The sequence below is a fragment of the Streptomyces sp. NPDC033216 genome (assembly GCF_055577115.1).
Map to the genome: position 1 here is coordinate 612,485 of NZ_JBVIQK010000001.1, position 114,223 is coordinate 726,707.

The window sequence follows — 114,223 nt, forward strand, 5'->3', positions numbered from 1 at the left end:
CCGGCCGGCGCCAGGTCGCGCGGGATGTAGATACGGGCCAGTCCGTGCGGTGACTCCCCCTCGTGGCTGACGCAGAAGAACTCCGCGAGAGGGCTGCCCGTCGGCACCCTCAGCAAGGTCGTCAGGTGTCCGTCAGCCTGAACCGTGGCGGTGCGAACGGTGACGCGCAGGGCCGCTTCGGCGGCGGTCCACGGGTCCAGCGTCCCCCAGCCGCCGACGTACATGATCCGGCTGAGAGGGCGGCGGACGAAGTTGCCCTTGCCGTGGATCTTCTCGACGAGGCCTTCGCCCTGTAGCACCGCGAGGGCACTCCGCAGCGTCGCTGTGCTGACCTTGTACTGACCCGCCAAGCCGGTTTCGGACGACAGTCGTTCGCCGGGCTTGAGGTGGCCGGTCGTGATCTGGAGCCGGAGATCGTCGGCGATGTCGTGGGGGCGAGGAGACACGGACCGGGTCACCGTCGCCTCATCATCCGCACGGCGACCAGGCGGGTTCGCGTGTGTATGGTCAGCAACTCGCCCGAGTCGAAGAGGATTTGCTTCGCACCCTGGGAGAGCTGGAAGAGGTCTTGCACCCGGCTGGCACGACCTCCGAGTTGGATGATGTCGCCACGCTGCACGGTGGCCGCGGTCACCTCGACGCTGGATGCCAGCGTGCCGCCGGGTACCCGCTCCCTCACCGCTGCACCCCCGAAGGCGTCGTCTGGCCGGGCATCGAATGGCACAGGCAGTCGCACACCTCATAGACCACCGGGAGGTCGACCGGCGCCGAGGCCGGGGAGGACTCCGCGCAGGCGGGGTGGGTGCCGATCCGGCATGCGGTCGATCGGTAGGGGACGGCCGAGGCGTCCGTGACGCGGGTCTGTCGACGGGGAGGCATCAGTGGACCCCCACCAGGGCCGACCACGCGTCGGCCGGCAAATAGGGGGCGACGACCACTGCACGCGTTCGCATGCGCTTCTCCCAGGCCAGTACGTACGGGCGGACGAGCGCGACGTCCTCACCCCTGAGCGTTTGCCGGTGGTTCACGTCGTCGGAGGCACGCGGGCGGGCGGCCGTCGTCTTGTCCGAAGGCAGGGAGGAGGCGGCGGTGGCCGACGGCTCGGAGGTCGTTAAGGGGCGGCGGTGCCTGCCCTTGGGGAAGTGCCGCTCTCTGGTGAGCGAGACGGCACGGCGGATACGGTTGAGCACGCTGATCAGCTCCTATCGCTGATGGCTCGGTCCCCCGACATCGCCCGTCGTGGGGACCGTTTTGCGTACGACCGCCCAGAGGGTGCGGCCGTTCATGCTGGTGGCCAGGAGCCCGAATCGATCGGCCTCCGCCACTACGTCCAGGACCTCCCGCCATAACTCGGCGGAGAGCGCGTCCGGCACCTCCGCTTCGACCGACGTGTGCCGGGAGTGTTCCTCCACTCTCGTGAGGAGCCCGAGGGCGGACAGCCGGGCGGCGAGGGCCGCCGCGCTAACTCCCGAAGCGGGCACAGGGCAGCCTCCGTCCACCAGAGATCACTTTGAGTGAAGCTGGTTAACTAGATTAAAGCTAGTGGACTAGATTTTCCATATGCCTGAGCAGCCGCCCTATCTCCGCATCGCCGACGAACTCCGGCGGCGGATCGCGGAGCACGTGTGGGAGCCGGGAGACCGCCTGCCCTCCCGCGCCCAGATCGGCCAGGAGTGCGGGGTGGGCGACAACGTGGTCCGCCGGGCGCAGGAGTTGCTGATCTCTCAGGGCGTGTTGGAGGGCCGGGCCGGTTCGGGCACGTACGTCGCCGAGCCCAGGCAGCGGGTGCGGGTGGTTCGCTCATCGGCGCGCGAGCAACCCACCGGGTCCCCGTTCCGCGCCGACATGCAGGCCGTCGGCAGGCAGGGCGATTGGGAGAGCCGAACCGACGCCAAGGTGCCGGCACCGGCGGAGATCGCGACGCGTCTCGGAATCGCCGAAGGCGCCCTGTGCGTCCGAACGGCGTATGAGTTCCTTGCCGACGGCAGGCCGGTGCAACTGTCGACGAGTTGGGAGCCGTACGACCTCACGGCCGGCACACTCGTCGTCCTCCCCGAGGGAGGGCCGCACGCCGGGGCGGGTGTCGTGAACCGCATGGCCGCAATCGGCATCACCGTCAGCCACGCCGTGGAGCAGCCGGAGCCGCGGCAGGCGACCGCCGAGGAGGCGTCGCTTCTCGGCGTCCAGAAGGCAGCGCTCGTCACGCACATCCGGCGGACGTACTACAGCGACGAGGGACGGCCGGTCGAAACCGCGGACATCGTGGTGCCCGCCGCTCACTGCGAGATCGTCTACGAGATCCCCATCAACCGTTAGCGCGACAACTCAGCGTCAGCGTCCTCTCCCCGGCTCGTATCGTGAGCGCATGCGCGACGAGAGACACGATGAACGGCTGTCGGACGCGGAGATGGAGCTGTTCCTCCAGTACATGCACCGGTTCGCGAACCATGACCTGGACATCTTCGCTCTCATGCAGGTGGGCGATGCCGAGCATCCTGCCTATGTGAGCTTCACGAGGGCTCCAGAGGCAGGCCGCGCCCCCTCGGTCTACCGGCGGCCGTAGAGGTCGCCGTCCAGGGCGTGTCGAATACGTGCTGAACGCCGGTCGACGAGATGCCGGACGAAGGAAGCGATGCAGGTCAGCGCCGGTGCGACATTCGACACGCCAGGCGCCTTCTAAGCGCTTGGCCGCAGGTTCGAGTCCTGCCGGGGGCGCTCCCTCCACTCCAGGTGTCCGCTGCATGCCTGGGCAGTAGCCGGACGCGCGCCGCGGTCCGCGTCCTCGCGATCGGCGAGGACCGGGGGACCGGGCGTTCAGGCTGAAGTCCCGGGCTCCGCGCCTACGACCACCCGCACGCCGCCTCCTCCCAGCACCGCGACGGCCGCCGTGTGCGCGCCCTCGACCGTCAGGTCCGCCAGGCTCACCTCGGGCCGTCGGCCGATCTGTTCCGGCCAGTCGAGGACCGCCGGGGCGGCGTCCGGCGCGGACAACTCCAACCCGCGCAACGGCGCACGCAGACCCACCCCGAGTGCCTTCAGCACGGCCTCCTTGCGGGTCCAGGTGCGCAGGAAGGCGGTACGGCGTCCGGGGGCCGGGCGGGAGTACAGGTCCCTCAGTTCCGCGTCGCCGAGCGCCGTGCGCGCCGCCGCGTCGACGTCGAGGCCCACGCCGTCGTCCTCCACGTCGAGCCCCACGGCCGCGCTCCGGCAGACCGCCACCCCGACCACCTCCCCGCTGTGGGTGACGGAGAAGTCGACGTCCGCGTACGGCGACCCCTCCGGCACCGCAAGTCGCACCTTGCCGTGCGGTCCGCCGCAGCGCGGGCAGACGCGGCGCAGTGGGACGTCGGCGGGAGGCAGGCCGAGCAGCTCGGCCAGGGCGAGGCGGCTGAGCGCGCACCCGACCAGGAAGCGCGCCTTGTCGGCCGGCCGGGCCGTGGCCTCGTAGCGGCCGCGCTCCACCGCGTCGAGCAGGCCGAGGAGCGCCGGCCGGGCGTCAGCGGATCGCGCCCACCGCACCAGCACCTCGTGTTCCGTCACGATTCCTCGCCTCGTTCGGCCGATCGACCCACGCCCTAAACTCCTGCTCGTCGTACAAGACACCGACACCAGCGACACCGACGACAGCGACAACGGCGGCGACGCCGTCGACAGCCGACAGCCGACAGCCGACAGCCGACAGCCACGCCAACGGGAAAGCAGCCGGATGCGCCTGCACACACAGGAGTGGGGAACGGGCGACCGCCTCGCCGTCCTCGTCCACGGCATCATGACCGACCACCGCACCTGGCACGAGCTGACACCGGTGCTCACCGGGCGCGGCTACCGCGTGCTCGCGGTGGATCTGCGGGGTCACGGCGCCAGCGCGCGCGGGGAGTACGCGCCCGCGCTCTTCGCCGGGGACCTCCTCGACACGCTCCCGCGCCGGCCCGAACTGGCGCTGGGACATTCGCTGGGCGCACTGGCACTGGCCCTGGCGGTGGAGGAGCTGGCGCCGGCCCGCGCGATCTACTCGGAGCCCGCCTGGCGGCTGAGCGGGTCGGAGGGCGGGCTGGATCCGGCGTTCTTCACGCTGTTCAAGCGCTCTCCCGACCTGCTGACGAGTTTCTCCCGCCCGCGGGACGACGCCGAGGGCGACGATCGGCTCACTGTCGAGCGGCAGGCCCTCGACGCCTGGGACGAGAACACCGCCCTCGCTCTCTCCGCCCACCGCCTCGTCGACCACACCCCGGAGAGGGCCGTCGTCCCCTCGCTGGTCCAGCTGTCGGACCCGAGCACGCTCGTCAGCGCGCGAGGGCGGACCGAACTGAGCCGACGGGGTTTCGAGGTGCGTACGGTGCCCGACGCACCGCACGCGATCCACCGGGACCGGTTCGACGCGTTCGTCGACTCCCTCTCGGGGTGGCTGTGACGTCGGCAGGAGGGAAACCGGCGCGCACCAGATTTACCGCACAGTGAAATCAACGTGCCGCGGAATCACACCGCCCCGGCTCGCGTCGGAGTCAGTGCACCGCACGCAACATGCGCGTCACATTGATCCTCGTCGGCGAAAGGCCGAGTTCCACGCTCTGCATCATCCGTTCGCCGTTCAGTCGGCCATAGGCGAGCAGATCGACGTTGGCCAGGCTGAATTCCGGCCAGGTGTGAATACTCAGATGCGAGGCCGAAAGCAGCAGAATGGCGGTGACGGCGCCATTGGGGAAAACATGCGAGGCCTCACCGAGCACCTGGGCGTTTCCCTTTTCGGCGGCGGTGCGCAGCACTTGGAGGAGGCGCTCCTCGTCGGTCAGGATGCTGTGGTCGCTCACCCATACGTCTACGGCGTAGGAGCACAAATCGTCGACGTTTATGCCCTCGGTGGCGAGGCTGGCGGGGTTGGTCATAGGGAACCGGGGGTCGCGATCCGCTGCCCCCGTCTCCTTTCGCATAGAGGTGCGCTGGTCCGCGCGGCCGAAGGAAGGTGTCGAGGCCGAAAACCGACGCCCGATGTGGCCCAGTATAGCATCCGGGCCGCTCTACGGCTCGCGCACGCATCTTGTCAAGGCGGGCCGGGCCATGCCCCTCACCTCGCCCCCAATAATCTGGGAACAATTATCCGGAAACTTCGGAAAAGACCCGTCGAATTCCTCCGTTCGATTTCCGAATTCTCCGCACCGCGGGCGGGTCAGGTCGACGCCGCGCCAGCCCGTATACTCGATAGACCTGGATTCCATCGCCCGCCCGGAGCAGCTTTGTGAAAAACGCGCCTCGACCCAGCCGGAGTACCCCCGCCGATCGAGTGCTCACGGAAGTCGCGGACGCCGTAAGGCTTCAGGAGGGCCCGCCCGGCGTGCGCTCCGTGCTGCGAGCCCTGCGCCGCCTGGCCCCCGCCTCCACGCGGGACATCAGCCGCGCCACCGGCCTGCCCGTCCCGATCGTGGCCGCTCTGGGCAACGAGCTGCGCCGCCGTGACCTGCTCACCAGGGAGCGCCCGTCCCGGCTGACCCAGGCCGGGCTGGACGTCGTGGCCGAGCTGGGCATGGACCTCACGCTCGACGCCACCTGCGGCACCTGTGAGGGCCGCGAGCTGGTGATCCCCTCCGTCCTGGACGAGGCCGTACGACGGCTGCGGGCCCTGATGGAGTCCGGACCCGCAGCCGACATGGCGATCGACCAGTCCCACTGCACGCCCGAGACCAAGGTGCGCCGCGTCCTCGCGCTGCTCGCGGCGGGTGCGCTGCCCGGCGGCTCCCTGCTGCTGATCGGCGACGACGACCTCGTCTCCCTGGCGGTCGCCGTCGTCGGGGACGTCCTCGGTTCTCCGATCGTCGAGCGCGTGACCGTCGTCGACATCTCCCCCGAGATCCTCGCCTACGTCCGGAAGGTGTCCGCGGAACTCGGCACCCGCGTCGAGACGGTCGAGCACGACCTGCGCCAGCCGCTCCCCGCCGAGCTGCACGACGGCTTCGACGTGGCGATGACCGACCCGCCGTACACCCCGGAGGGTGCCCGGCTGTTCCTGTCGCGCGCCGTGGAGGGCCTGCGCCCCGGCCCCGCGCACAGCGTGTTCTTCTCCTTCGGCGGCAAGAGCCCGGACGAGATGCTGGAGGTCCAGCGCGAGATCATGTCCCTCGGCCTGGTCACCAACGGCTACATCCGCAACTTCAACGAGTACGAGGGCAGCGGCATCCTCGGCGGGGTCGGGTTCTTCCAGCACCTCCTCACCACCACCTCGACCGCCTCCCGGCAGGGCGGCTACGAAGGTCCCCTCTACACGGGTGACAAGCGGACCCGGCAGCGCGAGTACGAGTGCGTGGCCTGCGGCAACCGGCTCCGCGTCGGCCCCGGCGCCCGCTGGACGTCCGTGGCCGCCCTGCGCGCCGAGGGCTGCCCCCGGTGCGGCGAGGGCCCCTTCCGCCCCGGCCGCCTGGTCGCGGCGGACGAGCCGCCGGGCACCCCGGCCTCCCCGGCGGTCGCGGCGGCCGCCGGACCGGTGCCGACACCGGCACAGGCACAGGCTCCGGTGCAGGCGCAGGCACCCGCACCCCCCACCACTCCCGCCCAGCCCCACTCCCGTCCCCAGCCCTCCCAGGAACCCGGCTGGCACCGCCCCACCCCCGAGTCCCGCGCCGCCCTCGAACAGCGGGCGCACCCCTGCCTCACCCGTCAGGCCGACGAGGGCGACCTCCCGGCGATCGGTGAGTTCGAGGCCGAGATCGCCCGCATCTCCTTCGGCGAGGACGCCGTGGACGACCCCGCCCGGCACGCGTCCCGTGTGGGCCGGTCCATGGAGAAGTCGAAGGAGGGCATGATCGTCGCCCAGCGTCCGGGCGGCGAGGTGGTCGGCTGGTGCTGGGTGAGCATCAACCAGAACCAGATGACCGGCGACCGGTACGCCAATTTCCGTTCGCTCGCGGTCGCCCCGCTGGACAACCGCGCCGACGTGGCCGAACTCCTTCTCACCGAAGGTCTGGAGTTCTGCCTGGCCAACGGCATCACGGAGGTCGTCGGCCGCGTTCACGTCGGCAACGTCCCGATGCGCACCGTCTACCGCAAGTTCGGTTTCGACCCCGCCACCCTGACGATGAAGCTGCGTCTTCCGCAGGAGGGCACCCGATGACCGACGCGACCGCGGGACACGGCTCGACCGGTTACGACCCCGACCGGATCAAGTGCGTCGTCTGGGACCTGGACGGCACCCTGTGGGACGAGATCGCGGTGGAGACCCCCACCGACGAACTGCCCGTCCCCCGGCCCGAGACGCTGGCCGCGATCGACGCGCTGGCGGCCCGTGGCGTGCTCAGCAGCATCGCGAGCCGCAGCGCGCCCGCGGTCCTCGACCGGATGGGCGCCGTGCCCGGACTGCGTGAGCGCTTCCTGGCCCCGCAGGTGTCCTGGCAGGACAAGAGCGAGTCGCTGCGCCGGATCGCCGAGGATCTCGGGATCTCCGTGGACGCGCTGGTCCTCGTCGACGACTCCCCGTACGAGCGTGCCGAGGTGGAGGCGCTGTTGCCCGGCGTGCGCACCCTCGACCCCGGCGAAGTGCCCGCGCTGCTCGCGGCGTTCGAAGACCGCGAGGTCACTCCCGAGTCGCGGGAGCGGGTCCGCCGCTACCGCACCGAGGAGACCCGCCGGGCCGAGGGTGAACGCTTCCACGGCACCCGCGAGGAATTCCTGCGCTGGTGCGGCATGCGTCTCGCCGTCGGCGCGGCCGTCGCGGACGAGGTCCCGCGGGCGCTGGAACTCGCCGCCCGCACCCACCGTCTGAACTCCTCCGGCCTGACCCCCGACCGGCTCCGCGCGCTGGTCGCCGAGGACGGGTACGAGCTGTTCACCGCCCGCATGTCCGACCGCTTCGGGGAGTACGGCATCATCGGCGCCGCCCTCGTCGACCGGACCGCCCCCGGTCGCTGGTCGGTGCCGTTGCTGGCGCTCTCCTGCCGGGTCGCCGGCCGGGGCGCCGCGGCCGCGTTCCTGTTCTGGCTGATGGAGCGGGCGCGGGAATCCGGCGGCGCCGGGGAGTTCCGGGTGACGCTGCGGCCGACGGACGCCAACCTGGAGATGCGGATCCTGCTCCGCCAGGCGGGCATGCGCCGTACCGAGGACGACCACGACCACGGCGAAGGGGCGGTCCTGTCCCGCTCCCTGGTCGGCCACGGCGACCTCCCGAAGCCTCCCGCCTGGCTGCACGTCTCCACCCGAGAGGACGCCGACGCGTGACGGACGCCCACACCCCCTCCTCCACGGACCGTACGGCGGTGGAGCGGGAACTCCGCTCGATGATCGCGGAGGCCGCCCGCCTGGACGCCGCCCTGGTCGCCGCACTCCCCGCCGACACCGACCTCTTCGGCCCGGAGATCGGCCTGACCTCGCTGGCCGGGGTGACGCTGCTGGGCGCGGTCGACACCCGGTTCGGCGTCGATGTCGCCGCACTGGACCTCAGTCTGGACAGTCTCCAGTCCATCGCCACCCTGGCCGACTTCGTGACGGCGCATCGGGTCGCGCGTTGAGGCGCACGCCCCCGCGTGTGCGCGGCCACCGGGATCCGGCGGGCGCCGCCGTGACCTGCCCGCGGGGCCGGCGTTGAGAGGGGAGTGCGGCGGCGCACATGCTGCCGTGCGAACCGAATGACTAAGGAGAATGCGATGTCTCGCATCGCGAAGGCGGCCGCTGTCGGCGTCGGCGCCGGCGCCATGATGGTCGGCGGAGCCGGTCTGGCCATGGCGGACGCGGGAGCGCAGGGCGCGGTCGTGGGCGCGCCGGGCGTCCTGTCCGGCAACCTCGTCCAGGTCCCGGTGCACGTGCCGATCAATGTCTGCGGCAACACCGTCAGCGTCGTCGGCCTGCTCAACCCGGCCATCGGCAACACCTGCGCCAACGTCAGCGACCACGACGGGGGCGACGGCGACGAGGGCGAGCACCCCGGCGACGGCGGCTACGGCGGCTGACGTCCGTACAGCGCACCTCGCGGAGGGCCCCGGCACCTCGGGCGCCGGGGCTCTCCCCTGTCTCGGGCTTTCTCCGGGAGGCGGCAGACGTCCGCCCGCGCGGGCTCAGGCGTAGCGGTAGACCCGTCCCGCGTCCTCCAGTTGGTCGGGGGTCGTGTTCCACGGGGGCAGTGGCTGGTGCCGGGCGACGACCCGGCGGAACTGGCTGGTGCCCGGCAGCGGCGGCTCGGCGGGCAGGTAACGGTGTTCGCGGTGGCGCCCCTGCCATCGGGTCCACAGCAGGTCGATGAAGGCGTGGTGCAGCCAGAAGACCGGGTCGTTGACGGACGCCCCGCCGACCATGGCACCACCCACCCACCGGTGCACCCGGTTGTGGTTGAGCCAGGCGGTGCTCTCCCGGAGGCCGGTCCCCCATCCCTCCAGCTTGTTGCGGAAGCCGCGGGTGACCGTCGAGTCCCAGGGCGAGACGTCGTACACCGGGTCCTTCAGCGCCCACTCCACGTCGGCCTTCGTCGGCAGGGTGATCGGGTCGCGGGGTCGGCCCAGGTCGCGGGTGAGGAACTCCGTGTCGGTGACGCCGTCCCTGATCGTCCAGTTTCCGGTGGCGTACGCGAACGGCCCCGTGGTCACCTGCCGGTCGGAGCGGCGCCCGTTGCCGCCCAGGAGGTCCGCGGTCCAGGGCACGGAGGTCGTCGTGCGGTCCCGCGTCCAGTCCCAGTACGGCACCGTCACCGAGGAGTCGACCCGGCGCAGCGCGTTCTCCAGGTCCAGCAGGAACCGGCGGTGCCACGGCAGGAAGGAGGGCGCCATGTGGGCGGTCCGCAGGCCTCTCTCGCCGTCGGAGACGTAGAAGTCGATGTGCATGCGCACGAACTCGTCGTACTCGCCCCGGCGTTTCAGCTCCAGGAGCGCCCTGACGAACCGTCGCCGTTCGTCGGCGGTGAGCGTGCTGACGTCCTTACGGATGTAGGCCATGGTGTCCCCCCGTGTGTGAGTGACGGCTGGCTGCGGGGGCGGCCCGCAGCATCTGTCCGGGTCCCAGTTCGTCGACGGCGGCGCGAACGGCGTCCAGCGGGTCGGCGTACGAGCGGTAGTGGTCGACCATGCTCAGCCAGGTGCCGTCGGCGCGGCGCATGAGATGCAGCGGGCGGCCGTCGACCGTGACCTCCCACTGGTCGCTGTCGCCCACGCGGACCGACGGGGCGAGCCGGCCGATCAGGTGGCGCCCGAGGTAGATCTCGTCGAAAACCGTTTCCCCGGGGCTGGGCCCGGGCTCGTCCCGACGGCGGGCGGGCCGGGAAGCCGCCACGAGCGGGGTGAGCGCGAGGGAGGCGGCGGCGCCGAGCAGCCCGCGCAGCGTGCCCCGGCGTGTTCTGCGTCGCGTCGTCTCCGTCGGGATCGTGGTCCCGACGGCGGCTCCGTCCACGCTGACGACCATGTGTGCTCCTCGTCCGGGTTCGGTTGTCGACAGCGTTAACCGTCCGGCGGCCCGTGGGGTCACCGTGCGCGCCGGTGAGAGGCCCGAACGGCGGGGGCCGCCGGGGTGCGGTCACGTGGGCCGGTCGGCTGCACCCCTGGCCGAGCCGCCCAGGCCGGCGCCGGCGAACGCGATGTCCAGCCAGGCCGGAGGTGCCTCGGGCCGGGCGCGGGCGGGCCAGGACGAGGTAGGCGTGTCCGCGCTTCCGCACGGCGGCCGGCCAGCCGGGGGCAGCACGCATGGCGGGGGTGACCGATACGAACGACGAACGCGCCCGACGGCGTCCGGACACACCGCGGGTCCCGCACCGAGCAGGACGCCGGCCGCCGCGCACCCACCCACGCCGAGGGCCGGTCCCCCATGACGGGACCGGCCCTCCGGCAAGCCCGAGCGCGCGCCTCAGCCCTGGTGGGGCAGTCCGCCGAGGAGGTTCTGGGGGTTCAGGGCGGTCGTCGCGCCCTTGACGGTGTCGAGCACGAAGCCCTGGTCCTGCGTGTCGAGCGCGTTCGACTGGTGCTGGAGCGGCATCACGTCGCCGACGTCGAGGGGCCCCTGGGCGAGCGAGTTCACGGCGCCGTCGAGGCTGGTGGGCGGGAGGTCGGCCGGGGTCGCGAACGCGGGTGCGGCGGCACCGGCGATCACCATGGACCCGGCAACGACAACGGCGGCCTTCAGGGACTTCATCGGATTCCTTTCTTCGGCGACTCGGCAACTCAAGTCGCCATGCGGGGAGTGCAGACGCCGTGCCTAACGATCCCCGGGGGCGGCGGAAACCCCGCACGCTGAGGTTTCTGCACTCCGGCGCGCGCCCACCCGAACGCCGAGGTGCAGAAGGGGAATCGCCCGGCCGTCAGGCGGCGGGGACCGACGCGGGCGGCGTGACCAACGCGGGCGGCAGCAGTTCCGGCGTCCCGGCCGACAGCGTGACGGGCGGCTCCGGGCCGAGACGGCAGAGCGGGGTCTCGACCGGCAGCTCCGGCAGCGTCGGCAGGGCGGGCGCCACCGCCAGGGGGTGCCTCCGGGGCGCGTTGCGCGCGGTCCGGGTCCTCCAGGGTCGGCGGGACAGGCCGTCCAGCAGGAAGGTGGCCAGGCCGTGGGGTTCTGACCCCGCACACGGCGGGGAGTCCCCGCGCTGTCGAAGGCGTGACGCCGTCGGTCGTGCCCCCATTGGGGTGAAGCGTCCCCGATCGAGCCGCACCGTTCCGACACACATGACCGACTTCTCCGTATTGATCAGGACAGCGATTAGAGTGGCGGATCGTCCGCCGCACGCCTATTGCCAGCAAATCGCACCTTTTCGAAAGGTCCACGCCGGTATGCGCCATCCCCTGGGTCCGACGCTGCGCCGCGAGAACCCGAAGGAGCCGTCGCGGCACCTCCCGGCGGGGGACGGCTCCCACCCCGTCGACTCGCGGGCGGGTCAGGGGGTCCGGCTGCGTGGGGTGCCGATCCCGCGCGGTGCGGGTGGCGGGACCGGGCCGGTCGCCCACCACGGGGACCCTGGCCGTTCGAGTGATTCGCTCACGTTGTCGACCGGTTCGTGGCGTGTCGCGGCACCGTGCGACCCGGTCGATCCATCTGACAATGTGTTGAACTCCACGATCAGTGAGCCGGGGGCGGCGCCGGCGGCACGTGTCCCGGCTCACGCGAAGACGCTCGGCCACGACTGCGATGTGTCCGATGTGTTCGATCTGCGAGCGGGTTTGCGGCGTGGCGGTGACCAGCTGGCCTTCCGGCTCGTTTCCCCACGGGACGCGGCGTATGCCGGCGTGCTCTTCGTCGCCGTCGACACACGGAAGCAGTAGGCGCGTTCCCGCACCGTCCCGAGCGCCACCCGTGAGCGAGGAAACCGCGCGATGCATCAGCCAGAACCCGACGTCGGACCGCGGGTCCTGCATCTCACCCAACCCGTGGACGGCGGCGTCGCCCGCGTCGTGACGGACCTGGTGCGCGCCCAGCTCGCCACCGGGCTGCACGTCACCGTGGCCTGCCCCGACAGCCCCCTCGCCGAGGACCTGCGGTCCCTGGGCGCGGACGTACGGCGCTGGCAGGCGTCGCGGGCGCCGGGGCCCTCCCTGCCCGGCGAGGTGCGGCGTCTCCGACGGGTGTTGGAGGCGGCGCGGCCCGACCTGGTGCACGCGCACAGTGCGAAGGCCGGGCTGGTCGGGCGGCTCGCCGTACGGGGGCGGATCCCGACCGTGTTCCAGCCGCACGCCTGGTCGTTCGAGGCGGTCGGCGGGGCCACCGCCGCTCTCGCCCTGAAGTGGGAGCGTCTCGCGGCGCGTTGGGCCGACCGGCTGGTGTGCGTGAGCGAGGCGGAGCGGGAGACCGGACGGCGGGCCGGGATCGCCGGACGGTGGACGGTCGTGCCCAACGGCATCGACCCGCGGCGCTTCCACCCGGCGCCCGTAGCCACCGTGCGTGCCGCACTCCTGGCCGAGACCGCCCCGGCCGCCCCGCTCGTGGTGTGCGTGGGGAGGCTGTGCCGGCAGAAGGGACAGGACGTGCTGCTGGCGGCGTGGGACGCCGTCGCGGCCCGGGTGCCGGGGGCCCGGCTCGCCCTGGTCGGCGACGGCCCGGACCACGACGCGCTGCGCTCCCGCGCCCCGGAGTCGGTGCTGTTCGCGGGGTCCGTCGCCGACGCCGCCCCCTGGTACCAGGCCGCCGATCTGGTGGTGCTGCCCTCGCGCTGGGAGGGCATGGCGCTGGCCCCGCTGGAGGCCCTGGCCTGTGGGCGGCCCGTGGTGGTGACCGATGTGGACGGCGCCCGCGAGAGCCTGCCGGCCGCGCTCGCATCCCGCTGTCTGGTCGCCCCGGAGAACGCCGCCGAGCTGGCCCGGGCGGTCACCGAGCTGCTGCTCGACCCGCGGCTGCGGTCGTCCCTCGGCCAGCAGGGGCGCCGTTACGTCCTGTCCACGCACGACGTGCGGCGCACGGCCGAGCAGATCGCGGGCGTGTACCGCGAACTGCTCGGCCGGCAGCCGTCCGCCGCCGGCCGAACGGCGCGGGTCGTGCCCACCGAGTGCAGGGAGTCCATCCACTCGTGACTGCGGAAAGCACCGTCCCCTCCCCCGGCGTGCAGCCCGGGTTCGTCCACGTCTCGGTCCTGCCGCGGCGCGAGAGCGGAGCGGGATTCCGGTTCCCGGCCCGACGGCCCGCCACCCGGCCCGTCTCGCCGTTGCCCCTGCTGCTCACCGACGGTCTCGCCGCGCTGGCGGGCGCCCTGGCGCTGACCGGGGCACAGCGCCGCCCGCTGCTGGTCGCCGCGCTGGTGGCGGCGACGATGCTGCTGCGTCCGAACCACGCACGGCCGGTCTCCGGGATCCTGGACGAACTGCCCGCCGTCTGCGGCCGGATCGCGGTGGCCTGGCTCGCGCTGGGAGCGCTCCTGGCGGCGTACGCCCCGGCGCACGCGCTGTCCGCGCGCACCCTGGTCCTCGGGTTCGCCGCGCAGGCGGCGGCCGGCTGCGCCGGGCGGGCCGTCGTCCATCTGCGGCGGCGCCGGGCGCTGCTGCGCCGCCCCCGCTCCGCGCTCGTCGTCGGCCCGGCGGCCACCGCGCAGCGGGTGGCCGCGGCCGTGCTGCGCCACCCCCGCTACGGGGTACGGCCGGTCGGCGTCGTCGCCGAACACCCCGGCCACCCCGACGGCACCGACGGGCTGCCGGTCCTGACCAACGGTGAGGAGGTGCAGCGCGCCCTCATCCAGAACAGCGTCCGCGAGATCTTGTGCGTCCACCCCTCGGTGCGTACCGCGCAGGGCCCGCTGCTGCGGGCGCTCGCCGAGTCGGGCTGCACGGTGTGGGAGGTCGACGCCGACACCCCGTCGTACGCGACCCGTGAGCAGCTCGCCGGGTTCCCCTGCCGGCGGCTGGACATGGGCACGGGGCACGGCGGCGGCCTCGGCAAACGGCTGCTGGACATCGCGGTGTCCGGGACGCTGCTGCTCGCCGTCAGCCCGCTGCTGCTGGTCTTCGCGACGGTGTTGCGGCTGACCAGCGGACCGGGGGTGGTGTTCCGACAGGAGCGCATCGGCAAGGACGGGCGCCCGTTCACGCTGCTGAAGTTCCGCACCCACCGCCCGGTGGACGAGCACGAGTCCGCGACCCGGTGGAGCGTGGCCGGCGAAGTACGCATGAGCCCGTTCTGCCGCTTCCTGCGCGAGACCTCGCTGGACGAACTGCTCCAGCTGTGGAACGTGTTGCGGGGCGACATGAGCCTGGTCGGACCACGCCCCGAACGCCCCTACTTCGTACAGCAGTTCAGCCAGACCTACCCGGGTTACGCGGCCCGGCACCGGATGCGGACCGGGATCACCGGCCTCGCCCAGATCCACGGGCTGCGCGGCGACACCTCCATCGAGGACCGGGCCCGTTTCGACAACGCCTACATCGACAACTGGTCGCTATGGCAGGACGTCTGCATCCTGCTGCGGACCGCGGCCGCCCTCGTGCGACCGACCGGGAGCTGAAACCGTCCGATGAGTCTCGCCCTGCCCCTGCCCCGAACCCGGACGCTGTCGCCGGTGCTGCCCGTCGTCGCCGTGGTGGCCCTGCTCGCGCTGCCGGTCTCACCTGGCGGCGAGGGTGGCGCGGGACCGGCCGACGCGCTCTCCGCGCTCGTCGTGCTGTTCTGCGCGGTCCGGTTGCTGCGGCAGCGGCGGCGCCCCCTGTCCCGTACGGCGGCCGTGGTGCTGGGGCTGCCGGTGGCCGGGCTGGCGCTCGCCGCGATGGGCGCCTCCTCCCCGGGTGCCGGGATCGGTGGTCTCGGCCGCTACCTCCAGGTGTTCGTGCTGGTTCCGGCGGCGGTGCTGCTGCTGATCCGCGACCGGTCCGACTTCCGTGTGCTGGCCTGGTCGTTCGTGGGCCTCGCGGGCTGGCAGGGCGCGGTCGGCGTGCACCAGTACGTCACCGGGACCGGCGCCTCGTACCAGGGTGAGGAGATCCGGGCGGTCGGTACCTTCGGCGCGCAGGACGTGATGGGCATGGCGACGGTCGTGTCGTTCGGGCTGGTCTGCGCGGCCGGACTGGCTCTGGGCCGCTCCTCGGTGCGGCAGCGGGCGGTAGCCGCCGCCTGCGCCCTCGCTCTGCTGCTGCCCCTCGCGTTGTCCTTCAGCCGGGGCGCGTGGATCGCGACGGCGGTGACCTGCGCGGCGCAGCTGGCGCTGGCCGGGCTGCGGCGGGCGTTGGAGGTCGGAGCGGCCGCGGTCGCGGTGGGCGTGGTCCTGGTCGGCGGCTTCGGCGTGGGTACGGCGATGCTCCAGGAGCGCATCAGCAGCATCACGCAGGTCACGGACGCCCCCGACCAGTCGGTCACCGACCGGTACACGATGTGGGCGGCGGCGGCCGGCATGTGGCGTGAGCAGCCGCTGACCGGCGTCGGGTTGAAGGGTTTCCCCGAGCACCGGGACGCGCACGCCTCGCTGGCGCTGTCCGCCGGAAGCGACACCGAGGGCGCCGGCGCCGGCTACCGCAAGCAGCCGCTGCTCTCCCCGCACAACATGTACCTGCTGATCCTGGGCGAGCAGGGTTTGATCGGTCTGCTGGCGCTGGCCGGCGGCTGGCTGGCGCTGCTGGTGTGCGCGCTGCGCGGGCTGTTCCGCGCCCACCGGCACCGGGCGCCCGGCCTCGACTGCGCCCTCGTCGCCTGCGGCCTCCTCGTCTGGCAGCTCACCGACTTCCTGTACGCCGACATCGGCGGGCCTTCCACGGTGCTGACGGCGGTGATGCTGGGGCTCGCGGCCTGGTGGGCGCTGGTCGGGGGCGAGGAGGCTCCCGCGGACGCCTCCCACGCGGGGCGCGAAGGAGGCGCGAAGGCACGGGGCGACGGCGGGCGCGAGGAGGCGCTCGGGCGATGACGGTGACGCCTTCCCGGACCCCGCGGGCGGACGGCGACGCGGACGACGCCACGGTCGTACCGTCGGCGCGGCCCGCCGCACGGCGCGGGAAGCCGGCCGGCGCGTCGCCCGAGCTTCCCCAGGCGTCCCGTGGGTTCCTCGCTCGTGCCGCCCTCGTCACCGCCGTCCTGTCGGTGGCCGGGTCGCTGCTCGGGCTGGTTCGCGACCAGGCGCTGGCCCGGCTGTTCGGGGCGGGCCGGGACACCGACGCCTTCCTCGTCGCGTGGACGGTGCCGGAGTTCGCGGCCACGCTGCTCATCGAGGACGGGCTGGCGTTCGCGCTGATCCCGGCGTTCAGCATGGCCCTGGCCCGGCGCGCCCAGGGGGTCGGCGGCAATCCGGTCCGCGCCCTGGTCGCGGGGACGCTTCCGCGGCTGTCGCTGGCGTTCGTCGCGGTCGGCGTCCTCGTCGCGACCCTGGCCCGGCAGCTGGTCGGGGTTCTCGCGCCCGGTCTGCCCGACCCCGGGCTGGCCGTCGACTGCACGCGGCTCACCGCGACGTGTGTGGTGAGCTTCGGGCTCGCCGGGTATTGCAGCGCGGCCCTGCGCGCGCACCGGCGGTTCGTGGCGCCGGCGGCGATCTACGTGGCGTACAACACCGGAATCGTCACGTGGATGTTCGCGCTCGGCGAGCGCTGGGGGGTGCGGGCGGCTGCGGCCGGGGTCGCGGTGGGTGGGTGCCTGATGGTCGCTGTTCAAGTTCCCTCGTTATGGCGGCAGTTGCGCAAGCGCGGCGTGGAGACGGCGGGCGTCTCCGAGGCGCCGCGACCGCTCGGTGGGGCTGTCGTGGCGACCGTGCTGCTGTTCGCGATGTGCCGTCAGTCGCAGGTCCTGGTCGAGCGGTTCCTCGCCTCACAGCTGCCGTCGGGGGCGATCTCGCATCTCAACTACGCGCAGAAGGTCGCGCAGATGCCGATGATCCTGTCGCTGATGGTGTGCACGGTCACCTTCCCGGTGGTCGCGCGGGCGCTGGCCGAGGGCGACGCCGAGCGGGCCCGTGACCGGGTGCAGCGGGACCTGGCGCTGGCCGCGTGCGTGGTGCTGCTCGGCACGGCGGCGGTCGTCGCCTGTGCGCCGCAGATGATCGAACTGTTCTTCCAGCGGGGCGCGTTCACCGCGCGGGACACCGCGGCCACGGCCGGCGTGATGCGGGTGTACGCGATCGGGCTGCTCGGCCAGACCCTGGTCGGGGTGCTGGCCCGCTCGTACTTCTCGACGGGCCGCGCCGCCTGGTACCCGGCCGGCGCGATGGCCGTCGGGATCGTCCTGACCTCCTGGCTGGGCGCGCTGTGCGTGGCGCCCTGGGGGGTGTACGGGATCGCCGCCGCCAACGCGGCAGGCATCACCGTCACCGCCCTGGTGCTGCTGGCCGGCACCTCGGCCGGACCACCCGGCACACCTCCGAGGCGGGGAGCGCACCGCCTGCCGCGCTGTGTGCCGCTCCATGTCTCGGGGGTCCTGGCCGAGTTGAGCAGGCCGGTGCGGGCGGCCCTGACAGCCGCACCGGCCGGCGCCTTCGTCGGGGGCCGGTTCGGCCACCCCGCGGCGGGGCTGGCCGCCGGGACGCTCACCGTGACCGCCGTCTTCGTCCTGCTGGGCTGGGCGCTGGGCGCCCAGGGCATCGCCTCCGCATTCCGATCCGTACGTTCCGCGACCCGAAGGCTGCCACATGTCCGTTCCCTTTGACACCGTAACCGGCCCCGCCCCCTGGGTGGCGATGTACCACTCCGTGGGCGACTGCTCCGACGATCCGTACCGCATCACGGTCACACCCGAACGGCTGGACCGGCAGCTGGCCTGGCTGGCGGGGCAGGGACTGCGGGGAGTCTCGCTGGCCGAGCTGCTCGCCGCCCGCGCCCGGGGCGAGGGCCGCGACCTGGCCGGACTGACCTTCGACGACGGCTACGCCGACTTCCTCACCGGCGCCCTGCCCGTGCTGCGTCGGCACGGCTGCACCGCGACCCTCTTCGTGCTGCCCGGCCGGCTCGGCGGCGACAACGCCTGGGACCCGCTGGGCCCGCGCAGACCGCTGCTCACCGCCGACGGCATCCGCGAGGCCGCCGCCGAGGGTGTCGAGATCGGCTCGCACGGCCTCACCCACGTCGACCTCACCAAGGCGGACGACCGCACGCTGGAGGCCGAGACCGCCGGCAGCCGCGCCGCGCTCGCCGAGCTGCTCGGCACCGACGTCGCGGGCTTCTGCTACCCGTACGGGACGATCGACCGGCGGGCCGTGGACGCCGTACGGGACGCCGGATACGCGTACGCCTGCGCCATCGACCCCGGTCCGCTGACCGGTCGGCACGCCCTGCCGCGCGTCCACATCGGGCAGAACGACACCACCGCCCGGCTGTTCCTCAAGCACCGGCTGCACCGGCTGCGCCGCCGTCCCGTGGCAGGCCTGCGATGAAGGTGCTGCACATCATCACGGGCCTGGGCGTCGGCGGCGCCGAGCAACAACTGCGGCTGCTCCTCCAGCACCTGCCCGTCGACTGTGACGTCGTGACGCTCACCAACCCGGGGTCGGTGGCCGACGGGCTGTCCGCGGACGGGGTGCGCGTCGTCCACCTCGGCATGGCCGGCAACCGCGACCTGGCCGCCCTGCCCCGCCTGGTCCGGATCATCCGCTCAGGACGCTACGACCTCGTCCACACCCACCTCTACCGCGCCTGTCTCTACGGCCGCCTCGCCGCCCGGCTCGCCGGGGTGCGCGCGGTCGTCGCCACCGAACACTCCCTGGGCGACTCCCAGATGGAGGGCCGCCCGCTCACCCCGGCGGTCCGTGCCCTGTACCTGGCCGGGGAGCGGCTGGGCCGCGCCACGGTCGCCGTCTCCCCCACGGTCGCCGAACGCCTGCGGCGCTGGGGTGTCCCGGCCGACCGGATCGAGGTCGTCCCCAACGGCATCGACCTGGCCCGCTTCCGCTTCGACCCGGTCCGGCGCCACCGCGCCCGCCGCCGCCTCGGCCTGCCCGACCACGCGCGGGTCATCGGCGCCATCGGGCGCCTCCACGCGGGCAAACGCTTCGACGTCCTGATCAGCGCCCTCGCAGGCCTCCCCGCCGACCACTATCTGCTGCTGGTCGGCGGTGGCCCCGAGGAGAGCGCTCTGCGCCGCACCGCGCGCGAGGGCGGGGTCGCCGACCGGATCCTGTTCACCGGCGAACGCCCGTGCGTCCCGGACGGCGGCCCCGGCCCCGATCTGCCCTCCCTGGTCTGCGCGATGGACGTGCTCGCCTCCCCCTCCCCCGACGAGGCGTTCGGCCTGGCCGCCGTCGAGGCCCTCGCCTCGGGACTGCCCGTGCTGTACACGTCCTGCCCGGCCATCGAGGACCTCCCCGCGCACGCCGCCCCCGCCGCCCGGCGCGTCACCGGTGGCCCCGAGGCGTTCGTCCGGGCCCTCGCCGGGACCCGCACCGCCGCCCCCGGCCCGCGTACCGCGCCCGAGGCCGCCCGCCACTACGACATCACCCGCAGCGCCGCCCGGCTCATGGACGTGTACACGGCCACCGTGGCCCGACGGCCCCTGCCGTCCCCGTCGTCCGCTCCGTCACCTCAGGGAGTCCCGTCCTCATGACCGACAACCCCACCCGACCGCACCGCCGATCCGGCGCCCTGGGCCGCCGCGCCAAGACGCTCCCACCGTGGTCCCTGCTCGCCGCGGGCGCCCTCACCGGCGGCCTCCTGGGCGGCGCGTACGGCGCCCTGAAGCCGCCCGTGTACACGGCCACGGCGTATGTGGTCGCCGTCCCGACCGAGAAGTCCGACCCGGCGGCCGCACTGGGCTTCGCGCAGGCCTACGGCCGGGTCGCCACCCAGCTCGCGGTGCTCGGGGACGCGCAGGTGTGGGCGGGCGTACCGGTGGAGACCCTCCAGGGGGCGGTGCGCACGGCGACCTCGCCCGACGCGCCGATGGTGTCGATCACCGCGACCTCCTCGCGCGCCGACCTGGCCGCCGACATGGCCAACGCGGTGTCCCGCGCGCTCAACCGGCACGCCGCCGACGCCAAGGCCACCACCGCCGTCGAACTCGAACCGTTCGCCCGCGCGGTCGAGCCCACCGAGCCCTCCTCCGCGTCCGCCGCGGTGACCGGGCTGGTCGGCGCGAGCGCGGGCGGCCTGCTGGGCGGCCTGTTCCTGCTGGTACGGCCGCGGGGGAACCGGCACGAGCCGGGGAGACCGGCCGCCGTGCCCAGTCCGGCACCAGCCGCCGACGCCCACGGAACGCTGTGAAGCCGGCGTACACCACCGAAGTCGTCACCGACGAGCAGCAATTCGCCACCCTCGCCCCCGCGTGGGCCCGCCTGTACCGGCGGTGCGCGGCGGCCACCCCGTTCCAGAGCCACGCCTGGCTGCACTCGTGGTGGCTGTCGTACGGCAGACCCGGCCGACTGCGGCTGCTGGTCGTGCGCTCCGGCGACGACCTCCTCGCCGTCGCCCCGCTGATGGCCGTACGCCGTCCGCTGCCCACCCTGGTGCCGCTCGGCGGGGCGATCTCCGACTACGGGGACGTGCTGGTCGACGACGAACGGGGAGAGACGGCCGTGGCCGCCCTCACCGAGGCGCTCGCGGCGGCCGCCCGCACCGCGCTGATCGACTTCCGCGAGGTCCGGCCGGGCGGCGCCGTGGAGCAGGTGTACGAACGCTGGAGAGGGCCCCGGCGGCGGGTGAGCGACTCGGTGTGCCTGGAGCTGCCCGCCGTACCGATGGACGAGCTGGTGGCCCGGCTGCCGTCGGCGAAGGCGCAGCGGGTGCGCGCCAAGCTGCGCAAGCTGACCGCGCTCGGCGTGCGGCGCGAGGTCGTCCGCCCGGACCAGGTGGACCCGGCGCTACGGCGGCTGCTGGAACTGCACCGGTTGCAGTGGCAGGGCCGGAAGGTGACGGACGAGCACCTGCGCCCGCGTTTCTGCGAGCACCTGGTCCGCTCGGTCGGGCCGATGGTGCGCTCCGGGGACGCGGTGGTCACCGAGTTCCGCCTCGACGACGACGTGGTGGCCGTCGACCTCACCCTGCTCTCGCGCCGCCTGGCCGGCGGCTACCTCTACGGCGCCCATCCGCGGCTGCGCGAGCACAAGGCCGACGTCGCGGTGATGCTGCTCGACGCCTGCTCGCAGCACACCCGCCACGAGACGCGCGGCACGCTGAGCCTGCTGCGCGGCAACGAGCCGTACAAGCACCACTGGCGACCCGAACCGGTCGTCAACCAGCGGCTGCTGCTGGCCCGGCGGCACACCGCCCCGTTGCTGTCGGCCGCGGTGTGGGACGTGGCCGCGCGACGGCGGGGCAAGGAACTGCTGCACCGCTGGGAAGAACGGTGGGAACAGCGGGAACGCGCCGGTGACGGCGGCTCCTGACGTGGGCCTGCCGCCACCGGGGGCGCGTCGCGGCAACCGCTCAGCGGTTGCGCAACCACCAGTCCACACGCACGCACAGCTTGCCGCCGATCCAGGACTCGACCCAGTCGCCGAGGTCCAGCCACGAGCAGTTCACCGTGGGCTGCGGGGTCGGTTCCGTCGAGGGTTCGGGGGTCGCCGGCACCGGGGTCGCGGGGGCGGTCGGCGCGGTCGGTGGGTCCGTCGGTTCGTCGGTGCGGCCGGAGAGCACCGCGCGGTAGACCTCCGACGCCCTCGGGTTCCGCGAGCACTGCCACACACCGTGCGGGCAGTAGTCGGTCACCGTGTTGTACAGCGGTCTGTGCTCGTCCATCCAGGCGAGCATGCGCCGCATGTATTCGGCGTTGTCACCGTTGCGGAAGAGCCCCCATTCGGGATAGGAGATGGGCTTGCCGTGACTTTTGGCGAAGTCCACGTGTTCCTGGAGTCCGTAGGGCTCCGCCACCTGCTCGTCGAAGGAGAACCCGCTCGGCTGGTCGTAGGAATCCATTCCTACGATGTCGACCGTGTCGTCCCCCGGATAGCACTGGGTCCAGGGAATGGCGTCCCGGCCACGGCTCGCTGTGAAGTCGAACTTGAATTCCTGGCCCGGCACCGCCCGCATGGCGGTGACGATCCGCCTCCAGTACGTCTTCCAGGCCTCCGGGTCCGGCCCGCAGCGATGGGTGTACGTGATGCCGTTCATCTCCCAGCCGAGCACGATCACCGTGTCCGGCGCGTTCGCCCGCACCAGCCGCTGGGCCAGTGCGCGGAAATGGTGATCGAACCGGCCGGCCGCGCCCTGCCGCAACAGCCACCGCACCTCGGCGTCGGACACGCCCTCCTCGTTGCGCTCCAGCATGGGGACGTTGAGGACGAGCATCCGGTCGTCCTTCTCGGCCCGCCAGTCGGCCCAGACGTCGAGGAAGCCGGGCTGCCCCTCGATGTTGCTCCACCGGTCGCCCGGCAGGTAGGTGTGGCCGACCCGCAGTTCGGTGCCGAGCCAGTCGCTGAACTGGGCCATCCGGGCCACGCCCCGCGGACCGAAGTGGAGATAGGCGCCGAAGGCGGGGCGGGACACGGCGGTCGGAGCCGGGGTCGGTGTCGGGGTGGGGGCCGGGGGCACGGACGGGGTCACGGACGGGGTCACGGTCGGCGCCGGCGTTTCCGCGGGCGCCGTGCTCGGTGCCGGTTCTGCCGTGGCGGGCTTCTGCGTGCCGACGGGGGCGGACACGGTCGGCGTGGGAGCGGGAGGATCGGCGACCCGCGCCACCCCCGCGCCCGCGGCGAATCCCGGGCCGGACGCCAGGGCCGCCGTCGCCGCGACCGCCGCCGCGACGACGGCCAGCCGCCGGGGCCGGGCGCATCGCTGCTGTGGGGTCATGCCTGCTCCCTGATCCACTCTCGTGCTGTCACCGATGCGCGAACGCCTTACCGACACTCAGTCATATGAAAGTCACATGAACAGCAACCACGCCACCGCCGTTACGGCTTTCGAGCGCCTTGATAGACCGCACCGGTGAAACAACCGAAGGAAAGAGACGTGTCGCAGCTCGACACCCGCGTCCCCGCCGTTCTCCTGCGCATCGACCGAAATCCCTTTCACCACGGAACACTGGGCGCCGTGCGCTCCCTCGGCAGAGCCGGAATCGACGTCCATCTGGTCGCCGAGATGACCGGAAGCCCGGTCCGCGGATCCCGTTTCGTCCGCGGGCTGCATCCCCCGCCACCGCCCGGCGCCGCCCCCGGTGACATCGCCACCACGCTGCTGCGGGTCGCCGCGCGCGTCGAGCGGCCGGCCGTGCTGATCCCGATGGACGACGCGGGCGCCGTCGCCGTGAGCCGCCTGCGCGCGGAGCTGGCCCCCGCCTATCTGCTGCCGGAGCAACCCGCCGAAGTGCCCGAACGGGTCGCCGACAAGGCCGAACTGGCCGGGCTGTGCGCGGCGGCGGACGTCCCGCACCCGGTCACCGTCGTCCCGGACAGCGCGGCGCAGGCCGCGTCCGCCGCCTGGCGGCTGGGCCTGCCGGTGATGGCGAAGTGGAGCCGGCCCTGGCTGCTGCCGGCCGGGACGGGGCTGCGCAGCACGGTCGTGGTGCGAACCCCGCAGGAGGCCCGCGAGCTGTTCCTGCGCAGTGAGGAGGCCGGCAGCCGGCTGCTGCTCCAGGAGTTCCTCCCGCCGGGCACCGACCGCGACTGGTTCTTCCACGGGTACGCCGACCGCTCGGGCGTGCTGCGCGGCGGCGGCCCCGGCCGCAAGCTGTGCGCGTGGCCGCGCGGCGCGGGTCTGACGGCGGTCGGCGAGTGGGCCCCGAACCCGAAGGTGCGGACCCTCGCCGAGCGCCTCACCGCCCAGCTCGGCTACCGCGGCATCCTCGACCTCGACTTCCGCCGCTGCGACACGACAGGCCGCTATCACCTGCTCGACTTCAACCCCCGGCCCGGCGCCCAGTTCCGCCTCTTCACCGACACCGCGGGCCTGGACGTCGTACGCGCCCAGCACCTCGACCTGACGCACCGTCCACTGCCGGACGGGGAAGCGCGTCCGGGTCGGACCTTCGTCGTGGAGAACTACGCGCCGCTGACCGCCCTGCGCCGGGCCGCGCCCCACGGCCGGGAACTCGCCTGGTACGCCGCGGACGACACCGGTCCCGGCCGGGCCATGTCGGGCCTGTGGACCGCCCACGTGACCCGGCGTCTGCTACGCCGGATCGGCGCGGCGGGCGCGACCGCCGCCCTCCCCCGCGTGGTCCGCCAGAGCCCGCAGCCGCCGTCCCCGACCGGTCGGCCCCAGGCACCGCGCACACCGCACGTGCCGTCCGCTGCGAACCCGGCCGATCCGGCCGATCCGGCCGACGACGACAGGGCGAGCAGCTGCTGAGGGACGCGCCGTCGGTCCGGGACCGGCACGGGTGCCGGGCGCGTGCGAGGCGTCCGGAACCCGTCGCCACTACCGGCGGGACGCGGCTCGGCCTCGCCGGTACCGCAGGGCACCGGTGGTGATCAACACGGTGCCGGCCCCCGAGACGGCGAGCATCGCTCCGCTCGCTCCTCGGCCTCGTCCCCGGCGCCGTCCAGAGGTCTCGACCCTGTCGGCCCCGTGGAACCAGCGGTGCGTCGCGAAGTCCGGCCAGCCGAGGGCGGCGAGCCGCCGTCGCCCACGGCTGGACGACATCCCGGCCCCCTCGGGCGAGGGCGCGGGCCACGGCCGGGTCCGACCGGTCGCGGGCGGCGGGCACCGGTTCTTCCGGTGTCCGGCGCTCTGCCGTCGTCGGCGGCAGGCACCCTATGAGTCGCTGTCGCCGTCCCGGCGGGCCATACCGATCATGTCGGCGAGGCGGCCGACCTCCGGGTCCTCGGTCCGCTTCGCCAAGGTGCGGGCGGTCCTGCCGAGTTCGGCGAGGGTGGGGGCGTCGGGCAGGGTGCTGGAGCGGTCGTCGCCGCCGCGCAGGGCGTCGGCGAGGTAGGCGGCGGTGGCGGCGACCTGGAAGCGGGCGGGGGCGCTCGTCAGGTCCTTGTGCAGCGCGTGGGTCTCCAGTCGGCCCGAGGTCTCGTGCGGGGTACGGGTGCGGGGGTCGAGCCAGCGGACGGTGGCCGTGGCGAGATGGCCCTCGGCGCCCGGCCGGGTGCGGACGGCGTACAGGGCGGTGACCGTGTGGCCGGGGCCGACCTCGCCGCCGTCGACGCTGTCGTCGCGGAAGTCGTCGTCGGCGACGCGGCGGTTGTCGTAGCCGACGAGACGGAACTCCTCCACCGTGCGCGGGTCGAAGGCGACCTGGGCCTTGGCGTCGCGGGCGGTCAGGTCGATGTGCTGCGGGAGTTCCTCGCAGAACACCTTCTCGGCGTCTCCGTCGTCCGAGACGTAGGCGGTGTGTCCGTCGCCCTTGTCGGCGAGGCGTTCCATCAGGGCGTCGCCGTAGTCGCTGCCGACACCTACGCCGAAGAGGGTGACGCCGTGCTCGCGGCGGGCGCCCGCGACACGTTCCAGGATGGTGTCCGCGTCGGTGTCGCCGGTGTTGGCGAGGGCGTCGGAGACGAGGACGACACGGTTGGTGGCGCCCGCGCGCAGGCCCTCGACGGCGGTGGCGTAGCCGGTCTCGACGCCTGCGCCGAGGTTGGTGGAGTCGGTCGGCTCCAGGCTGTCGATGGCGTCGTGGACGCGGCCGCGGCGGTCGCCGAGTCGGGTCATCGGCAGGACGGTCTCGGCCTCCCCGCTGAAGGTGACGAGGGCGACGGAGTCGTCGTCGCGCAGCCGGTCGGTCATCGTGGCGAGGGACTCCTTGGCGAGGTCGAGGCGGCCGGGTTCGGCCATCGAGCCGGAGACGTCGATCACGAAGGTGAGGGCGGCCGGCGGGCGTTCGCCGGTGCGGGACGCCGTGCGGGTGGCGAGGCCGACGCGCAGGAGGGACCAGTCCTCGCCGGTGCGGGCGCCGTCGACGGTGACCGAGAAGCCGTTGCCGCCGGGGCGTTCGTAGTCCTGGCGGAAGCTGTTGACGAACTCCTCGGGGCGGATCGTCGACGGGTCGGGACGGGCGCCGTCGGCGAGGGCGCGGCGGGCGTAGCCGTAGGAGGCGGTGTCGACGTCCAGGGCGAAGGTGGAGAGGTGGTCCCGCGCCGGTTCGCGCTCGCGCCCCTGGTCCTCGCCCTGGTATCCCGTGTCGCCGTCCGCCGGGGCGGGCGGGCCGCCGCGCTCGGCGCTGTCGGTGCTGCCGTGCGGGCCGCTCGCGCCGCAGCCGGTGAGCAGCATCAGCGCGGCGACCGTGACGGCGAGCAGTCCTCGGACGCGTTGGGTCGTCTCCATCTGCGGTGCCCCCTGTGGTCGGTGACGTCGACATACGTGACTGTGACGGCACCGGGGGCCGGAACGTGCGGCACGGGGTGTTGCGGATGGGTATCGAAGAGGGCACGGCGGACACCCTTCGAGACCGGTAGGTGATCTTCCGTTGACCTACGAGACGACGTCCTTGTGGGCGAAGCCGCGGAAGGCCAGGGCGAACAGGACGACGGCGTACGTCACCGAGACGGCGGTGCCCTGGATCATGCCGGAGTACTCGGGGGTGGGCTGGAGGGCGTCGGCCCAGGCGAACTGCCAGTGCGCGGGCAGGAAGTCGCGCCAGTCGCCGAGGGCGGTGACGGCGTCGAGGACGTTGCCGACGATGGTCAGGCCGACCGCGCCGCCGACCGCGCCGAGCGGGGCGTCGGTCTTCGTCGACAGCCAGAACGCGAGACCGGCGGTGACCAGTTGGGACACGAAGACGTATCCCACGATCACCACGAGCCGTTGGGCGGCGGTGGCCGCGTCGAGGGCGCCGCCGGTGGGGATCTCCAGGGGGCCCCAGCCGTAGGCGGCGGTGCCGACGGCGAGGGCGACGAGGGGCAGCAGGACCATCGCCGCGAGGCTGAGGCCGAGGCCGACGACCAGCTTGGACCACAGCAGGCGGGCGCGCGGGACGGGGGCGGCGAGGAGGTAGCGCAGGGAGGCCCAGCTGGCCTCCGAGGCCACGGTGTCACCGCAGAACAGGGCGACCGGGACGACCAGCAGGAAGCCCGCGGAGACGAACAGGTTGACCGCGGCGAAGTTGGCGCCGGACGCGGTGGCCGTGTCCATCAGGTTCACCCGGTCGCCGCCCTCGCCGGGTTCGCCGCCGATCGCGAAGGCGATGGCCAGGACGAACGGCAGCGCGCCGAGGATGGCGCCCATGACCAGCGTGCGACGGCGCCTGAGCTGACGGGCCAGTTCCACGCGCAGGGGCAGGGTGCGCGAGGCGCGGTAGCCGGAGGCGGTGGCGACGGGCACCGGGTGCTCGGTGTGCTGGACCGGCTCGGTCAGCGTGCTCATGCGGAGCCTCCGATCAGGGTGAGGAAGGCGTCTTCGAGGCGGCGGTGCGGGCCGACCGACCGGACGGGCACGTCGAGCCGCACCAGCTCGGCGACCAGACGCTGGGCGCTGCCGTCGGCGTCGAGGCGGACGAGGAGTCCGTCGTCGGTGCGGACGGCGGAGGCCACGCCGGGCAGCGCGGCCACCTTCTCGGCGACCGGCTCCTCGACGGGCGTGGCGGTGCCGACGAGGAGGGTGTCGCCGGAGCCCACGATCACGCCGACCGGGCCGGCCTGGACCAGCTGGCCGCGGTCCATGACGACGAGGTGCGTGCAGGTCTGCTCGACCTCCGCCAGCAGGTGGCTGGAGACGATCACCGTGCGGCCGGCGGCGGCGTAGCGGATCATCACCTCGCGCATCTCGCGGATCTGGGGCGGGTCGAGGCCGTTGGTCGGTTCGTCGAGGATGAGCAGGTCGGGCAGACCGAGCATGGCCTGGGCGATGGCCAGGCGCTGACGCATGCCCTGCGAGTAGGTGCGCACCGCGCGGGCCAGGGCGTCGCCGAGTCCGGCGATCTCCAGTGCCTCGTCGAGGTGGGCGTCCTCGACCGGGCGCCCGGTGGCCTGCCAGTACAGCTCCAGGTTCTGGCGGCCGGACAGGTGCGGGAGGAAGCCCGCGCCCTCGACGAAGGCGCCGACGCGGGAGAGGACGGGTGCGCCGGGGCGGATGGCATGGCCGAAGACGCGGATCTCGCCGCCGTCCGGCCTGATGAGCCCCATCAGCATGCGCAGGGTGGTCGTCTTGCCCGCGCCGTTCGGGCCGAGCAGGCCGAGGACCTGGCCCTTCTCGACACGGAAGGAGAGGTCGCGGACGCTGTAGCGGTCGCCGCCCGCGTACTTCTTGCTCAGGTCGGTGATCTGGAGCGGGACGTCGGCCAGTTCCGGGTCGGGGGCGGGCGTCGCGGTGCGGCGACGGCCCGTGACCAGCAGGGCGAGGGCGAGGCCGATGCCGGCGAGGGGCAGCCACCACACCCAGGACGGCAGGGGGGCGGCGGCCGTGCGCACGCCGGCGGCGGTGGGCACCTCGAGGTCGCCCTTCAGGGAGACGGTGTACGTCGCCGGGGCGGGCGGGGAGGCGTAGCCGAGGTCGGTGGAGGCGAGGACCAGGCGCAGGCGGTGGCCCTTGTCCACCTCGTGGTCGATGGCCGGGAGGGTGAGCGTCACGTCCTTGCCGGCCCTGGTGCCCTCGACCCGGACCGGGGCGACCAGCTGGGAGGGCAGCACCTGTTGGCGGCCGTCCGGGCCGACGTCGTAGACCTTGCCGAACAGAACGGCGTCCTCGCTGGTCGACTTGACGTGGACGGTGGCCTTCGGGGAGCCGGTGACGCGCAGGTCCGTGGCGACGGGAGCGGAGGTGAACGCGGCGTACTGGCCGGGGAAGTCGAGGGAGACGCCGACGCCGAGGGAGGACAGCTGGGAGAGGCCGCCGCCGCCGAGTCCGGGCAGGGCGGAGACGGCGGGCGGGCTGGCGCCGGGCGGGTTGGCGAACGACTGCTCGCGTCCGGTCAGGGCGATCGAGCGGTCGCCGCCGGTCAGGCCGGGGTAGGTGTCGTCGCTCGCGCCGCGCAGGAGGGCGGCGCCGTCGGTGGAGTCGACGCCTCCGGTGCGGGTGATCCGGAAGGCGGGGCCGGTGTCGGCGCCCTTGTCGTCCTTGAGGTAGCGGTCGAACCAGGAGGTGACGCGGGCCTGGACGCGGCTCGCCTCGAGGTCGCCGCCGTCGTGGCCGCCCGCGATCCAGTCGACGTCGACGGGGGCGCCGTTGGCTCGGATCGCCTTCTCGGCCGCGTCGGACTGGGCGAGGGTGAAGAGGGAGTCGGTCTGGCCCTGGAGCAGCAGGGTGGGCACCTTGATGCGGTCGCCGACGGCGGACGGCGAGCGCTCCCCGAGGAGGGCGCGGGCGGCGGCGTCGGGGGTGCCGGACTCGGCGACCCGCTCGTACATCGCGCACAACGCGGGCTCGAACCGTGCGCAGCCGCCGCCGGTGTTGAAGAAGATGCCGGTCCACAGCTTCTTGAACACGCCGCCGGGGAACAGGGCGTCGGCCAGGTTCCAGTAGGTGATCGCGGGGGCGACCGCGTCGACGCGGTCGTCGTGTCCGGCGGCCAGCAGGGAGATCGCGCCGCCGTAGGAGGCGCCGGCCAGGCCCACGCGCGGGTCGCCGGTCCTGTCGAGCCGGACCTGGGGCTGCTTCGCCAGCCAGTCGATGAGCTTCGAGACGTCGGCGACCTCGCCCTCGGGGTCGTTCAGTCCGATTTTCCCGGTGGATCGCCCGAAGCCGCGCGCCGACCAGGTCAGCACGGCGTAGCCGTCGGCTGCCAGGTCCTCCGCCTGCTCGCGGACGTCGTCCTTGGTGCCGCCGAAGCCGTGCCCGAGCAGGGCGGCGGGGCGGCGGCCGGAGCCGCCGGAGGTGAAGTAGGAGGTGTCCAGGCGTACGCCGTTCACGGCCATGACCTGGTCGGCGCGGTGCACCGCGGGTGCGTCGTCCGAGGCCACCGCCGTCCAGGTGCCGGCGCCGGCGAGCACGGCGACGGCGGCCGCGGCGGCGATGATCCGCCGCGGCCGCCGCAGTCCGCGCAGTCGAAGATCCATGCGTCAACGGTACGGGGTGGAACTGCCGTGGAGTTGTCGACCGGAGACCGAACTCCCCGACCTCCCGCAGGCGTACGGCGGGGTGCCGGCGTACACCAGGCGCGGTACGGGTCAGTCCCGCGCGTCCTCCGGGATCGACACCAGCCAGCGGGTGCCGGGGCGGGGGCGGAGGTAGAGCGCCCAGTACAGGGTGGCGGCGGCGGTGATGCCTCCGGTCCACAGGAGGTAGGCGGTTTCCTGCTGGGTCAGGATGTAGGCGAGGACCACGATCAGGAGGGCCGGGACGACGGGCCACAGGGGCATCCGCCAGGCGTGCGAGTGGCGGTGGGCGCCGCGGCGGGAGAGCAGGGCGGCGAACGCGACGAGCAGGTACATGCCGGTCACGGAGACGCCGGTGACCCCGTACAGGGTGTCCAGGTTGACGAAGCAGAGCAGCGCGCCGGGGACGCCGACGGCCAGGGTGGCCACCCACGGGGAGCCGAAGCGGCCGAGCTTGGAGAAGAGGGTGTTGACCGGCTGCGGCCAGGCCTTGTCGCGGGCGGAGGCGAACAGCACGCGGGAGTTCTGGATGACCATGACGATGCCCGCGTTGACGATGGCGAGGGCGACGCAGAGGCTGACGAAGGTGCCGACGGCCGAGTTGGACCAGGCGGTCACCATGGCGCCGATGTCGCCGCCGGTCAGCTCGGAGAGGTCGGAGGCGCCGAGGGTGATGCCGACGACCGGCACCAGGATGATGACGGTGGAGATGGCGAGGGTGGCCAGGACCGTGCGGGCGACGTTGCGGCGCGGGTTCTCCAGTTCCTCGGAGAGGTAGACGGCGGTGGAGAAGCCCTGGGTGACGAAGAGGGCGATGGCGAGGCCGGAGACGATCAGCATGGCCGTCACGGTGTCGGCGTGGCCGTCCGCGCCCGCGACCTCCAGGGAGACCAGGCTGCCCGCGCCGCGCTCGCTGTGGGTGAAGCCCAGCACCGCGACCACGGCCGCCGCGATGACCTCCAGGACGAGGAAGACGCCGGTGATCCAGGCGTTGGCACGCAGGTCGAGCAGGCCGGCGAGGGTGGCGAGCAGCATCACGGCGGCGCCGGCCAGCGACGGGTCGAGGTGCACGATCGGGGCCAGGTAGTCGGCCGTTCCCATCGCGATCACCGGCGGGACGATCATCACGACCAGGAGGGAGAGGACGAACACCAGCCAGCCCGCCAGCCGCCCGGCCATCGTGGAGACCATCGCGTACTCGCCACCCGCGCTGGGGATGAGGGTGCCCAGCTCCGAATAGCAGAACGCCACGGCGATACACAGGAGCGAGCCGATCGCGATCGTGAGGGCGGTCGCGGTGCCGAGCGAGCCGAACAGGTCGGGCACGACGACGAAGAGGGTGGACGCGGGCGTCACGCAGGACAGGGTCAGCAGGGTGCCGCCGACCACTCCGATGGAACGCTTGAGCTTCTGGGGGCCGTCCTGGGCGTCGGGGACGGCGGGTTCGTCGACGGTGGCCTGGACGGGGCGGAGCGTGTCGGTCATGGAGTTCCGATCGACTGGTGCGGCGAGGTTCGGTCGGGAGCGCTATCGCCTCCGGCGGCTGGGGTGGTACTCGTTCGGGCCGCTCCCGGCGCTGCATGGAACCCCGACGAAAACCACTGCGTCAATAGGTGTTCATCTACGGAATCCGTTGAAAGGAAGCGGCTTGCGAGAGGTATTCGGCAGTGACGGGCAGGCCCCTGGGGCGTGGTGGGGCGTACGGGAACCGTAGGGGGCGTGGCGAAAAAACGTGCCGCCGTCCGTTATCCGGACGGGTTGGTGGGGGCGAGAGGGTCGCGAGGCACTCGTCGAAGTCCGGCGGCACCGCGCCGGTCAGGGCCACCGAGCCGGTCACGCGCCGCCCGCCTCCGCACGGGCGACCTCACCCACGCGGTCCCCGAGCGGTCCGACAGGCCGCCGGGGCTCCCGTGACACGACGGTGCCCTGCCCCCCGGGAGGGAGACAGGGCACCGTACCGCCGACGGTTCAGTGGTTGCGCGGGAAGCCCAGGTCGACGCCCGCCGGGGCGTCGGCCGGGTCCGGCCAGCGGGTGGTGACGACCTTGCCGCGGGTGTAGAAGTGCGTGCCGTCGTTGCCGTAGATGTGGTGGTCGCCGAAGAGGGAGTCCTTCCAGCCACCGAAGCTGTGGTAGCCGACGGGGACCGGGATCGGCACGTTCACGCCGACCATGCCGGCCTCGATCTCCAGCTGGAAGCGGCGGGCGGCGCCGCCGTCGCGGGTGAAGATCGCGGTGCCGTTGCCGAAGGGGGACGCGTTGATCAGTGCCACGCCCTCCTCGTAGGTGTCCACGCGCAGGACACACAGGACCGGGCCGAAGATCTCGTCCTGGTAGGCCTTGGCGCTGGTGGGCACCTTGTCCAGCAGCGAGATGCCGATCCAGTGGCCGTCCTCGAAGCCGTCGACAGTGTGGCCGGTGCCGTCCAGGACGACCTCGGCGCCCTCGGCCGCCGCGCCCTCGACGTACGACGCCACCTTGTCGCGGTGAACCTTGGTGATGAGCGGGCCCATCTCGGAGGTCGGGTCGTTGCCGGGGCCGATCTTGATCTTCTCGGCGCGCTCGCGGATCTTCTCCACCAGCTCGTCGCCGATCGCACCGACCGCGACCACGGCCGAGATGGCCATGCAGCGCTCGCCGGCCGAGCCGTAGGCCGCGCTGACCGCCGCGTCGGCCGCCGCGTCCAGATCGGCGTCCGGGAGGACCAGCATGTGGTTCTTGGCGCCGCCCAGGGCCTGGACCCGCTTGTGGTTCGCCGAGGCCGTGGTGTGGATGTGGCGGGCGATGGGGGTGGAGCCGACGAAGGAGACGGCCTTGACGTCCGGGTGCTCCAAGAGGCGGTCGACGGCCACCTTGTCACCGTGGACGACGTTGAAGACGCCGTCCGGCAGGCCGGCCTCCGCGAGCAGCTCGGCGAGCTTCAGGGACGCCGACGGGTCCTTCTCGCTCGGCTTCAGCACGAAGGTGTTGCCGCACGCGATGGCGACGGGGAACATCCACATCGGCACCATGGCCGGGAAGTTGAACGGCGTGATGCCGGCGACGACGCCCAGCGGCTGCCGGATCGACGACACGTCGACACGGCTGGCGACCTGCGTCGACAGCTCGCCCTTCAGCTGCACGTTGATGCCGCAGGCCAGGTCGACGATCTCCAGGCCGCGCGCGACCTCGCCGAGCGCGTCGCTGTGCACCTTGCCGTGCTCGGCGGTGATCAGCTCGGCGATCGCGTCGCGGTTGGCGTCGAGCAGGGCTCGGAAGCGGAAGAGGATCTCCGTCCGACTGGCCAGCGAGGACTGGCCCCAGGTGACGTAGGCGTCCTTGGCGGCGGCGACCGCGGCGTCGACCTCGTCGATGGTGGCGAACGCGACCTTGGTGGTGACCGCGCCGGTCGCCGGGTCGGTGACCGGCCCGTACGTACCCGAGGCGCCTTCGACGGACTTGCCGCCGATCCAGTGGTTGACGATCTTCGTCATGACCGAGTACTCCTTCACAGATGGCGGCGTCGGGTCGAGACGTGCCGTTCGTACAGCTCACGGGCCTTCACCGCGGACGCTCGGGTCGCGGTCTCGGCCACAGGAACATCCCACCAGGCCTGCGCCGGAGGCGCGCCCGACACTGTGTCTGCCGTTTGGGTCTCGACGTAGACACAAGTGGGAGTGTCGGCGGCGCGCGCCTCGGCGAGGGCCTCCCGCAGGTCGCGGACGGTCTTCGCGCGCAGGACGCGCATGCCGAGGCTGGCCGCGTTGGCGGCGAGGTCGACCGGGAGCGGGGCGCCGGTGAACGACCCGTCGTCGGCCCGGTAGCGGTAGGCGGTGCCGTAGCGTTCGCCGCCGGTCTCCTCCGAGAGACCGCCGATGGAGGCGTAGCCGTGATTCTGCACGAGAAGGATCTTGATGGCGATCCCCTCCTGCACGGCGGTGACGATCTCCGTCGGCATCATCAGGTAGGTGCCGTCGCCGACCAGCGCCCAGACCGGCCGCTCGGGCGCGGCGAGCTTCACGCCGATCGCGGCCGGGATCTCGTAGCCCATGCAGGAGTAGCCGTACTCCAGGTGGTACTGGTCCCGTGAGCGGGCCCGCCAGAGCTTGTGCAGGTCGCCGGGGAGCGACCCGGCCGCGTTGATGATCACGTCCGACTCGTCGACGACCGCGTCCAGCGCGCCGAGCACCTGCGGCTGCGTCGGTCGTACGTCGGGCTCCTCGGCCTCGTAGCAGGCGTCGACGCGCTGCTCCCAGCGCTCCTTGTCCTCGGCGTACTCCGCGACGTACGCGTCCGCCACGCGGTGGGCGTGCGTGCCGAGGACCCGGGTCAGCTCCTGGAGGCCGCTGCGGGCGTCCGCGACGAGCGGCAGGCCGGCCAGCTTGTGGCCGTCGTAGGGCGCGATGTTGAGGTTGAGGAAGCGGACGTCGCCTCGGCCGAAGAGGGTGTTCGAGGCCGTGGTGAAGTCGGTGTAGCGGGTGCCGACGCCGATCACCAGGTCGGCCGTGCGGGCCAGTTCGTCCGCCGTGGCCGTGCCGGTGTGGCCGACGCCGCCGACGTCCTGGGGGTGGTCGTGGCGCAGCGAGCCCTTGCCCGCCTGGGTGGAGGCGACCGGGATGCCGGTGGCCGCGGCGAACTCGGCGAGGGCCTCCTCGGCGCGGCTGTGGTGGACGCCGCCGCCCGCGATGACCAAGGGGCGCCTCGCCGCCCGGATCGCGGTGACCGCCCGGGCGAGTTCGGCGGGGTCGGCACCCGGACGCCGTACGGCCCAGGTGCGCTCGGCGAAGAACTCGTCGGGCCAGTCGTAGGCCTCGGCCTGGACGTCCTGGGGCAGCGCGAGGGTGACCGCGCCGGTCTCCACCGGGTCCGTCAGCACCCGCATCGCCTGGAGGGCCGCCGGGATCAGGGCTTCGGGGCGGGTGACCCGGTCGAAGTACCTCGACACCGGGCGCAGCGAGTCGTTGACGGACACGTCGCCCGCGTAGGGGACTTCGAGCTGCTGGAGGACGGGGTCGGCGACGCGCGTCGCGAAGGTGTCGCCGGGGAGGAGGAGGACCGGGAGGTGGTTGATCGTCGCCAGGGCGGCTCCGGTGACCAGGTTGGTCGCGCCGGGGCCGATGGACGTCGTCACCGCGTGCGTGGAGAGCCGGTTGGACTGGCGGGCGTACCCGACCGCCGCGTGCACCATCGACTGCTCGTTGCGGCCCTGGTGGTACGGCATCTCGTCGGCGTACTCGACGAGCGCCTGGCCGAGCCCGGCGACGTTCCCGTGGCCGAAGATGCCCCAGGTCGCGCCGATCAGCCGCTGCCGTACGCCGTCGCGTTGCGTGTACTGGGCGGCGAGGAAACGCACCAGTGCCTGGGCCACGGTGAGCCTCGTGGTCATCGGTAACCCCCTGTGGTCGCTGTGTGGGCCGGGTGGAAGCGGATCCGCCACTCCCGGGTCTCGCCGGGTCCGGCCATGACGTTGAGGTAGTACATGGCGTGGCCGGGCTGGGCGATCGACGGGCCGTGCCAGCCGTCGGGGACGAGGACGGCGTCCCCGGAGCGGACCTCGGCCAGGACGTCGGAGCCGCCCTCACGTGAGGGGGACACGCGCTGATAGCCGAAGCCGTCCGGTCCGTCGATCTCGAAGTAGTAGATCTCCTCCAGCTCCGACTCCTCGCCCGGCCGGTGCTCGTCGTGCTTGTGCGGCGGGTAGGAGGACCAGTTGCCGCCGGGGGTGAGGACCTCGACGGCGATCAGCTTGGCGCAGTCGAAGGCGTCGGCTGAGGCGAAGTTGCGCACCAGACGGGCGCAGTTGCCGCTGCCGCGTTCCTCGACGGGGACCTCCGGCGCGGGGCCGTAGCGGGCGGGGAGTTGTCGCTCGCACTTCGCTCCTGCCAGGGCGAAGCGGCCTCCCGCGCCGGAGGCGATCTGGACCCGGGCGTCGCGGGGAACGTACGCGAAGTCGGTGACCGACGCGAACACGCTTTCCCTGCCCAGGAGTTGGAACTCTTCACCAGCGGTTCGCACGGTACATCCGCCTGCCAGCGGAAGCACGATCCACTCACTGTCGCCCGTGGCGAAGTCGTGCGTGCCGCCCGGCACCAGCTCGACGATCCGCAGGCTGCTGTGCGTCCAGCCGGCCCGCTCGGGGCCGATGTCCAGCACGTGGTGCGCGTCGGCGGTGCTGCCGCGCGGAATGTACAAGTCGCCGTTCATGCGGCCCTCTCTGTTCACCCGACCCTCACGCTCCCTGCGGTCCCCACCCGCCAGGCGGCGGCCTTCACGGTCCACGCGGTCCTCACAGCAGTCCTACGGCGGTGTCCACGGCGGCGGTCACATCGCCGTCCGCCGGGTACAGCAGTGAACGGCCGACCACCAGGCCGCGGACGGTGGGTAGTTGCAGCGCGCCGCGCCACTTCTCGTACGCCCCGTCCTGGTCGTCGCCCACCTCGCCGCCCAGCAGGACGGCGGGGAGCGTGGAGGTCGCCATGACCTCGGCCATGTCGTCGGGGTCGTGGGTGACCGGGACCTTCAGCCACGTGTAGGCGGAGGTGCCGCCCAGGCCGGAGGCGATGGCGATGGACTTGGTGACGGCCTCCGCGGAGAGGTCGTTGGCGAGCCTTCCCTCCGGGGTGCGCCGGCTGATGAACGGCTCGACGAAGAGGGGCAGCCTGCGGGCCGCCATGTCGTCGATCGCGCGGGCGGTCGACTCCAGGGTGGTGAGGGAGCCGGGGTCGTCGTAGTCGATCCGCAGGAGCAGTTTGCCCGCGTCGAAACCGAGACGCTCGATGTCCTCGGCGCGGTGGCCGGTGAAACGGTCGTCGAGTTCGAACCGGGCGCCCTGGAGGCCGCCACGGTTCATCGAGCCCATGACGACCTTGCCGTCGAGAGCGCCGAGGAGGAGCAGGTCGTCGAGGATGTCGGCGGTGGCGAGGACGCCGTCCACGCCGGGTCTGCTCAACGCCAGGCACAGGCGCTCCAGCAGGTCCGCGCGGTTGGCCATGGCCAGTTTGCGGTCGCCGACGCCGAGGGCGCCGCGCGCCGGGTGGTCGGCGGCGACGATCATCAGCCGGCCGGCCTCGTCGAGCAGTGGGCGGCGGGTGCGGCGGGCGGCGGCCTCGGCGATCGCCTCGGGGTGGTGGGTGCGCAGGCGGACGAGTTCGGGGACGTCGACGGTGGCGGGGGTGGGGCGCGGGACGCTGGTGGCTCCGGACGCGCCTCCCCCGCCGGTCCCGTGCGGGGTTCCCGCGACGCGGCCCGCCCTCACAGCACCGCTCCGGCGGCGAGCGCTTCCTCGATCTCGGTGGGCGTCGGCATGGCCGAGGAACACTCCAGGCGCGAGGCGACGATCGCACCGGCGGCGTTGGCGTGGCGCATGATCCTCTCCACGTCCCAGCCCGCGAGCAGACCGTGGCAGAGGGAGCCCCCGAAGGCGTCACCGGCCCCGAGGCCGTTGAGGACGCGCACGGGGAGCGGGGGGACCTCGGCGGACTCGCCCGCGCTGTTGACGGCCAGGACGCCCTTGGGGCCCTGTTTCACCACGGCCAGTTCCACGCCGGCGTCCAGGAGGGCGCGGGCGGCGGCGTGCGGGTCGCGCACCCCGGTGGCGACCTCCACCTCGTCCAGGTTCCCCACGGCGACGGTGGTGTGCTTCAGCGCCTCGGCGTAGAAGGGGCGGGCCGCGTCCGGGTCGGACCAGAACATGGGCCGCCAGTCGAGGTCGAACACGGTGGTGCCGGCCTTGGCGCGGTGGGCGAGGGCGGCCAGCGTCGCCGTACGGCTGGGCTCCTCGCTCAGGCCGGTGCCGGTGACCCAGAAGACGCGCGCCTCGCGGACGGCGTCGAGGTCGAGGTCGTGGGCGTCGATCTCCAGATCGGGCGCCTTGGGCCGGCGGTAGAAGTAGAGCGGGAAGTCGTCCGGCGGGAAGACCTCGCAGAAGGTGACGGGGGTCGGCAGACCGGGGACCGGGGTCACCCAGCGGTCGTCGACGCCGAAGCCGCGCAGGGCCTCGTGGAGATAGGTGCCGAAGGGGTCGTCGCCGGTGCGGGTGATCACCGCCGTGTCCAGGCCGAGGCGGGCGGCGGCGACAGCGACGTTGGTCGCCGAGCCGCCGAGGAACTTCCCGAAGGACGTGACCTGCGGCAGCGGCACGCCCGTCTGCAACGGGTAGAGGTCCACTCCGATCCGCCCCATGGTGATCAGGTCGTAGGCCATCGAGTTCCCTTCGTATCGGCTCTCCACGGCTTTCTAGCCCGGTACGGCGGACCCTGTCAATGTTTTGTCCAGACATTCGGACCAGCTCTTGACACCCCCGCGGTCCGACCGCACGCTGACGACCATGACGTCGTTGTCACCTCAGCCCTCACTCTCCCGCATCAGGGTCGGTTCGGCCCCCGACAGCTGGGGCGTCTGGTTCCCGGACGACCCGCAGCAGGTGCCCTGGCAGCGCTTCCTCGACGAGGTCGCGCTCTGCGGCTACGAGTGGATCGAACTCGGCCCCTACGGGTATCTGCCGACCGATCCCGCCGTCCTCACCGAGGAGACCGCCAGGCGCGGCCTGAAGGTGTCGGCCGGCACGGTGTTCACGGGGCTGCACCACGGCGAGGCCGTGTGGGAGAAGACCTGGGCCCATGTCGCGGACAACGCCGCGCTCGCGCAGGCCATGGGAGCACGGCACCTGGTGGTCATCCCGTCCTTCTGGCGGGACGACAAGACCGGCGAGGTACTGGAGCCGGACACGCTCACGCCCGAGCAGTGGCGCAATCTCACTACGCTGACCGAGCGGCTCGGCAAGCGGGTGCGGGAGCGGTACGGGCTGGAGATCGTCGTCCACCCGCACGCCGACACCCACATCGACAGCGAGGAGAAGGTCGTCCGGTTCCTGGACGGCACCGACTCCGGACTCGTGTCGCTGTGCCTGGACACCGGGCACTACGCGTACTGCGGCGGCGACAGCGTCAAGCTGATCGAGACGTACGGCGAGCGGATCGGGTACCTGCACCTCAAGCAGGTCGACCCGGAGATCCTCGCGGAGGTGCGGGCACAGGAGATTCCCTTCGGGCCGGCCGTCGCACGCGGGGTGATGTGCGAGCCGCCCTCGGGGGTGCCGGCGCTGGGGCCCGTACTGGAGGCCGCCCAGAAGCTGGACGTCGATCTCTTCGCGATCGTGGAACAGGACATGTATCCGTGCGAGGCGGACGCGCCGTTGCCCATCGCACAGCGGACCCGGGCGTTCCTGCGGTCCTGCGGGGCGTGACCCCAGGAGGTCGGGGACGCCTGCCGAGGTGCCGGGCGCCGGCGGCGCCTGGCGCGGCGCTGGGTCCGTACGCCGGCGGCGCGGCCCCCGTGCGTGGCCGGTCGCCGGTTTCCCGCGCCTCTTTCGGGCGTCGCTGTACAGGCGCCGACGGTTCGTCCCACCCCTTGCGGCCCTTTGGGTCGTTTGTGTCACCCGCGTCACAAAAGTTCCGCTCCTGTCACCGATGTCTCGGGTACGCGAGTGACGGGTCGCACGCTGTCGACAACCGTTCCCCACCTGTCACCGTGCGTCGTTGAGCGGGCACAGGCCCGGTGATCGCCAGCGCAGCGCCGGGCTCCCCCCCCCCCGGTGGCCTCCCGGCCGCCGCCCCCGCACGCGCAGGGAGGTGCGACTCATGACCGACCGAAGCCTCTGGTCCTACAAGGAGATCGCGGCACACATCAAGGTGCAGACGGACACCGTGCGGTCCTACCGCAAGCACGGACTGCTCCCCCCGCCCGACCACGTGGAGAGCGGAAAGCCCTACTGGTACGCCGACACCGTCCGCACCTGGGTCGCCTCCCGGCCCGGCAACCGGGGTCGACGACCGGACTGACCGCCCCCACCGGAAAACCGTTCTGTGCCCCGCCCCCGGGCGGGGCACAGTGCCGTGCATGAACCTCTCCGGCTCCTCCGAGTCCTCCGCACCCTCCGTGGTCTCCGCGCCCTCGGTGCCCTCGGTGCCCTCCACGGCCCCCGACGCCTCCGCGTCCTCCACCCCCGACTTCTCCGTCAAACCCCGCCTCACCGGCGAGAGAGCGGTGCTGCGGCCCTTCACGGAGGCGGACGCCGAGATCATGTGGGAGATCGTCGGGGACCCCGAGGTGGTCCGCTTCACCTTCCCGGCGGACGGGGAACTCACCTTGGAGCGGCTGCGTTCCTGGTACGCCACGCGCTCCACACAGCCCGACCGCCTCGACCTCGCCGTCACCGACCGGGCCACCGGCGAACTCGTCGGCGAGGTGGTCCTCAACGAGTACGACGCCTACTCCCGCACCTGCTCCTTCCGCACGCTGCTCGGGCCGCGGGGCCGCGGTCGCGGGCTGGGCACCGAGGCGACCCGCCTGATCGTCGGCCACGGCTTCGAGCGACTGGGCCTGCACCGCATCCAGTTGGAGCTGTACGGCGACAACGCCCGGGCCCGGCGCGTCTACGAGAAGGTCGGCTTCGTGGTGGAGGGCGTTCGGCGGGAGGCCGCGCCGCGGGACGGGGGCTGGGTGGACGAGGTGCTGATGGCGCTCCTGGACCGGGAGTGGCCCGCACTCGGCGCCACGGCGCGACGACCGTGACCCGCCACCCCGGCCGCCCCGATTCCCGTCGGCGCGTTCACCTCCCAGCCCGCCGGAAAGCGCCGGCCGGCGAGCGACCCGGCCGCGACGAAGCTTCTTTGAGAAATACCCCCTAGGGGTATAACGTGGGGAAGTGGAGGCCCTCCCTGGACCACCCCGGCCCGTCACCGGCCGACCCAGGGGGCCCGCCACCACCGGCCGCCCTGCGGGCCGACCACTCGGCCCCATGCCTCGACGAGGAGTAACGAGATGACCGCCCCCACCGACACCCCCGGTACCGTCACCGCCGTCTACAAGGTGAGCGGCATGAGCTGCGGCCACTGCGAGGGAGCCGTCTCCGGTGAGATCTCCGGGATCTCCGGCGTCACCTCGGTGAAGGCCGTGGCCTCCACCGGCGAGGTCACCGTCGTCTCCACCGCGACACTGGACGACGAGGCCGTGCGCGCCGCCGTCGACGAGGCCGGCTTCGAGCTGGTCGGCCGCGCCTGAGCCACCCCCTCGGCATCGGGCCGGGCCGACCGGTCGACACCGGTCGGAGACGGCCCGTTCCGCTCCCTGGAGTCACGCACATGTCGAGCACCACCACCACGGCCCCGACGGCCGCCGAGTCCGGTGAGGTCGAGCTGCTCATCGGCGGGATGACCTGCGCCTCGTGCGCGGCCCGCGTGGAGAAGAAGCTCAACCGCATGGACGGCGTCACCGCGACGGTCAACTACGCGACGGAGAAGGCGCGGATCAGCTACCCCGCCGGGGTGGAGGTCGCCGACCTGATCGCGACCGTCGTGAAGACCGGCTACACGGCCGAGGAGCCCGCGCCACCCGCCACCGAGGAGATACCCGCCGAGCCGGACGGGGACCCCGAGCTGTCGGCCCTGCGCCACCGCCTGCTCGTCTGCGCCCTGCTCGCCACGCCCGTGGTGCTGCTCGCCATGATCCCGGCCCTCCAGTTCGACAACTGGCAGTGGCTGTCGCTGACCCTCGCCGCGCCCGTCGTCGTCTGGGGCGGCCTGCCCTTCCACCGGGCGGCCTGGACGAACCTGCGGCACGGCGCCTCCACCATGGACACGCTGGTCTCCGTCGGCACCCTGGCCGCGTTCGGCTGGTCGCTGTGGGCGCTGTTCCTCGGCGACGCGGGCGTGCCCGGCATGCGGCACCCCTTCGAACCGACCGTGTCACGAGCCGACGGCGCCTCCACGATCTATCTGGAGGTCGCCGCCGGCGTCACCGCCTTCATCCTGCTCGGCCGCTACCTGGAGGCCCGCTCCAAGCGGCGTGCGGGAGCCGCGCTCCGGGCGCTGATGGAACTGGGCGCCAAGGACGTGGCCGTGCTGCGGGACGGGCGCGAGACCCGGATCCCGGTGGACCGGCTGGCCGTCGGGGACCGGTTCGTCGTCCGGCCGGGCGAGAAGATCGCCACCGACGGCACCGTCGTCGAGGGCGTTTCCGCCGTCGACGTCTCCATGCTGACCGGCGAGTCCGTGCCGGTGGACGTCGGTCCGGGCGACACCGTCACCGGGGCCACGGTGAACGCGGGCGGCCGGCTCGTCGTCGAAGCGGCCCGGATCGGCGCGGACACCCGGCTCGCCCGCATGGCCCGGCTGGTCGAGGACGCGCAGAACGGCAAGGCCGACGTACAGCGGCTGGCCGACCGGGTCGCCGGGATCTTCGTCCCTGTCGTGCTGCTGATCGCCGCCGCCTCCTTCGGCGCCTGGCTCGGCCTGACCGGCGACACCGTCGCCGCGTTCACGGCGGCCGTCGCGGTCCTGATCATCGCCTGCCCGTGCGCCCTGGGTCTCGCGACCCCCACCGCGCTCATGGTCGGCACCGGCCGGGGCGCCCAGCTCGGCATCCTCATCAAGGGCCCGGAGGTACTGGAGAACACCCGACGCGTCGACACCGTCGTCCTCGACAAGACCGGCACGGTCACCACCGGCCGGATGACCCTCCAGGAGGTGTACGCCACCGACGGCACCGACGAGAAGCAGTTGCTTCGGCTCGCGGGCGCCCTGGAGCACGCCTCCGAGCATCCGGTCGCCCGAGCGGTCGCCGCCGGCGCCGAGGAAGGAACCGGGCAGCTGCCGCCGGCCGAGCACTTCGAGAACGTGCCGGGACGCGGCGTACGCGGGCGCGTGGAGGGCCACGAGGTGGCCGTGGGGCGCTTCTCCGACGACCTCCCGCCGGATGTGGCGCGCGTCAGGGACGAGGCGCAGCGGCACGGTCGTACGGCGGTCGTCGTCGGGTGGGACGGAGCGGTACGCGGCGTGCTCGCCGTCGCCGACGCGGTCAGGGAGACCAGCGCCGAGGCCGTACGGGAGCTGCGCGCGCTCGGGCTCGCACCGGTGCTGCTGACCGGGGACAACCGGGCGGTGGCCGAGGCGGTGGCGGCCGAGGTGGGCATCGACGAGGTGGTGGCCGAGGTACTGCCCGAGGACAAGGTCGCCGTCGTGAGGCGGCTCCAGGGCGAGGGGCGGGTCGTCGCCATGGTCGGCGACGGGGTCAACGACGCCGCCGCGCTCGCCGTCGCCGACCTGGGGCTGGCGATGGGCACGGGCACCGACACCGCGATCGAGGCGGGCGACCTGACGCTCGTGCGCGGGGACCTGCGGGTCGCGGCGGACGCCATCCGGCTGTCCCGGCGGACCCTGGCCACGATCAAGGGCAACCTGGTGTGGGCCTTCGGCTACAACGTGGCCGCGCTGCCGCTGGCCGCGGCCGGGCTGCTCAACCCCATGCTCGCCGGGGCGGCGATGGCCTTCTCGTCCGTTTTCGTGGTGACGAACAGCCTGCGGCTGCGGGCGTTCCGCTGACGTGGAGCGAAGTACCGGGAAGTTACCGGTGGTTAGGGCCAAGTCGAGACAGCGACCCCCCTGGAGTCCGGCGCGAGCCTCACATAAGCTCTTCACAAGGCTCGCGCATCTTCCTTACGCTCGGGCCCCGATCGCCGTATCCGGGCTCTTGCGCATCTAACGGGACATACGCAAGAGACACAGATCACAGTGATGCGAATGTAACCATCGAAGGGGTTCGACGGTCTAAGTTGACGATGTCAGGAAGCGTCTTGGGGGGCGCCGACTGGCATCTGGAGATGTCTTGGGGGACCTCTCCAGAGATGCGTTGCCGGGGCACGCACACGGGAAGCTTTGAGCGGCCCTCCCAGCGTGCGCTGTCCCGGCAGATCGCACATGGCAGGGGTGTGGCGAGTTCTGCTCGTTCTGCTCAACTCCCGCCGCACGACAATCACATATGGCATCAGCGAATTCAGGCGCTGTGTCCTCCAGACGCCCGGCCGGATCCCGTGGGGGGAATCCGCACCGGGACATGGGAAGGCGCCCTGGTCGTCGGCCCGTGGGGGGACCGACGCACCAGGGCGCCTTCTTCATGCCCTGCCGAAGGGCTGCGCGGTGGACTCGAAAGGGGCCGCCCTGACGGACAGCCCCTCGTCCACGCGCCGGTGAGGCTCTACGCCCTCGACCGGCACCACCCTCGACTCGACCGGCACCAGTTGCGCTCGGCCACGCCCGCGGCGCGCCCCTCCGGGCAACCACCCCCGGACCTCCGGGCCCGCAGCCGTTGACCGGCACGCCACCCGACCCCGGCGAAGAGGACCCGACCAGACCGGAACCGGCGGGACGCCACCCGGCCGGCGGGACGCCGGAGAAGGGCGCCCCACCGGCAGGTGTCAGCGCTCCTCGACCGGCACGAAGTCGCGCTCGACCACGCCCGTGTAGATCTGGCGCGGACGGCCGATGCGGGAGCCCGGCTCCTTGATCATCTCGTGCCACTGGGCGATCCAGCCCGGCAGGCGGCCCAGGGCGAAGAGGACCGTGAACATCTCGGTCGGGAAGCCCATGGCCCGGTAGATCAGGCCGGTGTAGAAGTCGACGTTCGGGTAGAGGTTGCGCGAGACGAAGTAGTCGTCGGAGAGCGCGTGCTCCTCCAGCTTGAGCGCGATGTCCAGCAGCTCGTCGGACTTGCCGAGGGCCGAGAGGACGTCGTGCGCCGCCGCCTTGATGATCTTCGCGCGCGGGTCGAAGGACTTGTACACCCGGTGGCCGAAGCCCATCAGGCGGACGCCGTCCTCCTTGTTCTTCACCTTGCGGATGAAGGAGTCGACATCACCGCCGTTGGCCTGGATGCCCTCGAGCATCTCCAGGACGGACTGGTTGGCGCCGCCGTGCAGCGGGCCCCACAGCGCGTTGATGCCGGCCGAGATCGACGCGAACATGTTGGCCTGCGAGGAGCCGACCAGGCGGACCGTGGAGGTCGAGCAGTTCTGCTCGTGGTCCGCGTGCAGGATCAGCAGCTTGTCGAGCGCGGAGACGACGACGGGGTCCAGGTCGTACTCCTGCGCGGGGACCGAGAAGGTCATGCGGAGGAAGTTCTCGACGTAGCCGAGGTCGTTGCGCGGGTAGACGAACGGGTGACCGATCGACTTCTTGTACGCGTACGCCGCGATCGTCGGAAGCTTGGCGAGCAGCCGGATCGTCGAGAGGTTGCGCTGCTTCTCGTCGAACGGGTTGTGACTGTCCTGGTAGAACGTCGACAGCGCCGAGACCACCGAGGACAGCATCGCCATCGGGTGGGCGTCGCGCGGGAAGCCCCGGTAGAAGTTCTTGACGTCCTCGTGCAGCAGGGTGTGCTGCGTGATGTCGTTCTTGAAGACGGTCAGCTCGTCGACCGTGGGCAGCTCGCCGTTGATCAGCAGGTAGGCGACCTCGAGGAAGGTCGACCGCTCGGCCAGCTGCTCGATCGGGTAGCCGCGGTACCGGAGGATGCCCTGTTCGCCGTCAAGGTAGGTGATGGCGGATTTGTAGGCGGCGGTGTTGCCGTATCCGCTGTCCAGGGTCACGAGACCGGTCTGGGCGCGGAGCTTCCCGATGTCGAAGCCCTTGTCGCCGACGGTGCTGTCGATCACCGGGTAGGTGTACTCGCCGTCGCCGTACCGCAGTACTACAGAGTTGTCGCTCACGTCATCCCTCACCGACGTTGTGCCTCTTCTTCGAGGTTGCCCTGACTGTCTCTACCATCCCCCATTTGGCGCAGGAGAGTGCACTCGGGGTCGGCCATTGGGCTTATCCACGGCACTCAGTGCCGCCAACTTGTTCATCCTGCCGCCTTCGTCACGCGGGCGGAAGTGCTCTGTGACCTTCGCGACTCATTTGATCGATCATTTTTTGGACTGGCCCGAGAGCCGGAAGTCGAGAGCCGTGCAGCGGCGGCCCGCCGACACCGTGCGCACCGCCTGGCCGATCGCCTTGCGGGAGCCGACGAGGACCACCAGTCGCTTGGCGCGGGTGACGGCCGTGTACAAGAGGTTCCGCTGAAGCATCATCCATGCCCCGGTGGTGACGGGGATCACCACGGCGGGATATTCACTTCCCTGTGAACGGTGGATCGTCACCGCGTACGCGTGGGCCAGTTCGTCCAGTTCGTCGAACTCGTAGGGCACCTCCTCGTCCTCGTCGGTGCGCACGGTGAGGCGCTGGTCGACCGGATCGAGCGAGGTGACCACGCCCACGGTGCCGTTGAAGACCCCGTTCTTCCCCTTGTCGTAGTTGTTGCGGATCTGGGTGACCTTGTCGCCGACACGGAAGACGCGGCCGCCCAACCGCTTCTCGGGGACGTCGGGGCGGCCGGGGGTGATGGCCTGCTGGAGCAGCCCGTTGAGGGCGCCGGCGCCGGCCGGGCCGCGGTGCATGGGCGCGAGGACCTGGACGTCCCGGCGGGGGTCGAGGCCGAACTTGGCCGGAATACGACGGGCGGCCACGTCGACCGTGAGCCGCCCCGCCTCCTCCGTGTCGTCCTCGACGAAGAGGAAGAAGTCCTTCATGCCGTCGGTGACCGGGTGTTGCCCGGCGTTGATCCGGTGGGCGTTGGTCACCACGCCGGACTGCTGGGCCTGGCGGAACACGCGCGTGAGGCGCACGGCGGGGATCGGGCCGCCGTCGGCGAGCAGGTCGCGCAGCACCTCGCCGGCACCCACGCTGGGGAGTTGGTCGACGTCACCGACGAAGAGGAGATGAGCGCCCGGCGGGACCGCCTTCACCAACTTGTTGGCCAGCAGCAGGTCCAGCATCGACGCCTCGTCGACGACCACCAGGTCGGCGTCCAGCGGGCGGTCGCGGTCGTACGCCGCGTCGCCACCCGGCTTCAGTTCCAGGAGGCGGTGCACGGTGGATGCCTCGGCGCCGGTCAGCTCGGCCAGGCGCTTGGCGGCGCGGCCGGTGGGGGCGGCGAGAACCACCTTGGCCCTCCTGGCGCGGGCCAGCTCGACGATCGAGCGCACCGTGAAGGACTTGCCGCAGCCGGGTCCGCCGGTGAGGACGGCGACCTTCTCGGTCAACGCGAGCTTGACGGCGGCCTCCTGCTCGGGGGCGAGGTCGGCGCCGGTACGCGTCCGCAGCCAGGCCAGCGCCTTGTCCCAGGCCACGTCACGGAAGCCCGGCATGCGGTCCTCGCCGGTGCGCAGCAGGCGCAACAACTGTGCGGACAGGGAGAGTTCGGCCCGGTGGAAGGGCACGAGATAGACGGCCGTGACGGGTTCCGCGCCGCCGTCCGGGCCCGGCACCTTCTCCCGTACGACACCGGGGTCCTCGCCCTCCCGCGGCGGCGCCGCGAGTTCGGCGAGACACTCGATGACGAGACCGGTGTCGACCTGCAACAGCTTGACCGCGTCGGCGATCAGGCGCTCCTCGGGGAGGTAGCAGTGGCCCTGGTCGCTGGACTGGGAAAGGGCGTACTGGAGGCCCGCCTTGACGCGCTCCGGGCTGTCGTGCGGGATACCGACGGACTGGGCGATCTTGTCGGCGGTGAGGAAGCCGATGCCCCAGACGTCGGACGCCAGGCGGTACGGCTGGTTCTTCACGACCGAGATCGAGGCGTCGCCGTACTTCTTGTAGATGCGGACCGCGATCGACGTCGACACCTCGACGGTCTGGAGGAAGAGCATGACCTCCTTGATCGCCTTCTGCTCCTCCCAGGCGTCGGCGATCTTCCTGGTGCGCTTGGGGCCGAGGCCGGGCACCTCGACGAGGCGCTTGGGCTCCTCCTCGATGATCTTCAGGGTGTCCATGCCGAAGTGCTGGGTGATGCGGTCGGCGAAGACCGGACCGATGCCCTTGACCAGCCCTGATCCGAGGTAACGGCGGATGCCCTGGACGGTGGCGGGCAGTACGGTCGTGTAGTTCTCGACGGTGAACTGCTTGCCGTACTGCGGGTGGGAGCCCCAGCGGCCCTCCATCCGCAGGGACTCGCCGACCTGGGCGCCGAGCAGCGCGCCGACGACCGTCAGGAGGTCGCCGCCGCCGCGGCCGGTGTCGACGCGCGCGACCGTGTAGCCGTTCTCCTCGTTCGCGTACGTGATGCGCTCGAGTACGCCTTCCAGGACGGCAAGCTGCCGCTCCCCGCTCCCCGCCGGTCGGTCCATGATCCGACGGTACCGCCCGGCACCGACAGTCCAGCCGGGAACGGCTCTCGCCCACCGCCGCCCCGCCCCTGGGCGTCGTGCCCCGGACCCGTGCTGTCGGGCCCTGGAGGCGCCTCGTCCTCGAACTCGCCGGACGTACCGGATGCCCCGCACGGGGTGACGCGGACGGGGTGACGCGGACGGGGTGGGGCGTCCCGCACGTTTCGAGCGGCGGAGTCGGATCCTGGGCGGGCGTGGGCCAGGGGCCCGGGTCCGGGGTCTGGGCGCGGAGCAACCCGGTCGGGGCCCCAGCCCGCGGAACCCTCAGCCCGCGGGGACCTCAGCCCGCGGAGCCCCGAGCCGGCTGCGGCGTCAGCCGACGGCCGTACCGGTCGGCGGTGGCACCAGCGCCGGGTGACGCGGCTCAGCCACGGCGTCACCCCCGCATCCCCGTCGCGGACCCGTTTCATCACGGTTCGGTTTCGGCCTCGTGAGGGTCTTGCCTAACCCCCTTGTAATCGATTCCAATCCTCCCTGACGGCGTTGTAATCGATTCCACGAGGAGGTGGAGCGGCGATGGCGAGCATCAAGGATGTCGCTGCCGAGGCGGGCGTTTCCGTCGCCACGGTGTCGCGCGTCCTGAACGACCATCCGTCGGTCAGCGAGGACGCACGCACACGCGTGCTGGCCGCCGTGGAGGCGCTGGGCTACCGCCCGAACGCCGTCGCCCGGTCGCTGCGCACCGACCAGACGCACACTCTCGGCCTGGTCATCAGCGACGTGATGAACCCCTACTTCACCGAGCTGGCCCGCTCCGTCGAGGAGGAGGCCCGCGCGCTCGGCTACAGCGTCATCATCGGCAACGCCGACGAGCGGCCCGACCTCCAGGACCACCACGTGCGGACCCTGCTGGACCGCCGGATAGACGGCCTGCTGGTCTCCCCCACCGACGGCTGCTCGCCGCTGGTCCTGGACGCCGCGCGCGCGGGCACCCCGATGGTCTTCGTCGACCGGTGGATCCCGGGGGTGGACGTGCCGGTCGTCCGGGCGGACGGACGGGCCGCCGTACGGGACCTGGTGGCGCATCTGCACCGGCTGGGACACCGCCGGCTCGCGATCATCGCGGGCCCGGCCGCCACCACCACCGGCAGCGAGCGGGTCGAGGCCTTCCGGGACGCCCTCCGCGTCTGCGGCATCGATCTTCCGGACGCCTACATCGGGCAGGGCGACTTCCAGGCCGAGAGCGGACGGCGGGTCACCGAGGGCTTCCTCGACCTGCCGGAGCCGCCCGAGGTCGTGTTCGCCGCCGACAACCTGATGGCGCTGGGCGCGCTGGACGCCGTACGCGCGCGTGGGCTGCGTGTACCCGACGACATCGCGCTCGCCGCGTTCGACGACATCCCGTGGTTCGTGCACACCGATCCCCCGATCACCGCCATCGCCCAGCCGACGGGCGAGCTGGGGCGCGCGGCCGTACGCGCGCTGGTCGACCGGATCGAGGGACGGACCCCGCGGTCCGTCACCCTCCCCGCCCGTCTCGTCGTACGCCGCTCGTGCGGCGAGAACGGCGAGAACGGCGAGAACGGCGAGAACGGCGAGAACTCAGCAAGGAACAGGAGCCAGTCGTGAGCAACGCGGACGAGTTGCTGCGCATCGAAGGCATACGCAAGACCTTCCCCGGAGTGGTCGCGCTCGACAGCGTCGACTTCGACCTGCGGCGGGGCGAGGTGCATGTGCTGCTCGGTGAGAACGGCGCGGGCAAGAGCACCCTCATCAAGATGCTCTCCGGCGCGTACACGCCCGACGCCGGGCGGATCCTGGCCGGCGGCGAGGAGGTGCGCATCCACGGGGCGCAGGACTCCGAGCGCCTCGGGATCGCCACCATCTACCAGGAGTTCAACCTGGTCCCCGACCTGACGGTCGCCGAGAACATCTTCCTGGGGCGCCAGCCGCGCCGGTTCGGGATGATCGACCGCAAGCGGATGGAGGCCGAGGCCGCCGTCCTGCTGGAGCGGGTCGGCGTCACGGTGTCACCCCGCGCGCGGGTGCGTGAACTGGGCATCGCACGTCTTCAGATGGTCGAGATCGCCAAGGCGTTGAGCCTGGACGCGCGCGTGCTGATCATGGACGAGCCGACCGCCGTGCTCACCTCCGAGGAGGTGGAGAAGCTTTTCGCGATCGTGCGCAGGCTGCGCGAGGACGGCGTGGGCATCGTGTTCATCACCCACCACCTGGAGGAGATCGCGGCCCTGGGCGACCGGGTCACGGTCATCCGGGACGGCAGGAGCGTCGGGCAGGTCCCCGCGTCCACGCCCCAGGACGAGCTGGTACGGCTGATGGTGGGCCGTTCCATCGAGCAGCAGTACCCGCGTGAGCGCGCCGGGACCGGCGCCGCCCTGCTGTCCGTCGAGGGGCTGACGCGCGACGGCGTCTTCCACGACGTCAGTTTCGAGGTGCGGGCCGGCGAGGTCGTCGGTGTCGCGGGTCTGGTCGGCGCGGGTCGCACCGAGGTGGTACGGGCCGTCTTCGGGGCGGACCCGTACGACCACGGAGCCGTGCGGGTGGCGGGCGCGCGGCTGCCCCGCCACGACGTGACCGCTGCCATGGCCGCGGGGATCGGGCTCGTGCCGGAGGACCGCAAGGGCCAGGGGCTGGTGCTGGACGCCTCGGTGGAGGAGAACCTCGGCCTGGTGACCCTGCGTTCGGCCACCCGCGCCGGGCTCGTCGACCTCAAGGGGCAGCACGTGGCCGCGGGCCGCATCGCCGAACAGCTCGGTGTGCGCATGGCCGGGCTCGGCCAGCAGGTGCGGACGCTGTCGGGCGGCAACCAGCAGAAGGTCGTCATCGGCAAGTGGCTCCTGGCGGACACCAAGGTGCTGATCCTCGACGAGCCGACGCGCGGTATCGACGTCGGCGCCAAGGTCGAGATCTACCAGCTCATCAACGAGCTGACGGCCGCCGGGGCCGCCGTCCTGATGATCTCCAGCGACCTGCCCGAGGTGCTCGGCATGAGCGACCGGGTGCTGGTGATGGCCCAGGGCCGGATCGCCGGCGAACTGCCCGCCGAGCGGGCGACCCAGGACGCCGTCATGGCGCTCGCCGTCAGTACGCCCAGCACCCCCGGTACCCCGAGTACCCCGACTACCCCTGCTACTTCCGAAGTGGAGACCGGCCGTGGCCGCTGAAACGCTCAAGAGCACGACGGGCGCCGGTGGCGGCGCCGCGGCGGTGCGCCGCCTGCTGCTCGACAACGGGGCGCTCACCGCGCTCATCGTCCTCGTCGTCGCCATGTCGGCGCTGTCGGGCGACTTCCTGACGACGGACAACCTGCTCAACGTGGGTGTCCAGGCGGCCGTGACCGCCATCCTCGCCTTCGGCGTCACCTTCGTGATCGTCTCGGCGGGCATCGACCTGTCGGTCGGCTCGGTGGCGGCGCTGTCGGCCACAGTCCTGGCCTGGAGCGCCACGGCGCACGGCGTGCCGGTCGTCCTCGCTGTCGTCCTGGCCGTCGCCACCGGTGTAGCGGCCGGTCTGGTGAACGGTTTCCTCATCGCCTACGGCAAGCTGCCGCCGTTCATCGCGACGCTCGCCATGCTGTCGGTGGCGCGCGGTCTGTCACTGGTGATCTCCGAGGGCTCCCCGATCGCCTTCCCCGACTCCGTCTCGCACCTCGGGGACACGCTCGGCGGCTGGCTGCCGGTGCCCGTGCTGGTCATGGTCGTCATGGGGCTGATCGCCGCGTTCGTCCTGGGCCGCACCTACATCGGCCGCTCGATGTACGCCATCGGCGGCAACGAGGAGGCCGCGCGCCTGTCCGGGCTGCGGGTGAAGAAGCAGAAGCTCGCCATCTACGCGCTGTCCGGCGTGTTCGCCGCCGCCGCCGGCATCGTGCTCGCGTCCCGGCTGTCCTCCGCGCAGCCGCAGGCCGCCGACGGCTACGAACTGGACGCGATCGCCGCCGTCGTCATCGGCGGCGCCTCCCTGGCGGGCGGTACGGGCAAGGCGTCCGGCACCCTCATCGGCGCGCTGATCCTGGCCGTGCTGCGCAACGGCCTCAACCTGCTGTCGGTGTCCGCGTTCTGGCAGCAGGTCGTCATCGGCGTCGTCATCGCGCTGGCCGTGCTGCTGGACACGCTGCGGCGCAAGGCCGGGGCGACCCCGGTGGCCGCCGGGACCGGCGGCGGCAAGGGCCGGCAGGCGGTGACCTACGGGCTCGCGGCGGTCGTCACCGTGGCGGTGGTCGGCGCGACCTCCTTCCTGCACAACGGTTCCTCCTCGACGTCGAACCCGAAGGTCGGACTGGCGCTGTCCACCCTCAACAACCCCTTCTTCGTGCAGATCCAGTCGGGCGCGAAGGCCGAGGCGAAGAAGCTGGGCGTCGACCTGACCGTCACCGACGCCCAGAACGACGCCTCGCAGCAGGCCAACCAGTTGCAGAACTTCACCAGTTCCGGCTACGACTCGATCATCGTCAACCCGGTGGACTCCGACGCGGCCGGTCCGGCCGTGCGCGCCGCCGACAAGGCGAAGATCCCGGTCGTCGCGGTCGACCGCGGCGTCAACAAGGCGACCACGGACACCCTCGTGGCCTCCGACAACGTGGCCGGCGGTGAACTCGCGGCCAAGACGGTCGCCGAGAAGCTCGGCGGCACCGGCAAGATCGTGATCCTTCAGGGGCAGGCGGGCACCTCCGCGGCCCGCGAGCGCGCCGAGGGCTTCGCGCGAGGCCTGAAGGCCTACCCTGGCATCAAGGTGCTGGCCCAGCAGCCGGCCGACTTCGACCGCACCAAGGGCCTCGACGTGATGTCGAACCTTCTCCAGGCCCACCCGGACGTCCAGGGCGTCATCGCCGCCAACGACGAGATGGCGCTCGGCGCGATCAAGGCGCTCGGCTCCAAGGCCGGCAAGTCCGTCCAGGTCGTCGGCTTCGACGGCACGCCGGACGGTCTGACCGCGGTCGAGAACGGCACGCTGTACGCGTCCGTGGCACAGCAGCCCTCGCAGCTGGGCAGGATCGCCGTCGACAACGCGCTCAAGGCGTTCCAGGGCAAGAAGGTCGCGGAGACGGTGAAGGTGCCGGTGAAGGTGGTCACGAAGGAGAACGTGGCCGGCTTCGGCGGCTGACATTTCGGCAGGCGTGCGTAACGGGCGGACGGTCGGGGGACCGTCCGCCTCATGTCACGTACGACGTACGCAGGGGAGTTCTCATGTACGACTACGACCTCCTGGTCGTAGGGTCGGCCAACGCCGACCTGGTGATCGGTGTCGAACGGCGCCCGGCCGCGGGCGAGACGGTCCTCGGATCCGACCTGTCCGTCCATCCGGGCGGCAAGGGCGCCAACCAGGCGGTCGCGGCCGCCCGCCTCGGCGCCCGTACGGCGCTGCTGGCCCGGATCGGCGACGACGCGTACGGCCGGCTGCTGCTCGACTCGCAGCGAGCGGCCGGCGTCGACACCGTGGGCGTGCTGGTGGGCGGGGCGCCGACCGGGATCGCGCTGATCACGGTGGACCCCTCGGGGGACAACAGCATCGTGGTGTCACCGGGCGCGAACGGGCGTCTGACGCCGGAGGACGTGCGTGCCGCCGCCGGGCTGTTCCACGCCTCCCGCGTGGTGTCGGCGCAGCTGGAGATCCCGCTGGAGACGGTCGTCGAGGTCGTACGGAACCTGGCGCCGGGCAGCCGCTTCGTGCTGAACCCGTCACCGCCGCGCCCGCTGCCGGCCGAGGTGCTGACGGCCTGCGATCCGCTGATCGTCAACGAGCACGAGGCGAAGGTGATCCTCGGTGAGGCGGGCGGCAGCGAGAAACCCGAGGACTGGGCGCAGGTGCTGCTGGCGAAGGGGCCGAAGTCGGTGGTCGTGACGCTGGGTCCGGAGGGCGCGCTGGTGGCGTCGGCGGAGGGCGTGGAGCGGGTGGCGCCGGTGAAGGTGGACGCCGTGGACACGACCGGGGCGGGCGACTCCTTCACGGCGGCGCTGGCGTGGAGGCTGGGCACGGGCTCCTCGCTCGCGGAAGCCGCGGCGTACGCCGCGCGGGTCGGAGCGGTGGCCGTGACCCGGCGGGGCGCGCAGGAGTCGTTCCCCACGGCGGCGGAGGTCGAGGCGCTGTGAGGAAGGCCGGGATACTCAACCGTCATCTCGCGGGCGCGCTGGCCGAGCTGGGGCACGGGCACGGGGTGCTGGTGTGCGACGCGGGGATGCCGATCCCCGAGGGCCCACGGGTCGTGGACCTCGCCTTCCGGGCGGGCGTGCCGTCGTTCGCGGACGTACTGGACGGCCTCCTGGCCGAGCTGGTCGTGGAGGGCGCGACGGCCGCCTCCGAGGTGCGCGAGGCGAACCCGGCGGCGGCCGGGCTGCTGGACGCGCGCTTCCCCGAACTGGACCTGGTCCCGCACGAGGAGCTGAAGAGGCTGTCGTCGGGGGCACGGCTGGTGGTGCGGACCGGGGAGGCACGGCCCTACGCGAACGTGCTGCTGCGGTGCGGGGTGTTCTTCTGACCCGGTGAGGGTGTGGACGCTTCGTGGGGCCCGGTCCGTCGACCGGGCCCCTCGCCGTCCCCGGGAACGTTCCCTCGCCTAGGCGGGAGGCGCGGGCGACTCGGGGGCGGGTGGCAGGGGGTCGGAGACGAACCATCCCCGCTGCGGAACGGCGTAGACGACGCCTTCGTCGGCCAGCAGGCCGAGCCCCCGCCGCACGGTCGTCCGCGCGATCCCGTATCGCTGCACGAGCTGAGCCTCACTCGGCAGCATCCGGCCGGGCAGCCAGTCGCCGCGACGGATCTGCGCCCGAAGAATCCCAGCCAGCTGCCGGTACGGGGTCAGGGGCGCTCCGTGATCGATCTCAGCATCAGGGCTCATGAAGACGACGCTAAGCAAGTGAAGCAATACCCACTCTTTGAGCTACGTATCGCTACGAGTCGATACAAGGCGATACTATGACTGCCAACAAAACGCCCCGGCGGGAAGAGTGAGACCTTCCGTGCCGGGGCTGAGCCGACTGACTAGGAGTCGACCTATGCGCAGCCTACTGGCCGCGATCCTGAGCCTCTTCCTGCCGCCCCGCGGGACACACCGGGCCCTCGGCGGGCCCCCGCCCCCCAGCCTCTCGCCGCGCGTTCGCGCGCAGCGGCCCGCCCACGCGCGGCGGGCGCGGCCGGGCCCGCCGGACGTGATCCCCGCCGACGGCCTGCCCCTGGTCCGGCCGTACCTCGCCGTGTGGGAACGCGAACGCGACGAACGGGACCGCGTGCACCTCCAGCGGGAGCGGCGCCGTGCGGCCGTCCTCGCGACCCTCGGTCAGGACTACGTCCCGGCGCAGGCCGCCGCATGAGCGCGAGGAGGTTCCGCAGCCTCGGCGTCGACCCCGCCACCGGCAAGGAGGCGTTCGCGGTCGCACGCCCCGGCGGTGTGTTGGAGGAGCTGGCCGACGCGCACGCCCTGAAGGCCGCCGCCGTCCTGGTGACGGTCGTCGGGGCCGTCCTGGAGGGAGGCAGGTCGTCGGACACCGAACTCGCCGCCTTCGTCCCGTCCCTCCACGCGGCGCTCGAGGAGTGCGTCGGCATCATGGCGGCGGACAGGGAGCGATGACGTAGCGGGGCCGCCGGACGTGACGTCGCCTGGTGCACGTCGAGGAAGGTGGCACGCGGCGCGGGGTCGGGGAGGGGGTCCAGGGTGTCCTCCTCCCCGCGATCCAGGCGCGAGGCTCCGGCGGTCCGGCCGTCGATGACCTCCGTGACGCCTCGGTACGACACGTCCTGGGTCCCGCCGTCCGGTCCTGCGCCCCCGCTGGGAGACGGGCCGGGCCCCGTCGCCCTCACCGGGCCGCACCGGCTGGCCGCGTCTCCGCGGGCCGGCCTGCCGGGGGGGGGCGGAGCAGAAGGCCAGACGGCGCCTCCCCGCCCCTGGAGCGGGAGCCGGTCCGGTGCTCGCTCCCGGCTCCCGGCTCCCGCTCCCGGCTTTCGGGGTTTCGGCTCCCGGCCACGGCTCAGGGCAAGACGTTCGCCAGGAACCTCTGTGCCGTCTCGGCGAGCACCTCCCGGCCGTCGCGCGCCCACAACGCGTCGTTGAACAGCTCGACCTCGATGGCGCCGGTGTACCCGGCCGCCTCCACGTGGGCCCGCCATACGCGCATGTCGATCGCGCCGTCGCCGATCTGGCCGCGGCCGTTCAGGACACCCTCGGGCAACGGGGTGGTCCAGTCGGCCAGTTGGAAGGTGTGGATGCGGCCGGACGCGCCCGCTCGCGCGATCTGGGCGGGGGCCTGGTCGTCCCACCAGATGTGGTACGTGTCGACCGTGACGCCCACCTGGTGGGCGGGGAAGCGTTCCGCCAGGTCCAGGGCCTGGGTGAGCGTGGAGACCACGCAGCGGTCGGATGCGTACATGGGGTGGAGGGGCTCGATGGCCAGCTTCACGCCGTGGTCCTCGGCGTAGGGACCGAGTTCCGTCAGCGCGTCCGCGATGCGTTCCCTGGCGCCGTGCAGGTCCTTCGAGCCCGGCGGGAGGCCGCCCGAGACCAGGACCAGGACCTCCGTGCCCAGGGTCGCCGCCTCGTCGACCGCCCGGCGGTTGTCGGCGAGCGCGGCCTTGCGCTCGTCCGGGTCGACGGCGGTGAGGAAGCCGCCGCGGCACAACGTCGTCACCGTCAGACCCGCGTCCCGGACCAGCTTCGCCGTCTCCTGCACGCCGTACGTCCGGACCGGGTCGCGCCACAGGCCGACGTTGCCGACGCCCAGGTCGCGGCAGGCTGCGACCAGTTCGGGCATCGGCAGCTGCTTCACCGTCATCTGGTTGATGCTGAAACGCTCGAGACCGGTCACTGGTCCACCCCGTACAGGGCGAGCAGGTTCTTCATCCGTTCCTCGGCCAGCTTCGGGTCCGGGAACAGGCCCAGGCCGTCGGCGAGTCGGTAGGCGCGGGCCAGGTGCGGGAGGGAGCGGGCCGACTGGAGGCCGCCGACCATCGTGAAGTGCGACTGGTGGCCGGCCAGCCAGGCCAGGAGGACCACGCCCGTCTTGTAGAAGCGGGTCGGGGTCTGGAAGAGGTGGCGGGACAGCTCCACCGTGGGGTCCAGCAGCTCCCGGAAACCGGTGACGTCGCCCGTGTCCAGGACGCGGACCGCCTCCGCCGCCAGCGGGCCCAGCGGGTCGAAGATGCCGAGCAGGGCGTGGCTGAAGCCCTTCTCGTCGCCCGCGATCAGCTCGGGGTAGTTGAAGTCGTCGCCGGTGTAGCAGCGGACGCCGTCCGGCAGGCGGCGGCGCAGGTCGACCTCGCGCCGGGCCTCCAGCAGGGAGACCTTGATGCCGTCGACCTTGTCCGGGTGGGCGGCGATGACCTGGAGGAACACCTCCGTCGCCGCGTCCAGGTCCGACGAGCCCCAGTAGCCCTCCAGCGCCGGGTCGAACATCGGGCCGAGCCAGTGCAGGATCACCGGTTCGGCGGACTGGCGCAGGAGGTGGCCGTAGAGGTCGAGGTAGTCCTCGGGACCCCTGGCGGCGGCGGCCAGGTCACGGGACGCCATGAGGATGGCCTGGGCGCCGGAGGCCTCGACGAGAGCGAGCTGCTCCTCGTAGGCCGCGCGGACCTCGGCGAGGGAGGCCGGGCCGGTGAGCTGGTCGGTGCCGACGCCGCAGGCGATCAGGCCGCCCACCGCTTCCGCCTCGGCCGCCGAGCGGCGGATCAGCTCGGCCGCGCCCGCCCAGTCCAGGCCCATGCCGCGCTGGGCGGTGTCCATCGCCTCGGCGACACCGAGCCCGTGGGACCACAGGTGGCGGCGGAAGGCGAGGGTGGCGTCCCAGTCGACGGCGGCCGGCGAGTCGGGGGACACGTCGGCGTACGGGTCCGCGACGACGTGCGCCGCGGAGAAGACCGTACGGGAGGTGAAGGGGCTTCCGGTGGTGACGGCGAGGGGCTCCGTGCGGGGTTCGTAGGTCCGCAGGGTCGCGCCGGCTTCCGGGAGTCGGATGGTCACAGCGCGATCTCCGGGACGTCGAGGCGGCGGCCCTCGGCGGAGGACTTCAGGCCCAGCTCGGCGAGCTGGACGCCGCGGGCGCCGGCCAGCAGGTCCCAGTGGTAGGGGGCGTCGGCGTAGACGTGCCTGAGGAACAGTTCCCACTGGGCCTTGAAACCGTTGTCGAAGTCGCCGTTGTCGGGGACCTCCTGCCACTGGTCGCGGAAGACCTCGGTCGCCGGGATGTCCGGGTTCCACACCGGCTTGGGCGTGGCGGAGCGGTGTTGGACGCGGCAGTTGCGCAGACCGGCCACCGCCGAGCCCTCCGTGCCGTCGACCTGGAACTCCACCAGTTCGTCGCGGTTGACGCGGACCGTCCAGGAGGAGTTGATCTGCGCGATGGCGCCGCCGTCGAGTTCGAAGATGCCGTAGGCGGCGTCGTCGGCCGTCGCGTCGTAGGGCTTGCCGTTCTCGTCCCACCGCTGCGGCACGTGGGTGGTGGCGATGGCCTGCACGGACCTCACGCGGCCGAACAGCTCGTGCAGGACGTACTCCCAGTGCGGGAACATGTCGACGACGATGCCGCCGCCGTCCTCCGCGCGGTAGTTCCACGACGGGCGCTGGGCGTCCTGCCAGTCCCCCTCGAACACCCAGTAGCCGAACTCGCCGCGGACGGACAGGATCCGGCCGAAGAAGCCGCCGTCGATGAGGCGCTTCAGCTTCAGCAGGCCCGGCAGGAACAGCTTGTCCTGGACGACGCCGTGCTTGACGCCTTTCTCGTCGGCGAGGCGGGCCAGCGCCAGGGCGCCCTCCAGTCCGGTGGCCGTGGGCTTCTCGGTGTAGATGTGCTTGCCGGCCGCGATCGCCTTCCTGATGGCCTCCTCGCGGGCGGAGGTGACCTGGGCGTCGAAGTAGATGTCGACGGTGGGGTCGGCCAGGACCTCGTCGATGTCCGTCGAGACGTGCTCCAGGCCATGCTTTTCAGCAAGCGCGTTCAGGACGTGTTCCCGGCGGCCGACCAGGATCGGCTCCGGCCACAGCACGGTGCCGTCACCGAGGTCGAGGCCGCCCTGTTCGCGCAGGGCGAGGATGGAGCGGACCAGGTGCTGGCGGTAACCCATGCGCCCGGTCACGCCGTTCATGGCGATACGCACCGTCTTGCGTGTCACGTCGATCCCTTCTCAGGCGTTGTACGCGGCGTCGTGGGCGGTGTGGCCCGCCACGTCGCGCGCGTCTCGTACGCGGTTGCGCGCGCCGCGTACGCCTTGTCACTGATCAGCGTCACAGCAAGCGCTTTCTATACAGGGAGAAGCTAGCCTCTGACCGGCGTCCGGACAAGACCGTGTCCAACCCGACTTGTTCGAGGGGGCGAACAAGTCGGGTGCTGGGCCGTAAGGTCTGCTCGACACGCCCGGAACCAGGCAGGGGAGCCTGCTGTCTACCAGGGCGTACGACGACGTACGACGAGATGCGTGACCGGAGGACGACGAGATGACGGTGACCCTGGCGGACGTGGCGGCCCGCGCGCAGGTCTCGCCCGCGACGGTGTCGCGCGTACTGAACGGGAACTACCCCGTGGCCGCGTCGACCCGGGAACGGGTGCTGCGGGCCGTGGACGAGCTGGACTACGTGCTCAACGGCCCTGCGAGCGCGCTGGCCGCGGCCACCTCCGACCTGGTGGGCATCCTGGTCAACGACATCGCCGACCCCTTCTTCGGGATCATGGCGAGCGCGATCCAGGGAGAGATCGGCGGGCCCGGCGGGCGCGCCGGGGGCGAGCGGCTGGCGGTGGTCTGCAACACCGGGGGCTCGCCGGAGCGCGAGCTGACCTATCTCACCCTGTTGCAGCGGCAGCGGGCCGCGGCCGTCGTACTGACCGGCGGGGCCATGGAGGACGAGTCGCACGCCACGGCGGTGGCGGGGAAGCTGCGCAGGCTGAGCGAGGCGGGCACCCGGGTCGTGCTGTGCGGGCGGCCGCCCGCGCCCGACACCGGGGCCATCGCGCTCACCTTCGACAACCGCGGCGGCGGCCGGGAACTCACCGAGCACCTCATCGGGCTCGGGCACCGGCGGCTCGGGTACATCGCGGGCCCCGAGGAGCGCACCACCACCCGGCACCGGCTGGAGGGCCACCGGGCCGCGCTGGTCGCGGCCGGCATCGAGGAGGACCCCCGCTGGACCGTCCACGGGCGCTACGACCGGCGGGCGGGGTACGAGGCGACGCTGGAGCTGCTGCGGCGGGACCCGGCGCTGACGGCCGTGGTCGCGGCGAACGACTCCGTCGCGCTCGGCGCGTGCGCGGCCCTGCGGGAGTCCGGCCTGCGCATTCCCGAGGATGTTTCCGTAGCCGGCTTCGACGACCTGCCCTTCAGCATCGACGCGGTGCCGGCGCTGACCACGGTGCGGCTGCCGCTGGCTGAGGCGGGGGCGCGGGCGGGACGGATCGCCATGGGGCGGGAGGAGCCGCCGCCCGGAGGGATCGCCATGGTGCGGGGGGAGTTGATGGTGCGGGGGTCTTCGGGAGTGCCTCGGGGCTGAGCGGGCGGGTGTGGGAGACGGCTTCGGGCGGGGCGGCGCGGTGCCTGCGCCGCCGGACGTGCGAGCCGTTGGGACCGCGCGGTCCAGGATCCCGCGCGGCCGAATGGCGCGGGACGCGCCGTCGGCGATCCGCAGCGGTCGTCGGTGGGGCGGGCGGCGAGTAGGGTCCGAAGGTATGAAGCTGGCCTTCTCCACTCTCGGTGTTCCCGGTCTTCCGATCCCCGACGTGCTGCGGCTCGCGACCGCGCACGGATACCACGGCGTCGAGCTGCGCGCCCACCCCGAGGAGCCCGTGCATCCCGGCCTCGGACCGGCCGAACGGACCGATGTGGCCGCCGAGTTCAAGGCGGCCGGGGTCGAGGTGCTCGGCGTCGCGGGGTACGCGCGCGTGGCCGCTCCGGGAGACGACGGGCCGGTGCTCGACGACATCCGCGCGCTCGTCGGACTCGCCCGCGATCTCGGCGCGCCCTACGTCCGCGTCTTCCCCGGCGGCGCCGACGGGCAGGCCCCGGACGAGGCGGACGCCGTCGCCGCCCGGCGGCTGGGCACCGCCGCCGGGTACGCCGCCGACCTGGGCGTACGCGTCCTGCTGGAGACCCACGACTCGCACCGCACCGGCGCCGCCGCGACCCGTGTCCTCGGCCTGGTCGGGCACCGGCAGGTGGGCGCGCTCTGGGACGTGATGCACACCTGGCTGGGCGGCGAACAGCCGCAGGACACCTACGCCGCGCTCGCGCCGTATCTCGGATACGTGCAGGTCAAGGACATCGCCTCCGCCGAGGACACCACGCCGGTCGCCCTGGGCGCCGGGGTGCTGCCGCTCGCCGAGTGCGTGGAGGTCCTCTCCCGGCACGGGTGGGACGGCTGGCTGTGCTGGGAGTACGAGAAGCGGTGGTACGACGCCGCCGAGCCGCTGGCCGAGCTGCTCGGCGCGGGACGGGAGCACCTGGGGAGGCTGCTCAACGAGTCGGCGTGAGGGCGGCGGTACAGACCCCTCGTCCCCGGGGCCGGTAATCGACTGGCGGGTCAGCAAGGGGGCGGGTTAGCCTCCCCGCCGTGTATCGACCCGCAGCGCAGCACGCCGCCCCTTCGGCGTCATGAGTCTCGGCCGGACCTTCCTCGACGTCCGCCCCCTTCGCACCTCCCCCGTCTACCGGCGGCTGCTGATCGGGCGCACCGTGTCCACCCTCGGTGGCTTCATGACCATGGTCACCGTCATGTTCCAGGTGTGGGACATGACGCACAGCTCGGTGTGGAGCGGCGCGGTCGGGCTGGCGCAGGCGGTGCCGATGGTCGGCGTGGGGCTCTTCGCCGGTGCCTGGGTCGACCGTGCCGACCGGCGTCGCGTCTATCTTCTCGCCACCGTCGGCCAGGCGGTCTGCTCCGTCCTGCTGGCCGTGCAGGGCTTCACCGGGCACGTGCCGGTGGTGCTCATCCTGGCGCTGGTCGCGGCCCAGGCCTCGTTCGCGGCGGTCGGGGCCCCGGCGGCCGGCGTGTTCGTGCCCCGGCTGCTGCCCAAGGACCAGGTGGCGGCGGGTCTCGCGCTCAACCAGGCGAGCGGGCAGTCGATGATGCTGCTCGGTCCGGCCGTCGCCGGGGTGGTGCTCGGCTGGTGGGGCATCGGCGTCTGTTACCTGCTGGACACCCTCAGTTTCGGGCTCGCCTTCTACGGCGCGTTCGGCCTGCCCGCGCTGCCGCCCGAGGGCGAGAGGTCCCGGCCCGGACTGCACGGCGTCCTGGACGGGCTGCGGTTCCTGACCGGCCACCGGGTGGTGCGCGGCGCCCTGTTGACCGACCTGGCCGCGACCGTGCTGGCCATGCCGGTCAGTCTCTTCCCCCTGGTCAACGCGGAACGCTTCGGTGGTGATCCGCGCACGCTGGGCCTGTTCCTGTCCGCGCTCGCCGTGGGCGGCGTCACCGCGACCGCCCTCTCCGGGCCGGTGACCCGGCTGGCGCGGCCGGGGCCGGTGATGTTGTGCTCGTCCGCCCTGTGGGGCGTCTCCCTCGCCCTGTTCGGCCTGACGACCAGTGCTTGGGCGGGGCTCGGGGCGCTGGTCCTGGCCGGTGCGGCGGACGCGGTGGCCGTCCTGTCCCGTACGACCATCGTCCAGACCCGTACCCCCGACGCGCTGCTCGGCCGGGTGACGGCGGCCGAGACGATGGTCGGTCAGGCGGGCCCGCATCTGGGCAACCTGCGCGCAGGAGTGGCCGCCGGCTGGTCCTCGGGCGCCACCGCCCTGGTCACGGGCGGGGTGCTGTGCCTCCTGGCGGTGGCGGCGGTGGCCGTCACGACGCCGGAACTGCGGAACGGGTCGGAGTCGGAGGACTCCGGATCCGACACCTGCTCCGGATCCCCGTCCGCGGGGACCGTGGAAGCCGACGGTCCTACGACGGCTGCCCAGGCCGGACCGTGAGCCTCGCGTCGCCCGACCCGCACCACTGAAGGACCGGCGACCAGGAACCGCAGCCCGCGTCCAGGTCCAAGTGGGCGCGCCCCCTCTCCGCCGCACCGCGGCCGACGGCAGGCCGTCACCGGCGCGCCCCCTTCGTTGCGCCGATGGCGGCCCCTCCCCCGGTGCCGTGCGCGTTCCCTTGACTGGCGGAAACTTCCCGGTTACTGCTGGCGCGACGGAAGTTTCCTTCAACGGATCACTGGATCACTGGATCCCTCGATCATCCCCGGATGTCCTCCGGAAGGAGCGCACGTGCCCTCCAGACGTACCGTCCTCGCCGTCGGTGCCGGTCTCACCACCGCACTGACCGTCGGCGGCGCCGCCCACGCCGACGCCGACCGCCGCCTGCGCGCGCTGATCTCGCGCATGTCGCTGGAAGAGAAGGTCGGCCAGGTCTTCGTCACGCGGGTCTACGGCCACTCGGCGACCGCCCCCGACCAGGCCGACATCGACGCCAACCTCGCCGAACTCGGTGTGCGCACCGCCGCCGAGCTGATCGCCCGATACCGGGTGGGCGGGATCATCTACTTCACGTGGGCGCACAACACCCGCGACCCCCTCCAGATCACGGACCTGTCCAACGGGCTCCAGCGGGCCTGCCTGGACCAGCCGCGCGGGCTGCCGGTGCTGATCTCCACCGACCAGGAGCACGGCATCGTCGCGCGCGTGGGCGAGCCGGCCACGCTGTTCCCTGGCGCGATGGCGATCGGCGCCGGGGGGTCGCGGGCCGACGCCCGCACTCTCGGCCGGGTCGCGGGCGCGGAGCTGCGGGCGATGGGCATCCGGCAGGACTACTCCCCCGTCGCCGACGTGAACGTCAACCCGGCGAACCCGGTCATCGGCGTCCGCTCGTTCGGCGCGGACCCGAAGGCGGTGGCGGAGCTGGCCGCGGCGGAGATCCGCGGCTACCGGGCGGGCGGGGTCGCGGCGACCGCCAAGCACTTCCCCGGGCACGGCGACACCGCCGTGGACAGCCACTACGGCTTCCCCGTCATCACGCACACGCGTGAAGTGTGGGAGGCGCTGGACGCGGTGCCCTTCCGCACGGCGATCACGGCCGGCGTCGACTCGATCATGACCGCGCACATCCTGGTCCCGGCCCTCGACCCCTCGGGCGACCCGGCCACCCTCTCCCGCCCCGTCGTCACCGGCCTGCTGCGCGAACGCCTGGGCTTCGACGGGGTGGTGGTCACCGACGCGCTCGACATGGCGGGCGTACGGACGAAGTACGGCGACGACCGCGTGCCGGTGCTCGCGCTGAAGGCGGGCGTCGACCAGCTCCTCAACCCGCCGAAGCTGGACGTCGCCTGGAACGCCGTGCTGCGTGCCGTGCGGGACGGGGAGCTGACGGAGGCGCGGCTGGAGGAGTCGGTCCTGCGGATCCTGCGGCTGAAGGACCGGCTGGGGCTGCTCACCGACCCGTACGTCGACCGGGACCGGGTCGGGCGGACGGTCGGCACGAAGGCGCACCTCGCGACGGCCGACCGGATCGCCGAGCGGACGACGACCCTGCTGGTCAACGAGGGTTCCCTGCTGCCGCTGTCGCCGCGCACGCACCGGCGGCTGCTGGTGGTGGGCGCCGACCCGGCCTCCCCCTCGGGCACCACGGGTCCGCCCACCGGGGTCCTGGCCGCCACGCTCACCGAACTGGGGTTCACGGCGACGGCCCTGTCCACGGGCACGGCCCCGTCCGCGGCGACGATCGCCCGTGCGGTGGCGGCGGCGGGCGAGGCGGACGCGGTGGTGGTGGGGACGTACAACGTCACCGCGACGAGCCCGCAGAAGACGCTCGTCGAACAACTGCTGGCCACCGGAAGGCCGGTGGTGGCGGTGGCGGTCCGCAATCCGTACGACGTGGCCCAGCTGCCGTCCGTGCGGGCGTACCTGGCGTCCTACTCCTGGACGGACGTCGAACTGCGGGCCGCCGCACGGGCGATCGCGGGAACCGTGCCGCCGCGGGGCGGGCTGCCGGTGCCGGTGCAGGACCCGGACGATCCGGCACGCGTGCTGTACCCGATCGGGCACGGCCTCACCTACTGACCCGTCCACGGGACGAGGGGAGACGACACGGCACGACGGCCGGCCGGCGGGGAGCCGGCCGGCCGTCGTGGCGGGCTGAGCGGGGGTTACGGACGCAGCGCCGGCTCGCGCTCCACGTCCCGTACGTCCAGCTTGGCGTCGAACTTCGCCAGCGGCCGGGCCGCGGCCGCGTTCTCCTGGACGGCGGCCGGGGCGACGCCCGCCCAGTCCAGGATGCGGGCGGTGGCGAGGGCCTTCTCGTCGGCGACGAGGCCGGCCACGTTGGCGCCGTGGTTCATGCCGGGCGCGGTGAGGACGTAGGAGTCCTTGGCGCCCTTGCCGAGGCGGAACCGTTCGGCGCCCCACGGGTCGTTCTGGCCGTAGACGAACAGCATGTGCCGGGCGTTGTGCCGCACCCACGTGTCGACGTCACGCATCGCCCACGGCTGGAACTTCATGGAGATGTCCCGGGGGACGAAGTTGCGCGGGGGCTGGTAGCCGTAGCGGACGTACTTCTTCTCGATGTGCGGGAAGTGGATGGTGGGCGCGCCGAGTTGGGTGCCCGCCTGGTAGTAGTACGGCGTGTAGGGGGACAGGCCCTGGTCGGTGTAGAAGGAGAACCCGGAGATCGTGTCGATCGAGGTCCAGATCTCGTCGTCGGTCGCGTTCCTCGCGTCGGCGGGGATCGCGTCGCAGTCGGACAGCAGGCTGTACTGCCAGAACCCCCACACGTAGTCGAGGACGACGGCCTCGTAGGCGCGGTCCAGGCTGCCGACCGTGGTGAAGGTGTACCCGTTCTCGGCGGCGTACGCCTCGTACTTCTTCTCCAGCGCCTCGCGGCGCACCAGCGCCTCGCGCTGCACGGCGTTCAGGCGGTCGCGGCACTCCTTGGTGCCGACGCTCGCGAAGAAGCGGTCGTAGGCCGAGTCCTCGTCGTTCACCACGTCGTTGGGGGCGACGTAGGCGACGACACCGTCCATGTCACGCGGGTAGAAGCGCTCGTAGTAGGTGGCCGTCATGCCGCCCTTGGAGCCGCCCGTGGAGATCCAGTTCTCGGGGTAGACCGCCTTCAGCGCCCGGAAGATGCGGTGCTGGTCGCTCGCTGCCTGCCAGATGTCCAGCTTGGACCAGTCGGCGGGGTCGGGGCGGGACGGCGTGAAGAAGCGGTACTCCATGGAGACCTGGTTGCCGTCCACGATCTGGGTGGGCTCGCGGCGGCTGGGGGTGGTGGAGACGTTGTAGCCGCCGGTGTAGAAGACCGTCGGGCGGCTGACGTCCTTGTGCAGCACGGTGATCCGCTGCTCGAACGTGCCCTTGGAGGGGTGCCGGTGGTCCACCGGCTGGGTGTAGTTCAGGACGAAGTATCGGTAGCCGGGGTACGGCTTCTCCTGGACCAGGCTCATGCCGGGAACGGAGAGGAGCCGGTCTTTGATGTCCGCGGCCGTCGGCTCGGCGGCGGTGGCCGCCCCAGCCGTGGTCAGCGTGCCTATGAGCACGGTGAACGCCAGCAGCCATCTGAGCGCCTTGCGCATGCGCGCACCCTCCCTGTGAGACAGATGTGCGCCGGAAGCTATCGGAGCAACACCCGTCACACCAGGGGGGTTTGGGAAATGGGGCAAATGTCGGCCGGGAATCGTCAGCCGGGACCGGTCAGCACAGGATCCAGCCGGAGGTGTACTTCCCGCTGCCCACCGCGCCCGACACCCGCACGCAGCGGTGGCCGGCGTAGACCTCCACGGGCGGCGAACTGCGGGTGTGCTTGCGCGACTTGCGGACGGCCACATGGCCGCGTGCCTGCACGCCGACCGAGACGACCCGCTTGGTGCCGGGGCGTTTCTGGACGGTCACGGCGCACACCCGGCCGCCGTTCTTGTAGACGAGGACGGAGCCGGTGGAGAAGGGCAGCATCCGCACCTGGCGGCCCGTGCAGGAGGAGGGCGCGGCCTGGGCGCTGCCCGGTGCCGCCACCGCGAGCAGTCCGGACGCGGTCAGTACGGCCAGCCCCACCCCCAGCCGTCGACGTATCGCACCACTGTCCACGGTCTTCGATCCCTCCCACATGTGCCGCGCGCATGGCCGTACAGGTGTACGGACGCGGGGCATGTGTCGGATGGTTGCGCGACCGTCACCGGGACGCGCCGACCGGCTCCTCCGGCTCGGCCGCCCCGACGAACGCCCGCCACAGCTCGGCGTAGCGCCCGCCCCGTGCGAGGAGTTCGTCGTGCGTGCCGTCCTCGGCGACCCGGCCGTGGTCCATGACGACGACCCGGTCCGCGCGGGCCGCCGTGGTCAGCCGGTGGGCCACCACCAAGGTCGTCCGGCGGCCCGCGATGCGGTCGGTGGCGTGGTTGACCAGGGCCTCCGTGGCCAGGTCCAGGGCGGCCGTCGCCTCGTCGAGGAGCAGGATGTCGGGGTCGACCAGCTCGGCGCGGGCCAGCGCGATCAGCTGGCGCTGGCCGGCGGAGAGGTTGCGGCCACGCTCGGCGACCTCGTGGAGATAACCACCGTCCAGGGTGGCGATCATCTCGTGCGCGCCGACCGCCCGCGCCGCCGCCTCCACCTCGGCGTCGGTGGCGTCGGGGCGGCCGTAGGCGATGGCGTCGCGGACGGTGCCGGGGAACAGGTACGCCTCCTGCGGGACGACGCCCAGCCGGTGGCGGTACGACGTGAGGTCGAGCGTGCGCAGGTCCGTGCCGTCGACCAGCACCCGGCCGCCGGTGGGGTCGTAGAACCGGGCCACCAGTTTCACCAGGGTCGACTTGCCAGCGCCGGTCTCGCCGACGAACGCGACGGTCTGGCCGGCGGGGATGCTCAGCTCGATTCCGGTGAGGGCCTCCTCGTCCTCGCCGTAGGTGAAGTGCACGTCCTCGAAGGTGATCTCGCCGCGCAGCGAGTCCACGCCGAGGGGCTTGTCCGCGGTCTTCGTGGACGTGGGCTCGCGGAGCAGTTCCTGGATGCGGCCCAGCGAGACCGTGGCCTGCTGGTAGCCGTCGAAGACCTGGGAGAGCTGCTGGACGGGCGCGAAGAACAGGTCGATGTAGAGCAGGTACGCGACCAGCGCGCCGGTCGTCAGCGTCGCGTCGTCCACCCGGCCCGCACCCGCGATCAGGACGGCCGCGGCGGCGACCGAGGACAGCAGCTGGACGAAGGGGAAGTAGACGGAGATCAGCCACTGGCCGCGGATGCGGGCCTGCCGGTAGCTGTCGCTGCGCTCGGCGAACCACTCCGCGCCGTCCCGCTCGCGCTGGAAGGCCTGCACGATCCGCAACCCGGCCACCGACTCCTGGAGATCGGCGTTGACCGCCGAAACCCGCTCACGGGCCAGTTCGTACGCCTTCACGCTGGCCCTGCGGAAGAAGAACGTGGCGATGATCAGCGGCGGCAGGGTGGCGAAGACGACCAGGGCCAGCTGCACGTCGAGCACCAGCAGGGCGGCCATGATGCCGAAGAAGGTGACGACCGAGACGAACGCGGTGACCAGGCCGGTCTGGAGGAACGTCGACAGCGCGTCGACGTCCGTCGTCATCCTCGTCATGATCCGGCCGGTCAGCTCGCGCTCGTAGTAGTCGAGGCCGAGCCGCTGGAGCTGGGCGAAGATCTTCAGGCGCAGTGCGTACAGGACCCGTTCGCCGGTGCGGCCGGTCATCCGGATCTCGCCGGTCTGCGCGGCCCACTGGACGACCACGGCGAGCAGCGCGAACAGGGAGGCGGTCCAGACGGCGCCCACGGCCATCCGCGTGACGCCGTCGTCGATGCCGTTGCGGATCATCACCGGCAGCAGCAGGCCCATGCCGGCGTCCACGGCGACGAGGCCGAGGCTGACCAGCAGCGGCAGCCCGAAGCCCCGCAGGAGCCGACGCAGGCCGTAGGAGTCCTCGGCGGCGACCGCGCGGACCTCGTCGATGTCCGGGACGTCGGTGGCCGGGGGCAGCGCCTCCACCTGAGCGAGCAGCTCGGGCGTGGCGGGCGCACCGGCCAGCGCGGTGTCCTTCCGCTCCCGGTCGCCGCTCCACAGCCGTGGGGTGACCCCGCGCTCGGCGTCGAACTCGGCGTCCAGCTCGTCACGTACGGAGGTGTCCTCGCGGGGCTCCTCGGGGCGGGCGTGGCCGGGCGAGACGCCGCCCAGCTCGTCCGGATCGGTGAGCAGGCGGCGGTAGAGCGCCGAGCGCTCCTCCAGTTCCTCGTGGGTGCCGAGGTCGGCGAGCCGGCCGCCGTCGAGGACGGCGATGCGGTCGGCGAGGTTGAGAGTGGAGCGGCGGTGGGCGATCAGGAGGGTCGTACGGCCCTCCATGACCTGCTTCAGGGCGTCGTGGATCTCGTGCTCCACGCGCGCGTCCACCGCCGAGGTGGCGTCGTCGAGGACGAGCAGCCGCGGGTCGGTGAGGATCGCGCGAGCGAGCGCCACGCGCTGGCGCTGGCCGCCGGAGAGGGTGAGGCCGTGCTCGCCGACCTTGGTGGCGTAGCCCTCGGGCAGCTCGGCGATGAACCGGTCGGCCTGGGCGGCGCGGGCCGCGGCCTCGATCTCCTCGTCGGTGGCGTCGGGACGGCCGTACGCGATGTTGCTGCGGATGGTGTCGGAGAACAGGAAGGAGTCCTCCGGCACCAGGCCGATCGCGGCCCGCAGCGAGTCCTGGGTCAGCTCGCGCACGTCGTGGCCGCCGATGAGGACGGCGCCGCGGGTGACGTCGTAGAAGCGGGGCAGCAGGAGGGAGACCGTGGACTTGCCGGAGCCGGAGGAGCCGACGACGGCGAGGGTCTCGCCTGCGCGGATCTCGAAGCTCAGCCCGTCCAGGACCGGGTTGAGTTTTCCGGAGGCGTCCCCGTAGCCGAAGGAGACGTCGTCGAACTCGACGGTCGCGGGCGCGTCGGCGGGCAGCTCCTTGGTGCCGTCCTTGATCGACGGCTCGGTGTCGATCAGCTCCAGGACGCGTTCGGTGCCCGCGCGGGCCTGCTGGGCGACCGTGAGGACCACGGCGAGCATGCGGACCGGACCGACGAGCTGCGCCAGGTAGGTGGAGAAGGCGACGAAGGTACCGAGGGTGATGTGCCCGTGCACGGCGAGCCAGCCGCCCACGGCGAGCATCGCGACCTGGCCCAGCGCGGGGACGGCCTGGAGGGCGGGGGTGTACCGGGAATTGAAGCGGATCGTGCGCAGCCGCCCCGCGTAGAGACGGCGGCCGACCTCGCGGAGCTTGCCGGTCTCCTGGTCCTCCTGCCCGAAGCCCTTCACCACCCGGACGCCGCTGACGGCGCCGTCGACCACCCCGGCGACGGCGGCGGCCTGCGCCTGCGCGTACCAGGTGGCCGGGTGCAGCTTCGTGCGGCTGCGCTTGGCGATCACCCACAGGGCGGGGGCCACGGCCAGCGCGACCAGGGTGAGCGGCGGTGACAGCCACGCCATGATCCCCAGGGAGATCAGGAACAGCAGGATGTTCCCGATGGTCATCGGGAGCATGAAGAGCAGGCCCTGGATGAGCTGGAGGTCGCTGGTGGCCCGGCCGACGACCTGCCCGGTGGACAGCTCGTCCTGCCGGCGGCCGTCGAGCCGGGTGATCGTCCCGTACATCTCGGTCCGCAGGTCGTGCTGGACGTCGAGGGCGAGACGGCCGCCGTAGTAGCGGCGGACATAGGTGAGGGCGTAGACGATCAGGGCAGCGCCGATCAGGGCGCCCGCCCAGGGGGCCATGGCACGGCTGTGGTCGCCGATCACGTCGTCGATGATCACCTTGGTGATCAGCGGGACCAGCGCCATGACGGCCATGCCGCCGAGGGAGGAGCCGAGGGCGAGGACGACGTCCGTCGGATGGCGCCACGCGTAGCTCGCCAGTCGCCGTGCCCATCCCCGTTGCGCAGCCACGCCGGTGCCTTCCGTTCGACCTGATCTTCCAGAAGGCACCAACGTGAGGGAAACCGGATTTCATCCCTCCGCAACAATTCGGTCGGCCGGCCCGATGGTTTTCGGGTGCGCCGACGTCATGACCGGTCGCGCCCGCGCGGGGGTGAGCCCTTCCACGGGTATGACGCCCTCCTGGCCGGTCGCCTCGTCCCCCGCACGCCGCCGGGAGGGCTGCTCCCAGCCACCGCCCGGACGTCGCTCAGGAGGCGGCGAGGTCCCGGTGGATGACCTTGGCGACGCCCTGGATGGTGGTGATGCCGTAGCTCATGGTGCTGTTGCCGTGGGTGAGGACGGTGATGGCGTAGTCGTGGCCGCCGCCCTTGAAGGTGCCGACGCTGTGCACCCGCCAGCCGTGGGTGGCGCGTGACAGCCAGCCGTTCTTGACGTGCCAGGCCACCCCCGCGGGCCGCCCGTACGGGGTGCCCCAGCGCTGCGACGAGACGACGCCCGCCATCAGCTTGTTGACGTAGGCGCGGGAGGTGTCGGTGAGGACGGTGTTCCTGGCCGTGAGGAGCCTGAGCAGCTTCTGCTCGTCGGTGACGGTGATCTGGGTCAGGCCCCAGTAGCCGTTCGCGCCCGGCTTGGTCTGGGTCATCCTGGCGGCCGTGAGGAAGGCCCTGATCTTCGTCACGCCGAGCTGCTTCCACAGGGTGGAGGTGGAGGCGTTGTCCGATTTGGTGATCATCGCCGTGGCGAGGGTCTTCTCGCGGCTGGTCAGCGCCCTGCCGTGCTTCTGCGCGTCCCACAGCAGCACGGCCAGGACGGTGACCTTGACGACGCTGGCCGAGTCGTAGGCGGTGGAGGCGCGCAGGGTGCAGGTGGTGTTGGTGCTGCGGTCGTAGAGGCCGACGGCGACCGTGCCCTTGCGGGTGGCGAGCGCCGCCGTGATGTCCTTCTTCAGCTTGGCGGCGAGACCTGCCCTGGCCGACGTGCAACTGACCGTCGGGGTGGCGGCGGCGGCGGGCGTGGCGGCGGCCACGCCGGTTATGAGGATGCCGGCGCCGAGGGTGCTGGCGAGGAGCCTCCTCGTGCGTCTGGCTCGTCTGGGAGTACGGAGAGTCATGCAACAGTGACACACGAGTTCGTGTGAATGGTTGTACGAATCTGAGGGGTTGTTGCCTCCTCCGCGCGTTCACAGGCGGCGGCCAGTTCCGGCACAGCGGCCACCCACGACGGCCGTACAGCATCGGCAGGGTGACCTCAGCCACCGATCCCCTCCCCCACCCGACCGTCTCCACCGACCGCCCGCCGCCCGCGGCGGATCCGGCGCGGTCCGCGCCGGACAAGGCGCCGCGCTGGTCGCTCCCCGCGCTGCTCGCGATCCTGGCCGTGGCGACGGTGCTGTACGGCTGGAACCTCTCCGGCTCCGGCCTCAACAGCTTCTACAGCGCCGCCGTACTGAGCGGCACGCAGAGCTGGAAGACCTGGTTCTTCGGCTCGTTGGACGCGGGGAACTTCCTGACCGTCGACAAGCCGCCGTTGGCCCTCATGGTGATGGGCCTGTCCTGCCGTGTGTTCGGCTTCGGGACCTGGCAGATGATGCTGCCGATGATCCTGACCGCCCTCGGCACGATCTGGATCCTGCACTCCGGCGTGAAGCGGGTGTGGGGCCACGGCGCGGCGACGGTCGCCGCGCTGGTCCTCACCCTGACCCCGATCACCGTGGCCATCAACCGGGACAACAACCCCGACACCCTGCTGGTGTTCCTGATGGTGGGCGGCGCGGCCCTGGCCCTGCGCGCCGTGCACAACGGCAGGCTGCTGCCGCTGCTCGGCTCGGCCGCCTGCTTCGGCCTCACCTTCAACACCAAGACCGGATCCGACAACGCGATGACGTTGACCAGGTTGAAGGAGCCGGTGAAGAAGGGCGAGCTGCACTACGTCCAGCTCGGTGGCGGCATGGGCGGTGGCGGCATGGGCGGTGGCTCCGCCGCCGGTACCGAGGTGACGGAGTGGGTGCGGGAGAACGGGACGGCGGTGAAGGAGAGCGACTACAGCGCGACTTCGAGCACGACGTCCGACGCGACCTCGACCTCGACCTCGACCTCCGAGTCGATGGTCCACCGGCTGGACGCCTCGGACGTGACCTGACCACCGCATGGCACCGACCGACCGCACGTCGGCCGCCACACCGGCCCGCACGGCGACGACGGCCCCCGGCTCTCCGGTCAGGGGCCGTTTCACGCCATCGACTCGCGTGGACAAGGGCTGATTTGCCGGTGCCCGTCATCTGATCGACACGTCGGATTCATTGCCTTGACCGCATGTGCATGTCACTCTCCCGATTGCCGCCTCCCATCAACACGCGTAGATCGGACACCCCACATGCTGGCGACACGCATACGCCGATGGCAGTCGGTGGCCCTGGCCACCACTGCCGTCCTGGTCGGCCTCACCGCGCCCGCGCTCACCGCGACCCCCGCCGCGGCGACCACGACGGCGTACGACTCGACGTACTACAAGAACGCGGTCGGCAAGACGGGTACGAGCCTGAAGTCTTCGCTGCACACGATCATCAGCAGCCAGACGAAGATCTCCTACTCCGCCGTCTGGAACGCGCTGAAGGTCACCGACCAGGACCCGAACAACAGCAACAACGTGATCCTGCTGTACAGCGGTGCCTCGCGCAGCAAGTCCCTCAGCGGCGGCGACCTCGGCGACTGGAACCGCGAACACACCTGGGCGAAGTCCCACGGCGACTTCGGCGAGGTGACCGGCCCCGGCACCGACCTGCACCACCTGCGCCCGGCGGACGTACAGGTCAACAGCATCCGCGGCAACAAGGACTTCGACAACGGCGGCAGCACGGTCAGCGGCGGGGGCGGCAGCCTCACGGACTCCGACTCCTTCGAGCCGCGCGACGCGGACAAGGGCGACGTGGCCCGCATGATCCTCTACATGGCCGTGCGCTACGACGGCGGCGACGGCTTCGCCGACCTCGAACCGAACGAGAGCGTCAACAACGGCAGCAACCCCTACATGGGCAAGCTCTCCGTTCTCAAGCAGTGGAACGACGAGGACCCGCCGAGTGCCTTCGAGGAGAAGCGCAACCAGGCCATCTACGACACCTACCAGCACAACCGCAACCCGTTCATCGACCACCCGGAGTGGGTCGAGGCGATCTGGTAGGCACGCGCTCCCGGCACGACCCGGCCGGCCATCGGGGAGTCGTCTCCCGTGGCCGGCCGTGGTGGTCAGCCCAGGTGGGTCGGGGCGAACATCCGGAGCAGGGTCGGCAGGACCACCACCGACGGGCCCGGGGAGGTCAGGGCCTTCGTCAGGTCCGCCTCCAGGGTTTCCGGAGTGGTGCGAAGGGCCGGGACGCCGAAGGACTCGGCCAGGGCCACGTAGTCGGGGCGGGTCAGTTCCGTGGCTGTGGCCTGGCCGAAGGCGTCCGTCATGTACTCGCGCAGGATGCCGTAGCCGCCGTCGTCGACGACGAGCCAGGTGACGTTCAGGTCGTACTGCCTCGCCGTGGCGAGTTCGGCGATGGAGTAGAAGGCGCCGCCGTCGCCGGAGACGGCCAGGACCGGGCGGGTCGGGTCGGCCACCGCCGCGCCGAGGGCCGCGGGGAAGGCGTAACCGAGGCCGCCCGCGCCCTGGGCCGAGTGCATGTGGTTCGAGCCCTTGGGGTCGAAGGCCGACCACGCCCAGTACGCCAGGATCGTCATGTCCCAGAAGGACGGGGAGTCGGCGGGGAGCGCCTTGCGGACGGACGCCAGCACCTGCTGTTCCCGCGCCAGTCCCTGGGACGCGATGCGTTCCGAGACACGGGAGAGCAGCGTGCGTACGCGCTCGGGCGCCGTCGGGTCGGGGCGTTCGGGGACCGTCTCCAGAAGGGCCTGGATCGCGAGGCGGGCGTCCGCGTGGATGCCGAGGGCGGGGTGGTTGGCCTCCAGTTTGCCGAGGTCGGCCTCGATCTGGACGACACGGCCACGCGGCGTGAACGTGTGGTAGTTCGAGGAGAGTTCACCGAGGCCCGAGCCGATCACCAGCAGGACGTCCGCGTCCTCCAGGAAGTCCGTGGTGTGGCGGTCCTCCAGCCAGGACTGGAGGGACAGGGGGTGCGTCCAGGGGAAGGCGCCCTTGCCGCCGAAGGTGGTGACCACGGGGGCGTTCAGTCGCTCGGCGAGCTTGCGCAGCTTGCCCGAGGCGTCCGCGCGGACGACTCCGCCGCCGGCGATGATCGCCGGGCGGGCGGCGTTCGACAGCAGGTCGGCGGCGACCGCGGTCAGTTCGGGACGCGGGGGGAGTTCCTCGGGGAAGGCGTCGCCGGCCGTCACCACGGGGAGCACCGTCTCGGCCAGCAGCACGTCCTGCGGGATCTCCACCCACACCGGTCCGTGCGGGGCCGTCAGCGCCGACTTCCAGGCCGCCTCCAGCGCGGACGGGATCTGGGACTGGGCGCGGACCGCGTGGACCGACTTCACCACACCCCGGAACGAGGCCGCCTGGTCCGGGAGTTCGTGGAGGTAGCCGTGGCGACCGCCGCCCAGGCCGCGCGTGGGGATCTGGCTGCTGACGGCCACGACGGGGGCGGAGGCCGCGGCCGCCTCCTGGAGCGCGGCGAGCGAGGTCAGCGCACCCGGCCCCGTCGACAGCAGCAGCGGGGCCGCCTCGCCGGTGACACGGCCGTACGCGTCCGCCGCGAAGGCGGCGTTGTTCTCCACCCGCAGCCCGATGTAACGCAGGTCGGAGCGGCGCAGGGCGTCGAACAGGCCGAGCGCGTGCTGGCCGGGCAGCCCGAAAACGGTGGTCGCGCCGAGCCCGGCCAGTGTCTCCACGACGAGGTCTCCGCCGTTGCGGCCGGCCGGCGGGTTCAGCGCGGCCTGCGTCTGGGCCGGCGTCGGACGGAGCACCAGGTCGTGGTCGTGAGTCACTTCGCGCGGGCCTCCGCGATCTGGCGGGACATGATCGTGGTCAGTTCGTACGCCGTGTGGGATGCCGCCACCGACGTGATCTCCGCGTGATCGTACGCGGGCGCCACCTCGACGACGTCCGCCGAGACGAGGTGGCAGGAGGCCAGGCCGCGCAGGATCTCCAGGAGCTCGCGGGAGGTCATGCCGCCGGCCTCGGGGGTGCCGGTGCCGGGAGCGTGCGCCGGGTCGAGGCAGTCGATGTCGATGGAGATGTACAGGGGGCGGTCGCCGATGCGCTGGCGCAGCTGGTCGGCGATCTCGTCGACGCCGCGCCTCATCACGTCCGCGGAGGTGACGATGCCGAAGCCCATCTTCTCGTCGTCGGTGAGGTCCTGCTTGCCGTAGAGCGGGCCGCGGGTGCCGACGTGGGAGAGGGCGGAGGTGTCGAGGATGCCCTCCTCGACCGCCCGGCGGAACGGCGTGCCGTGCGTGTACTCGGCGCCGAAGTAGGTGTCCCAGGTGTCGAGGTGGGCGTCGAAGTGGAGCAGGGCGACCGGGCCGTGCTTCTTGGCGACCGAGCGCAGCAGGGGCAGGGCGATGGTGTGGTCGCCGCCGAGGGTCATCAGGCGGGCGCCGGTGCCCAGCAGGTCGTCGGCGGCCGCCTCGACGGTCTCGACGGCCTCGTTGATGTTGAACGGGTTCACGGCGATGTCGCCGCCGTCCGCGACCTGCGCCAGGGCGAAGGGGGAGGCGTCCTGCGCCGGGTTGTACGGCCGCAGCAGCCGGGACGCCTCGCGGATGGCGTTGCCGCCGAAGCGCGCGCCGGGCCGGTACGAGACGCCGGAGTCGAACGGCACGCCGACCACGGCGACGTCGGCGCGGCCGACCTCGTCGAGGCGCGGCAGCCGGGCGAAGGTCGCGGGGCCGGCGTACCGCGGGACGCGGGAGGAGTCGACCGGGCCGCGGGGCGTCTCGTTGCTGCTCATCTGCTGCCTTCTTTCCTGCGTTTCGTCGTGCATGTACCGCTCCGGACTCCTGGACACGACTCTACTGGGGAGCCGGGACGGGCTCGGACAGGCGTTCGGACACCCGGTCGGCGAGCCGGTCGGGACGACCCTAGGGCGCCGGAGGGCGACTGCGAAGTGTACGTTTCATCCACCGGAGCCGTATTGGATGGAGGAAACGCACCCCATGCCTGATCCCACGGTCCCGCCCGCTCCGCCCACTCCGCCCGTGCCCCTGGTGTCCCTGCTGGCCCGCGAGGACCTGGCCCTGCGCCAGATCGCCGGGCCGCGCGATCCGGGCCTGGCCGTCCACTGGGCGCACGCCTCGGAGATGCCCGACCCGTACCCGTATCTGCTGGGCGGTGAGCTGCTGCTGACGGCAGGCGTGCACATTCCGGAGACGGCGCCGGACGGGGGTGGTCCCGGTCGGGCCGGGGCGAGCCTGGAGGAGTACGTCGACGGCTACGTCTCGCGGATCGTGGCGGCGGGCGGCGCGGCCCTCGGATTCGGCCTGGCGCCGGTGCACGAGAGCGTGCCGCGGGCGCTGGTAGCCGCCTGTGAGACCTACGGGCTGCCGCTCCTGGAGGTCCCGCCGCAGACCACCTTCTCCGGCGTGGCCCGCGCGGTCTGGCAGCTCATGGCCCAGGCCCGGCACGCCGAACTGCGCCGGGTCACCGAGGCCCAGCAGAGCCTCGCCGCCGCCGCCTCCCGGCCGGACCCCGTGCCCTCGGTACTGCGGCGGCTGGCCCAGCGGGTGGGCGGCCGGGCGGTGCTGTACGGGCCGGAGGGCACGGAGATCGCGGCGGCGGGGAGGGAGCCGGGGAGCGAGGTGCGGGTGGCGCTGGCGGAGCTGGCACGGGTGGTGCGGCCGAACAGCCGCCCCGCCCCGGCCTCCGCGACCGACACCACCGGCGGCACCCGCCTCGCGGCCTACGCGCTCGGGGCCGGCCGGGGTTTCGTGCTCGGCGTCGCCGCCCCCCGCCGCGAACCAGGTGATCACACCATCGCCTCCGCCGCCGCCGTCCTGCTCGCGCTGCTCACCGGTGAGCATCGGAGCGGCACGGAGGCGGCCCGCTCCTCGGCCCTCGTACGGCTGCTGCTCGGAGCTCCGCCGCAATCCGTGGCCCCGCTGGTGGGCGGGGAGCGGTGGCAGGTCGTGCACGGGCGACCCGAGGGGCAGGGCCCGGACGCGGTGGCCGCCTCCGCGCTGGGCGCCGCGCTCGGGTCGCCACTGGTCGACCTCGGGGCCGACGTGGTCCGGGTGCTGGTGCCCGGCGAGCGGGAGCCGCTCGCGCAGCCCGGATGGACGCTGGGGGTCAGCGACACCGTGGCCCCCGCCGACTGGCCGGCCGCCGATGTCCGCGCGGCCCGTGCCCTGGCCCGCGCCCGCGCCACCCGCGCGCCCCTGGTCCGGCACGGCGCCCGCCCGGCGCTCGCCGACCTGGTGCCGCCGGACGAGGCCGAGGCGCACGCCCGTACGCTGCTCGCTCCCCTCGGCGAGACCCTCGCCGAGACCCTGCGGACCTGGCTGTCGCTGCACGGCGGCTGGGACCGTACGGCGGTGGCGCTGGGGGTGCACCGCAACACCGTGCGGCAGCGGATCGCGCGCTGCGCCACCCTGCTGGGGACGGACCTGGACGACCCGGACGTACGGATGGAGCTGTGGTTCGCGCTGCGGCGACGGTGAGTTCGGCCGCGCGAGGGCGCGTGGCCAGGGCCGAGTGACCCACGTCCCAGCGTCCGGGACACCGGGGATTCCCGCGGTCCGCTGCCTCACAATGGAAACCATGCCGATACCCGGGACCCCCAGCCGCGCCCAGCTCGTCGAACACCTCGTGAGGACCCGTATCGCGGGGGACGTGGCCACCCCGCGTGAGAACAACCTCTCCCACTACCGCCAGCTGGCCAACGGCGTCCGCAACTTCTGGCTCGGCCTGGAACTCGGCGACCGCTGGACCGACGAGCAGGACGTGCTCGCGGTGATGGCGGAGCGGGTCGGTGTCAACGACGACCCCGAGTACCGCTACGGCCAGGACACCATCGACCCCCAGCTCACGGTCGACGGCCTGGAGCGGCTCGCCGCGCGGCTGCGCAAGGCGGCCGAGGACAGGCAGCGGGTGCTGTTCGCCACCGGTCATCCGGGCGGTCTGCTCGACGTGCACCGGGCCACGGCCGACGCGCTGCGCGGGGCCGGCTGCGAGATCGTCGTCATCCCGGACGGGCTCCGGACCGACGAGGGATACGTCATGCAGTTCGCGGACGTGGCGGTGCTGGAGCACGGCGCCACCCTGTGGCACACGCATTCGGGCGAACCCATGAAGGCGATCCTGACCGCCCTGGAGCGCGAGGGCCGCCCGCTGCCGGACCTGGTCGTCGCCGACCACGGCTGGGCGGGGTACGCCGGACAGCACGGCGTGGACTCCGTCGGATACGCCGACTGCAACGACCCCGCGCTGTTCCTCGCCGAGGCGGAGGGCACCGTCCAGGTGGCGGTCCCCCTCGACGACCACGTCCTGAGCCCGCGCCACTACGACCCGATGACGGCGTACCTGCTGGCGGAGGCGGGGCTCGTCCGGGACGGCAGGCCGTGACGGCCGGCCTCACGGCCAGGGGTTGAGCCCTTCTTCCCTGCGCTGGGCGTACCCCGGCGTCGGATCGAGGTAGACGCGCGTGACCGCCGGGAAGACCTCCCGCAGGCGGGCCTCCGCCTGCTCGCATGCCCACTCGATCTCGGCGGCGGTGGACACGTCCCGGAAGTCGACCTTGGCCGCGACCAGGGCCTCGCGCGGGCCCTGCACGAGGGTGGTCAGTTCGAGTACGGCCTCGATGTGCACGGACTCCAGCAGCTCGGCGCGGATCCGCTGCCGCATCGGCTTCGGCAGCGGGCGCCCGACGAGAAGCTCGATGTTGGAGCGGCCCAGCACCCAGGCGACGTACAGGAGCAGCACTCCGATGCACAGGGAGGCGGCGCCGTCCCAGGCGCCGGAGCCGGTGAGCTGCCCGCCGAGCAGGCCGCCCGCGGCGAGGAGGAGGCCGGCGAGGGCGGCGGAGTCCTCGAGGACGACGGCCTTGACGGCGGTGTCGGGAGTGTGCCGGAGGTAGAGCCGGAACGGCGCCCTGACGCGGGCCGCCTCGCCGCGGGCCTGGCGCAGCCCCGTCCGCAGTGAGTAGCCCTCCAGGAGGAAGGCGACGCCGAGGACGATGTACGACACGAGCGGGTCGCCGAGATCCTCGCCCTCGACGAGGGTGTGGATGCCGTCGTAGAGGGAGAAGACCGCGCCGCCGACGAAGGTGGCGACGGCGGCGAGCAGGGCCCAGACGTAGCGCTCGGGGCCATGGCCGAGGGGGTGGTCCTCGTCGGCAGGTTTCTCGCTGCGTTTGAGGGCGGTCAGCAGCAGGACCTCGGTGACGGTGTCGGCGACCGAGTGGGCCGCCTCCGACAGCATCGCGCTGGACCCGCTGATCACCCCGGCGACCGCCTTGGCGAGCGCGATCCCGAGATTGGCGACGGCGGCGACGATCACCGTGAAGGTGCTCTCGCCGCCGCCCTGTTCCTCCGCTGTGGCCATGTCCCTCAGTCTTCCCGCGGAACGCGTACCACACCTTCCTGGATGACCGAGACGGCGAGCCGGCCGTCCTGCGTGTAGATGCGGGCCTGGCCGAGGCCGCGGCCGCCGTGCGCGGAGGGCGACTCCTGGTCGTACAGCAGCCACTCGTCGGCGCGGAACGGCCGGTGGAACCACATCGCGTGGTCCAGCGACGCCCCCACCACGTCCCCGACGGCCCAGCCGCCGCGGCCGTGCGCGAGGAGGACCGAGTCCAGGAGGGTCATGTCGGAGACGTAGGTGGCGAGGACGACGTGCAGCAGGGGGTCGTCCGCGAGCTTGCCGTTGGTGCGGAACCAGACCTGGCTGTGCGGCTCACGCGGCTCGCCGAACTTGCCGTAGGGAGGCTCGTCGACGTACCGCAGGTCGATGGCCTGGCGGGCCTCCAGGAACCGCTCCACGACGTCCGGCGGGAGATGGCCGTAGCCGCGCAGGCGTTCCTCGGAGGTCGGCAGGGTCGCCGGGTCCGGGGAGGCCGGCATCGGCCTCTGGTGGTCGAGTCCCTCCTCGTACGTCTGGAAGGACGCCGACAGGGCGAAGATCGGCCGTCCGTGCTGGACCGCGACCGCGCGGCGGGTGGTGAAGGAGCGGCCGTCGCGGATGCGCTCGACGTTGTAGACGATGGGCGCGCCCGGATCGCCCATGCGCAGGAAGTACGCGTGCAGCGAGTGGGCGTGCCGGTCCGCGGGGACCGTCCGCCCGGCGGCGACCAGCGCCTGGGCCGCGACCTGACCGCCGAAGACGCGGGGGACGACGGCGGAGCGGGACCGGCCCCGGAAGATGTTCTCCTCGATCTGCTCGAGATCGAGGAGATCGAGGAGATCCTGTAGTGCCTGGCTCATGTGGACCCGTTGTACCGGCGGTGATCGCTGTCGGCTTACAGACCCATGTCCTTGGCGATGATCGTCTTCATGATCTCGCTGGTGCCGCCGTAGATGCGGTTGACACGGTTGTCCGCGTACAGGCGGGCGATCGGGTACTCGTTCATGTAGCCGTAGCCGCCGTGCAGCTGGAGGCAGCGGTCGATGACACGGTGCGCGACCTCGGTGCAGAACAGCTTGGCGCTGGCGGCCTCGGCGGGGGTCAGCTCACCGGCGTCGAGGGCCTCCGTGGCACGGTCCGCGACGGCCTCGGCCGCGTCCACCTCGGCCTGGCAGGCGGCCAGCTCGAACTTGGTGTTCTGGAAGTGGGCGACCGGCTTGCCGAAGACGGTGCGCTCCTGCACGTACTGCTTGGCGAACCGGACGGCCGCCTTGGCCTGGGCGTAGGCGCCGAAGGCGATGCCCCAGCGCTCGGAGGCCAGGTTGTGACCCAGGTAGGAGAAGCCCTTGTTCTCCTCGCCGAGCAGGTCCTCGACGGGCACCTTGACGTCGACGAAGGCCAGCTCGGCCGTGTCGGAGGTGCGCAGGCCCAGCTTGTCCAGCTTGCGGCCGATGGAGTAGCCCTCGGACTTGGTGTCCACGGCGAAGAGGGAGATGCCGAAGCGGCGGTCCTCGGCGGTGGGGGCGGAGGTCCGGGCGCAGACGATCACCTTGTCGGCGTGGACGCCGCCGGTGATGAAGGTCTTGGAGCCGTTGAGGACGTAGTGCGTGCCGTCCTCGCTCAGCCTGGCCGTGGTCTTCATGCCCGCGAGGTCGGAACCGGTGCCCGGCTCCGTCATCGCGATGGCCCACATCTCCTCGCCGGTGACGAACTTCGGGAGGTAGCGCTTCTTCTGCTCGTCGGTGGCGAGCATCTTGATGTACGGCAGGGCGAGCAGGACGTGCACGCCGGAACCGCCGAACTGGACGCCGGCGCGGGCGGTCTCCTCGTACAGGACGGCCTCGAACTTGTGGCTGTCCAGGCCCGCGCCGCCGAACTCCTCGGGGACGTTGATCCCGAAGATGCCCAGCTCGCCGAGCTTGTAGTAGAACTCCCGCGGGGCCTGGCCGGCGGCGAACCACTCGTCGTATACGGGCACGACCTCGGCCTCGATGAAGGCGCGAAGGGTCTCCCGGAACGCCTCGTGATCCTCGTTGAACACCGTACGGCGCACGCCGCCACCTCCACGTACCTCGGCCTGTCTAAGCGCTTGCTCATAGCACCGTACCGGCGAGTACGAGGTGCGTCCAGGGTGGGTACGGGGTAACGCTCGTCACGCCCTCCGGCCACCGCCCGCTCCGGCTTCCCGGCCGGCCGGGAAGCCGCACGCGCCCGGCGCTCCGCCTCGGGCCCCGGCCCGGCCCGGCCCCGAGCCTGGCGCTTCGAGCAACCCGAACGACTGGCCCTTCCCGCCCCTACGTCTCCGCCGCGGAGCCGAAGGCGCCCCTGGCCATCCGGTGGAGGAGGTCCGCCATGGCTCCCCGGCCGGGGAGCGAGCCCGCCCTCCCCAGGTGCGGGGTGGAGTTCAGCAGTCCGAACACCGAGTGCACCGCGGACCGGGCCGCCGGTTCCGTCAGCGCCGGGTAGGCCTCGCGGACGACCTCCACCCACAGCTCGACGTACTGCCGCTGCAACTGCCGCACCAGCTTGCGGTCGCTGTCGCGGAGGCGGTCCAGCTCACGGTCGTGCAGGGTGATGAGGGGACGGTCGTCGAGCGCGAAGTCGATGTGCCCCTCGATGAGCGAGTCGAGGACCGCCTCGCCCCCGACCCCGTCGGCCTCCTGCACCCGGCGCCGCGCGCCGGTCAGCAGCCGGCCGCTGATCCCGACCAGCAGCTCCGCGAGCATCGCGTCCTTGCCGGGGAAGTGCCGGTAGAGGCCGGGCCCGCTGATGCCGACCGCGGCTCCTATCTCGTCCACGCCGACGCCGTGGAACCCGCGTTCGGCGAACAGCCGCGCGGCCTCCTTGAGGATCTGCTCGCGGCGGGTCGGGGCGTCGGTTCTGGTGGCCATGAAAACAATTCTAGACATCGAGGTTAGCGCTCGTTAACCTGATGGAAATGGTTAACGCTCATTAACAGTCGACCACTGGGTGAGGGGACCGCAAGGTATGGAGCAGGCACCGGAGCTGACCAGCGCGGCAGACCCCGCGTCGGAGGCCTGGCGGGCCAACGAGAAGGCCCACCTCGCACTCGTCGAGGAGCTGCGCGGCAAGCTCGCCGCGGCCCGCCTCGGCGGCGGGGAGAAGGCGCGGGCCCGGCACACCGCGCGCGGGAAGATGCTGCCGAGGGACCGGGTGGACACCCTCCTCGACCCCGGTTCCCCGTTCCTGGAACTGGCCCCCCTCGCCGCCGACGGGCTGTACGACGGGCAGGCCCCGGCCGCCGGCGTGATCGCCGGGATCGGCCGGGTCAGCGGCCGGGAGTGCGTGATCGTCGCCAACGACGCCACCGTCAAGGGCGGCACCTACTACCCCATGACGGTCAAGAAGCATCTGCGGGCCCAGGAGGTCGCTCTCGAGAACCGCCTGCCGTGCCTGTACCTGGTGGATTCCGGCGGCGCCTTCCTGCCCATGCAGGACGAGGTGTTCCCGGACCGTGAGCACTTCGGGCGGATCTTCTACAACCAGGCCCGGATGTCCGGCGCCGGCATCCCGCAGATCGCCGCCGTGCTCGGCTCGTGCACGGCCGGCGGGGCGTACGTCCCGGCCATGAGCGACGAGGCCGTCATCGTGCGCGGCCAGGGCACGATCTTCCTCGGCGGCCCCCCGCTGGTGAAGGCCGCCACCGGGGAGGTCGTCACCGCGGAGGAACTGGGCGGCGGCGAGGTCCACGCGCGGGTGTCGGGCGTCACCGACCATCTCGCGGAGGACGACGCGCACGCGCTGCGCATCGTGCGGACCATCGTCTCCACCCTCCCGGCCCGCCGCGCGCTCCCCTGGGAGGTGCGGCCGTCCGTCGAGCCGAAGGTCGACCCCCACGGCCTCTACGGCGCGGTCCCGGTCGACTCCCGTACCCCGTACGACGTACGGGAGATCATCGCCCGTGTCACCGACGGCTCACGGTTCGCCGAGTTCAAGTCCGAGTTCGGGCAGACCCTGATCACCGGCTTCGCCCGCATCCACGGGCACCCCGTCGGCATCGTCGCCAACAACGGCATCCTGTTCTCCGAGTCCGCCCAGAAGGGCGCCCACTTCATCGAGCTGTGCGACCAGCGCGGCATCCCGCTGCTGTTCCTCCAGAACATCTCCGGCTTCATGGTCGGCAAGGACTACGAGGCCGGCGGCATCGCCAAGCACGGCGCCAAGATGGTCACCGCGGTGGCCTGCACGCGCGTGCCCAAGCTGACGGTCGTGGTCGGCGGGTCGTACGGCGCCGGGAACTACTCGATGTGCGGCCGGGCCTACTCCCCCCGCTTCCTGTGGATGTGGCCGAACGCCAAGATCTCCGTGATGGGCGGCGAGCAGGCCGCCTCCGTCCTCGCCACGGTCAAGCGCGACCAGCTGGAGGCGCGCGGCCAGGAGTGGCCCGCCCAGGAGGAGGAGGCCTTCAGGGACCCGATCCGGGAGCAGTACGAGCGGCAGGGCAACGCCTACTACGCGACCGCCCGGCTCTGGGACGACGGGGTCATCGACCCGCTGGACACCCGCCAGGTGCTGGGTCTGGCCCTGACCGCCTGTGCCAACGCGCCCCTGGGTGATCCCCAGTTCGGCGTCTTCCGGATGTGAGGGGCTCCAAGACGATGTTCGACACAGTCCTCGTGGCCAACCGCGGCGAGATCGCCGTCCGGGTCATCCGCACCCTGCGCTCCCTCGGCGTGCGCTCGGTGGCCGTCTTCTCCGACGCGGACGCCGACGCCCGGCACGTCCGGGAGGCCGACACGGCCGTCCGGATCGGTCCGGCGCCCGCCGCCGAGTCCTATCTGTCGGTGGAGCGGCTGCTGGAGGCCGCCGCCCGCACCGACGCCCAGGCCGTCCACCCCGGCTACGGCTTCCTCGCGGAGAACGCCGGCTTCGCGCGCGCGTGCGCCGACGCCGGGCTCGTCTTCATCGGGCCGCCGGCCGACGCGATCTCCCTCATGGGCGACAAGATCCGCGCCAAGGAGACCGTGCAGGCGGCGGGCGTCCCGGTGGTGCCGGGGTCCAGCGGAAGCGGTCTCGACGACGCCGAACTCGCCGCCGCGGCACGGAAGATCGGCATGCCCGTGCTGCTGAAGCCGTCGGCCGGCGGTGGCGGCAAGGGCATGCGGCTGGTGCGGGAGGCCGACAGCCTCCTCGACGAGATCGCCGCCGCCCGCCGTGAGGCACGCGCGTCCTTCGGCGACGACACGCTCCTCGTCGAGCGGTGGATCGACCGGCCCCGGCACATCGAGATCCAGGTGCTCGCGGACGGCCACGGCAGGGTGATCCACCTGGGCGAGCGCGAGTGCTCCCTCCAGCGCCGGCACCAGAAGATCATCGAGGAGGCGCCCAGTGTGCTCCTCGACGAGGCGACCCGCGCGGGGATGGGCGAGGCGGCGGTCCAGGCGGCCCTGTCCTGCGGCTACCGGGGCGCCGGCACGGTGGAGTTCATCGTCCCCGGCGGGGACCCGAAGGCCTACTACTTCATGGAGATGAACACCCGTCTCCAGGTGGAGCACCCCGTCACCGAGCTGGTCACCGGGCTCGACCTGGTGGAGTGGCAGCTGCGGGTGGCGGCCGGTGAGCGGCTGCCGTACACGCAGGACGACATCCGTCTCACGGGGCACGCCGTCGAGGCCCGCCTGTGCGCCGAGGACCCCTCCCGCGGGTTCCTGCCGTCCGGCGGCACCGTGCTCAGGCTGCGCGAGCCACGGAGCGAAGGGGTGCGCACCGACTCGGGGCTGAGCGAGGGCACCGAGGTCGGCAGCCTGTACGACCCGATGCTGTCCAAGGTGATCGCGTACGGCCCCGACCGGGCCACGGCGCTGCGCAGGCTCCGGGCCGCCCTCGCGGACACGGTCACGCTGGGCGTGCAGACCAACGCCGGGTTCCTGCGCCGGCTGCTCGCCCATCCGGCGGTCGTGGCGGGCGAGCTGGACACCGGACTGGTCGAGCGGGTCGTGGACGACCTGGTCCCCACCGACGTACCGGAGGAGGTCTACGAGGCCGCCGCGGCCGTACGGATGGAGGCGCTGAGGCCGTCCGGGCCCGGGTGGACGGATCCCTTCTCGGTGCCGAGCGGATGGCGGCTGGGCGGGGCGCACCGGCCGGTGGCGTTCCCGCTGCGGGTCACCGACCCCGTGGAGTACGCGCCGCGCGGCACCCATGCCGTCACCGACGACCAGGTCACCGTCACCCTCGACGGCGTCCGGCACACCTTTCACCGCGCCGGTGACTGGCTGGGCCGCGAGGGCGACGCCTGGCAGGTGCGCGACCACGACCCGGTGGCCGCGTCCCTGACCGGGGCCGCGCACGCGGGCGCCGACTCGCTGACCGCGCCCATGCCGGGCACGGTGACGGTGGTGAAGGTCGCCGTCGGCGACGCGGTGACGGCGGGCCAGAGCCTGTTGGTGGTGGAGGCGATGAAGATGGAGCACGTCATCTCCGCCCCGCACGCCGGCACGGTCGCCGAACTGGACGTCACCGCGGGCACGACCGTCGCCATGGACCAGGTGCTGGCCGTGATCGCGCCGCACGAGGAGGAGGGATGACCGTGCGAGGACTTCCGATGACGGTGCCCGCGCCGGGCCTGCCGGCACGGGTCCGCATCCACGAGGTGGGCGCGCGCGACGGCCTCCAGAACGAGAAGACGACCGTTCCCACGGCCGTGAAGGCCGAGTTCGTGCACCGGCTCGCCGAGGCCGGGCTGACCACGATCGAGGCGACCAGCTTCGTCCACCCCAAGTGGGTGCCCCAGCTCGCCGACGCCGAGGAACTGTTCCCCCTGCTCTCCGGCCTGCCGGTGGAGCTGCCGGTGCTGGTGCCGAACGAACGCGGGCTGGACCGGGCGCTGGCCCTGGGAGCCAGGCGGGTCGCGGTGTTCGCCAGCGCCACCGAGTCGTTCGCCAAGGCCAACCTCAACCGCACGGTGGACGAGGCGCTGGCCATGTTCCACCCGGTGGTGGAGCGGGCCAAGGCCGACGGGGTGCATGTGCGCGGCTACCTCTCCATGTGCTTCGGCGACCCCTGGGAGGGGGCGGTCCCGGTCCCCCAGGTCGTCCGCGTGTGCCGGGCCCTGGTCGACATGGGCTGCGACGAGCTGAGCCTCGGCGACACGATCGGTGTCGCCACCCCCGGCCATGTCGAGGAACTGCTGACCGCGCTCGACGAGGAGGGCATCCCCGTCGGCGCGCTCGGCGTGCACTTCCACGACACCTACGGCCAGGCCCTCGCCAACACCCTGGCCGCGCTCCGGCACGGCGTCACCACCGTCGACGCCTCGGCGGGCGGGCTGGGCGGCTGCCCGTTCGCGAAGTCCGCCACCGGCAATCTCGCCACCGAAGACCTCGTGTGGATGCTGACCGGCCTCGGCATCGACACCGGGGTCGACCTCGGCCGTCTCGTCGCCACCAGCGTCTGGATGGCCGGCCGACTGGGCCGGCCCAGCCCGTCCCGCACCGTCCGCGCCCTGTCCCACGAGGACACAGAGGGCCAAGAGGGCCGCGCGGCCCACAAGGAGCAGTGACCGCCATGGACCACCGACTCTCCCCCGAGCTGGAAGAACTGCGGCGCACCGTCGAGCAGTTCGCGCACGACGTCGTGGCGCCGAAGATCGGCGACTTCTACGAGCGGCACGAGTTCCCGTACGAGATCGTCCGCGAGATGGGCCGCATGGGCCTGTTCGGGCTGCCCTTCCCCGAGGAGTACGGCGGTATGGGCGGTGACTACCTGGCGCTGGGCATCGCGCTGGAGGAACTGGCCCGCGTCGACTCGTCGGTGGCGATCACCCTGGAGGCGGGCGTGTCGCTGGGCGCGATGCCGATCCACCTCTTCGGCACCGACGAGCAGAAGCGGGAGTGGCTCCCGCGGCTGTGCTCCGGCGAGATCCTGGGCGCGTTCGGCCTGACCGAGCCGGACGGCGGCAGTGACGCGGGCGCGACGCGTACGACGGCCCGGCTGGACCCGGACACCGACGAGTGGGTGATCAACGGCACGAAGTGCTTCATCACCAACTCCGGCACGGACATCACGGGCCTGGTCACCGTCACCGCCGTGACCGGCCGCAAGCCGGACGGCAGACCGCTGATCTCCGCCATCGTCGTCCCGTCCGGCACCCCCGGCTTCACGGTCGCCGCGCCCTACTCCAAGGTCGGCTGGAACGCCTCGGACACCCGCGAGCTGTCCTTCACCGACGTCCGCGTCCCGGCGGCGAACCTGCTGGGAGAGGAGGGCCGCGGCTACGCCCAGTTCCTGCGCATCCTGGACGAGGGCCGCGTCGCCATCGCGGCACTGGCGACGGGCCTCGCGCAGGGCTGTGTGGACGAGTCGGTGAAGTACGCCCGGGAGCGCCACGCCTTCGGCCGCCCGATCGGCGCCAACCAGGCCATCCAGTTCAAGATCGCCGACATGGAGATGAAGGCCCACACGGCCCGCCTCGCCTGGCGCGACGCGGCGTCCCGCCTGGTGTCCGGCGACCCCTTCAAGAAGGAGGCGGCCCTGGCGAAGCTGTACTCCTCGACGATCGCCGTCGACAACGCCCGCGACGCCACCCAGGTCCACGGCGGCTACGGCTTCATGAACGAGTACCCGGTCGCCCGTATGTGGCGCGACTCCAAGATCCTGGAGATCGGCGAGGGCACGAGCGAGGTCCAGCGGATGCTGATCGCACGGGAGTTGGGGCTGGCGGGCTGAGGGTCACAGCACCCGCCTTCCTCCGGACGGCCGGCGGGAGTCGCGCCACTTGCTCCGGAGGCCCGGCGGGAGTCCCGCGACTTCCTCCGGACGCCCGGCGGGAGTCTCCCGCCCCTCCTTCCGGGGCTGCGGGCGGAGTCCCCCCTCGGGGGATCCGGGCGGGGGACCCGGGCGGGGGGCGCCCCTCCTTCTTCCGGAGCGCCCGGCGGCGGGGTACCCGCCGCCGGGCCCGCGGGTCCTGGATCCGCCCGTACCGTGCCGCCGCCGCGAGCGCCGCGAGGCCCCTGACAGGGCGACGAGGGCCGCAGCCGCTCGCCCGGCCGGCGGGGTACGTGCCGTCGGTGACGACGGCGGGCTGTCGACCGTGCGCACGGCGTCCGGTGCGGGAGACAAGGGAGAGGCGCTGTCGTCCCGGGTACCGTCGGCATCGACGGCCGCGACGTCTTCCCGTCAGCAAGTGGGCCGTCGAGCCCATGCCGTGAGAACTCCAGGGCCGTTGAGCGGTCGGCGGAGTCGCGGCGGGAGGCGAACAGCCGCCAACTTCCCTGCCGGGCCACCCCCTTGACCGAATCAGGTCGGCGTGGGCACCTCGCGGAATCACGGGCGGACCGTCCGGTCCGCGGCCCCACCCCTGGACAACATCTGAGGTTAGGCTAACCTACCTTCGAATTGTCCGGCGGTGATCCGCCCCGTTCGAAAGCAGCCACACTCATGTCCAACGCCAGAGCCACTCACCTCACCCGTCGCGGCATCCTCGCCGCCGGTGGCGCCCTCGGCCTCGGTGCCGTGCTCGCAGCCTGCGGGGACGACGACCCGGAGAGCGGTGGCTCGAAGTCGACGAAGGGCGCTGCCGCCAAGTCCGGCCCCTGGACGTTCAAGGACGACCGCGGGACCACCGTGAAGCTCGACAGAATCCCGGCGAACATCGTCGCGTTCACCGGCGTCGCGGCCGCCCTGTACGACTACGGCGTCCAGGTCAAGGGTGTCTTCGGACCGACCAGAACCACCGACGGCAAGGCCGACGTCCAGGCCGGCGACATGGACATCACCAAGGTCGAGATCCTCGGCAACGTCTGGGACGAGTTCAACGTCGAGAAGTACGCGGCCCTCGCGCCCGACGTGCTCGTCTCCACGATGTTCGACAACGCCGGCACCCTCTGGTACGTCCCCGAGGCCTCCAAGGACAAGATCGCCAAGCTGGCCCCCAGCGTGGCCGTCTCCGTCTACGACCGGCAGCTCACCGCTCCGCTGGAGCGTATGTGGGAGCTGGCCGAGTCCCTCGGCGCGGACATGGCCGCCACGAAGGTCACCGACGCCAAGAAGCGTTTCGAGACGGCCGCCACCCGGCTGCGCGCCGCCGCCAAGGCCAAGCCCGACATCAAGGTGCTGGCCGGTTCCGCGAGCGACCAGCTGTTCTACGTCTCCGGCACCAACCTCTCCATCGACCTGGAGTACTTCAAGGCCCTCGGGGTGAACTTCATCGAGCCGCCGGAGAGCGCCAAGGCCGAGGGTGGCGGCTGGTACGAGTCGCTGAGCTGGGAGAACGTCGACAAGTACAAGGCCGACATCATCATGATGGACGACCGCTCCTCGACGATCCAGCCGGCCGACATCACCAAGCCGACGTGGAAGCAGCTCCCCGCGGTGAAGGCGGGGCAGGTCATCGCCCGTTCGCCCGAGCCGATCCTGTCGTACGACAAGTGCGTGCCGCTGCTGGAGACCCTCGCCGAGGCGCTCGAGAAGGCCAAGAAGGTCGCCTGACAGGGGTGATCCGGGGCCCGCGCGCACGGCCGAGCCGCTCAGCCGGGCCCGCCCCCGAAGAAGGCCGGCCGCCCCTCCCCCCGTTCCAGGAGCCCGCATGACCACGGCCGTTGCCGCCCCGTTCCGTTTCTTCTCCCTTCACGTCGTGCGGACGAGGCGGCTCGGCCCGTCCCTGGTCCGGGTGAGCCTCGCCGGAGAGGACCTCCGGCACTTCGTCTCCGACGGCCACGACCAGTCCCTGTCGCTGTTCCTGCCGCATCCGGGACAGGACGCGCCGGCCGTTCCCGTCGAGCTGGGGGACGGCTGGTGGCAGGGCTGGCGTGAACTGCCGGACGGCGTGAGGGCGGTGATGCGCTCGTACACCCTGCGGGAGCTGCGCCGGGATCCCGACGAGATCGACATCGACTTCGTGCTGCACACCCCGGCCGGACCCGCCTCCGCGTGGGCCGACCGGGCGGGCGCCGGGGACCGGGTGTTCGTGCTCGGGCCCGCCGTCGCCGACAACCGGGCGATCCGGTTCCGGCCGCCGCGGGACACCGACCTGGTGTTGCTGTGGGGTGACGAGACGGCCCTCCCGGCGATCGCGTCGATCCTGAAGTCGCTGCCCGCCGGCCGGCGCGTCCGGGCGTGGCTGGAAGTGCGCGACGCCGGGAACGCGCAGCACCTGGTGACCGCGGCGGACGCCGAGATCACCTGGCTGAGCGGCGGAACGTCGTCCCTCGACGCCCTGCGCGAGACCGCACTCCCGCCCACCGAGCGGCCGTACGTCTGGATCGCGGGCGAGTCGGGCTCGGTGAAGGCGCTGCGTCGGCACTTCGTGCGGGAGCGCGGCGTCGACCGGCGCCGGATCACCTTCGTGGGGTACTGGCGTCAGGGCATGACCGAGGAGCAGCTGCGCGCTGCCGAGTAGGCGAGCGAGGTGCCCGCCTGGGGCAGTCGGCCGACGGGCACGGACGTGATCACCGTCACGGCGAAGCGGGTGCGCCCCTCAAGAAACTTAGGTTAGGCTAACCTAAGTTCAATCGAGGCTCCGCTCCCGCGTCCGTCCCGCGGCGGACCCGTCCCCATCCCGGAGGACCCCCACGATGCGCTCGCACCTGCTCAATGACACGAACGCGGAGCGGTACCGCCGCACCGTGACCGAAGGAGTCGAGCGGGTGGCCGCCAAACTCGCCACCACCGACCGTCCGTTCACCGGCGTCACGGTGGACGCCCTCGCTCCCCGCATCGAGCGGATCGACCTCGACCGGCCCCTGGGCGACACCGCGGCGGTACTGGACGAGCTGGAGGAGGTCTACCTCCGCGACGCGATCTACTTCCACCACCCCCGCTACCTCGGCCATCTCAACTGCCCGGTCGTCATCCCGGCCGTGCTCGGCGAGGCGGTCCTGTCCGCCGTCAACTCCTCCCTGGACACCTGGGACCAGTCGGCCGGCGGGACCCTCATCGAGCGGAAGCTGGTCGACTGGACGGCCGCCCGCGTCGGCCTCGGCCCCGCCGCCGACGGCGTGTTCACCTCCGGCGGCAGCCAGTCCAACCTCCAGGCCCTGCTGCTCGCCCGCGAGGAGGCCAAGACCGACTCCCTGGACAGACTGCGCGTCTTCGCCTCCGACGTCAGCCACTTCAGCGTGAGGAAGTCCGCGAAACTGCTCGGTCTGGCCCCGGACGCCGTGGTCTCCATCCCCGTCGACCACGACAAGCGCATGCAGACCGTCGCCCTCGCCCGCGAGCTGGAGCGCTGCGCGCGGGAGGGCCTGGTGCCCATGGCCGTCGTCGCCACCGCCGGCACGACCGACTTCGGCTCCATCGATCCGCTGCCCGAGATCGCCGAGCTGTGCCAGCAGTACGGCGCCTGGATGCACGTCGACGCCGCCTACGGCTGCGGGCTGCTCGCCTCGGTGAAGTACCGCGGCCGGATCGACGGCATCGAGCACGCCGACTCCGTGACCGTGGACTACCACAAGTCCTTCTTCCAGCCGGTGAGTTCCTCGGCCCTGCTGGTCAAGGACGCGGCCACGCTGCGCCACGCCACCTACCACGCCGAGTACCTGAACCCCCGCCGCATGGTGCAGGAACGCATCCCCAACCAGGTCGACAAGTCCCTCCAGACCACCCGCCGCTTCGACGCCCTCAAACTGTGGATGACACTGCGCACGATGGGTGCCGACGGCATCGGTCAGCTCTTCGACGAGGTCTGCGACCTCGCGGTGGAGGGCTGGAGACTGCTCGCCGCCGACCCGCGCTTCGACGTCGTCGTGGAGCCGTCGCTGTCCACCCTGGTCTTCCGCTACGTCCCGCGGGCCGTGACCGACCCGGCCGAGATCGACCGCGCCAACCTCCACGCCCGCAAGGCGCTGTTCGCCTCCGGTGACGCCGTGGTGGCGGGCACCAAGGTGAGCGGCCGCCACTACCTGAAGTTCACCCTGCTCAACCCCGAGACGACGGTCGACGACATGGCCGCCGTCCTCGATCTGATCGCCGGCCACGCCGAGCAGTACCTGGGAGAGTCCCTTGACCGCGCGTCCTGAAAGCCCCGCAGCGACCCACGACTTCGTCGGGATCGGGCTCGGCCCCTTCAACCTCGGCCTCGCCTGTCTGACCGAGCCCATCGACGAACTCACCGGCGTCTTCCTGGAGTCGAAGCCCGACTTCGAGTGGCACGCCGGCATGTTCCTCGACGGCGCGCACCTCCAGACGCCGTTCATGTCGGACCTGGTGACCCTCGCCGACCCGACCTCGCCGTACTCCTTCCTCAACTACCTGAAGGAGAAGGGCCGCCTGTACTCGTTCTACATCCGCGAGAACTTCTACCCCCTGCGCGTCGAGTACGACGACTACTGCCGCTGGGCCGCGAACAAGCTCAGCAGCGTGCGCTTCTCGACGACGGTCGCCGAGGTGACGTACGACGAGGACGCGGCGCTGTACGCCGTGCGGACCACGGACGGCGAGGAGTTCCGCGCCCCTCACCTGGTCCTCGGGACGGGCACCCCGCCGTACGTGCCGGAGGCCTGCGAGGGCCTGGGCGGCGACTTCCTGCACAACTCCCGTTACATGCGGCACAAGGCGGAGCTCCAGAAGAAGGAGTCGATCACGCTGGTCGGCTCCGGCCAGTCGGCCGCCGAGATCTACTACGACCTGCTCAGCGAGATCGACGTCCACGGCTACCAGCTCAACTGGGTTACGCGCTCGCCGCGCTTCTTCCCCCTCGAATACACCAAGCTGACGCTGGAGATGACGTCCCCCGAGTACGTCGACTACTTCCGCGAGCTGCCGGAGGCCACCCGCTACCGGCTCACGGCCGAGCAGAAGGGCCTGTTCAAGGGCATCGACGGCGACCTCATCAACGAGATCTTCGACCTGCTGTACCAGAAGAACCTCGGCGGTCCGGTGCCCACCCGCCTGCTCACCAACTCGGCGCTGCGCGGCGCGCGTCACGAGAACGGCACCTACACCCTGTCCTTCCGCCAGGAGGAGCAGGGCAAGGACTTCGAGCTGACCTCGCAGGGTCTGGTCCTCGCCACCGGCTACAAGTACGCCGAGCCCGCGTTCCTGAAGCCGGTCCGCGACCGGCTGCGCTACGACTCGCGGGGCAATTTCGACGTCGCCCGCAACTACGCCATCGACACCACGGGCCGCGGCGTGTTCCTCCAGAACGCGGGCGTGCACACGCACAGCATCACCAGCCCGGACCTCGGCATGGGTGCCTACCGCAACAGCTGCATCATCCGCGAGCTGCTCGGCAGCGAGTACTACCCGGTCGAGAAGACCATCGCCTTCCAGGAGTTCAGCGCATGACCGCCCATCCGTCGCCCACCACCGCCCGCGACGACAGCCCGCGCGCCGTCCCCTCCGACGCGGCCGTCGGCCGTCTCACCCTCCGTCCCCTCGACCCCCTGAAGGACGCCGAGCTGCTGCACTCCTGGGTGACGCACCCCAAGGCGGCCTTCTGGATGATGCAGGACGCGAAACTGGTGGACGTCGAGCGCGCCTACATGGAGATCGCCGCCGACGAGCACCACCACGCCCTGCTCGGGCTGCACGACGGCGTACCCGCCTTCCTGATGGAGTACTACGACCCGCGCCACCGCGAACTGGTCGGTCTGTACGAGCCGCGCCCCGGCGACGTCGGCATGCACTTCCTGGTCGCTCCCACCGACCGGCCCGTGCACGGCTTCACCCGCGCGGTCATCACCGCCGTCATGGCGCACCTCTTCGCGGACCCGGCCACCGAGCGGGTCGTGGTCGAGCCCGACGTCTCCAACACGGCCGTGCACGCGCTGAACGAGGCCGTCGGCTTCGTCCCCGAGCGCGAGATCCAGAAGCCGGAGAAGTCGGCGCTGCTCAGCTTCTGCACGCGGGCACGGTTCGTGGCGGCCACGGGGGTGGGCGCGTGAGCCTCGCCGACGCCGTTTCCCACCTCTCCCCCGAGCGCTGGGAGAAGGCCAACCGCCTGCTGGTGCGCAAGGCCCTCGCGGAGTTCGCGCACGAACGGTTGATCACACCCGAGTTGACGTCCGGGTCCACGCCCGGGGCCACATCCGGTGCCACATCCGGGTCCACGGACGACAACCGCTACGTCGTACGCAGCGACGACGGCCTGACGTACTACCGCTTCACCGCCGTGCGTCGCCTCCTCGACCACTGGCAGATCGACGCCGACTCGATCACCCGCACCCGCGACGGCGCCGAACTCCCCGTCGCGGCACTCGACTTCTTCCTCGAGCTGAAGCGGACCCTCGGGCTGAGCGAGGAGATCCTGCCGGTCTACCTGGAGGAGATCTCCTCCACTCTCTCCGGCACCTGCTACAAGCTCACCAAGCCGCAGGTCACGGCCGCCGAACTGGTGGGCGGCGGCTTCCAGGCCATCGAGACGGGGATGACCGAGGGCCATCCCTGCTTCGTCGCCAACAACGGGAGACTCGGCTTCGGCGTCCACGACTACCTGTCGTACGCGCCGGAGACCGCGAGCCCCGTCCGCCTGGTGTGGCTGGCCGCGCACCGGTCGCGGGCGGCGTTCACGGCGGGCGTCGGCATCGACTACGCGTCGTTCGTCCGGCAGGAGCTGGGGGCGGAGACGGTCGACCGGTTCGACGGTGTGCTGCGCGAGCGGGGCCTCGACCCGGCCGACTACCTCCTCATCCCCGTCCACCCCTGGCAGTGGTGGAACAAGCTCGCCGTCACCTTCGCCGCCGAGGTCGCCCGCGGAAACCTGGTGTGCCTGGGCGAGGGCGACGACGAGTACCTGGCACAGCAGTCCATCCGGACGTTCTTCAACAGGTCCGACCCCGAGAAGCATTACGTGAAGACGGCCCTGTCCGTCCTCAACATGGGCTTCATGCGCGGCCTGTCGGCGGCGTACATGGAGGCGACCCCGGCGATCAACGACTGGCTGGCCCAGCTGATCGACAACGACCCCGTACTGAAGTCCACGGGGCTGTCGATCATCCGGGAGCGGGCGGCCGTCGGTTACCGGCACCTGGAGTACGAGGCGGCGACCGACCGCTACTCCCCGTACCGCAAAATGCTGGCCGCGCTGTGGCGGGAGAGCCCCGTCCCCTCCCTCCAGGACGGCGAGTCCCTCGCCACGATGGCCGCCCTGGTCCACGTGGACCACGACGGCAGGTCGGTGGCCGGCGCGCTGATCGAGCGGTCCGGCCTGGCCCCCTCCGAGTGGCTGCGGCACTACCTGCGGGCCTACTACACCCCGCTGCTGCACACCTTCTACGCGTACGACCTGGTCTTCATGCCGCACGGCGAGAACACCATCCTGGTGCTGAAGGACGGCGTCGTGCAGCGGGCGGTCTACAAGGACATCGCCGAGGAGATCGCCGTCATGGACCCGGACGCGGTGCTGCCGCCCGAGGTGCGGCGCATCCGGGTCGAGGTCCCCGAGGACAAGAAGCTCCTGTCGATCTTCACGGACGTCTTCGACTGCTTCTTCCGCTTCCTCGCCGCCGGCCTGGCCGCCGAAGGAGTCCTGGAGGAGGACGACTTCTGGCGCACGGTCGCCGAGGTCACCCGCGAGTACCAGGAGGCCAACCCGGAACTCGCCGACCGGTTCCGGCAGTACGACATGTTCGCCCCCGAGTTCGCGCTGTCCTGCCTCAACCGGCTCCAGCTGCGGAACAACCGGCAGATGGTGGACCTGGCGGACCCGTCGGGCGCCCTCCAACTGATCGGCACCCTGAAGAACCCCATCGCCGGGTTCTGACCTCCCCCGACAGGCGGACGCCCCCGAGTACGGTCCTCGGGCGGCGTCCGTCGTCGTCCCGTGCTTGCCCGTCAGGCCTTTGCCCGTCACGTGCTTGCCCGTCGCCCCTGTTGCGCTCCGTCGTCCCGCCGCTCGGCCCGGCGCGGAGCGAACCGGTGATGAAACAATCCCCCCATGGCGGAAATCATCCAGAAGGACGGCACCTGGGCCTTCGACGGGGATGCCCTGCGGCTGACGCCGGGACGGGACAAGAACGTCAGTCTGCTCCGCGCGACCCTCGGTGAGATCGTCGTGCCGCTGGGGGCGTTGGCCGGCCTCTCGTTCGAGCAGGGCAAGAGGTCCGGGCGGCTCCGACTGCGGCTGCGCGACGGCGCCTGCCCCCTGCTGCACGCCACCGGCGGCCGGCTCACCGAACCCCACGACCCCTACCAGCTGGTGGTGGAGCCCGACCGCTACGGCGTCGCCGAGTACCTCGTGGACGAGGCGCGCCACGCGCTGCTGCTGGACCAGGTCCCCGCCGGCCCGGTGGAGGCCTATCTGCTGCCGGGCCCGTCCGTGCCCCTGTCGGTGTCCGCCGGGGACGGCACCGCGAGCTTCGACGGCGAGCGGGTGCGCCTGGAGTGGAACTGGAAGACGGAGGACGCCAAGGCCGCCGCCGGCGTCCGCACCCTGCCCGTCGGCGAGATCACGGCCGTGGAGTGGTATCCGTCGGCCGGTCTGGAGAACGGTCACCTGCGGTTCACGGTCCGGGGCGCGCCGGTGAAGACCCCGGCCAAGTACGACCCGAACGCCGTGGAGCTGTGGGGTTTCAAGAGGGACCCGCTGATGGCGCTGGTCGCGGCCGCCGTGCAGGCCAGGCTCCCGCACCCGGCCGCGGGCCCCGAGGACGCCGTACGGCCGTCCGGGGACGGGCCGCGGGCGGTCGCGGCCGCCTCCACGGTCGCCGAGGACGGCCATGACGCGCTGCTGCGGCGGCTGCGGGAGCTGGGCGAGCTGCGTCGCGACGGGGTGCTCACGGAGGAGGAGTTCGCGCTGGCCAAGCAGGCGGTCCTCAAGCGCATGTGAGAGCGGGGCGAGGACGCCGGACGGGCGCTGCCCGGCACGGCGCGCCACCGTGAGGTGGTCGATCCGCCCGCCGGTCCCGGCGATGCCGCGCACGGTCAGGGTGGCGGAGCGGCCCTCGGCTGCGGGAGCGACGTCCACGCGCAGGGAGGAGTGGTCGTGGCGGCGCACCCGCGACCGGACGTGCCCGGACAGGCCATGCGAGGAATGGCCATGGCGTCTGAACCCGTGTCCTCGGGCGACGAATCGCGGGCGCGGGCATGGACGGCTCACGAACAGGCGCTCAGGAGAGGTTCACCGTCTCCCCCGAACCCCCGGCGCAGGGCCCTGCCCGGAATCGGGCAAGATTCTTGCGAATCTTCCGTCGGTACCCCAGGATCTACCGGGTGCACGACGAACTCGTTGATCACCTGACACGCTCCACCCCCCTGAACCGGGGTGAAGCGCTGCGGGTGATCCAGGACGTTCTCGCCTACTTCGACGAGACGACCGAGGAGTACGTCCGCCGCCGCCACCGCGAGCTCCAGGCCCAGGGCCTGGTCAACGCGGAGATCTTCGAACGGATCGCGGCGGATCTGAGATACCGGGCGGTCGCGCCGCCGGAGCCGACGCTCCGCCAGCTGCGCCGCATGGTCTACGGCTGAGCGACCGGCCCCGGACCAGCCGAGAACTACAGAGGGATTGCCTACACATGTGCGGAATCGTCGGATACATCGGGAAGCGTGACGTCGCGCCCCTGCTCCTGGAGGGCCTCCAGCGCCTGGAGTACCGCGGCTACGACTCCGCGGGCATCGTCGTCACCTCCCCGAAGACGGCCGGCCTGAAGATGGTCAAGGCCAAGGGGCGCGTCCGCGACCTGGAGGCCAAGGTCCCGGCGCGCTTCAAGGGCACCACCGGTATCGCCCACACCCGCTGGGCCACCCACGGCGCCCCCTCGGACGTGAACGCCCACCCGCACATGTCGGCCGACCTCAAGGTCGCCGTCGTCCACAACGGCATCGTCGACAACGCCTCCGACCTGCGCCGCAAGCTGGAGGCGGACGGCGTCGAGTTCCTCTCCGAGACCGACACCGAGGTCCTCGTCCACCTCATCGCCCGCTCCCAGGCCGAGAAGCTCGAGGACAAGGTCCGCGAGGCGCTGCGCGTGGTCGAGGGCACCTACGGCATCGCCGTCATGCACGCCGACTTCAACGACCGGATCGTCGTCGCCCGCAACGGCTCCCCGGTCGTCCTCGGCATCGGCGAGAAGGAGATGTTCGTCGCCTCGGACATCGCCGCCCTGGTCGCCCACACCCGCCAGATCGTCACCCTCGACGACGGCGAGATGGCCACCCTCAAGGCCGACGACTTCCGCACCTACACCACGGAGGGCACCCGCACCACGGCCGAGCCCACCACCGTGGAGTGGGAGGCCGCCTCCTACGACATGGGTGGCCACGACACCTACATGCACAAGGAGATCCACGAGCAGGCCGACGCCGTCGACCGCGTGCTGCGCGGCCGCATCGACGACCGCTTCTCCACCGTGCACCTCGGCGGCCTCAACCTGGACGCCCGCGAGGCGCGCCAGATCCGCCGCGTGAAGATCCTCGGCTGCGGCACCTCGTACCACGCGGGCATGATCGGCGCCCAGATGATCGAGGAGCTGGCCCGCATCCCCGCCGACGCCGAGCCCGCCTCCGAGTTCCGCTACCGCAACGCGGTCGTCGACCCCGACACCCTCTACATCGCCGTCTCCCAGTCCGGTGAGACGTACGACGTGCTGGCCGCCGTGCAGGAGCTGAAGCGCAAGGGCGCACGGGTCCTCGGCGTGGTGAACGTGGTCGGCTCGGCCATCGCCCGCGAGGCCGACGGCGGCGTCTACGTGCACGCCGGGCCGGAGGTCTGCGTCGTCTCCACCAAGTGCTTCACCAACACCACCGTCGCCTTCGCGCTGCTCGCCCTGCACCTCGGCCGCACCCGTGACCTGTCGGTGCGCGACGGCAAGCGGATCATCGAGGGTCTGCGCCGGCTGCCCGCCCAGATCGCCGAGATCCTGAAGGGCGAGGAGGAGATCAAGAAGCTGGCCGAGCAGTTCGCCGAGGCCCGCTCGATGCTCTTCATCGGCCGTGTCCGGGGCTATCCGGTGGCTCGTGAGGCCTCCCTGAAGCTCAAGGAGGTCTCGTACATCCACGCCGAGGCCTACCCGGCCTCCGAGCTGAAGCACGGCCCGCTCGCCCTGATCGAGCCCGCCCTGCCGACGGTCGCGATCGTCCCCGACGACGACCTGCTGGAGAAGAACCGCGCCGCCCTGGAGGAGATCAAGGCCCGCAGCGGCCGGATCCTCGCGGTGGCCCACCAGGAGCAGGAGAAGGCCGACCAGACGATCATCGTCCCCAAGAACGAGGACGAACTCGACCCCATCCTCATGGGCATCCCGCTCCAGCTCCTGGCCTACTACACGGCCAAGGCCCTCGGCCGCGACATCGACAAGCCGAGGAACCTGGCGAAGTCGGTGACGGTCGAGTAGGCCTCCGCACGGCCGAAGCGACGATCGAGCACCCCCCGAGCGACCAGGTCCGCGAGAGCGGCGCCGGTTCAGGCGCGAAGGGGGAACGGACCCCCCGTGACGCCACCCTGCACGGGGGGTCCGCTCCATTCGCCGGGGACGCCCAACTCCCCGGCGCGGCTGCCCAATCAGCCCGTGGCCGTCACGCCGGGGCGGGCAGCCCGTCGCGGGATCGCCGTAGGCCGGTGCGCGAGCGCGGGGGTCGCCGCGTACCGGGCCACCGCCCCCGCCGCGACGGCGAACCAGCCGTCGGCCCCGGCGAGGCCGTCGTCCTCGGCGACGTCGACTCGGCGAGTGGGAACGGGGCGACGAGGAAGGGCCCGCAGGCGCCCTCCGCGCGCTGGTGTGCGGCGCCGACCGTGAGGGGCGGCGCGACCGGGGCGAAAAGCGGCGGCAACAGGTCCGAGGCGTTCGCGGCGACCTGGGCACCGGCCCAGGCGGACCGGAGGGCGCCGACCACCACGAAGGCCGTACCGGAGACGGCGTCACGGTCGCGGAAGGCCATCAGGCCGGCGACGAAGAGGGCGACACCGCACACGTACCGGGCGACCGGCACGGCGTCGGCCGCCGTCACGCCGTCGACGGGGCCGGTGTGCCCAAGGCCGACGGCCAACTGGGGGACGCCGAGGGCGAGTCGGCCCACGGCGGTGGTGCCGCTTCCCGCGAGGACGTCTTCGTCCACGGCACGGCTCCCTTCACGCAGGCACGTCGTGCGGTGCACGGTACATGCCCTTCACAAGGGCACGGACCACCTCTACGCGCGAGTAGTTTCCTGCGACATCAAGGGAGTTGGAGAAATGCGGAAGTCATCCCACCTTCCGCGGCGGTGAGTTGCCCGGCGCGTCACGGGATGACGACGACCGGCCGCTTCGCCCGCTTGGCGAGCCGTCCCGCGACCGACCCGAAGATCCGCCCGACGAGGCCGTGCGTCGAACCGACGACGATCGCGTCCGCCGCGTACTCCCGCCCCACCTCTTCGAGTTCGTGGCAGATGTCACCGCCGCGCTCGACCAGGATCCAGGGGACCTCGGCCAGATACTCGGCGCAGGCCAGCTCCAGACCGAGCACCTCGGTGCGGTGGTCCGGCACGTCCACGAAGACGGGCGGCTCACAGCCCGCCCACACCGTGGTGGGCAGCCGGTTGGCCACATGCACGATGATCAGACCCGCACGGGAGCGGTGGGCCATGCCGACGGCGTACGCCAGGGCCCGCTCGCTGGAGGTCGATCCGTCGAAGCCGACGACGACACCGTGCTTGAAAGCGGGATCACAGGACGGGCGTGCCGCTTCCGCCGCCAGGGGGTCGGCCGCCGCGTGATCGGCGACCGGGCGCTTGCGGTCCGCTGGTTCGAAGAATTCGTAACCGGCCATGGCTGTCTCGGCGTATCGATCCTTGTACGGGTGGGACGAGCGTGAACGGCGGAGCGTGTCCGGGAATCATCTTCCCAACCCCATACCCCCAAGGGTACGGCGTCACGCCTCCACGGCCCAGTCCCGCCCACGGTCCGTAGGGGTTCCAGGGAGCATGCACGAGGGGCCGCCGTAACGCAATGGTCGCTGCCCGGTACAGGCGGTTCGCACGGGATCCGCGCACCCGCCGGTCGCCCGCTGGGTGACCGAGCGGTCGAACGGGCGTTGAACCCCCAGAACCGCCCCTCAGGGAGGAGCCCGCCGCATGCCCTCATCCCGCCCGGCCACCGAGCCCCGCACCGGCGACGGAAGGACGACGGAACTGATCCGCTGGGCGGCCTTCAGCTGCGTCCTCGTCCCGGTGGTCCTCCTCTGTTACGGCACCTCCCTGGCCGGGGCCGCGGGCACCGCCGGCGGCCTCGCCACCGTCACGGCCGTCTGCCGGCTGCTGCTGCGCCGCTCCGAGCGGCGCGCGGCACGGCTCCACGACGAGGAGCATCCGCCGCGCACACCGCGCCGGGAGAACCGTCAGCGGTCCGGGACGGGGTCGCACCGTGGCGGTCGTCACAGCGGTGGAAGCACACCGGTCGGCTGACCGGTTTTCACGCACCCGCCCGCATCTTTTCAGCCAACTTCCGGATAGTGCGCATCCCTTGACGCAACCACCCCCCTCCCCCCGTCCGACCTGCGGAGAAAGCCCCTCGGGGGGCCTGCGCACCCTACGTGGATTGGCCACTGCGACGAGGCGCACTTCCCCGCACGGCCCACGAGTGCAACGCTTCGTGATCGAATGCTTCACGCCAAGTTGCCATGTCGACAATGTGCCGGGTGACGAACTGGCCACTCCGGCACCACGCGACACAGTAGATTCGATCTTGACTGTCTACGGCGGGGGACTCGTGCAGGACCGAGGGGAAACGTGCAGGAGCGACACAACCGAGGAGCCGCGACCACCGAGGGGGGCTTAGCAGGATGAGCCACGACTCCACTGCCGCGCCGGAAGCCGCGGCCCGGAAACTGTCCGGGCGACGCCGCAAGGAGATCGTCGCGGTGCTGCTGTTCAGCGGCGGCCCCATCTTCGAGAGTTCCATTCCACTATCGGTGTTCGGGATTGACCGCCAGGACGCCGGTGTGCCTCGCTACCGCTTGTTGGTGAGCGCAGGCGAGGACGGCCCGCTGCGGACCACAGGGGGCCTGGAACTCACCGCGCCACATGGCCTGGAGGCGATATCGAGGGCGGGCACGGTCGTCGTACCGGCCTGGCGCTCGATCACCTCCCCGCCACCGGCGGAGGCGCTCGACGCGCTGCGCCGGGCACACGAGGAGGGCGCCCGCATCGTGGGCCTGTGCACCGGCGCGTTCGTGCTGGCGGCGGCAGGTTTGCTGGACGGCCGGCCGGCCACGACACACTGGATGTACGCACCGACGCTGGCCAAGCGCTATCCGTCGGTGCACGTCGATCCGCGCGAGCTGTTCGTCGACGACGGCGATGTGCTGACGTCGGCCGGGACGGCGGCCGGAATCGATCTCTGTCTCCACATCGTGCGGACGGATCACGGCAACGAGGCAGCCGGTGCGCTGGCCCGTCGGCTCGTGGTCCCACCGCGCCGGACGGGCGGCCAGGAGCGCTACCTCGACCGGTCTTTACCGGAGGAGATCGGCGCCGACCCGCTCGCGGAGGTCGTCGCCTGGGCGCTGGAACATCTCCACGAGCAGTTCGACGTGGAGACACTGGCCGCGCGCGCCTACATGAGCCGGCGGACGTTCGACCGGCGCTTCCGGTCACTGACCGGCAGCGCGCCGCTGCAATGGCTGATCACCCAGCGGGTGCTCCAGGCGCAGCGACTGCTGGAGACGTCGGACTACTCCGTCGACGAGGTCGCGGGGCGGTGCGGGTTCCGCTCACCGGTCGCGCTGCGCGGGCACTTCCGGCGGCAGCTCGGCTCCTCGCCGGCCGCCTACCGGGCGGCCTACCGGGCGCGGCGGCCGCAGAGCGAGCGGATGCCTCCGGCCGACAGTGAGGCGGCGCCCGCCGTCGCGGCGGGGGGTGCGGGCGGCGGTACCGCCGCCCTGCACTCCGAGCCCGCTGGGGTGCCGCCGCAGATACGGCGGACGGCGGGGGCCGGGGCGGTGGGCTCTGCCTCCGCTTCCGCGAACGCGGTGGCCGCGGAGCAGCACCCTCGGGACGCGTACGCGGGGTCCCGGAGCGGGTTGCCGGGGCAGCGCAGCGGGATGTGAGGGTGGGCGGTGGTGGGCGGGTCTCCGCCCACCACCGCCCCGTCCCGTTCCCGCCCCTCAGGGCGGCACCCCCTCCGCCCCGGACGGCCTCGTCCCCGAGTGCCGGGCCGGCCGCGCCGCCGCGAGCGTCGCCTCTCGTCCCGCCGAGCCGGGTGCCGTTGGACGGGCTCGGGACGGGGGTCTCGGTGGGGAGCCCCCGGGACGTCCCCGGAACGCGGGGGACCGGATCAGGGCACGTCACCCTTAGGGTGGTCGCATGAACGATCGCATGGTGTGGATCGACTGCGAGATGACCGGCCTCTCGCTGTCCGACGACGCGCTCATCGAGGTTGCCGCCCTCGTCACCGACTCCGAGCTGAACATCCTCGGCGAGGGTGTGGACATCGTCGTACGGCCGCCGGACGCGGCCCTGGAGACGATGCCGGAGGTGGTGCGTCAGATGCACACCGCGTCCGGGCTGCTCGACGAGCTGGCGGGGGGCACGACCCTGGCCGACGCCGAGGAGCGGGTCCTCGGCTACATCCGCGAGCATGTGAAGGAGCCCGGCAAGGCCCCCCTGTGCGGGAACTCCGTCGGCACCGACCGCGGCTTCCTGGTGCGCGACATGCCGACGCTGGAGAGCTACCTCCACTACCGGATCGTCGACGTGTCCTCCATCAAGGAGCTGGCCCGGCGCTGGTATCCGCGGGCGTACTTCAACAGCCCGGAGAAGAACGGCAACCACCGCGCCCTCGCCGACATCCGCGAGTCCATCGCGGAGCTGCGCTACTACCGCGAGGCCGTGTTCGTACCGCAGCCCGGACCGGACTCCGACACCGCGAAGGCGATCGCCGCCAAGCACGTCCTGCCCGCCGGATAAAGGCGTGCGCGAGCACCCCTTCGGACCCTGTACACTTTTTCTCGGCCGGTAGGGAGACCACAAAGTCGACTGCCGGGCGTGGTGGGTGTAGCTCAGCTGGTAGAGCACCTGGTTGTGGTCCAGGATGCCGCGGGTTCGAGTCCCGTCACTCACCCTGAGTAATCAGCCGGTGACCTTCCGAGAAGGTCACCGGCTGATGGCGTTTTCCGACCGGGAGGGCGTCGGCCACCCAGCCCCTCGTCTTCGCACGGCTCGCCCCTCTCCCGCTGCGCGCGGACCATGCGCCGGAGATGGCCGTCGTCCTCGCCGACCCGGCCCCGCACACCTCATCCACGGCTCCCCGCGCACCCCCGAAGCCCTGCGCGCCCGCTACGAGCGGCTCGTCGCCGGCCCCCCGACCGGCCTGGACCTGGTGGAACCGGGTGCCGAGGCCGCGGGAGACCGGCCGGCTCGTCGGCACCGGCCGGACGACCCTCGCCGACGGGGGCCGTGTCGCGGTGATCGCCTGGGTGATGCGGACACGCCTGGCAGGGGCGGGCCGCCTCGCCACGGAAGCCGCCCGGACGCCGGACGCGGACGCCGGGCTGCGCGCAGGGCGTCCGTACGGTCATCGCCCCCCTTTCCCCCGCCCCGGCCGCGGTCGCCCCCCGGCCGGGCTGACAACGACCGGGCACAAGCGGGACGGTGAGGTGCGGTGGCGGCCGTGACCGGCTACGCCGACGCCCGTGCCATCAGCTCCGTGGCCAGGACCACCTGACGCCGCTCCAGGCCCCGCGACACCGCCGGGCGGTCGTCCGCGATCTCGGTGAGGAGCAGGTCGAGCATGCGGCGCCCCATCTCCTCGATGGGCTGGCGCACGCTGGTCAGGGGCGGATCCATGTGGCGGGCTATCGCCGAGTCGTCGTAGCCGACCAGGGCAACGTCGTCCGGGATGCGGCGGCCCGCTTCCCGCAGGGCCTGGCGGGCGCCGGCCGCCATGACGTCGGAGCCGGCGAACACCGCGTCGAGCGCGGGACTGCGGGTCAGCAGATCACGCATCGCCCGCTGGCCACCTTCCTCGGTGAAGTCTCCCTGCACGATGAGGAGTTCGTCCACCTCCTGGCCCGCGTCGAGCAGGGCGTCGCGGTAGCCGTCGACGCGCCGCTGGGCGCCGTACACGTCGAGGCGGCCGGTGATGTGGCCGATGCGGCGGCAGCCTCGGGCCAGCAGGTGCTCGACGGCCGAGCGGGCGCCGCCGTAGTTGTCCGAGTCCACGGACGGGAGCGTCTCGGCGGCGGAGCGGGGACCGCTGATCACGGCCGGGATCTCCAGTTGGGCGATGAGGTCGGGCAGCGGGTCGTCGGCATGGACGGAGACGAGGAGGACGCCGTCCACGCGGTGGGCGGCCAGGTACTGCGCCAGGCGCTGCCGCTCCCGGTCACTGCCCGCGAAGATCAGCAGCAACTGCATCTCCGTGTCGGCGAGTTGCGCGCCCACTCCACGCAGGATGTCGGAGAAGTACGGTTCGGCGAAGAAGCGCGTCTCCGGCTCGGGCACCACGAGGGCGATCGCGTTCGTGCGGTTGGCGGCCAGGGCGCGGGCCGCGGTGTTGGGGACATATCCCAACTCGGCGACCGCGGCCTCGACGGCGGCACGGGTGGCGTCGCTGACCCGGGGGGAACCGTTGATCACGCGGGAGACCGTGCCCCGGCCCACACCGGCGCGCGCCGCCACCTCTTCGAGGGTCGGCCGGCCACCGCTTCGTCCCCGCGTACCGTGGCTTGCCATGGGCCCCGCCTTCCCGCCGTCATCATCACACTGGCCTGGAATCTAACAGTCCCGACCGTTCGTCCCACCGCCCCCGGGGGCTGCCGCCCCGGCCGAAAAGCATCGTCCCGGCGAGTTAGCTAACAGCCGGATAACTGAACGCATCTCTCCGCGTCCCCGCCCTTGACACCCTCGCCCGAACCGACGACTCTTCAACACATCACCTGTGGGAGCGCTCCCACGGTACCTGACACATACACAACCCGCACGTTCCCCGCCCGAGCCGCAGCGAGAAACTAACGGGCCCAACAATGCAGTTGGCCGGGGGGTCGGCACGTCAGGGCAACAGGAGGACGTAATGCGAGCACGTACCCGAAGCTCCCGTCGGGTGGTAGTCCTGGCGACCGTCGCCACCATGGGCGCCGGGCTGCTGGCCGGCTGTGCCGACGACGGCGGCGACAAGACGTCCGACGGTTCGTCGTCCGGCGATGGCAAGGGCAAGACCACGATCACCCTGGGTCTTTTCGGCACGATGGGCTTCAAGGAAGCCGGTCTCTACGCCGAGTACGAGAAGCTGAACCCGAACATCAAGATCGCCGAGAACGTCACCGAGCGGAACGAGAACTACTACCCGGCTCTCGTCAACCACCTCACGACGAACAGCGGCCTCCAGGACATCCAGGCCGTCGAGGTCGGCAACATCGCCGAGGTCGTCAGCACGCAGGCCGCCAAGCTCCAGGACCTCTCCAAGGTTTCGGGCGTGAACAAGAGCGACTGGCTGGACTGGAAGTGGGCACAGGCCACGACCAAGGACGGCAAGACGATCGGTTTCGGCACCGACGTCGGTCCGATGGCCATCTGCTACCGCAAGGACCTCTTCGAGGCGGCCGGTCTGCCCGCCGACCGCACGGAGGTCGGCAAGCTGTGGGCGGGCGACTGGAACAAGTTCGTCTCCGTCGGCACGCGGTACAAGGCGAAGGCGCCCAAGGGCACCACGTTCATGGACTCGCCCGGCGGCCTGCTCAACGCGGTCCTCAGCAGTGAGAAGGAGAAGTTCTACGACTCCTCCGGCGAGATCATCTACAAGTCGAACCCGGCCGTGAAGGCCGCCTTCGACCTGACGGCGAAGGCGGCCGAGCAGGGACTGGTCGGGGCGCAGACGCAGTTCCAGCCGGCCTGGGACACGACGATCGCGAACAGCAAGTTCGCCGCGATGGCCTGCCCGCCGTGGATGCTCGGATACATCAAGGGCAAGTCGAAGCCGGAAGCGGCCGGCAAGTGGGACGTGGCCGTGGCTCCCAAGTCCGGCAACTGGGGCGGTTCCTTCCTCTCCGTGCCCTCCAGCGGCAAGAACGTGAAGGAGGCCGAGAAGCTGGCCGCCTGGCTGACCGCGCCCGCACAGCAGGCCAAGCTGTTCAAGGTGCAGGGCTCCTTCCCGAGCGCGCCGGGCACGTACACGATGGCCGAGGTCACCGGTGCCAAGAACGAGATGACCGGTGACGCCCCGATCGGCACGATCTTCGCCGAGGCCGCGAAGTCCAGCCCGGTCCAGGTGATCGGCCCGAAGGACCAGATCATCCAGCAGGGCCTGACCGACAACGGCGTGATCCTGGTGACGAAGGGCAAGTCGCCGGAGGAGGCCTGGAAGACGGCGACCAAGACCATCGACAACAACCTGGACAAGTGACCCGTATGGCCACCCACGACACCGCCGCGCCCCCCGTCAAGGAGGGGGGCGCGGCCCCGGGCCGACCGCCCGCCGGCCCCGCGGGGGCGGACGAGCGACGGCGGGCCCGGCTCTCCCGCCGCTGGCAGCGGGACATGCGCTGGAGCCCGTACGCCTTCGTCTCGCCGTTCTTCCTGCTGTTCCTGGCGTTCGGTCTGTTCCCGCTGATCTACACCGGCTGGGCCTCCCTGCACCAGGTGGAGATGACGGCGCCCACCGACATGGAGTGGGTGGGGCTGCGCAACTACACGCGGATCTTCGACGACGACTTCTTCTGGAACGCGGCGAAGAACACGCTCACGATCGGCATCATCTCGACGGTGCCGCAGCTGCTGATGGCGATGGGCCTCGCCCACATCCTCAACTACAAGCTGCGCGCCTCGACCTTCTACCGGGTCGCGATGCTCGCCCCGTACGCGACGTCCATCGCGGCCGCCTCGCTCGTCTTCGTGCTGCTGTTCGGGCGCGACTACGGCATGATCAACTGGGCGCTGGACGCCGTCGGAATCGGTCCGGTCGACTGGCAGAGCGACAAGTGGCCCTCGCAGTTCGCGGTGTCCACGATCGTCATCTGGCGCTGGACCGGCTACAACGCGCTGATCTACCTGGCGGCGATGCAGGCGATCCCGCAGGACCTGTACGAGTCGGCGGCCCTGGACGGCGCGAGCCGCTGGAAGCAGTTCATCCACGTGACGCTGCCGTCGTTGCGCCCGACGATCCTGTTCACGGTCGTCGTCTCGACGATCGGCGCGACCCAGGTGTTCGGCGAGCCACTGCTGTTCGACGCCAACAAGGGGGCGTCGGGCGGCTCCGAGCACCAGTTCCAGACCCTGGGCCTGTACCTGTACGAGCAGGGCTGGGTCAACCAGCACCTGGGCCGTGCCTCCGCGATCGCCTGGACCATGTTCCTGATCCTGATCGTGGTCGGCATCGTCAACTACGTCATCTCGCGCCGGCTGCGCGCCAGTAGTTAGGAGTACGGCCGTGACGACGACGACTTCCCTGACACCGCCCTCATCTCCGCCGGATACGGTCGTGAAGAAGCCCGGCCGGGTACGGCGGCCCAGATCGGCGCGGGCCGGCGGGCAGATGCACGCGGGGCCGATCGCGTACGTGATCCTGGCCCTGTTCACCATCGGCTCGCTGTTCCCGCTGGTGTGGACGGCGATCGCCGCCTCCCGCGACAACAACCGGCTGGCGCAGACACCGCCGCCGTTCTGGTTCGGCGGCAACCTCCTCAACAACCTGGACATCGCCTGGAACGACGCCAACCTCGGCAAGGCGTTCGTCAACACGACCATCGTGGCGGGGACCTCCGCCTTCACCATCGTGTTCCTGTCCACGATCGCCGGATTCGCCTTCGCCAAGCTCAAGTTCCGGGGCCGCGGCGCGATGATGCTGATCGTGATCGGCACGATGATGGTGCCGCCGCAGCTCAGTGTGATCCCGCTGTACATGATGGTCGCCAAGCTGGAGTGGACCGACCAGCTCCAGGCGGTGATCCTGCCGTCGCTGGTGAGCGCGTTCGGTGTGTTCTTCATGCGGCAGTACCTGATCCAGGCGCTGCCGGACGAGATCATCGAGGCGGCCCGGATGGACGGCGCGAGCAGCTGGCGGGTGGTGTGGCACGTGGTGTTCCCGGCGGCACGCCCCGCCATGGCGGTGCTCGGCATGCTGATGTTCGTCCAGACCTGGAACGACTTCCTGTGGCCGTTCCTGGTGCTGAGCCAGACGGGCAACCCGACCGTGCAGGTCGCGGTCGCGGGCCTCGGCCGCGGTTACACACCCGACCAGTCACTGATCATGGCCGGCGCGCTGCTCGGCACGCTGCCGCTGCTGCTCGTCTTCGCGCTCTTCGGCAAGCAGATCGTGGGCGGCATCATGCAGGGCGCGGTGAAGGGCTGATGGGCCGCTCCGCGGGGGTGCCGGGCGTGGGTGTCGGCCATGCACGGGCCGGTGGGCTTGATGGGTCGCGCCTCGCCGGCACCGGCTCCCCGCGGGACCGACGATCCCGCCGGCCAGAACCTCCGTGCAGGGCTGACCGCCCGTGGGTCCGGAATCCGCGGGCCTGACACCCCGCCGGCCCAGCGTCCGCGCGGGACTGCAACCCCGCCGGCCCAGCGTCCGCGCGGGGCGACACTCCCGCCGATGCCACGCCCGACGGGGGCCGGGTCACCGCCGCCCCGGCCCCTCCGCACCTCTTCCCCCCATCCTTCGTCGGTCTCGACGACCTCGACGACCACTCATGGGAGCGCTTCCATGCCTGAGTCCGCACAGTCGGCCACCCCGGTGACCTTTCCCCCCGCCTTCCTGTGGGGCGCGGCCACATCCGCGTATCAGATCGAGGGGGCGGTGCGGGAGGACGGCCGCACGCCCTCCATCTGGGACACCTTCAGCCATACGCCCGGCAAGACCGCCGGTGGTGACACCGGTGACATCGCTGTCGACCACTACCACCGCTACCGCGACGACGTCGCGCTGATGGCCGAGCTGGGCCTGACGTCGTACCGCTTCTCCGTCTCCTGGTCGCGGGTCCAGCCGACCGGCCGCGGCCCGGCGGTCCAGGTGGGCCTGGACTTCTACCGTCGGCTGGTCGACGAGCTGCTGGCCAAGGGCATCAAGCCGGCCATCACCCTCTACCACTGGGATCTCCCGCAGGAGCTGGAGGACGCGGGCGGCTGGCCGGAGCGGGACACCGCGTACCGGTTCGCCGAGTACGCGCAGATCGTGGGGGCGGCGCTCGGCGACCGCGTGGAACAGTGGATCACGCTCAACGAGCCGTGGTGCAGCGCCTTCCTCGGATACGCCTCCGGAGTGCACGCTCCCGGCCGCACCGACCCGGCGGCGTCGCTGAAGGCCGCGCACCACCTCAACCTGGCCCACGGCCTGGGCACCTCGGCCCTGCGGTCGGTGATGCCGACCCGCAACTCGGTGGCGATCAGCCTCAACTCCTCGGTCGTCAGGCCGCTTTCGCAGACTCCGGGAGACCTGGCCGCGGTCCGCAGGATCGACGACCTGGCCAACGGCGTCTTCCACGGCCCGATCCTGCGCGGCGCGTACCCCGAGACGCTCCTCGCCGCGACCTCGTCGGTCACCGACTGGTCGTACGTCCTCGACGGCGACCTGCGGGCCATCCACCAGCCGTTGGACGCGCTGGGCCTGAACTACTACACGCCCACCCTCGTCTCGGCGGCGGACGCCGACCCGTCGGCACCGCGGGCGGACGGCCACGGCTCCAGCGACCACTCCCCCTGGCCGGGCGCGGACGACGTCGCCTTCCACCAGACGCCGGGCGAGCGCACCGAGATGGGCTGGACGATCGACCCGACGGGCCTGCACGACCTGATCATGCGGTACACCAAGGAGGCCCCGGGCCTGCCGCTGTACATCACGGAGAACGGCGCGGCCTACGACGACAAGCCCGACTCCGACGGCCGCGTCCACGACCCGGAGCGCATCGCGTACCTGCACGGCCACCTCCGGGCCGTGCGCCGCGCGATCGCCGAGGGCGCGGACGTCCGCGGCTACTACCTGTGGTCGCTGATGGACAACTTCGAGTGGGCGTACGGCTACGAGAAGCGGTTCGGCGCGGTGTACGTGGACTACGCGACCCTCACCCGCACCCCGAAATCGAGCGCCCTCTGGTACAGCCGGGCGGCCCGCACGGGAACCCTCCCGGCACTCGAGACCGCCTGACCCAAGACCCCCGGGGTGGGGACCCCGGGAGAACGGGGGAACGGGGAAACAGGGGATGGGGCGCGGCACGCCGTGGGGGCGTGCCGCGCCCCGCTGTGGGGGGATGCGGTGGTCAGCGGCCGGTGGCGAACGCCTTCGTGAAGGCGTTCGGTGCCTGGGTGACCGAGCTGCACGTCGCGTCCGCGGTGTTCTTCGGGGACGGACACTGCTGGTCGCGGGTCGCGGACCACATGGAGAGCCAGCCGAGTCCCCTGGCCTTGGCGAAGGCCGCCAGCTGGGTGGCGTCCTCGACCTTGAAGACCTCGGAGGCGACGTCGTTCACGCCGATCATCGGGGTGACGGCGACCGTCTTCCAGGCGGCGGTGTCGGAGAGGCCGAGCACGCTCTTGACCTGGGCCTGGGTGGCGGTGGCCGCCTGCTCGGCGTAGGTGCCCATGTCGCCGCTGTACGCGGGGCCGTAGTCCATCGCCATGATGTTGACCGTCGTGATCTCGACGCCGTTGGCCTTGGCGTCGGCCAGCAGGCTCACGCCGTCCTGGGTGAGGCCCTCGGGCATGACGGGGAGGGTGAAGGAGACGTCCAGGCCAGGGTGCTGCCGCTGGAGCGTGGCGATGGCCCGGGCGCGGCGGGTGTTGGCGGCCGTGTTCGGCAGTGCGCCGCCCTCCACGTCGAAGTCGACCTTGGTGAGCCGGTAGGCGTCCACGACCTTGCCGTATGCGGCGGCCAGCGCGTCCGTCGAGGCGCAGGTGGTGCCCAGTTCGGAGCCGGAGGCGCCGCCGAAGGAGACGCGGACGTCGCCGCCCTTGGCGCGCAGGGCGCCGATCTGGGCGGCCACGCCGTCACTCGCCAGGTCGGTGACGCCGCCCCACTTGGGTGTGCAGCCGCCGCCGTCGGTGACGAAGGCGAGGTTGTAGTCCCGCACGCCGGTCGCCGTCACGGCGGCGAGGAGGTCGAAGGCGGGGTGGAGGGAGGTGTCGACGTAGGGGGCGAAGGCGGCGGAGGTGGGGGTGCCGGAACCGGGGGTCCCGGACGGGGAGGGTGAGGGCGCCGTCGTGGCTGTCCGGCTCGGGGTCGCGGTGGCCGTCGGGGCCGGGGAGGCCGTCGTGGTCCCGGTCGGGCGGCCGCTCGGCTCGGGGGTCGCGCCGCCGTCGGTCGAGCAGGTGACGTCGTCGATGAGACAGCCGGCGGGATCGGCGGCGCCGTTGACGACGAAGCCGACGGTGACGGACTCACCGGCGGCCAGGCCGTCCTTGTCCCAGGCGGCCGGCTTGACGGTGATGTGCTGTCCGCTGACGCTCGACTCGGCGTTCCACAGCGAGCCGAGCCTCGACCCGGCCGGCAGGTCGAACTCAAGCGTCCAGTCGGTCTTCGCGCCGCCGCTGTCGTTCGTGACGACGTACTGCGCGGTGTACCCCGTCGACCAGTCGCTGGTCCTCGTGTAGGCGGCTCCGATCCCGGCCGCCTGCGCGGTGCCGGTGAGGAACACCACGCCACCGCCCGCGGCGGCCACGGCGACCACGCCCCCGATCAGCTTGTTCCTGCTTCTGTCGGTGCGCCGGTGCGTGCTCATCGCGTGCCCTGCCTTCACTGCTCACGGGGGTGGGGTGCGGCAGCACGCTAGCGCGCCGAAATCCGGCAAAGTGCCTGACAGCGGCGGTGGTCGGAGATCTTAGGGCGCGCTTAAGGGAGGGATCGGGACCGGTTAAAGGTGACGGTCCGTCTGCCCTGCCGGCGTCTTCGCACCGCGCCCCGGTGTCCCCTGCGCTCCGGCTCCCGCCCGTCGAGCTGGATCCAGATCCGCACCTCGGTGCCGCCCAGCACGGACGAGCCGATCCGTACGTCCCCGCCAG

98 protein-coding genes, 2 tRNA genes and 1 pseudogene (2 of these 101 cut by a window edge) are annotated in these 114,223 nt (G+C 72.0%); 60 read left to right on the forward strand and 41 right to left on the reverse strand.

Going from position 1 to position 114,223, the window contains the following annotated elements:
* The 4 genes from ACZ5Y0_RS02625 to ACZ5Y0_RS02640 form a co-directional block, all read right to left on the reverse strand.
* Nucleotides 1-458 carry the 5' portion of a GntR family transcriptional regulator gene (locus tag ACZ5Y0_RS02625; RefSeq protein ID WP_469126804.1) on the reverse strand. 286 nt of this gene lie to the left of the window's left edge, so the window shows 458 of its 744 coding nt (coding positions 1-458); it begins with the start codon at nt 456-458; its stop codon lies off the left edge, out of view.
* Nucleotides 455-679 carry a hypothetical protein gene (locus tag ACZ5Y0_RS02630; protein ID WP_469126956.1) on the reverse strand — a complete coding sequence of 75 codons (225 nt, stop codon included), beginning with the start codon at nt 677-679 and terminating at the stop codon, nt 455-457. Before ACZ5Y0_RS02630 ends, ACZ5Y0_RS02625 begins: the two co-directional genes overlap by 4 nt.
* Before the next feature lie 199 nt (nt 680-878).
* The gene (locus ACZ5Y0_RS02635; RefSeq protein WP_469126805.1) at nt 879-1,190 is read right to left on the reverse strand and encodes a hypothetical protein; all 312 of its coding nucleotides are present in this window, start codon (nt 1,188-1,190) and stop codon (nt 879-881) included.
* Between the two features lie 12 nt (nt 1,191-1,202).
* On the reverse strand, nt 1,203-1,481 hold the full coding sequence (locus tag ACZ5Y0_RS02640; protein WP_469126806.1) for a hypothetical protein: 279 nt from the start codon (nt 1,479-1,481) through the stop codon (nt 1,203-1,205).
* A 79-nt stretch (nt 1,482-1,560) separates the two neighbouring features.
* On the opposite strand from ACZ5Y0_RS02640, the gene ACZ5Y0_RS02645 reads away from it, so the two are divergent.
* From ACZ5Y0_RS02645 to ACZ5Y0_RS02655, 3 genes are all read left to right on the forward strand, one after another.
* Nucleotides 1,561-2,316, forward strand: a complete 756-nt coding sequence (locus tag ACZ5Y0_RS02645) for a GntR family transcriptional regulator (RefSeq protein WP_469126807.1) — start codon at nt 1,561-1,563, stop codon at nt 2,314-2,316.
* Between the two features lie 49 nt (nt 2,317-2,365).
* Nucleotides 2,366-2,563, forward strand: a complete 198-nt coding sequence (locus ACZ5Y0_RS02650) for a hypothetical protein (protein WP_469126808.1) — start codon at nt 2,366-2,368, stop codon at nt 2,561-2,563.
* An 81-nt stretch (nt 2,564-2,644) separates the two neighbouring features.
* Nucleotides 2,645-2,715: transfer RNA gene (locus tag ACZ5Y0_RS02655), tRNA-Arg, on the forward strand.
* A gap of 99 nt (nt 2,716-2,814) precedes the next feature.
* On the opposite strand, the gene ACZ5Y0_RS02660 is transcribed toward ACZ5Y0_RS02655, so the two are convergent.
* The gene (locus ACZ5Y0_RS02660; protein WP_469126809.1) at nt 2,815-3,540 is read right to left on the reverse strand and encodes a 4'-phosphopantetheinyl transferase family protein; all 726 of its coding nucleotides are present in this window, start codon (nt 3,538-3,540) and stop codon (nt 2,815-2,817) included.
* 166 nt (nt 3,541-3,706) lie between these two features.
* On the opposite strand from ACZ5Y0_RS02660, the gene ACZ5Y0_RS02665 reads away from it, so the two are divergent.
* Nucleotides 3,707-4,411 (forward strand): alpha/beta hydrolase, encoded by a 705-nt coding sequence (locus tag ACZ5Y0_RS02665; RefSeq protein WP_469126810.1) that lies wholly within the window; start codon nt 3,707-3,709, stop codon nt 4,409-4,411.
* A gap of 91 nt (nt 4,412-4,502) precedes the next feature.
* On the opposite strand, the gene ACZ5Y0_RS02670 is transcribed toward ACZ5Y0_RS02665, so the two are convergent.
* Nucleotides 4,503-4,883, reverse strand: coding sequence for an S-adenosylmethionine decarboxylase family protein (locus tag ACZ5Y0_RS02670; RefSeq protein WP_469126811.1), 381 nt, complete (start codon nt 4,881-4,883; stop codon nt 4,503-4,505).
* 446 nt (nt 4,884-5,329) lie between these two features.
* Here ACZ5Y0_RS02670 and ACZ5Y0_RS02675 point away from each other — a divergent pair, with 446 nt between their 5' ends.
* From ACZ5Y0_RS02675 to ACZ5Y0_RS02690, 4 genes are all read left to right on the forward strand, one after another.
* A complete protein-coding gene (locus ACZ5Y0_RS02675; protein WP_469126812.1) occupies nt 5,330-7,099 on the forward strand; it encodes a GNAT family N-acetyltransferase in 1,770 nt (589 codons plus the stop codon).
* A complete protein-coding gene (locus tag ACZ5Y0_RS02680) occupies nt 7,096-8,199 on the forward strand; it encodes an HAD-IIIC family phosphatase (protein ID WP_469126813.1) in 1,104 nt (367 codons plus the stop codon). Before ACZ5Y0_RS02675 ends, ACZ5Y0_RS02680 begins: the two co-directional genes overlap by 4 nt.
* Complete coding sequence (locus ACZ5Y0_RS02685) at nt 8,196-8,489, forward strand: acyl carrier protein (RefSeq protein ID WP_469126814.1); 294 nt, start codon at nt 8,196-8,198, stop codon at nt 8,487-8,489. The genes ACZ5Y0_RS02680 and ACZ5Y0_RS02685 overlap by 4 nt, the downstream gene beginning before the upstream one ends.
* 135 nt (nt 8,490-8,624) lie before the next feature.
* Complete coding sequence (locus ACZ5Y0_RS02690) at nt 8,625-8,927, forward strand: chaplin (RefSeq protein ID WP_469126815.1); 303 nt, start codon at nt 8,625-8,627, stop codon at nt 8,925-8,927.
* A 105-nt stretch (nt 8,928-9,032) separates the two neighbouring features.
* On the opposite strand, the gene ACZ5Y0_RS02695 is transcribed toward ACZ5Y0_RS02690, so the two are convergent.
* The 4 genes from ACZ5Y0_RS02695 to ACZ5Y0_RS02710 form a co-directional block, all read right to left on the reverse strand.
* Nucleotides 9,033-9,902, reverse strand: a complete 870-nt coding sequence (locus ACZ5Y0_RS02695; RefSeq protein WP_469126816.1) for a tyrosinase family protein — start codon at nt 9,900-9,902, stop codon at nt 9,033-9,035.
* Complete coding sequence (locus ACZ5Y0_RS02700; RefSeq protein ID WP_469126817.1) at nt 9,886-10,365, reverse strand: tyrosinase family oxidase copper chaperone; 480 nt, start codon at nt 10,363-10,365, stop codon at nt 9,886-9,888. Before ACZ5Y0_RS02700 ends, ACZ5Y0_RS02695 begins: the two co-directional genes overlap by 17 nt.
* 438 nt (nt 10,366-10,803) lie before the next feature.
* Entirely contained in the window at nt 10,804-11,088 is a 285-nt protein-coding gene (locus ACZ5Y0_RS02705) for a hypothetical protein (RefSeq protein ID WP_469126818.1), read from the reverse strand.
* Between the two features lie 166 nt (nt 11,089-11,254).
* Nucleotides 11,255-11,407, reverse strand: coding sequence for a hypothetical protein (locus ACZ5Y0_RS02710; protein ID WP_469126819.1), 153 nt, complete (start codon nt 11,405-11,407; stop codon nt 11,255-11,257).
* Nucleotides 11,408-11,615: 208 nt separating this feature from the next.
* Here ACZ5Y0_RS02710 and ACZ5Y0_RS02715 point away from each other — a divergent pair, with 208 nt between their 5' ends.
* The 9 genes from ACZ5Y0_RS02715 to ACZ5Y0_RS02755 are packed head-to-tail and all read left to right on the forward strand — an operon-like array spanning nt 11,616 to nt 21,649.
* Nucleotides 11,616-12,209 (forward strand): hypothetical protein, encoded by a 594-nt coding sequence (locus ACZ5Y0_RS02715; RefSeq protein ID WP_469126820.1) that lies wholly within the window; start codon nt 11,616-11,618, stop codon nt 12,207-12,209.
* Between the two features lie 51 nt (nt 12,210-12,260).
* Entirely contained in the window at nt 12,261-13,451 is a 1,191-nt protein-coding gene (locus ACZ5Y0_RS02720; RefSeq protein WP_469126821.1) for a glycosyltransferase, read from the forward strand.
* Nucleotides 13,448-14,872 (forward strand): exopolysaccharide biosynthesis polyprenyl glycosylphosphotransferase, encoded by a 1,425-nt coding sequence (locus ACZ5Y0_RS02725; protein ID WP_469126822.1) that lies wholly within the window; start codon nt 13,448-13,450, stop codon nt 14,870-14,872. Before ACZ5Y0_RS02720 ends, ACZ5Y0_RS02725 begins: the two co-directional genes overlap by 4 nt.
* A 9-nt stretch (nt 14,873-14,881) precedes the next feature.
* A complete protein-coding gene (locus ACZ5Y0_RS02730) occupies nt 14,882-16,258 on the forward strand; it encodes an O-antigen ligase family protein (protein WP_469126823.1) in 1,377 nt (458 codons plus the stop codon).
* Nucleotides 16,255-17,982 carry a murein biosynthesis integral membrane protein MurJ gene (gene murJ / locus ACZ5Y0_RS02735; protein ID WP_469126824.1) on the forward strand — a complete coding sequence of 576 codons (1,728 nt, stop codon included), beginning with the start codon at nt 16,255-16,257 and terminating at the stop codon, nt 17,980-17,982. The genes ACZ5Y0_RS02730 and murJ overlap by 4 nt, the downstream gene beginning before the upstream one ends.
* A complete protein-coding gene (locus ACZ5Y0_RS02740) occupies nt 17,966-18,706 on the forward strand; it encodes a polysaccharide deacetylase family protein (protein WP_469126825.1) in 741 nt (246 codons plus the stop codon). Before murJ ends, ACZ5Y0_RS02740 begins: the two co-directional genes overlap by 17 nt.
* Nucleotides 18,703-19,872 carry a glycosyltransferase gene (locus tag ACZ5Y0_RS02745; RefSeq protein WP_469126826.1) on the forward strand — a complete coding sequence of 390 codons (1,170 nt, stop codon included), beginning with the start codon at nt 18,703-18,705 and terminating at the stop codon, nt 19,870-19,872. Before ACZ5Y0_RS02740 ends, ACZ5Y0_RS02745 begins: the two co-directional genes overlap by 4 nt.
* Complete coding sequence (locus ACZ5Y0_RS02750; RefSeq protein WP_469126827.1) at nt 19,869-20,528, forward strand: YveK family protein; 660 nt, start codon at nt 19,869-19,871, stop codon at nt 20,526-20,528. Before ACZ5Y0_RS02745 ends, ACZ5Y0_RS02750 begins: the two co-directional genes overlap by 4 nt.
* Nucleotides 20,525-21,649 (forward strand): GNAT family N-acetyltransferase, encoded by a 1,125-nt coding sequence (locus tag ACZ5Y0_RS02755; RefSeq protein ID WP_469126828.1) that lies wholly within the window; start codon nt 20,525-20,527, stop codon nt 21,647-21,649. Before ACZ5Y0_RS02750 ends, ACZ5Y0_RS02755 begins: the two co-directional genes overlap by 4 nt.
* A 40-nt stretch (nt 21,650-21,689) precedes the next feature.
* On the opposite strand, the gene ACZ5Y0_RS02760 is transcribed toward ACZ5Y0_RS02755, so the two are convergent.
* Nucleotides 21,690-23,051: a glycosyl hydrolase gene (locus ACZ5Y0_RS02760; RefSeq protein ID WP_469126829.1), complete on the reverse strand. Its 1,362-nt coding sequence runs from the start codon at nt 23,049-23,051 to the stop codon at nt 21,690-21,692.
* A 159-nt stretch (nt 23,052-23,210) separates the two neighbouring features.
* Here ACZ5Y0_RS02760 and ACZ5Y0_RS02765 point away from each other — a divergent pair, with 159 nt between their 5' ends.
* A complete protein-coding gene (locus ACZ5Y0_RS02765; RefSeq protein ID WP_469126830.1) occupies nt 23,211-24,548 on the forward strand; it encodes a carboxylate--amine ligase in 1,338 nt (445 codons plus the stop codon).
* Between the two features lie 405 nt (nt 24,549-24,953).
* On the opposite strand, the gene ACZ5Y0_RS02770 is transcribed toward ACZ5Y0_RS02765, so the two are convergent.
* From ACZ5Y0_RS02770 to iolC, 9 genes are all read right to left on the reverse strand, one after another.
* Nucleotides 24,954-26,468: a vWA domain-containing protein gene (locus ACZ5Y0_RS02770; RefSeq protein WP_469126831.1), complete on the reverse strand. Its 1,515-nt coding sequence runs from the start codon at nt 26,466-26,468 to the stop codon at nt 24,954-24,956.
* A 147-nt stretch (nt 26,469-26,615) separates the two neighbouring features.
* Complete coding sequence (locus ACZ5Y0_RS02775) at nt 26,616-27,506, reverse strand: ABC transporter permease (protein WP_469126832.1); 891 nt, start codon at nt 27,504-27,506, stop codon at nt 26,616-26,618.
* Nucleotides 27,503-30,133 (reverse strand): alpha/beta fold hydrolase, encoded by a 2,631-nt coding sequence (locus tag ACZ5Y0_RS02780; RefSeq protein ID WP_469126833.1) that lies wholly within the window; start codon nt 30,131-30,133, stop codon nt 27,503-27,505. Before ACZ5Y0_RS02780 ends, ACZ5Y0_RS02775 begins: the two co-directional genes overlap by 4 nt.
* A gap of 111 nt (nt 30,134-30,244) precedes the next feature.
* Nucleotides 30,245-31,657: an APC family permease gene (locus tag ACZ5Y0_RS02785; protein ID WP_469126834.1), complete on the reverse strand. Its 1,413-nt coding sequence runs from the start codon at nt 31,655-31,657 to the stop codon at nt 30,245-30,247.
* A gap of 483 nt (nt 31,658-32,140) precedes the next feature.
* Nucleotides 32,141-33,643, reverse strand: a complete 1,503-nt coding sequence (gene mmsA / locus ACZ5Y0_RS02790; protein ID WP_469126835.1) for a CoA-acylating methylmalonate-semialdehyde dehydrogenase — start codon at nt 33,641-33,643, stop codon at nt 32,141-32,143.
* Nucleotides 33,644-33,657: 14 nt separating this feature from the next.
* Entirely contained in the window at nt 33,658-35,535 is a 1,878-nt protein-coding gene (gene iolD, locus ACZ5Y0_RS02795) for a 3D-(3,5/4)-trihydroxycyclohexane-1,2-dione acylhydrolase (decyclizing) (RefSeq protein WP_469126836.1), read from the reverse strand.
* Complete coding sequence (gene iolB / locus ACZ5Y0_RS02800) at nt 35,532-36,353, reverse strand: 5-deoxy-glucuronate isomerase (RefSeq protein ID WP_469126837.1); 822 nt, start codon at nt 36,351-36,353, stop codon at nt 35,532-35,534. The genes iolD and iolB overlap by 4 nt, the downstream gene beginning before the upstream one ends.
* An 82-nt stretch (nt 36,354-36,435) precedes the next feature.
* On the reverse strand, nt 36,436-37,287 hold the full coding sequence (locus ACZ5Y0_RS02805) for a Cgl0159 family (beta/alpha)8-fold protein (RefSeq protein ID WP_469126957.1): 852 nt from the start codon (nt 37,285-37,287) through the stop codon (nt 36,436-36,438).
* 113 nt (nt 37,288-37,400) lie between these two features.
* Nucleotides 37,401-38,351 (reverse strand): 5-dehydro-2-deoxygluconokinase, encoded by a 951-nt coding sequence (iolC, locus tag ACZ5Y0_RS02810; RefSeq protein ID WP_469126838.1) that lies wholly within the window; start codon nt 38,349-38,351, stop codon nt 37,401-37,403.
* A gap of 124 nt (nt 38,352-38,475) precedes the next feature.
* Here iolC and ACZ5Y0_RS02815 point away from each other — a divergent pair, with 124 nt between their 5' ends.
* The 5 genes from ACZ5Y0_RS02815 to ACZ5Y0_RS02835 all read left to right on the forward strand — a co-directional run bounded on the left by ACZ5Y0_RS02815 (nt 38,476) and on the right by ACZ5Y0_RS02835 (nt 43,528).
* Nucleotides 38,476-39,393 carry a sugar phosphate isomerase/epimerase family protein gene (locus tag ACZ5Y0_RS02815; RefSeq protein ID WP_469126839.1) on the forward strand — a complete coding sequence of 306 codons (918 nt, stop codon included), beginning with the start codon at nt 38,476-38,478 and terminating at the stop codon, nt 39,391-39,393.
* A 394-nt stretch (nt 39,394-39,787) separates the two neighbouring features.
* Nucleotides 39,788-39,988: a helix-turn-helix transcriptional regulator gene (locus ACZ5Y0_RS02820; RefSeq protein WP_469126840.1), complete on the forward strand. Its 201-nt coding sequence runs from the start codon at nt 39,788-39,790 to the stop codon at nt 39,986-39,988.
* Between the two features lie 58 nt (nt 39,989-40,046).
* Entirely contained in the window at nt 40,047-40,721 is a 675-nt protein-coding gene (locus ACZ5Y0_RS02825) for a GNAT family N-acetyltransferase (RefSeq protein WP_469126841.1), read from the forward strand.
* Nucleotides 40,722-40,970: 249 nt separating this feature from the next.
* Nucleotides 40,971-41,210, forward strand: a complete 240-nt coding sequence (locus ACZ5Y0_RS02830) for a heavy-metal-associated domain-containing protein (RefSeq protein WP_469126842.1) — start codon at nt 40,971-40,973, stop codon at nt 41,208-41,210.
* 80 nt (nt 41,211-41,290) lie between these two features.
* The gene (locus ACZ5Y0_RS02835) at nt 41,291-43,528 is read left to right on the forward strand and encodes a heavy metal translocating P-type ATPase (RefSeq protein ID WP_469126843.1); all 2,238 of its coding nucleotides are present in this window, start codon (nt 41,291-41,293) and stop codon (nt 43,526-43,528) included.
* Between the two features lie 872 nt (nt 43,529-44,400).
* Here the strand turns inward: ACZ5Y0_RS02835 and ACZ5Y0_RS02840 are convergent.
* Complete coding sequence (locus tag ACZ5Y0_RS02840; protein ID WP_383242297.1) at nt 44,401-45,690, reverse strand: citrate synthase; 1,290 nt, start codon at nt 45,688-45,690, stop codon at nt 44,401-44,403.
* 198 nt (nt 45,691-45,888) lie between these two features.
* Nucleotides 45,889-48,147, reverse strand: coding sequence for an SF1B family DNA helicase RecD2 (gene recD2 / locus ACZ5Y0_RS02845; RefSeq protein WP_469126844.1), 2,259 nt, complete (start codon nt 48,145-48,147; stop codon nt 45,889-45,891).
* A gap of 555 nt (nt 48,148-48,702) precedes the next feature.
* Here recD2 and ACZ5Y0_RS02850 point away from each other — a divergent pair.
* The 5 genes from ACZ5Y0_RS02850 to rbsD all read left to right on the forward strand — a co-directional run bounded on the left by ACZ5Y0_RS02850 (nt 48,703) and on the right by rbsD (nt 54,622).
* Complete coding sequence (locus ACZ5Y0_RS02850; protein WP_469126845.1) at nt 48,703-49,755, forward strand: LacI family DNA-binding transcriptional regulator; 1,053 nt, start codon at nt 48,703-48,705, stop codon at nt 49,753-49,755.
* Complete coding sequence (locus tag ACZ5Y0_RS02855; RefSeq protein ID WP_469126846.1) at nt 49,752-51,311, forward strand: sugar ABC transporter ATP-binding protein; 1,560 nt, start codon at nt 49,752-49,754, stop codon at nt 51,309-51,311. Before ACZ5Y0_RS02850 ends, ACZ5Y0_RS02855 begins: the two co-directional genes overlap by 4 nt.
* A complete protein-coding gene (locus tag ACZ5Y0_RS02860) occupies nt 51,301-53,250 on the forward strand; it encodes an ABC transporter permease/substrate-binding protein (protein WP_469126847.1) in 1,950 nt (649 codons plus the stop codon). Before ACZ5Y0_RS02855 ends, ACZ5Y0_RS02860 begins: the two co-directional genes overlap by 11 nt.
* 83 nt (nt 53,251-53,333) lie before the next feature.
* A complete protein-coding gene (locus tag ACZ5Y0_RS02865) occupies nt 53,334-54,236 on the forward strand; it encodes a ribokinase (RefSeq protein WP_469126848.1) in 903 nt (300 codons plus the stop codon).
* Complete coding sequence (gene rbsD / locus ACZ5Y0_RS02870; protein ID WP_469126849.1) at nt 54,233-54,622, forward strand: D-ribose pyranase; 390 nt, start codon at nt 54,233-54,235, stop codon at nt 54,620-54,622. Before ACZ5Y0_RS02865 ends, rbsD begins: the two co-directional genes overlap by 4 nt.
* A 78-nt stretch (nt 54,623-54,700) precedes the next feature.
* Here rbsD and ACZ5Y0_RS02875 read toward each other — a convergent pair whose 3' ends face one another.
* Nucleotides 54,701-54,982, reverse strand: a complete 282-nt coding sequence (locus ACZ5Y0_RS02875; protein WP_469126850.1) for a GntR family transcriptional regulator — start codon at nt 54,980-54,982, stop codon at nt 54,701-54,703.
* 157 nt (nt 54,983-55,139) lie between these two features.
* Between ACZ5Y0_RS02875 and ACZ5Y0_RS02880 the strand changes: the two genes are divergently transcribed.
* Nucleotides 55,140-55,454 (forward strand): hypothetical protein, encoded by a 315-nt coding sequence (locus tag ACZ5Y0_RS02880; protein ID WP_469126851.1) that lies wholly within the window; start codon nt 55,140-55,142, stop codon nt 55,452-55,454.
* The gene (locus ACZ5Y0_RS02885; protein WP_467512729.1) at nt 55,451-55,711 is read left to right on the forward strand and encodes a hypothetical protein; all 261 of its coding nucleotides are present in this window, start codon (nt 55,451-55,453) and stop codon (nt 55,709-55,711) included. Before ACZ5Y0_RS02880 ends, ACZ5Y0_RS02885 begins: the two co-directional genes overlap by 4 nt.
* A gap of 397 nt (nt 55,712-56,108) precedes the next feature.
* Here the strand turns inward: ACZ5Y0_RS02885 and ACZ5Y0_RS02890 are convergent, their stop codons facing one another.
* From ACZ5Y0_RS02890 to ACZ5Y0_RS02900, 3 genes are read right to left on the reverse strand one after another with little or no spacing between them, the layout of a single operon-like run.
* Nucleotides 56,109-56,942, reverse strand: a complete 834-nt coding sequence (locus ACZ5Y0_RS02890; RefSeq protein ID WP_469126852.1) for a sugar phosphate isomerase/epimerase family protein — start codon at nt 56,940-56,942, stop codon at nt 56,109-56,111.
* Entirely contained in the window at nt 56,939-58,093 is a 1,155-nt protein-coding gene (locus ACZ5Y0_RS02895) for a dihydrodipicolinate synthase family protein (RefSeq protein WP_469126853.1), read from the reverse strand. Before ACZ5Y0_RS02895 ends, ACZ5Y0_RS02890 begins: the two co-directional genes overlap by 4 nt.
* Nucleotides 58,090-59,241, reverse strand: a complete 1,152-nt coding sequence (locus ACZ5Y0_RS02900; RefSeq protein WP_469126854.1) for a Gfo/Idh/MocA family protein — start codon at nt 59,239-59,241, stop codon at nt 58,090-58,092. The genes ACZ5Y0_RS02895 and ACZ5Y0_RS02900 overlap by 4 nt, the downstream gene beginning before the upstream one ends.
* A gap of 322 nt (nt 59,242-59,563) precedes the next feature.
* On the opposite strand from ACZ5Y0_RS02900, the gene ACZ5Y0_RS02905 reads away from it, so the two are divergent.
* The 4 genes from ACZ5Y0_RS02905 to ACZ5Y0_RS02920 all read left to right on the forward strand — a co-directional run bounded on the left by ACZ5Y0_RS02905 (nt 59,564) and on the right by ACZ5Y0_RS02920 (nt 65,103).
* A complete protein-coding gene (locus ACZ5Y0_RS02905) occupies nt 59,564-60,610 on the forward strand; it encodes a LacI family DNA-binding transcriptional regulator (protein ID WP_469126855.1) in 1,047 nt (348 codons plus the stop codon).
* Between the two features lie 175 nt (nt 60,611-60,785).
* The gene (locus ACZ5Y0_RS02910) at nt 60,786-61,586 is read left to right on the forward strand and encodes a sugar phosphate isomerase/epimerase family protein (RefSeq protein ID WP_469126856.1); all 801 of its coding nucleotides are present in this window, start codon (nt 60,786-60,788) and stop codon (nt 61,584-61,586) included.
* Nucleotides 61,587-61,707: 121 nt separating this feature from the next.
* A complete protein-coding gene (locus ACZ5Y0_RS02915) occupies nt 61,708-63,024 on the forward strand; it encodes an MFS transporter (RefSeq protein ID WP_469126857.1) in 1,317 nt (438 codons plus the stop codon).
* Nucleotides 63,025-63,315: 291 nt separating this feature from the next.
* Entirely contained in the window at nt 63,316-65,103 is a 1,788-nt protein-coding gene (locus ACZ5Y0_RS02920) for a glycoside hydrolase family 3 protein (RefSeq protein WP_469126858.1), read from the forward strand.
* 86 nt (nt 65,104-65,189) lie between these two features.
* Here the strand turns inward: ACZ5Y0_RS02920 and ACZ5Y0_RS02925 are convergent, their stop codons facing one another.
* The 4 genes from ACZ5Y0_RS02925 to ACZ5Y0_RS02940 form a co-directional block, all read right to left on the reverse strand.
* On the reverse strand, nt 65,190-66,614 hold the full coding sequence (locus ACZ5Y0_RS02925) for a S28 family serine protease (RefSeq protein WP_469126859.1): 1,425 nt from the start codon (nt 66,612-66,614) through the stop codon (nt 65,190-65,192).
* A 118-nt stretch (nt 66,615-66,732) separates the two neighbouring features.
* A complete protein-coding gene (locus ACZ5Y0_RS02930) occupies nt 66,733-67,122 on the reverse strand; it encodes a hypothetical protein (protein ID WP_469126860.1) in 390 nt (129 codons plus the stop codon).
* 85 nt (nt 67,123-67,207) lie between these two features.
* Entirely contained in the window at nt 67,208-70,939 is a 3,732-nt protein-coding gene (locus ACZ5Y0_RS02935) for an ABC transporter ATP-binding protein (RefSeq protein WP_469126861.1), read from the reverse strand.
* A gap of 238 nt (nt 70,940-71,177) precedes the next feature.
* On the reverse strand, nt 71,178-72,041 hold the full coding sequence (locus ACZ5Y0_RS02940) for a serine hydrolase (RefSeq protein WP_469126862.1): 864 nt from the start codon (nt 72,039-72,041) through the stop codon (nt 71,178-71,180).
* Nucleotides 72,042-72,172: 131 nt separating this feature from the next.
* Between ACZ5Y0_RS02940 and ACZ5Y0_RS02945 the strand changes: the two are divergent.
* The 3 genes and pseudogenes from ACZ5Y0_RS02945 to ACZ5Y0_RS02955 form a co-directional block, all read left to right on the forward strand.
* Nucleotides 72,173-72,790: pseudogene (locus ACZ5Y0_RS02945) on the forward strand (ArnT family glycosyltransferase); the annotation flags it as partial.
* An 18-nt stretch (nt 72,791-72,808) separates the two neighbouring features.
* Nucleotides 72,809-73,069 (forward strand): mannosyltransferase YkcB-related protein, encoded by a 261-nt coding sequence (locus ACZ5Y0_RS02950; RefSeq protein ID WP_469126958.1) that lies wholly within the window; start codon nt 72,809-72,811, stop codon nt 73,067-73,069.
* 234 nt (nt 73,070-73,303) lie between these two features.
* A complete protein-coding gene (locus ACZ5Y0_RS02955; RefSeq protein ID WP_469126863.1) occupies nt 73,304-74,107 on the forward strand; it encodes an endonuclease I family protein in 804 nt (267 codons plus the stop codon).
* A 65-nt stretch (nt 74,108-74,172) separates the two neighbouring features.
* Here ACZ5Y0_RS02955 and ACZ5Y0_RS02960 read toward each other — a convergent pair whose 3' ends face one another.
* Entirely contained in the window at nt 74,173-75,858 is a 1,686-nt protein-coding gene (locus ACZ5Y0_RS02960) for a thiamine pyrophosphate-binding protein (protein WP_469126864.1), read from the reverse strand.
* Nucleotides 75,855-76,823, reverse strand: a complete 969-nt coding sequence (gene speB, locus ACZ5Y0_RS02965) for an agmatinase (protein WP_073498523.1) — start codon at nt 76,821-76,823, stop codon at nt 75,855-75,857. The genes ACZ5Y0_RS02960 and speB overlap by 4 nt, the downstream gene beginning before the upstream one ends.
* Before the next feature lie 205 nt (nt 76,824-77,028).
* Here speB and ACZ5Y0_RS02970 point away from each other — a divergent pair, with 205 nt between their 5' ends.
* Together ACZ5Y0_RS02970 and ACZ5Y0_RS02975 are read left to right on the forward strand one after the other, a co-directional pair.
* Entirely contained in the window at nt 77,029-78,528 is a 1,500-nt protein-coding gene (locus ACZ5Y0_RS02970) for a helix-turn-helix domain-containing protein (protein ID WP_469126865.1), read from the forward strand.
* A 100-nt stretch (nt 78,529-78,628) separates the two neighbouring features.
* Nucleotides 78,629-79,432, forward strand: coding sequence for a phosphatase (locus ACZ5Y0_RS02975; RefSeq protein ID WP_469126866.1), 804 nt, complete (start codon nt 78,629-78,631; stop codon nt 79,430-79,432).
* 9 nt (nt 79,433-79,441) lie between these two features.
* On the opposite strand, the gene ACZ5Y0_RS02980 is transcribed toward ACZ5Y0_RS02975, so the two are convergent.
* From ACZ5Y0_RS02980 to ACZ5Y0_RS02995, 4 genes are all read right to left on the reverse strand, one after another.
* Nucleotides 79,442-80,410: a cation diffusion facilitator family transporter gene (locus ACZ5Y0_RS02980; protein WP_469126867.1), complete on the reverse strand. Its 969-nt coding sequence runs from the start codon at nt 80,408-80,410 to the stop codon at nt 79,442-79,444.
* 5 nt (nt 80,411-80,415) lie between these two features.
* Nucleotides 80,416-81,288 carry an acyl-CoA thioesterase gene (locus ACZ5Y0_RS02985; RefSeq protein ID WP_469126868.1) on the reverse strand — a complete coding sequence of 291 codons (873 nt, stop codon included), beginning with the start codon at nt 81,286-81,288 and terminating at the stop codon, nt 80,416-80,418.
* Nucleotides 81,289-81,323: 35 nt separating this feature from the next.
* Nucleotides 81,324-82,481 (reverse strand): acyl-CoA dehydrogenase family protein, encoded by a 1,158-nt coding sequence (locus ACZ5Y0_RS02990; RefSeq protein ID WP_469126869.1) that lies wholly within the window; start codon nt 82,479-82,481, stop codon nt 81,324-81,326.
* Nucleotides 82,482-82,722: 241 nt separating this feature from the next.
* A complete protein-coding gene (locus tag ACZ5Y0_RS02995; protein ID WP_469126870.1) occupies nt 82,723-83,319 on the reverse strand; it encodes an SACE_7040 family transcriptional regulator in 597 nt (198 codons plus the stop codon).
* Between the two features lie 97 nt (nt 83,320-83,416).
* Here ACZ5Y0_RS02995 and ACZ5Y0_RS03000 point away from each other — a divergent pair, with 97 nt between their 5' ends.
* The 13 genes from ACZ5Y0_RS03000 to glmS all read left to right on the forward strand — a co-directional run bounded on the left by ACZ5Y0_RS03000 (nt 83,417) and on the right by glmS (nt 100,659).
* Nucleotides 83,417-85,033, forward strand: coding sequence for a carboxyl transferase domain-containing protein (locus tag ACZ5Y0_RS03000; RefSeq protein WP_469126871.1), 1,617 nt, complete (start codon nt 83,417-83,419; stop codon nt 85,031-85,033).
* Between the two features lie 14 nt (nt 85,034-85,047).
* Nucleotides 85,048-86,976 (forward strand): acetyl/propionyl/methylcrotonyl-CoA carboxylase subunit alpha, encoded by a 1,929-nt coding sequence (locus ACZ5Y0_RS03005; protein ID WP_469126872.1) that lies wholly within the window; start codon nt 85,048-85,050, stop codon nt 86,974-86,976.
* Entirely contained in the window at nt 86,973-87,950 is a 978-nt protein-coding gene (locus ACZ5Y0_RS03010) for a hydroxymethylglutaryl-CoA lyase (protein WP_469126873.1), read from the forward strand. Before ACZ5Y0_RS03005 ends, ACZ5Y0_RS03010 begins: the two co-directional genes overlap by 4 nt.
* A gap of 5 nt (nt 87,951-87,955) precedes the next feature.
* Nucleotides 87,956-89,116, forward strand: coding sequence for an acyl-CoA dehydrogenase family protein (locus tag ACZ5Y0_RS03015; protein ID WP_469126874.1), 1,161 nt, complete (start codon nt 87,956-87,958; stop codon nt 89,114-89,116).
* Nucleotides 89,117-89,827: 711 nt separating this feature from the next.
* Nucleotides 89,828-90,877, forward strand: a complete 1,050-nt coding sequence (locus ACZ5Y0_RS03020; protein WP_469126875.1) for an ABC transporter substrate-binding protein — start codon at nt 89,828-89,830, stop codon at nt 90,875-90,877.
* A 97-nt stretch (nt 90,878-90,974) separates the two neighbouring features.
* Nucleotides 90,975-91,787: a siderophore-interacting protein gene (locus ACZ5Y0_RS03025; RefSeq protein ID WP_469126876.1), complete on the forward strand. Its 813-nt coding sequence runs from the start codon at nt 90,975-90,977 to the stop codon at nt 91,785-91,787.
* Nucleotides 91,788-91,962: 175 nt separating this feature from the next.
* The gene (gene desA / locus ACZ5Y0_RS03030; RefSeq protein ID WP_469126877.1) at nt 91,963-93,405 is read left to right on the forward strand and encodes a lysine decarboxylase DesA; all 1,443 of its coding nucleotides are present in this window, start codon (nt 91,963-91,965) and stop codon (nt 93,403-93,405) included.
* The gene (locus tag ACZ5Y0_RS03035) at nt 93,389-94,672 is read left to right on the forward strand and encodes a lysine N(6)-hydroxylase/L-ornithine N(5)-oxygenase family protein (RefSeq protein ID WP_469126878.1); all 1,284 of its coding nucleotides are present in this window, start codon (nt 93,389-93,391) and stop codon (nt 94,670-94,672) included. Before desA ends, ACZ5Y0_RS03035 begins: the two co-directional genes overlap by 17 nt.
* The gene (locus ACZ5Y0_RS03040; RefSeq protein WP_469126879.1) at nt 94,669-95,271 is read left to right on the forward strand and encodes a GNAT family N-acetyltransferase; all 603 of its coding nucleotides are present in this window, start codon (nt 94,669-94,671) and stop codon (nt 95,269-95,271) included. Before ACZ5Y0_RS03035 ends, ACZ5Y0_RS03040 begins: the two co-directional genes overlap by 4 nt.
* The gene (locus tag ACZ5Y0_RS03045) at nt 95,268-97,088 is read left to right on the forward strand and encodes an IucA/IucC family protein (protein ID WP_469126880.1); all 1,821 of its coding nucleotides are present in this window, start codon (nt 95,268-95,270) and stop codon (nt 97,086-97,088) included. Before ACZ5Y0_RS03040 ends, ACZ5Y0_RS03045 begins: the two co-directional genes overlap by 4 nt.
* 174 nt (nt 97,089-97,262) lie before the next feature.
* On the forward strand, nt 97,263-98,153 hold the full coding sequence (locus ACZ5Y0_RS03050) for a DUF4429 domain-containing protein (protein WP_469126881.1): 891 nt from the start codon (nt 97,263-97,265) through the stop codon (nt 98,151-98,153).
* Nucleotides 98,154-98,536: 383 nt separating this feature from the next.
* Nucleotides 98,537-98,794 carry a hypothetical protein gene (locus ACZ5Y0_RS03055; protein WP_469126882.1) on the forward strand — a complete coding sequence of 86 codons (258 nt, stop codon included), beginning with the start codon at nt 98,537-98,539 and terminating at the stop codon, nt 98,792-98,794.
* A 47-nt stretch (nt 98,795-98,841) separates the two neighbouring features.
* On the forward strand, nt 98,842-100,659 hold the full coding sequence (gene glmS, locus ACZ5Y0_RS03060; protein ID WP_388704339.1) for a glutamine--fructose-6-phosphate transaminase (isomerizing): 1,818 nt from the start codon (nt 98,842-98,844) through the stop codon (nt 100,657-100,659).
* 181 nt (nt 100,660-100,840) lie between these two features.
* On the opposite strand, the gene ACZ5Y0_RS03065 is transcribed toward glmS, so the two are convergent.
* Entirely contained in the window at nt 100,841-101,380 is a 540-nt protein-coding gene (locus ACZ5Y0_RS03065; RefSeq protein WP_469126883.1) for a hypothetical protein, read from the reverse strand.
* Nucleotides 101,381-101,541: 161 nt separating this feature from the next.
* Nucleotides 101,542-102,069 (reverse strand): universal stress protein, encoded by a 528-nt coding sequence (locus tag ACZ5Y0_RS03070; RefSeq protein ID WP_469126884.1) that lies wholly within the window; start codon nt 102,067-102,069, stop codon nt 101,542-101,544.
* Between the two features lie 304 nt (nt 102,070-102,373).
* Between ACZ5Y0_RS03070 and ACZ5Y0_RS03075 the strand changes: the two genes are divergently transcribed.
* The 4 genes from ACZ5Y0_RS03075 to ACZ5Y0_RS03090 all read left to right on the forward strand — a co-directional run bounded on the left by ACZ5Y0_RS03075 (nt 102,374) and on the right by ACZ5Y0_RS03090 (nt 105,359).
* Nucleotides 102,374-102,703 (forward strand): hypothetical protein, encoded by a 330-nt coding sequence (locus ACZ5Y0_RS03075; protein ID WP_469126885.1) that lies wholly within the window; start codon nt 102,374-102,376, stop codon nt 102,701-102,703.
* Nucleotides 102,704-103,080: 377 nt separating this feature from the next.
* Nucleotides 103,081-104,346, forward strand: coding sequence for a helix-turn-helix domain-containing protein (locus ACZ5Y0_RS03080; RefSeq protein WP_469126886.1), 1,266 nt, complete (start codon nt 103,081-103,083; stop codon nt 104,344-104,346).
* Between the two features lie 256 nt (nt 104,347-104,602).
* Nucleotides 104,603-105,205, forward strand: coding sequence for an oligoribonuclease (gene orn, locus ACZ5Y0_RS03085; protein ID WP_469126887.1), 603 nt, complete (start codon nt 104,603-104,605; stop codon nt 105,203-105,205).
* Nucleotides 105,206-105,286: 81 nt separating this feature from the next.
* Nucleotides 105,287-105,359: transfer RNA gene (locus tag ACZ5Y0_RS03090), tRNA-His, on the forward strand.
* A 557-nt stretch (nt 105,360-105,916) separates the two neighbouring features.
* Here the strand turns inward: ACZ5Y0_RS03090 and ACZ5Y0_RS03095 are convergent.
* A complete protein-coding gene (locus ACZ5Y0_RS03095) occupies nt 105,917-106,972 on the reverse strand; it encodes a LacI family DNA-binding transcriptional regulator (protein WP_469126888.1) in 1,056 nt (351 codons plus the stop codon).
* A 337-nt stretch (nt 106,973-107,309) separates the two neighbouring features.
* On the opposite strand from ACZ5Y0_RS03095, the gene ACZ5Y0_RS03100 reads away from it, so the two are divergent.
* From ACZ5Y0_RS03100 to ACZ5Y0_RS03115, 4 genes are all read left to right on the forward strand, one after another.
* Nucleotides 107,310-108,638, forward strand: a complete 1,329-nt coding sequence (locus ACZ5Y0_RS03100) for an ABC transporter substrate-binding protein (protein ID WP_469126889.1) — start codon at nt 107,310-107,312, stop codon at nt 108,636-108,638.
* Nucleotides 108,639-108,643: 5 nt separating this feature from the next.
* Nucleotides 108,644-109,651 (forward strand): carbohydrate ABC transporter permease, encoded by a 1,008-nt coding sequence (locus ACZ5Y0_RS03105; RefSeq protein WP_469126959.1) that lies wholly within the window; start codon nt 108,644-108,646, stop codon nt 109,649-109,651.
* Between the two features lie 10 nt (nt 109,652-109,661).
* The gene (locus ACZ5Y0_RS03110; RefSeq protein ID WP_469126890.1) at nt 109,662-110,582 is read left to right on the forward strand and encodes a carbohydrate ABC transporter permease; all 921 of its coding nucleotides are present in this window, start codon (nt 109,662-109,664) and stop codon (nt 110,580-110,582) included.
* Between the two features lie 354 nt (nt 110,583-110,936).
* Nucleotides 110,937-112,373 (forward strand): GH1 family beta-glucosidase, encoded by a 1,437-nt coding sequence (locus ACZ5Y0_RS03115; RefSeq protein WP_469126891.1) that lies wholly within the window; start codon nt 110,937-110,939, stop codon nt 112,371-112,373.
* A gap of 112 nt (nt 112,374-112,485) precedes the next feature.
* On the opposite strand, the gene ACZ5Y0_RS03120 is transcribed toward ACZ5Y0_RS03115, so the two are convergent.
* Nucleotides 112,486-113,943: a glycoside hydrolase family 18 protein gene (locus ACZ5Y0_RS03120; RefSeq protein ID WP_469126892.1), complete on the reverse strand. Its 1,458-nt coding sequence runs from the start codon at nt 113,941-113,943 to the stop codon at nt 112,486-112,488.
* 110 nt (nt 113,944-114,053) lie between these two features.
* A protein-coding gene (locus tag ACZ5Y0_RS03125; protein WP_469126893.1) for a HAMP domain-containing sensor histidine kinase crosses the window boundary here: on the reverse strand, nt 114,054-114,223 show its end. It continues 1,231 nt past the right edge of the window; the window shows 170 of its 1,401 coding nt (coding positions 1,232-1,401); its start codon lies off the right edge, out of view; it ends in the stop codon at nt 114,054-114,056.

Coding starts and splice junctions, on each gene's coding strand:
- ACZ5Y0_RS03015 (WP_469126874.1), top strand. CDS start 87,956: ATGGACCACCGACTCTCCCCCGAGCTGGAAGAACTGCGGCGCACCGTC.
- ACZ5Y0_RS02670 (WP_469126811.1), bottom strand. CDS start 4,883: ATGACCAACCCCGCCAGCCTCGCCACCGAGGGCATAAACGTCGACGAT.
- ACZ5Y0_RS03000 (WP_469126871.1), top strand. CDS start 83,417: ATGGAGCAGGCACCGGAGCTGACCAGCGCGGCAGACCCCGCGTCGGAG.
- ACZ5Y0_RS02820 (WP_469126840.1), top strand. CDS start 39,788: ATGACCGACCGAAGCCTCTGGTCCTACAAGGAGATCGCGGCACACATC.
- ACZ5Y0_RS02910 (WP_469126856.1), top strand. CDS start 60,786: ATGAAGCTGGCCTTCTCCACTCTCGGTGTTCCCGGTCTTCCGATCCCC.
- ACZ5Y0_RS03100 (WP_469126889.1), top strand. CDS start 107,310: ATGCGAGCACGTACCCGAAGCTCCCGTCGGGTGGTAGTCCTGGCGACC.
- ACZ5Y0_RS02760 (WP_469126829.1), bottom strand. CDS start 23,051: ATGACCCCACAGCAGCGATGCGCCCGGCCCCGGCGGCTGGCCGTCGTC.
- ACZ5Y0_RS03010 (WP_469126873.1), top strand. CDS start 86,973: ATGACCGTGCGAGGACTTCCGATGACGGTGCCCGCGCCGGGCCTGCCG.
- ACZ5Y0_RS02980 (WP_469126867.1), bottom strand. CDS start 80,410: ATGGCCACAGCGGAGGAACAGGGCGGCGGCGAGAGCACCTTCACGGTG.
- recD2 (WP_469126844.1), bottom strand. CDS start 48,147: ATGGACCGACCGGCGGGGAGCGGGGAGCGGCAGCTTGCCGTCCTGGAA.
- ACZ5Y0_RS02700 (WP_469126817.1), bottom strand. CDS start 10,365: ATGGTCGTCAGCGTGGACGGAGCCGCCGTCGGGACCACGATCCCGACG.
- ACZ5Y0_RS02775 (WP_469126832.1), bottom strand. CDS start 27,506: ATGAGCACGCTGACCGAGCCGGTCCAGCACACCGAGCACCCGGTGCCC.
- ACZ5Y0_RS02950 (WP_469126958.1), top strand. CDS start 72,809: ATGACGTTGACCAGGTTGAAGGAGCCGGTGAAGAAGGGCGAGCTGCAC.
- ACZ5Y0_RS02785 (WP_469126834.1), bottom strand. CDS start 31,657: ATGACCGACACGCTCCGCCCCGTCCAGGCCACCGTCGACGAACCCGCC.
- ACZ5Y0_RS02915 (WP_469126857.1), top strand. CDS start 61,708: ATGAGTCTCGGCCGGACCTTCCTCGACGTCCGCCCCCTTCGCACCTCC.
- ACZ5Y0_RS02680 (WP_469126813.1), top strand. CDS start 7,096: ATGACCGACGCGACCGCGGGACACGGCTCGACCGGTTACGACCCCGAC.
- ACZ5Y0_RS02970 (WP_469126865.1), top strand. CDS start 77,029: ATGCCTGATCCCACGGTCCCGCCCGCTCCGCCCACTCCGCCCGTGCCC.
- ACZ5Y0_RS02940 (WP_469126862.1), bottom strand. CDS start 72,041: ATGACTCTCCGTACTCCCAGACGAGCCAGACGCACGAGGAGGCTCCTC.
- ACZ5Y0_RS03120 (WP_469126892.1), bottom strand. CDS start 113,943: ATGAGCACGCACCGGCGCACCGACAGAAGCAGGAACAAGCTGATCGGG.
- ACZ5Y0_RS02850 (WP_469126845.1), top strand. CDS start 48,703: ATGGCGAGCATCAAGGATGTCGCTGCCGAGGCGGGCGTTTCCGTCGCC.
- orn (WP_469126887.1), top strand. CDS start 104,603: ATGAACGATCGCATGGTGTGGATCGACTGCGAGATGACCGGCCTCTCG.
- ACZ5Y0_RS03080 (WP_469126886.1), top strand. CDS start 103,081: ATGAGCCACGACTCCACTGCCGCGCCGGAAGCCGCGGCCCGGAAACTG.
- ACZ5Y0_RS02925 (WP_469126859.1), bottom strand. CDS start 66,614: ATGCGCAAGGCGCTCAGATGGCTGCTGGCGTTCACCGTGCTCATAGGC.
- ACZ5Y0_RS02715 (WP_469126820.1), top strand. CDS start 11,616: ATGACCGACTTCTCCGTATTGATCAGGACAGCGATTAGAGTGGCGGAT.
- ACZ5Y0_RS03005 (WP_469126872.1), top strand. CDS start 85,048: ATGTTCGACACAGTCCTCGTGGCCAACCGCGGCGAGATCGCCGTCCGG.
- ACZ5Y0_RS02690 (WP_469126815.1), top strand. CDS start 8,625: ATGTCTCGCATCGCGAAGGCGGCCGCTGTCGGCGTCGGCGCCGGCGCC.
- desA (WP_469126877.1), top strand. CDS start 91,963: ATGCGCTCGCACCTGCTCAATGACACGAACGCGGAGCGGTACCGCCGC.
- ACZ5Y0_RS03095 (WP_469126888.1), bottom strand. CDS start 106,972: ATGGCAAGCCACGGTACGCGGGGACGAAGCGGTGGCCGGCCGACCCTC.
- ACZ5Y0_RS03050 (WP_469126881.1), top strand. CDS start 97,263: ATGGCGGAAATCATCCAGAAGGACGGCACCTGGGCCTTCGACGGGGAT.
- ACZ5Y0_RS02905 (WP_469126855.1), top strand. CDS start 59,564: ATGACGGTGACCCTGGCGGACGTGGCGGCCCGCGCGCAGGTCTCGCCC.
- ACZ5Y0_RS02730 (WP_469126823.1), top strand. CDS start 14,882: ATGAGTCTCGCCCTGCCCCTGCCCCGAACCCGGACGCTGTCGCCGGTG.
- ACZ5Y0_RS02835 (WP_469126843.1), top strand. CDS start 41,291: ATGTCGAGCACCACCACCACGGCCCCGACGGCCGCCGAGTCCGGTGAG.
- ACZ5Y0_RS03075 (WP_469126885.1), top strand. CDS start 102,374: ATGCCCTCATCCCGCCCGGCCACCGAGCCCCGCACCGGCGACGGAAGG.
- ACZ5Y0_RS02830 (WP_469126842.1), top strand. CDS start 40,971: ATGACCGCCCCCACCGACACCCCCGGTACCGTCACCGCCGTCTACAAG.
- ACZ5Y0_RS02705 (WP_469126818.1), bottom strand. CDS start 11,088: ATGAAGTCCCTGAAGGCCGCCGTTGTCGTTGCCGGGTCCATGGTGATC.
- ACZ5Y0_RS02985 (WP_469126868.1), bottom strand. CDS start 81,288: ATGAGCCAGGCACTACAGGATCTCCTCGATCTCCTCGATCTCGAGCAG.
- ACZ5Y0_RS02885 (WP_467512729.1), top strand. CDS start 55,451: ATGAGCGCGAGGAGGTTCCGCAGCCTCGGCGTCGACCCCGCCACCGGC.
- ACZ5Y0_RS02975 (WP_469126866.1), top strand. CDS start 78,629: ATGCCGATACCCGGGACCCCCAGCCGCGCCCAGCTCGTCGAACACCTC.
- mmsA (WP_469126835.1), bottom strand. CDS start 33,643: ATGACGAAGATCGTCAACCACTGGATCGGCGGCAAGTCCGTCGAAGGC.
- ACZ5Y0_RS02720 (WP_469126821.1), top strand. CDS start 12,261: ATGCATCAGCCAGAACCCGACGTCGGACCGCGGGTCCTGCATCTCACC.
- ACZ5Y0_RS03105 (WP_469126959.1), top strand. CDS start 108,644: ATGGCCACCCACGACACCGCCGCGCCCCCCGTCAAGGAGGGGGGCGCG.
- ACZ5Y0_RS03025 (WP_469126876.1), top strand. CDS start 90,975: ATGACCACGGCCGTTGCCGCCCCGTTCCGTTTCTTCTCCCTTCACGTC.
- iolD (WP_469126836.1), bottom strand. CDS start 35,535: ATGACCACGAGGCTCACCGTGGCCCAGGCACTGGTGCGTTTCCTCGCC.
- murJ (WP_469126824.1), top strand. CDS start 16,255: ATGACGGTGACGCCTTCCCGGACCCCGCGGGCGGACGGCGACGCGGAC.
- iolB (WP_469126837.1), bottom strand. CDS start 36,353: ATGAACGGCGACTTGTACATTCCGCGCGGCAGCACCGCCGACGCGCAC.
- ACZ5Y0_RS02695 (WP_469126816.1), bottom strand. CDS start 9,902: ATGGCCTACATCCGTAAGGACGTCAGCACGCTCACCGCCGACGAACGG.
- ACZ5Y0_RS02880 (WP_469126851.1), top strand. CDS start 55,140: ATGCGCAGCCTACTGGCCGCGATCCTGAGCCTCTTCCTGCCGCCCCGC.
- ACZ5Y0_RS03115 (WP_469126891.1), top strand. CDS start 110,937: ATGCCTGAGTCCGCACAGTCGGCCACCCCGGTGACCTTTCCCCCCGCC.
- ACZ5Y0_RS02750 (WP_469126827.1), top strand. CDS start 19,869: ATGACCGACAACCCCACCCGACCGCACCGCCGATCCGGCGCCCTGGGC.
- ACZ5Y0_RS02645 (WP_469126807.1), top strand. CDS start 1,561: ATGCCTGAGCAGCCGCCCTATCTCCGCATCGCCGACGAACTCCGGCGG.
- ACZ5Y0_RS02650 (WP_469126808.1), top strand. CDS start 2,366: ATGCGCGACGAGAGACACGATGAACGGCTGTCGGACGCGGAGATGGAG.
- speB (WP_073498523.1), bottom strand. CDS start 76,823: ATGAGCAGCAACGAGACGCCCCGCGGCCCGGTCGACTCCTCCCGCGTC.
- ACZ5Y0_RS02780 (WP_469126833.1), bottom strand. CDS start 30,133: ATGGATCTTCGACTGCGCGGACTGCGGCGGCCGCGGCGGATCATCGCC.
- ACZ5Y0_RS02745 (WP_469126826.1), top strand. CDS start 18,703: ATGAAGGTGCTGCACATCATCACGGGCCTGGGCGTCGGCGGCGCCGAG.
- ACZ5Y0_RS02865 (WP_469126848.1), top strand. CDS start 53,334: ATGTACGACTACGACCTCCTGGTCGTAGGGTCGGCCAACGCCGACCTG.
- ACZ5Y0_RS02955 (WP_469126863.1), top strand. CDS start 73,304: ATGCTGGCGACACGCATACGCCGATGGCAGTCGGTGGCCCTGGCCACC.
- ACZ5Y0_RS02825 (WP_469126841.1), top strand. CDS start 40,047: ATGAACCTCTCCGGCTCCTCCGAGTCCTCCGCACCCTCCGTGGTCTCC.
- iolC (WP_469126838.1), bottom strand. CDS start 38,351: ATGGCCTACGACCTGATCACCATGGGGCGGATCGGAGTGGACCTCTAC.
- ACZ5Y0_RS03040 (WP_469126879.1), top strand. CDS start 94,669: ATGACCGCCCATCCGTCGCCCACCACCGCCCGCGACGACAGCCCGCGC.
- ACZ5Y0_RS02875 (WP_469126850.1), bottom strand. CDS start 54,982: ATGAGCCCTGATGCTGAGATCGATCACGGAGCGCCCCTGACCCCGTAC.
- ACZ5Y0_RS03020 (WP_469126875.1), top strand. CDS start 89,828: ATGTCCAACGCCAGAGCCACTCACCTCACCCGTCGCGGCATCCTCGCC.
- ACZ5Y0_RS02740 (WP_469126825.1), top strand. CDS start 17,966: ATGTCCGTTCCCTTTGACACCGTAACCGGCCCCGCCCCCTGGGTGGCG.
- ACZ5Y0_RS02665 (WP_469126810.1), top strand. CDS start 3,707: ATGCGCCTGCACACACAGGAGTGGGGAACGGGCGACCGCCTCGCCGTC.
- ACZ5Y0_RS02995 (WP_469126870.1), bottom strand. CDS start 83,319: ATGGCCACCAGAACCGACGCCCCGACCCGCCGCGAGCAGATCCTCAAG.
- ACZ5Y0_RS02770 (WP_469126831.1), bottom strand. CDS start 26,468: ATGGAGACGACCCAACGCGTCCGAGGACTGCTCGCCGTCACGGTCGCC.
- ACZ5Y0_RS03070 (WP_469126884.1), bottom strand. CDS start 102,069: ATGGCCGGTTACGAATTCTTCGAACCAGCGGACCGCAAGCGCCCGGTC.
- glmS (WP_388704339.1), top strand. CDS start 98,842: ATGTGCGGAATCGTCGGATACATCGGGAAGCGTGACGTCGCGCCCCTG.
- ACZ5Y0_RS02815 (WP_469126839.1), top strand. CDS start 38,476: ATGACGTCGTTGTCACCTCAGCCCTCACTCTCCCGCATCAGGGTCGGT.